This window comes from Bacillus sp. SD075, assembly GCF_017355165.1.
Classification (GTDB): domain Bacteria; phylum Bacillota; class Bacilli; order Bacillales; family DSM-1321; genus Peribacillus.
This window is the reverse complement of record NZ_JADILK010000004.1, coordinates 1-115343: the sequence shown is the minus strand read 5'-3', so window position 1 is coordinate 115343 and position 115343 is coordinate 1. Positions and strand designations below refer to the sequence as shown.

Below are 115343 nucleotides of genomic sequence, written 5' to 3'. Positions count from 1 at the left end.
GCTGACAGGATCGTTGTCATGTATGCAGGTCAAGTGGTGGAAACGGGAAGTGTTAAAGCTATATTCAACAATCCGCTGCATCCATATACCAGGTCGTTATTGAATTCGATTCCTTCGGCTGCAAACGAGAAAAATCGTTTGCATGTCATCGAGGGAATCGTTCCATCGATAGCGAAAATGAAACGGATAGGATGTCGCTTCCAAGATAGGATTCCTTGGATACCTAAACATGCGCATGAAGAGACACCCCGACTTCACGAAGTGGGCAACGATCATTTTGTGCGCTGTACCTGCTATAAAGAGTTTTATTTTCAAGCTGAAGGAGGTGCATCGGCCCATGACATTACTCAAAATAGATAATTTAAAAGTGCATTTTCCAATAAGGGGCGGTTTTTTTCGAAGGGTGGTCGATCACGTAAAGGCTGTGGACGGTGTTTCCTTTGAGTTGCAGCAAGGGGAAACATATGGTTTGGTCGGGGAATCCGGAAGCGGCAAGTCCACGACAGGCAAGGCAGTGGTCAAACTGAATGAGGTGACATCCGGACAAATCCTGTTTGAAGGCAGGGATTTAGCCTCTTTAAGTAGAAGAGAGATTAAACCCTTCAGAAAAGATATCCAGATGATTTTTCAAGATCCGTATTCATCATTGAATCCCAAGAAGAGAGTGCTGGACATCATTGCCGAACCGCTTAGGAACTTCGAGCGGTTATCCCCTTCAGAGGAAAAGAAAATTGTACAGGACTTCTTGGACAAGGTCGGACTGAGTCCGGAATCGATTTACAAGTATCCTCATGAATTTTCAGGGGGGCAGCGCCAGCGGATTGGGATTGCCCGCTCATTGACATTGAAACCCAAACTGATCATTGCGGATGAACCGGTGTCAGCACTGGATGTTTCCGTTCAGGCACAGGTATTGAATTTTCTACAGGATCTCCAACAGGAGTTCAATTTGACTTATTTATTTGTCGGGCATGATTTAGGTGTAATCCGGCATATGTGTGACCGGATGGGCGTTATGTATCGCGGTAGATTGGTAGAGGAAGGCAAAAGCGAGGAAATCTATGAAAATCCACAACATATATACACGAAGCGCCTGATTGCCGCCATTCCGGATTTAGAGCCGGAATTTCGCGAAGATAAAGTGCAGCTTAGAAAAAAACTCACCTCAGAATATGAGTCGACCTACTCAAAATATTTCGATGAGAATGGACGTGCTTACGATTTGAAGCCTATCTCATCGACACATAGAGTCGCATTACAATAAGGAGGTCGAAGGAATATGTGGAAGTTTATCCTAAGACGTTTATTAGTTATGATTCCGCAACTCTTTTTATTGAGCATCATCGTTTTCATGATGGCAAAAGCAATGCCTGGAGATGCATTGTCAGGCCAGGAAATCAACCCTAGGGCCAATCCGGCCGAGCTTGATAGGATCAGGGAAGAACTGGGTTTGAATGACCCTTGGTACCAACAATATATAAGGTGGGCATCCAATGCAGTGCAGGGGGATTTCGGTATTTCCTATACACATAAGACGCCCGTTATGGATGTTATCGAAGACAGGCTTTGGAACACGGTGTTCCTGGCGTTGGTCACGCTGATCTTTACATATATGCTTGCTATTCCATTAGGCATACTTAGCGGAAGGTATAACGATACCTGGGTGGATAAAACCGTTACGGGTTATAGCTATGTAGGGTTTGGCACGCCGATTTTCATTTTTGCTTTAATCATGTTATTCGTTTTCGGGTTTGCCCTGGATTGGTTCCCGTCCGGTGGCAGTGTCGATTCAAAAGTGGATGAAGGAACATTCGCTTATGTTGTAAGCAAGATCAATCATTTGATTTTACCAGCTTTAAGTACTGCTTTAATTACAACAACAAGTACGATCCAATATTTGCGAAATGAAATCATCGATAATAAAATCAAGGATTTCGTAAGGACAGCGCGTTCGAAGGGAGTTCCTGAATCAAAAGTATATTCACGGCATATCCTGAGAAATTCCTTTTTACCGATAGCGGCATTCTTAGGTTATGAAATTACTGGATTGATCGGTGGCGCAGTCATAATCGAGACCATTTTCAGTTATCCGGGACTGGGGCAGCTTTTCCTTAGTTCAGTCAGTCTGCGGGATTTCAGTGTTGTCACGGCCATCGTCATGATGACGGGATTTGCCACTCTGCTTGGCACTCTTCTTTCGGACATCATACTTAGTGCGGTCGATCCGCGGATACGGATAGAATAGGAGCGGGGTGAGGCGTATGGAAATGAAAGTAGAAACAGGAAAGAACATACAAGTTAACGATATGAGCCCTTCAGGAATCAAAATCATCTGGCAGGAAATCAAAAAGGATAAACTTGCCATGGGCTCATTGGTTATATTAGCAGCCATATTGCTTTTTGTTTACGGTGCTTCGTTCTTCATGGACGCCAAGGAAATAGCCAAGGTCGATTTTCTCTCCATTTATATGGAGCCATCTTCAGACTATTGGCTTGGAACCGATTATGGTGGCCGAGATGTATTCGGACAACTGATAATAGGTACTAGAAATTCATTCACGATCAGTTTATTCATTACATTATTCACGGCGATCATCGGTTTATCATTAGGGCTTCTGGCTGGTTACTTTGGCGGGGCAACGGATAATGTGATTATGCGTGTTATCGATTTCGTGATTGCCTTACCGCAATTGATGTTCATCATCGTTGTAGTCACGATTGTACCGATCTTCAATGTATATGTTTTCATTTTAATCATGACGATGTTTTTATGGACAGGAAAGGCACGGCTGATTCGTTCAAAGGCTTTGTCAGAGCGTGAGCTGGATTATATCCACGCCTCACAGACACTTGGGACGCCACATTGGAAAATCATCCTGTTTCAGCTTCTGCCCAATGTCAGTTCATTGATTATCGTTAACTTCATTTTGAACCTTGCTGGCAATATTGGCTTAGAATCCAGTTTGACTTTCTTAGGGTTCGGTCTTCCGGAGAGCACACCGAGTTTAGGGACGCTCATCAGTTATGCTCGAAATCCAGATGTTCTGGAAAATAAGTGGTGGATATGGGTACCCGCATCACTCATGATTTTAGTGTTGATGCTGAGTATAAATTTCGTTGGTCAAGCGTTAAAACGCGCTGCCGATGCAAGACAAAGAAGAGGATAAAAAAGGGGAGTGTATGATATGAAAATCAAAAGCTACAGTAAGGTATTAAGTGCATTGGCCATTTCGTCTCTACTGCTTGCTGCATGTTCGGATGATACGGAAAAATCGTCAACGAAAGAGAAAAAAGGGAAAGATGTCGAACAGGTCGATACCTCTAAATTCCCGACAAAGACGACAAATCAAGGAGAGCCGATTGAAGGCGGCCATCTGACATATGGATTGGTATCCAACACACCGTTTGAAGGAATCTTGAATAAAGTTTTCTATCAAGGCGAACCTGATCACCAAATCATCACATTCCTGGATGATGAAGATTTATTGGATACAGATGAAAACTATGTATATACGAATGAAGGTGCCGCTTCCTATGAGCTTTCAGACGATCATAAAACGTTCACGCTGACGATTAAGGATAATGTAAATTGGCATGATGGAAAGCCTGTGACGGGTGCCGATTTGGAATATGCATATCTTGTCATTGGAAACAAGGATTACAAAGGTGTACGCTATGATGAACAAATGGCTTTAATCGAGGGTATGGAAGAATATCATGAAGGGAAAGCGGATAAGATTTCAGGCATTAAAGTGGACGGCAAGAAAATCACTTTCACTTTCAAAAAAGCGAACCCTTCCGTCACGACCGGATTATGGTCATACCCACTTCATAAAGAATACCTAAAAGATGTGCCGATTGCAGAGTTGGAATCTTCGGATAAAATCCGCAAGAACCCGATTGGTTTTGGACCATTCAAAGTGAAGAAGATCGTTCAAGGGGAAGCGGTCGAATTCGAAGCGAATAAAGATTATTATCGCGGTGCACCTAAATTGGACAGTGTCACATTAAAAGTCGTGAATCCGTCTGTTGTCGTTAAGTCACTTGAAAAAGGTGACCTCGATGTAGCAGAGGTCCTGCCTGAACAATATGAACAGGCCAAGGAATTGGATAATGTCGAATTATTGGGGAAAGTGGAATTGGCTTATTCCTATATCGGTTTCAATTTCGGTCATTATGATAAGGAAAAGGAAGAAAATATTATGGATGAGAATCCAAAATTCGAAGACAAACGCCTTCGTCAGGCGATGGCGTATGCCATCAATAATGAAGAAGTTGGCGAAAAGATGTTCAAGGGCCTTCGTTTCCCAGCCAACTCGGTCATTACACCGAACTTTAAATATAACAACAAAGATCTAAAACCATATGAATATGATCCTGAAAAAGCCAAAAAACTCTTGGATGAGGCTGGATTTGTCGATACAAATAAGGATGGCATTCGTGAAGATGCGGAAGGAAAGGAGTTCAAGATCAACTTTGCTTCCATGAGCGGTTCCGATGTTTCTGAGCCTCTAGCAAGGTATTATATCCAACAGTGGGAACAAGTAGGCTTGGACGTCGAATTACTGGATGGAAAGCTGCATGAGTTCAATTCATTCTACGACCTTTTGAAAAAGGATAATGACGAAGTTGATGTTTATTCAGCAGCATGGGGTGTCGCTTCCGATCCGGATCCGTCAGGCTTATGGTCCAGGTCTGCAGAGTTTAACTATACCCGTTGGGTGAATGATAAAAATGATGAGCTTCTTGCGAAAGGAATTTCAGAGGAGGCTTTCGATGATCAATATCGGATCGATACGTATAATGAGTGGCAGGAATTGATCCATGAAGAGGTTCCGGTCATCCCGACATTATTCCGTTATCAATTGGCGGGAGTGAATGAACGCGTTACAGGCTATGATTACCTTGCAGCTCGCCAATATCAGTGGCATAATGTCGGTGTAACAAAATAATTAATGGATGAATCCAATCGGCTGCCTTTAAGGGCGGTCGATTTTTTGAGTTTCAAGGAAGTGGATAAAGGTTATATAGATAATAGTAAGTAATTGGAAGGGTGATATTGATGGAAGTGAGAAATCCTAATGAAACAATGAGAGAGTTAGAAATATTGTTTACTGAATCGGTTGGCCGTCTACTGAAACCTCTTGAAGAGGAAATCATTGCAGACATTGTAGCCTATCCAGACGAAAAGAGAATTGCCTTCTTGGAATATATGAAGGAAATGTCCAACAAACAAAGACAGTTGAAGTAAGTTGAACTTTCATCATGAAGGAGGTTTTTTTATGGGGAACGAGGATATGAGCAGATACAAAGTATGGCGGGATAAGTGGAAAAGAAAAGTGAATATGGAGAATTTAGCGTTATATGGCATTTCAATGTTCATTATGGCCATCTTGCCTGTCCTGGCACATATAAGTTAATTCGAATGTATAGGCCGTCTTTTGACGGTCTTTTAAAATGTTAAAAGTTGCCATGAAAAGATATAATGAACAAAGAGGAAAGGAGAGATATAAATGAGTGTGATCGAAGAAAAGGAAATCGTATCTTACATAAAAGAATTGGTGTCCATACCTAGCCCCTCCGGCTATACAGAGCAAGCCATTAATTACGCGGCCGATTTCATGGAGCAGAGGAAGGTTCCTTACAAGATTACGAATAAAGGGGCATTGCTTGCTTCATTAAAAGGCGAAGATGAAGGCAAACATCGTTTGCTGACTGCCCATGTCGATACTCTGGGAGCGATGGTAAAGGAAATAAAGGCGAATGGACGCCTTAAATTGACGATGATTGGGGGTTTTCGCTGGAACTCAGTGGAAGGGGAGTATTGTAAAATTCATACAGCTGACGGAGCAATTATCACTGGGACCATTTTAATCAATCAGACCTCTGTCCACGTTTATAAAAACGCCGGGGATGCCAAGCGTGATGATGAGACAATGGAGGTCCGGATAGATGCTGTCGTGAAAACTAAAGAGGAAACGGAGGCCATCGGCATTTCTGTTGGAGATTTTGTCTCCTTTGAACCGAGAGTGGAAGTGACGGATACAGGCTTTTTGAAATCAAGGCATTTGGATGATAAAGCTAGCGTTGGCATCCTCCTTCATATCATTGACCTCATTTCCGCAGGAAAGATAAAATTGGCATATACGACCCATTTCCTGATTTCAAACAATGAAGAAATTGGCTATGGCGGTAATTCCAATATCCCTGAGAAAACAGTCGAATATCTAGCTGTCGATATGGGTGCGATCGGTGATGGACAATCGACGGATGAATTCAGCGTTTCCATTTGTGCAAAAGACTCCTCGGGTCCTTATCATTATAAATTACGTCAGCATCTAGTCTCACTTGCCCAAGCAAATGCTGTCGACTACCGTGTCGATATTTATCCATATTATGGATCGGATGCTTCCGCTGCAATCCGGGCAGGATATGATGTGGTGCATGGTCTGATCGGACCGGGTATCGATGCTTCACATGCTTTCGAGCGGACACATGTCTCTTCATTAAGGCATACTGCCAATCTGATTTTGCATTACATCCAATCAGAATTGGTGTAATTGTAAAAAAATCCCGCACTCATATCATTTGAGTGCGGGATTTTACTGGTTTTTTACGATATTTTTATTCTAGTCGTGCGTTTTAGCATAATACTCGTGAGAGTGAATTTGGTCCATTAACCTGTGAATGATAACTAATGATTTATAATGATAATTCTTGTGGAGGTTCACCATTGTTGTTCATCAACCGGATGCTTTCCGGCTTAATCTGAAGGAATAAATAATTTGGATCTTTTGGCCCTTCGAACCAATCTTCAAATGATTCATTCCATAATTTATCTTTCAGTTCCTGGGAATCGTTTATTTTCGAGGTACCTGAGATTTCCAGATAAGAATCGCCTAACCCTTCATTATCATAGCCAATCAGGATATGAACATTAGGATTCTTTTCAATTTCATCAATTTTTTCCGTCTTTCCGCTAGTTGGTGTGTATAAAGTTAATTCATCGTTGAAAAATGTCATATAGCGTGAATATGGTTTGTTGTTTTTAACTGAAGATAAAACTCCTATTTTATGATCACGGATGATGTTCAATACTTTTTCTTTTATTTGGTTTTGGCTCATGTTTACACACTCCTTTTATTTCTTAACTCTATTACTTTTCCTCTTTTTTCATTAAGTTAAACAAAATTCTGCAATTTTCCATTTTTATGAATGAAGAATGTAAGAAGTTGCCATACTAGTCATTATGTGTTTTGTTTAGAGAAATTTCATGATGTTAATCCATTTGTAAAGGTGAGTATGATGAATGAATTGTGGTGAATTACTTATCATTGGCGGGGCGGAAGATAAGTGCCTTGAAGGTGAAGTATTAAATAAATTTGTCGAGCTTGCAACCCATAACGATGGCGGAATAGGTATATTGCCTACAGCGAGTGAAATTCCAGAGGAAGTGAGTACAGAGTATATCAAGGTTTTCAGGGAACTAGGCGTGGACAGGGTGGAAGTGATCAAGCTGGATTCAAGGCAGGATGCAGACGATCCGGCAATTTGTGAACAGCTGACATCTTTTTCAGCTATCTTCATTTCAGGGGGAAACCAAAGCAGATTGTCTGAGCTGATTGGTAAAACCAAATTCCACGATGCCCTTTCTAAAGCTTGGCATAAAGGAATGGTGATAGCAGGGACAAGTGCTGGCGCTTCCATTTTAGGTAAGCATATGATCGTTGCTGCTGACACGATGCTGAATGATAATAAGTTAAAGGTTGAAATTGGGGCAGGTTTCGGCTTATTGGACGGCCTGATAATCGATCAACATTTTTCCCAACGCGGCCGCTTTGACCGTCTGTTACGTGCGATAGCAGGGAATAAAGAAATTATGGGTATTGGCATTGATGAAAATACAGCAATTTTAGTCAAAGGCGGACTTTTTGAAGTAGTTGGCCAACATCAAGTATTGGTACTTGATGGCAGCACCAGTGATTATATCAATATCACATCTTCTGATAATGGCAGTGAAGAGTTGACTCTTTCGGGATTTAACCTTCATGCATTAACAAGGGGATACCGTTTTGACCTGCTTACCAGGAAATTGTTGATGAAAAAGGGGATCCAACAATGATGATCAATCGAGTCCGTTATTTAAAAGGACCTAATTATTTTGCTTATACACCTACCATTTGCATTGAATTGGATATAGGGAAACTGGAACAGAAACCATCTGATTCAATACCTGGATTCAATGAAAAATTGTTAAAGGTGCTTCCGAACTTGGGAAGCCATACATGTTCAAAAGGGTATCGAGGCGGTTTCGCCGAAAGGCTGAGAAAAGGAACATGGATGGGACATATATTGGAGCATATGACGATTGAGCTTCAAAACTTGGCCGGAATCGAAGCCATTCGTGGAAAAACGATAATGATGGAAAAGAAGGGTTTTTATTATGTTACTTTTGACTATCAGGAGCCTCACTCAGGTCTTCAAGCCTTTTTAGCAGCAAAAGATATCGTGGAAGCAATCCTGAATGGTGAAAAAATTATAAATGTACAATCTTATGTAAAGCAAATAGAGCAGTTGTATTATAAAAATAAACTGGGGCCAAGTACCGAAGCCATTTTCAAGGCAGCAGAAGCAAAAGGTATCCCTGTCGAGCGAATGGGTGATGAAAGCTTACTACGCTTAGGAACCGGGACAAGGCAGAAGTATGTCCAGGCGACAATTTCAAGCCAGACTTCGAATATTGCCGTTGAGAATTCATGTGACAAATCATTGACTAAATCAATTTTAAGAGGGTGTGGTCTCCCTGTACCTGAAGGGGAAGTTGCCCATTCCATTGAAGAAATCTTTGCCTCGGCGGACAGGCTGGGTTTTCCACTGGTGATAAAACCGTATAATGGGAGACAGGGGCAGGGTGTCATCACCCATATCAAAAATAAGGATGAACTATTCAATGTAATCAATTGTTTGGAGTCTCACGTGGAGAAGTACATTGTCGAACGGCATATTGAAGGACATGATTATCGGTTACTGATAGTCAATGGAGAACTTATCGCCGGTAGTTTGAGACTTCCTCCCTATGTTATTGGCAACGGTAAGGAATCGATAAGCAGTTTGATAGAAAAGGAAAATAGTAATGATTTGCGGGGAGAAGGTCATGAAAAGCCGATGTCAAAAATCCCTCTTACACATACCGTAACGTGTTACTTGGAAAAATCGAATCGGACGCTTGATACCATTCCGGATCAAGGGGAATTGGTCCAAGTTGTCGGCAATGCAAATCTTTCGACTGGTGGAAAGGCAATCGATGTAACGGACCAGGTTCATCCCACCATTAAGAATATGGCTGTTGCTGCCGCGAAAACGATCGGTTTGGATATAGCAGGAATAGATTTTATATGTGAGGATATATCCAAACCTATCAAACATTCAAAGACTGCGATTATTGAAGTGAATGCTGCACCGGGAATTCGAATGCATCATTATCCAAGTGAAGGGAAAAAAAGGGATGTAGGCAAAGCCATCGTCGATTATTTATTTCCGAATCGGGAGGGGGCGGCTATACCGATCATCGCAGTGACAGGTACAAATGGAAAGACGACAACGACCCGATTGTTACATTATTTTCTTACTAATGAAAAAACAAAGGTTGGTATGACAAATTCTGATGGAGTATATATCGGCGATGAGGTATTGGATCAAGGTGACTGCAGTGGCCCGGTCAGTGCAAGAATGGTATTGGCCCATCCTGAAGTTGATGTAGCTGTATTGGAAACGGCTCGGGGGGGGATTCTGCGTGAAGGTCTGGCTTTTCGTAAATGTGATGTGGGGGTCATTACCAATGTAAGTGAGGATCACCTCGGCCGTGATGGAATCGATACATTGGATGATCTCATAAAATTAAAGAGGCTGGTGGCCGAAGTCGTAATGAAAACAGGCTATTGTGTGCTGAATGCAGATGATCCGAATGTTGCTGCCATGAACGCTTATACAGATGGGGAAGTCATTTATACCTCTACTGATGCCACTCAGCCTCACGTGAAGGCTGTGATAAATGGGGGATGTAAAGTTTGGTATGTCAATGAACAAGGGGTGATTTGTCATTCATCTGATGGTGTCATCCATCAATTTATGGATTGCACCAGGATTCCAATAACGATTTCCGGCTTGGCACGTCATAATATCGCCAATTTACTTCAGGCGTTAGCTGCAGCCGAAACACAAGGCATTTCCATGGAAGAACTAAGAAGGAAGGCTGCCACATTTATGCCTGATACGAATTTGTCTAAAGGACGTTTCAATTTAAAAAAGTTGAAAGAGCGCACGATCATCATCGACTATGCCCATAATGAAGCAGGATTAAAGGCCATATTCGAAACGGTCAATGCTTATAATAAAAATCGTCTTATCACTGTTTTGGCAGGACCGGGTGACCGTATTGATGAAGAGCTTATCAGGCTCGCCAAGGTGGCTGCCATGAATTCCAATCTGTTCATCATTAAAGAAGACGATGATTTGCGGGGAAGAGAGCCGTTCGAAGTAGCCGGTCTGCTACAGGAAGCTGCCGTAGAAGCTGGGTTGCAAAAAGAACGGACATTCATCGAACCTAATGAATTGGACGCATTCGTAAAAGCCTGGGAAACATCTCAACCGGGTGACCTATTATTGTTCTTTTACACGGATTTTGACTATGTAGAGAAGTTTTTCGAAAAGGTTTCAACAAATCCATTGCCGAAGAAATAAAACAAAGTGCATTTTCGCCCTAAAAACCCCTTCATTGTCCATCGAGGCAAGCAATTACGCACGAAATTTCAGTGAAGTGGAAAGTGACTGTATGAAAAAAAGCTAATCCAAGTGGATTAGCTTTTTTTCATAACCGTTTCATTCGCAGCAGGAGCAGCGGCATGGTCTTTTTTATATATGCGCTGAAGCACGATGGATTGAACAATCATGAATAAACCTCCGATTGACCAATACAGTGGCAATGCAGCAGGGGCGGAGAAAGAAATGAATAAAATCATTGCTGGTGAGAGCAGACTCATCATCTTCATTTGTTTCTGCTGTTCTTCCGGCATTTGTCTCATGGAAATGACCGATTGGAAGTAATAGATGACACCAGCGATAATTGCCATGGCAATATCCGGCTGGCCAAGGCTATACCAAAGGAAACTATGGGTCGCAATTTCATGGGAACCTTGAATCGCATAATAAAAGCCCATTAGAATCGGCATTTGAATAAAAAGCGGCAGACAGCCCATATTTAGCGGATTGACTCCATGTTTTTGGTAAAGCTGCATCATTTCCTGTTGAAGGGCCTTTTGTTTAGCCGGATCTTTCGTCTCTTTGATTTTCTGCTGGATTGCAGACATTTCCGGTTTCAGCCCATTCATCTTCGTTTTCATGCTAAGCTGTGTTTTATATTGCTTGGCAGTCAGCGGGAGCAAGACAAGGCGAATCAAAAATGTCATCATGATGATGCTTAAACCATAGTTGCCATGAAATAAAACAGCATTAAATTCTAGCATTTTTGTCATGGGGTTAACCAATGCAGTATGAAATGGACCGCTCGTTGCTGCTGAGCATCCTGTCAAAAGGGTCGTTGCCAGAAATAGGACGGCCATTAGAAACATGTTTTTCTTCTTCAATATAATTCCTCCTCGAATTGTTAGTGGTTAAACAACGAGAAGGCGGCTTGGCTCATCGGAATCATCGGGTGAATCCTTTTGCCGGATAAATGTGAAAAAGCGCTGTGCACCGCGCCAGTCAAAAATGCTGCCTGCATGAACAGGGGATTTACTTTTATCTGAATGAACGGAAGCTTGATATTTGTCGTTCAAGAGCGATTGCTTTTTATTTAAGAAGTAAAACGCAGCCAGTGGAAAGACAAAGGTAAATAAATAACCTGCCCATACCGCATGGCGGACGGTCTGATAATCGAATTCTAATAATAATTCCCACATAGGAATCCCTCGTTTTTTCTAAGATAAGAAAATGTAGTTTTGTTTACTCCAAAAAGCCTGAAATGACTTTAGACCTTACTGAGTTTAAATCATTAAGAACAATATATCAAATTCTAGTACAAGAAAGCTAAAAAATATAGGGATATTTTCAAAAAATAAACAGGGAATATTTTCTGATGCATTGATTTGACGATAAAGGTCAAGTAGAATCCAGATTCGAGTAATTAGGAGCGAAGATTGAACAAATGGTCATTCTTCTGCATATGGATAAAAGGAAGTTCAATTATGAGGTGAAAAGGTTTGAAACCTTACGATTCATTCAATAAAAAGAACCACAATAATGGTATTGAAAATAATTTATATCAATATGCATATCACCCAAACATGAATAATGATTTCCCGGCAGTGCCATATCCATTTGAATATCAGCAAATGGATGAAAGAACTCCGCCTGGCCCGCCTGGTCCATCCTACGGAGGGGGCCAACCGCCGCCGCATGGAGGAGGTCCGCCTCATATAGCTCCGCCTTTATTTATTCCACAACTTCAAGATGGAATGGTTAAAGCTATTGACGCTGGTTCAATGAAAGGGTGCTTATACCAACATACGTATGTCTGGCTTAAAAATGGCCGTTCATTTTGGTTCTACCCGACATATGTCGGCTATAATTCAGTGGCTGGGTATCGTTGGCGACGAAGTCAACAGCGATGGGCCTATTATGGAACGGATGCGCATGAGATACAATCATATCAATGTTATTAAAAAACAATCCGCATTTGCGGATTGTTCAGTTTGTCGACAAAGGGGGAGGTCGGAGCTTTCACCCCGGACCATGATTTTAAAAGAAAACATTCATGTCTTTTTACATATCATTCAAAGTTTCAATCCGAAAAATAATCAGGAAAATCCGAAATGATACCATCTAACTGCATCTTTTTGAACATGCGCATTTGTTTTTTATTGTTGACGGTCCATGTATATACTTTCATCCCGTGCTTTTGGATTCGCATTTGCAGCTTCGTACTTAAAATCGTTTGCTTTGGATTCAAAAATGATGCAAACTCGGCAATCTCTTTTAATTGTTGGTCATTAATTCTCCATTTTATCAGAACACCCACTGGTATGTCCGGCATTAATTGATGAAACCTCTTCATGGATTCCATATCGAACGAATGAACCATTATCCTATTTTTACTTGTTGTATTTTCCGGGAATTCCCCTAATTCTTCTGCAAGTTTCTGTTCAATGCCGGGATAAGCAGATGGATGCTTTAATTCGATTAAAATTCCAACTTCAGACCCGAAATTCTCCAATACCTCACTTAGTAAAGGAATCCTTTCGTTTTTATAGCGTGAATGATACCAGCTTCCTGCATCCAGTTCCTTTAATTCGGCTGCTGTGTAATCACGGATGTTCCCTTTGCCGTTTGTGGTTCGATTCAGGGTGGGATCATGATGAACCACAAGTACATCATCTTTACTAAGATGGATATCCACTTCCAGGAAATCAGCTCCCAATTCAATTGCTTTATTATAAGATGCCATTGTATTCTCGGGGCAATATCCAGATGCACCGCGATGTCCAATTTTAAGGGGGGAATGCTGTCTTATGAAGCTTTCAGGGAAACCACTCTTCGATCTTTTAGCGTAGATAGCGAACAGGACAAGTATGGTTACCGCGATAATAAGAAAAAATGCAATCATCTTTCACACTCCTATTATGCACATTGATTATCATTCTTAAATATTCTTTAAAAAGAAGATAAAGAAGTTATCAGGACAGCCTCATTTCATAATATTACATGTTAGGCGGGAAAAAATCATGTTTTACACAATGTTATAATCCCGACGCAAAGGATTTATTGGAAAGGTATGGAATACTATATTTTAAGTACCAATAAGGAGGGAAAGCAGATGGGATTGCAGGTGAAACCGAAGTCTAAAAAATGGAAGGGGAATTTTGGTTTGTATTTTTCCCTGCCCATTCTCTCTTGGGCGTTTTACGATTTTGCCAATACGATTTTTTCTTCTAATATCAATACGATTTTCTTTCCATTCTTCCTCCAGGAACAAATTGGGGAAAATGCCGTTCTTGATCAGATTGCCAGTACCTTCATCTCCTACGCAAATGCGATTGCCAGTTTGTTTCTTGTTTTGTTTTCCCCTCTGTTCGGTGTTATGATCGATCGAACGGGAAAAATGAAAAAATACATTATGATTTTCACGCTCATTTCTGTTGTATGTACATTTTTAATGGGGGTATTTGGAGGGGCGCCGTTCGATGGAAAGCTTCTGGGCATTCCAATATCCTTAGCAATCGTCATTCTATTATTTGTGATAGCAAAGTTTTTCTATCATTCGAGTCTTGTTTTCTATGATACGATGATGAGTGATTTAGGCACGAAACAGCAAATGCCGCTTATATCAGGATTTGGCGTGGCGGTAGGCTACCTTGGAACGTTAGTGGGCCTGTCAATCTATCCATTCATAAGTAAAAGGAGTTCACATGAAGCCTTTATTCCCACGGCCATTTTATTTCTGGTTTTTTCCCTTCCCTTATTCTTTTTTTTAAAAGAGTCTCCAAAACAGCAAAAAGCGAAACAACCTTTTTTATCCGGTTATAAGGAAATTAAATCAACATTTAAAGAGATGCAATCCTATCGATCGGTTTTTACATTCATGATTGCTTATTTCTTTTTAAATGATGCAATTGCGACTACTATCGGCATGATGGCGGTATATGCCAAGACTGTTGTTGGATTTTCCTCAAGCGGATTCATTTTACTTTACTTGGTATCGACAGTATCGAGTATAGCCGGATCGTTTCTGTTTGGATACATCACGCAGTCGAAGGGACCGCGGTTAGCTGTGACATATGTGGGAGTTCTGCTCTTGGTCGCTTTATTTATAGCGGTCTTTGCACAAACTGCTCTTTGGTTCTGGGTCGCTGGGAGTATGTTCGGCATTTCGCTTGGTTCGATGTGGGTGACATCACGGACATATATCATTGAATTGACCCCGGATGAGAAGAGGGGGCAATTTTTTGGACTATTTGCATTCTCTGGAAAAGTCTCCTCTATAATCGGTCCGCTATTATATGGAACGATAACGTTGGTATTCCATGACCTCGGTACATTGGCGAGCCGGATGGCATTAGGGTCATTGATTATCATGGTGGTAATAGGTCTGGGCTTTCTTTTGAAAATGAAGGGATTGGAAGAAGTGAAATAAGAAAAAGGGAATGGGGCCGGCATTAATGCCGTATCCATTCCCTTGCATGAATTTTATGACAAAATCAAGGTGACATCGACGTTCCCGCGAGTTGCTTTTGAATAGGGGCAGGTCATGTGTGCTTTTTTGGCGAAGTCTTGGGCTTCTTCCCTGCTTAGGTCGGGAATCGAAATATCCAACCTTACAGCCAATTTAAAACCGCCGTCTTCCTCATCTTTACCGATCGTTACATTTGCCGTAACGGAAGTATCGACCTCTTTCTTTTCTTTTTGCAGAACAAGATTCAAGGCACTGTCAAAACATGCCGCGTAACCGGCTGCGAATAACTGTTCAGGATTTGTAGCCCGCTCACCGGAACCACCTAATTCCTTCGGTGACCTCACGTCGAAATCCAGAATCCCGTCCTCTGATTTAACATGTCCCTCACGACCACCGTGTACGGTGACTGTAGCTGTATATAATGGTTTCAATGAAAACAACTCCTTTGTTTATTCTTACTATCATTAGTTCCCTACTGTAAGTCTTGTTAAACAAAATGAAAGCGGGTTTATGGAGAGTATTGTTTTAAATTGGTTTAAAATTGGAAGATATTGTTTTATAATATACTGTATTAGGAGATGTAATACACCCATTTGCAAGGAGGGTTTATGATGTTCGAGTTGGATGTTCAAAGTGGAAAGCCGATATATGAGCAATTGATGGATCAGTTCAAGGTACTAATGATCAATGAAGTTTTACAGGAACATAATCAGCTCCCCTCCATACGAATATTGGCTCAGGAATTGACCATCAATCCAAATACGATCCAAAAAGCATACAAGCAGCTTGAATCTGACGGGTTTATATATACATTACCCGGCAAAGGGAATTTCGTGGCCCCTCCTAAATCCTTGAAAAATTCATTGAAAGAAGAAAAGATCAGAAATGAGCTTTCAAAGGTGCTCGCTGAAGCTCTTTATATAGGAATTGATAAACATGAAATTTATAGAATAATAAAGGAAATCAGACCATTGGCAAAGGGGGGGGATTCATGATTCAAATTAAACAGGTGAGTAAATTATATGAAGGAAAAGAAGCAATCAAAAACGTCACCTTGGTCATACAAAAAGGCTCCATATTCGGGTTATTAGGTTCAAATGGGGCGGGTAAAACGACTCTATTAAAAATGCTTTCAGGCAATCTGATACAGGATGCAGGTGAAGTTCTTATTGATGGGTCAAATGTGTTTGAAAACCGTGAAGTGAAAAATCGCTGTTTCTTCCTTCCTGATACGCCTTATTTCCTTGCTAACTATACGATCATGCAAATGGCAGGTTTTTATAGCCATATTTATAGTGAATGGAATCAAGAACGGTTCTATCAATTACAGGAAGTATTCCCGATACCCGTCCAAAATAAAATACATAAACTATCGAAGGGAATGCAGAGACAGGTTGCTTTTTGGCTCGCACTCTCGACGATGCCGGAAGTTCTCATCTTGGATGAACCGTTTGATGGATTAGATCCGGTCATGCGTAAAAATGTGAGACAGTTGTTGGTTCAGGATGTATCGGAAAGGGATATGACGATTTTACTATCATCCCATAATCTCCGGGAAATTGAAGATTTAGCCGATCATGTAGGGATTTTGCATAGAGGTGAGCTTGTTATCCAAAAGGATTTGAATGACTTGAAAGCGGATGTACACAAAGTGCAAATTGCCTTTAAACATAAAATTCCCCACGGTTTATACCGAGGAATTCAAATTCTTAACAAGGAAAGACGCGGAAGCGTTATCGTTTGCATCGTTAAAGGGAAAGAATCCATGATCAAATCGCACTTTAATCAGTTTCAGCCAGAAATATTAGATATTCTCCCCCTTACTCTAGAGGAGATATTCATTTACGAAATGGGGGATATCGGTTATGTCATCCAGAATAACCTGGTTTAATAGAGAACTGATTATCTATATTTTCAGAAGCACTGGCTGGATTGGTCTTCTGTACCTTGTCGGCCTCATATTTGCACTGCCTCTGGAGATGTTAGCGATTATCTTGAATGAGAACAATGAATATGTGGAATTCGAAAACCTTTTTTCCTGTCAGCAGATGATACAGTTTGTCTTGGTCATCGTTATTCCAGTGTTACTAGCCATCTTCCTTTTTCGGTTTTTACAAATGAAACAAGCCTCAGACTTTATTCATAGTTTACCGATTACTAGACGCAGCATCTACGTTCATATGATTGGAACGGGAATTGGTTTCATGGGTTTGCCGATTTTACTTACAGGTTCATTATTGATATTATTCCACTCGGCAATTGATATAGAAAGGCTATATACGATGTCGGATATATGGTCTTGGATGGGGACTACATTTATTTTGGAAGCTTTGATTTTTTCTGTTGCGGTTTTAATTGGAATGGTGACGGGATTATCAGCCTTTCAAGGATTGCTGACCTATATTTTTCTTGCTTTGCCGGTGGGGCTGTTTGTATTGTTTGCAGCCAATGTGAAGTTTTTGATAGCAGGATTTTCTTCAGATTATTATCTAAGTACCAATATGAATGGCATCTCCCCCTTATTAGCAGCAACGGAGATGGAAAAAATCACTTTTTTGTCTATTAATACATTAATTTATTGTATATTAACCTTTCTTTTTCTGATTAGCGCTCTTTTTCTCTATGAGAGGAGAAAGCTGGAGCATGTATCGCAGGCATTTGTTTACCCGAAGATTAAGCCATTATTTAAATTCGGCCTGACATTATGCATGATGCTGTTTACAGGTCTTTATTTTAGCGAAACGACAGGCGAACCCGGGTGGATTTTCTTCGGATATACCGTCGGTTCTTTGCTTGGATATTATTTAGGGGAAATTGTCCTGCAAAAGACCTGGCGAATACGGGTCAACCGGAATGGTTATGCAGCATTTATAGTGGCTATCATTGTACTGGCACTCATTATAAAAATAGATCCCCTTCAGTATAAGGCCAAGATTCCTGATGAGAAGATGATTAGCCAAATTTATATTGGCAATTCTCCTTTGTTTTTTGAAGATGAGGGCGTGTATAATGCTTCCAATTATCTTAAAGAGAAGGAAAATATAGAAGCAATCAGGTTATTGCATCAGGAAATTATCGAAAAGGGTAAAATGGTTCCCATTGGTGAATTGAAAGATGGACAATCCGTATTTCTGATGTATGAACTCAAGAATGGAAAACGGTTAGCAAGAGAGTATCATTTACAAAATTACGATTCATACATGCCACTATTGGCTAAAATCTATGAGTCGAATGAATATAAAAAAATGGTTAATGAGTTATTGAATGTGTCCGCTGAAGACGTTTCTAAAATCAAGATAACGGCGAGCGGACAAGTGGACAAATCAATAACGATCACGGAAGGTCAACAGCTGGAAGCTGCCGTGCATGCATTATCCGAGGATCTGAATAATCAATCGTTCACCCAAATGACATCTTCTTTTGGTGATTATGCCTCCATCAACATTCTTTTGAATAATAACAAAACCATTTATATGAATTGGGACTCTTCATATACTCAGTTTTCAAAATGGATGGAAAGTACCGGACAATCGGAAAAAGCGCGGTTAATGGCTGATGATATCTCATATATCCTGGTTGCGAAGACCGATTCGAAAATTTATCATTCGAATTCTGAAAGTGAACTTGCACAACAGATTGAACAACAGCCAAATCGATTGAAAATTAAGACCGCTTCGGAAATAGGGACGGCCATTGATAATGCCCAAATCGATTGGGGCGGAGAGTATTCAGCTGCCTTTTATTATAAAGAAAGCAGAGATGTGGACATCAAGAGTTTTTCTGGTGAACATGTTCCCGGTTTCATTTTGGATCACTTTAATGAAAGATAACGTGAATATGCCGTGATGGATCATATATAAAAGGAAAGGATGCCGCCCAATATGGGCGGCATCCTTTTGCATTGCATATCCATTATGTTTTTGTATCTATGCTTTATAGTTTTACCACATTTTTAGCTTGAGGTCCCCGGTTTCCTTCTTCGATCTCAAATTCTACCTCTTGACCTTCATCAAGGCTTTTGAAACCTTCTCCTTGAATGGCGGAAAAATGAACGAAAACATCATCTTCGTTTGGTACTTCGATGAATCCAAACCCCTTGTCACTATTGAACCATTTTACTTTACCTGTTACTGTCATTCGATGAATCCTCCTAAAAAGTAAAAAAATATTAATGGTGATGATTTTACCTGGATGGAAAATCAATTCACACATTATCCAGCACCCTCATTCAAGTTAAAATTATCATACGAAGATGCTTGATAATATGTGAATGCCTACATGAAATATTAACCCGCTACCTCTGAAGTGATTTCCAGTTTTTTAGTATATACCCACCTTTATAAAGGATAAAACAAATGGAAGTAATTTATACATTCTCATTTGGGGAAAATCATTTTAGGAAGGTTTTATACGGGGAAGTATAACGGTATTGTCGCAGGATTTCCTGGATTGAAATTTGATGATGCTTGCGATGTCCATGAGGGAAAAGCCTTTACAGTTGAAATCCGGAAAACAATTTGGCATTAAAGTTTTTTACGAAGATAATCGGGTATATATAGGATAAGAAAGAAAGGACTGATGAAAAATGAAGAAATTATTAAAAAGGGCCCTCATTTTTGCTGCTCCCATCATATTCAAAGAAGTAAAAAAACGCTGGAAAAACAAGCGGAATCAAAAAGCGATTAAAACAGCGAGGTAAATAAGTTAAACCATGAATATATGAACGGTAACCATATTAAGATAAGGACGCTGATAAAGCGTCTTTTGTTTTGCCATTTGAATAAATCATCTTATCGTGGTCCATTCACCTCTACATCTTTCCTTCATATCGTGTTAAAATAGTAAGGTTGATTGAAATGAATGCCGAGTAGCCAAGGCTTAAGCCTTATGATATATTTCTTCTTACATATATTGTGTATGATCAGGATTTATGCATACAAAGAAAGGTTGCCATTCCAATGTAAAAAATAAAGTAAACCTCATATAAATTTTTTATTGATGACTCCAATAATGAAAGGAACATTTTATGACTACATTAAAAGACGAGGTTCAATCCCGACGTACCTTCGCAATCATCTCTCACCCGGATGCCGGGAAAACAACTTTGACAGAAAAATTATTACTGTTTGGTGGCGCAATCCGTGATGCCGGAACAGTTAAAGCTAGAAAAACAGGGAAGTATGCAACCAGCGACTGGATGGAGATTGAAAAGCAAAGGGGAATATCCGTTACATCTTCAGTCATGCAATTCGATTATGATGATTTCCGTGTCAATATTCTCGATACACCGGGTCACCAAGATTTCAGTGAAGACACATATCGTACACTGATGGCTGTTGATAGTGCCGTGATGATCATCGATTCGGCAAAAGGTATCGAGGATCAGACGGTTAAATTATTCAAAGTATGCCGGATGAGAGGTATCCCGATTTTCACTTTTATCAATAAAATGGACCGACAAGGTAAAATGCCGCTCGAATTGCTTGCTGAACTCGAAGAGGTATTAGGTATAGAAACATACCCAATGAATTGGCCGATTGGGATGGGAAAAGACTTCGTGGGCATTTACGACAGGTTCAATAATCGTATTGAACAGTTCAAAACTGAAGGGGAAGAGCGTTTTCTTCCATTAAATGATGAAGGTGAACTCGAAGTGGATCATAAACTTAAGGATTCCCAGTTATATGAGCAAACTTTGGAAGAAATCATGCTGTTGACTGAAGCAGGAAATCAATTCTCTGAAGAAAATATTGCGAATGGAAAACTTAGTCCTGTATTTTTCGGCAGTGCTTTAACGACATTTGGTGTTCAGACGTTTTTGGATGCTTATTTGAAATTTGCACCAGCTCCACAAGCACGGATGACAACATCGGGTGAAATGGATCCAGTCAGTAATGATTTTTCTGGTTTCATTTTCAAAATCCAGGCGAATATGAACCCAAAACACCGTGATAGGATCGCTTTCCTTCGCATTTGCTCCGGTAAATTCGAGCGTGGAATGAGCGTCAACTTGAGCAGGACAGGGAAACCGATCAACCTTTCTTCCTCTACCCAATTCATGGCTGATGATCGGAACACCGTAAATGAAGCGGTAAGCGGGGATATCATCGGTTTATATGATACCGGTAACTACCAAATTGGCGATACGATTACGACAAGCAAAGACATGTTTCAGTTTGAAAGGCTGCCTCAGTTTACACCAGAACTATTCATGAGGGTAACAGCTAAAAACGTCATGAAACAGAAACATTTCCATAAAGGAATTAACCAACTTGTACAAGAAGGGGCAATTCAGCTCTTCAAAACGGTTCGTATGGAAGAATATCTGCTTGGTGCGGTCGGGCAACTTCAATTTGAAGTGTTCGAGCATCGAATGAGGAACGAGTACAATGTTGAAGTCGTGATGGAGCGAATGGGCAGCAAGATTACACGTTGGGCTGAGGATGAAAAGCTTGATGAAAATCTTCATAGCTCAAGAAGCATCCTTGTTAAAGACCGGTTTGATAAATATGCATTCTTATTTGAAAATGAGTTTGCACTTCGTTGGTTCCAAGATAAAAACCCTGACGTGGAATTATATAATCCAATGGATTTGAAGTAATGGAGAAGCCCGTGTGATATACACGGGTTTTTTTCGTGCGCCCGGCATGGGTGCAATCTATAGGGTGTGAGTCCCGAACCATGAAGGCAGTAGTAATGGTTAGCTTAATGCAAGGGTGTCCATGGTGACGTGGAATCTGAAGGAAGCAAGCGGCAAACCTCCGGTCTGAGGCACACGAACTTCATATAAGGCTAGGTACCATTGGATGAGTTTGCGAAACAAAACGAAGTCCTTACTGCCGAAGGTGGTACAGAGTAAATGAAGCAGATAGATGGAGGGAAAGATTGCGCTCTTACCCGGGGAGGTCTAATGACAGCCAAGTACACTTGGTAACCTGTCCAGTGATGGACAGCTGAATCATTAGAAGTCAGCAGAGGTCATAGTACTTGTCTACTCGAGAAGATAAAGAAGGACCGAATAGTTTAAGAAGGACGGATACTAGGCGTTCGTTATTCTGCGAAGAAGCAAACAATTCCTTATGGAACTTATTTGAAGGAAGAAGTGGTGAATACACGGGGAACTTCAAAAGGGCGGAGCAGATAAAGGCACAAACAGACCATCTCGTCCACGTAAGAAAGGATATCAACGATGTTAATGGAACAAATACTAGAGAGGGGAAACTTAATACAGGCATTGAAGCGTGTAGAAAGAAATAAGGGGAGCCATGGTGTAGATGGAATGTCGGTTCAAAACCTGAGACCGCACCTCGTAACCGAATGGGAGAACATGAAAACTGCCCTTTTACAGGGAATCTATCAACCGCAGCCCGTCCGACGTATCGAAATCCCGAAACCAAATGGCGGAGTTCGGCTATTGGGTATTCCAACCGTTCTAGACCGTTTCATTCAACAAGCCATTGCCCAAATATTGACCAAGGTATTTGACTCAACCTTTTCGGAGAATAGCTATGGCTTTCGCCCTAACAAACAAGGACACCAGGCTGTTCGAAAAGCAAAACTTTATATTACCGAAGGGTATACTTGGGTAGTGGATATGGATTTGGAGAAATTCTTCGATAAAGTGAATCACGACAAGCTCATGGGAATGGTAGAACGGAAAATTCAAGATAAACGGGTCCTCAAACTGATTCGTAAATTCCTTCAAGCAGGCATGATGATAGGCGGATTATTTCATAAAAGTGAGGAGGTCCGTTAAGTCCTTTACTATCTAATATCATGTTATACGATTTAGATAAAGAACTAGAGAAACGCAATCTTCGATTCGTAAGGTATGCCGATGACTGTCATATCTTTGTGAAAACTCGAAAAGCCGCCAAACGTGCAATGGGAAATATCTCAAGCTTCATTGAAAATAAATTGAAGTTAAAGGTCAACTACGAGAAATCGAAGTATGATCGTCCTTGGAACAGAACGTTTCTGGGTTTTAGTTTCACGATGTCAGAGAAGAACCCGAAGGTTCGTCTGGCTAAACAATCGGTGAAGAGAGTAAAGAAACGAATCAGGGAAATGACCTCGAGAAAATTACCGATACCCATGGAAATCCGTATAAATAAGTTAAAGCAATACCTAAGAGGTTGGATGGGGTATTTCGCCCTCATTGATACTCCGAACGTATTGAAGAATATAGATTCATGGATTCGAAGAAGACTCAGGATGTGCCTATGGAAACAATGGAAGTTACCAGGAACGAGAGTGAGAAAACTCAAAGGACTCGGTGTCCCATATGGAAAAGCATATGAATGGGGAAATAGCAGAAAGGGCTATTGGCGCACTGCGCATAGCCCTATCCTAGTTAAAACCCTTAATAATGCTTATTGGCACCATCATGGGTTAGGAAATCTATATGAACGATATATAAAACTACGTCAGACTTAAACTGAACCGCCGTATACCGAACGGTACGTACGGTGGGTGAGAGGTCGGAGGCTAAGCGCCTCCTCCTACTCGATTTTAACTGGAGCTTTTTCAACCATGATTTTTTGGTACGATCACTATCGCTTACCTTACGGTCTTATATACTGGGAATGATAACTTCCCTAATGGACACATCAGACTTTTGTTGTGGGAATGCAAGGTGATTTCTTCCATAACCACAGTTCGATCGTCCGGAATTTGATACATGCCAATTATGAATGGAATTAGGAAATCCCCAATCGCTCATTATGAAAAAAACTGTTTCATTATTTAGTAAAAATCAATGAGTCAACCAAGGCATTTCAATTAGCCTAATAATTATCGAATCAAATAAAAGTCTTTATGGTGGAATTAAATCTATTGAAAGGACAGTGGTAATCGTGGGCATTGAATTAGTGCAAAGAAATATAAATGAAAAAATCGAACGCTACTAAAATATTCCTTTGACATTCTCCCGAAACTCCTTTATATTTAGCTAGTGCTTTAGTACTTAAAAGCGTTTCAGTAATTATGAAGAGTGAAAAGGTTCGATCCTTACATCAGAGAATATACAACATGAAAGCGGGGAAATACATCATGCGTCTTGAAGATGCAAAGCTAAAACTCTCCTTACCTGAAGCAATTGGGGTTTTGGCCATTCTTTTCTTAATCATTGCAACTGGTATCATACATTATGGACTTGCCCCCCATATTCCAATAATAGCTGCTATCCTATTTCTATTTGTTTATGGAAAGCTCAAGAAGCTTCCATTTTCGGTTATGGAGGCCGCTATCGTCAAAGGTGCAGTTTCCGGTATGGGAGCTATCTATATATTCTTTTTCATTGGAATGCTAATTTCGATCTGGATGGCGAGCGGGACGATCCCTACCATCATGTATTATGGGTTTGACTGGATTTCCGGTGAATATTTCTATGCGATCTCATTTCTGGTGTGTTCGCTAATTGGGCTCTGTATCGGGAGTTCACTTACAACATCAGCGACAATCGGCGTTGCTTTCATAGGTATGGCGGCGGCGATGGATTTATCGTTGGCAATCACAGCCGGTGCAATCATATCCGGTGCATTTCTTGGAGATAAAATGTCTCCATTATCCGACTCGACCAACCTTGCTTCCGGAACGGTTGGAGTACCATTATTTGAACATATTAATAATATGCTTTGGACAACGATACCAGGTTTTATAATCTCACTTATCATCTTTTACTTCCTTTCACCGAATGTAAAACTGGCCCGTGTTGAGGAAATCGAAGTCATGACCAAAGCCCTGGAAATGGAAACGAACATAAGCATATGGAGTTTGATTCCGTTTGTCATCGTTCTAATCATGGCTTTGAAAAAGGTGTCGGCGATTCCGACCTTGTCAGCAGGAGTCATTTCGGCGGCTGTCATTGCTTTCATACAAACGCCAAGTTTCACGGTTGCAAAACTAGCAGATACTTTATACGGTGGCTTTGTACTGAAGAGTGGAATGGATCAACTTGACTCAATCCTTTCGCGGGGCGGTATTGAAAGTATGATGTTCTCCGTTTCGATGGTGTTGTTGGCATTGGCGATGGGCGGACTCTTGTTTGAATTGGGTGTCATCCCTTCAATTTTAAATGCGGTCCAGGATTCATTGACGAGTGTAGCGAAAGTGATTTCCGCCACTGTATTTGCAGGAATCAGCGTGAATTTCCTAATCGGTGAACAATATTTGTCAGTGATTCTTCCAGGAAAGGCCTTTCAGCAGAAATATGAAGATTTAGGCTTGCAGCCAAAAACGCTTGGGAGGGTACTTGAAGATGCGGGAACAGTTGTGAATCCTCTTGTTCCTTGGGGGGTATGCGGTGTATTCTTGACTCAGGTATTAGGTGTTTCGACCCTTGAATATGCCCCATATGCATTCTTTTGCTTACTTTGCCCTTTGCTTAGTTTAATTGCGGGTTTTACGAAAATAGGTATTCATTATAAATAAAAAAACAGGCGGTCGTTTCGACTGCCTGTTTTTTTATATGAACTCCATAACCTTGAGAGACAGGAAAAAACCCCTGAGATGAATGGCAATGTCAGGGGTAAAGAAGTGGATCGTTTATTTTGAGGACGCAATCTCATCCTTTGGGATGGACATGACCTTTTCTTTCTGTTCAAGTAAATTCATTCGCATTACGACATTTTGGAATATGCCCATTGAAAGCATGAGTAGCAGTAAGGAAGATCCCCCATAACTGATGAATGGAAGAGTGATCCCTGTAATAGGGATAAGTCCAGTCACTCCGCCAACGTTGATGCCAACTTGAATGCCGATCATGGATGAGATGCCTATCAATAAAAGACTTCCAAATGGATCTTTGCATTTTGCTGAAAGTACATAGCCCCTTAGGACGATAAATCCAAGTGTCAATAGAACGAATCCCACTCCGAATATCCCAAGCTCTTCTGCAATGACAGACATGATGAAATCGGTATGTGATTCAGGCAAGTACCCGTATTTTTGTACACTGTCACCAAGTCCCACTCCAGTAAGGCCACCGGATCCAATTGCGAATAATGAATTCACGAGTTGATACCCGCTTTCTCCTGCCGTTCCAAAAGGGTCCGCAAACCCTGTAAAACGAGACATCTTATTTTCAGAGAGAACGGATGAGAAATTTCCTGTAACGAGTACTCCTAATGCAAATATGGCAACGAATATTGCAGTAATCAAAGAGAGTTTGAATATACTCTTAAAAGACATCCCGGATGAAATGATCATCGTACTTGAAATCAGGAAAATGACAGCTGCCGTTCCATAGTCAGGCTGTATCCCGATTAAAAAACAGATGAATACTAGAAAGAAAATCGGGGGGATGACGGCTTTATCAATACTATTGATGCGATCCTGCCTTTTTCCGTAAATGGCTGCCAGATAAATGATCATGGCTAATTTGGAAAATTCTGCAGGTTGGATCGATTTTGACCCTAACTTGAACCAACTTGTGGCATTTCCTGCTGTATGGCCAAAGATAAATAGCAGCAAAAGGATACCGGCCATTCCAAACATCATAGACATCAAGAACATTTTGTTTTTGTACATCTTATAAGGAAGAATCATCGTGACAATCATTGCCAGGAATGAAATGAGAAAGGCCGTTTTTTGTTTCTCAAAGAAGAAATCCATGGGCTGGCCGTATCGAGCGACAGCAGTAATCATGCTCGAACTGTAAATCATGACTAAACCAAACAAACAGAGTAATACGACAGCGATGAAAATAGGGAAGTCGTATGCTTTAATTATTCTTTTCACTTGTGCGCTCACCTCAAATATGTATGCGCGAAAAAATCGCCTTCTTATATAGTAACGGAAAATCGGTTATATAGATAATAATTTTTATTCGATAATTTGAATTTATCCTCCATTACCCAATATTAAACACTAAAACCGATAAACTTGTATGCGGGACTTCATTTTTGCTTTTAGCCGGAATGGGTTCCTATACATTACCTTCGATAGCAAACGTGAATACTCCTTTTATTAAAGGAAAAAATTTACTATATATTCCATTTCGGCGGTGCTATTATGTCTGGAAGATTACTATTTAAGGTTATTTGGACAGGAATGGAGTTAAAGGGGTTTCACCAATTGAGTTATACAACGCGTGATGTGATGTAGTGGACCCTGTTAACGAATTTGTTAGTGTAAATCATCTTAAGAGGTGTACTTATTTTAGCACGGATTATGTGGCAGGGAATCGGGCAGGAATCTCATGAAGAGCGGGGACCGGTTGTGAACTTGGTTCCAAACGATTATATTATACAGGCTGCCGCGTCTCTGGCATTATATAAGGAGGGGTAAGGGAAAAGCTCCTTACGTTTAGTGAAGTTTATGAACGTTTCGCTCGTGAACTGTTTAAGAAAAATAGTCAGTCATTCTTATCAATCCGTCCTGCAAGGAGTGGAAAAGCTCTATTATTTAACTTGGAAAGGGCGTTTTGACAGCAATGCAGCCCAGAGGTTTTGCTGCAGTTTCTGGGGAGATTTCCCTGCCTTGGAGTACCAATAAAAATAAGGTAAAGCAAGGGGAGTAGTAATGGAAGAAATACATGACAAGTTGGAAGTGTTTTCCCCAGCAACAGGTGAGAAGATTGCGGAAATCGTCCCAACGCCATTGAAGTCGATTCCTCATTTATATAAGGAATCAAGACATGCGTTCCAATCATGGTCGAATCTTTCCATAAAGGAGCGGTTGCACTATTTAAAACGGCTCCGTTTATTGATGGTTGAAAAAATGGATGAAATAGCTGAAGTCATTTCAAAAGATACCGGAAAAGTGAAAATTGAAGCACTGGTTGCTGACATCATGCCAACCATTGATGCAATCAAGCATATCGAGAAACATGCAGTGAAAACTCTTTCCGGACGGAAGGTCACCACTCCACTCATGTTAATTGGTAAAAAATCTTATATTCATTATATGCCCCGAGGAACAATTCTCGTCATTTCACCATGGAATTATCCGCTGCAGCTTTCCATGGTTCCCATTCTTAATGCTCTAGCAGCGGGAAATACAGTCATCGCCAAGCCATCAGAGGTAACTCCCTTAGTTGGGGTGTGCATCGAAAATCTGTTTCTTGAAGCTGGTTTTCCAAAAGGAGCAATACAGTTTGCCCATGGAGGGAAAGAATTGGGTGCGGCATTAACTGAGCAAAAACCAGATTATATATTCTTTACTGGATCTGTAAGGACCGGAAAGATGATTGGTGAGGTCGCAGCAAGACACCTGATTCCAACGACTCTGGAGCTTGGCGGTAAGGATCCGATGATCGTTCTGCGTGATGCTAACCTAGAACGGGCTGTGAACGGGGCTCTTTGGGGAGCTTTCACAAATAGCGGGCAGGTGTGCATGAGTGTTGAAAGGGTTTATGTGGAACGTCCGGTTTATAAGGAATTCCTAATGCTTCTTAAAGAAAAAACGAAGTCCATGAAGCAGGGGGTGCAATCGAAGGATGATATCGGTTCAATGACTTTCCCGGCACAAGTTGATATTGTGGCTGGACACCTGGAGGATGCATTGAAAAAGGGTGCTGTACTTGAAGCCGGAACACCTCCAAAGGAGTGGAAAATGGGACAGACCCATTTCATTCCGCCGACAATCCTGTCCAATGTCGATCATTCCATGAAAATCATGAAAGAAGAAACGTTCGGCCCCGTGTTGCCTGTTTTGCCTTTCGATACGGAGGAAGAAGTGATCGCGCTGGCAAATGAAAGTGAATATGGGCTCAATTCCAGCGTTTGGACGATGGATAGGGTAAAAGCCATCAGGGTTGCGTCTCAGTTAGTAACGGGGGCGGTGACGATCAATGATGTGCTGATTACTGTTGCTAATCATCATTTACCATTTGGCGGTGCCAAACAAAGTGGGGTTGGCCGTTATCATGGTGAGCATGGGTTGAAGATTTTCTGCCATGAAAAAGCGATTATGATCGATAAAGGTAAAAACGATACAGAAATACAATGGTATCCATATGAAGGGAAATACACGAGTTTTTTATCGATGTTTCAGAACTACTTTTCTGCCAAACCGAATTGGATTCGTTTTGGCAAAGAATATTTGCGATTGATGAAATTATCCAAAGGGAACCGAAAATGAAATCCATTTGTAAAAAAGATTGTTATTTTCATAACGAGCGCGTATACTATTAATATACTTAATAACTGATTTTCCTTTTCAAAGGGGAGTAGCGTTAGGGTTCGCCCTAAAACAAAGTCGTCATTACGTGAATGTTAAACATTCATCGGCTTTGTTGACATGATTTCATGTTCAGCAAGACCTTTGCCTATATGGCAGAGGTCTTTTTATTTTGCCAATGCCAATATGGGGGAAATACTAACTATTGGAGGTTGAATGGATGGAAGCATCAATATTATTGGAATATGGCTGGGTCCTTCTTATCTTGGTTGGATTAGAGGGGATACTTGCTGCGGATAATGCAGTCGTCATGGCTGTAATGGTTAAGCATTTGCCAAAAGAACAACAGCGAAAAGCCTTGTTTTATGGTCTGATGGGAGCTTTTGTTTTCCGCTTTGCGAGTTTATTCCTTATTTCCTTTCTTGTCGACGTGTGGCAAGTTCAAGCAATCGGTGCAATTTATTTACTTTTCATTGCTTTTCAGCACATTTATAAAAAATACGCTGGTAAAAGCGAGAAGGAAATCACGAAACCTAAAAAGCAATCTGGCTTCTGGATGACAGTGGTAAAGGTTGAAGCGGCTGATATAGCTTTCGCAATCGATTCCATGTTGGCAGCCGTCGCACTGGCTGTTACACTTCCTGCAACAGGCTGGATGAAAGTCGGCGGAATTGACGGAGGGCAATTCGCTGTCATGTTCCTCGGCGGTATGATTGGATTGATCATTATGCGATTTGCAGCAAATGCCTTCGTGAAGTTGCTTCATCAGCGTCCTTCACTTGAAACGGCAGCATTTTTGATTGTAGGCTGGGTTGGAGTGAAGTTGGCGGTATACACACTTGCACACCCTTCACTGGCTGTCATCGATCATCATTTCCCTGAATCAACTCTTTGGAAATCGATTTTCTGGGTCGTATTGATTGGAATTGCAGCAGGTGCATGGATCATTTCAAGCAAAAAAGAAAAAAAAGGGAAAGAAGAGAAAAAAATACAGGAAGCTTAAAAAAACAGGCGTGCTGGTCACGCCTGTTTTTTTGATTTTTAATATATTTATGGAGATGACCCTCAAAAGCGCAGGTATGTTTACGAATGATATGTTAAAAGATGTGAATATTAAATTCCGGTTATAAAAATGACAATTGTCCCATTGGATTGAACGAAAATCTCAAAAAAGATATTTTACTGTAATTGCACTGTAATAAACGAGAAAAAACTAAGTATTTTATCATGTTGATATATTATGTAATTTCATTTAAAATGCAAAAATAGTTCTTTTGGTACTGTCTTTTAGACTCCCTCCGCTTAAGATAAGTATGTTGATGCGTATTTTATGTTCAACAGGAGCGAGGTGAGCAAATGCTTGGTGTGTTGTTTACAGCATTCAAAAAAAAGCGATCTTTAGAAGAAACCGTATTGAAAATCCAACAAGGCGATATAAGCCTTCGTAATGATACTATAGAGTCATTCAAACCTTTTATTGCGAAAACAGTGTCATCGGTTTGCAAACGTTACATATACGAATCAGATGATGAATTCAGTATTGGAATGATTGCTTTTAACGAGGCAATCGATAAATATTCCCCGGAAAAAGGCCGTTCTTTATTGGCATTTGCCGAAACCCTCGTTAAACGAAGGGTTATAGATTATTTAAGAAGCCAGTCCAAACAAAAAGAAGTCCTATTGGATTTATCACTGAATGATGATAATGATCAAAGCCATATATATATTGATAATGAAAATTCCATCAATGAATACGAGAAGCAGAAGGAATCGGAAAGAAGAAATGAAGAAATTCAGCTCTATATAAGTCATCTACAGGATTTTGGTCTGTCATTTGAGGATTTAGTTGAGAACTCCCCCAAACATGCAGATGCCAGGAAGGGAGCTATCATGATCGCTAAATTGTTAATGGAAGATGATGAACTGAAAGAAATCCTGTTTGCAAAAAAGCGGCTGCCCGTAAAACAGCTTGAGGGAAAAGTGGAAGTGAGCAGAAAAACGATTGAACGGAACAGAAAATACATCATTGCTGTGGCAATCATAATAAACGGAGATTTTTTGTATTTGAATGATTATATAAAAGGGGCTATCAATGGATGAAAAAAGGAGTTATTCTTTCAGTTAATAAGCGATTTGTAACCCTATTGACCCCCGAGGGTGAATTTCTGAAAACCAAAAGGCAGGATCGGGTATATGAAGTAGGTGAGGAGATCACTTTTTTACCTGCTCAACAAAAGTTCACTTTAGCCTTTTCCAATTTTCATTCAACTTTCAAAAGAACCGCCGTACTCAGCATTGCCTCCACATTCTTGATTCTCTTTTCGTTTCTTCCTTCTTATTTCTCTGGTCCTGTGTCAGCATATATGACGATAGATGTGAATCCAAGCATTGAATTGGAGCTTGATAATGATTTAGAAGTTCTCAAACTTACCGGTTTAAATGAAGACGGCAAGCTTGTGATTGATCAGCTGAAGGACTGGGAAGGCAAGGATATAAAGACTGTGACAAACCGGATCGTTGAAACGACGAAGCAACTTGGTTATTGGAAAGGAAATAAACAGATCATCGTTTCCACAACATTATTGAAAAAAAATAAAGAACTGGATAAGGATTTAAAAAAAGAGATAAAAGAAATATCTGAGCAGGATAATGTTTCTAAAACAAGAATGAAAGTGATCCAGGCAACAAAGAGCGACCGGAAGCAAGCAAGGGAACAAGGCATATCCACGGGTAAGTATCTCGAAAAGAAGTTGAATGAAGATAAAGATAAGGTAAAAGTCAATAAGAGGGAGCCTGCTTCAGCGCCAGATAAAAAAGTCGAGGAACAGGTTGTTATTCTAAAAGAGAAGAGCGGAACGATTAGTACGGAAAACAAATCGGATGGAGAAAAGGAAAAAGAGAATAATGCAATTGAAAAAAAGCAAAAGCCAGCCAATGGAGCCAAACCGACCGAACGGAAAAGCCCGGAAATGCAATTTACCAAAATTAAGGAAAAAACTGGACGGGAAGATACAATTGGAAAACGGATTGCGATAAATGAATACAAGGAAAAAAGCAACAAGTCAAAAGGAAAATCCGATAGTGACCATAGCAACCATTCAAAGAACAAGCAGAAAAATGAAAAGAATGATAAAAAGTTCGATGTGAGAAAAGTTCCATCAATCAAAGAAAAGAATAATTATGATCATGTAAAACACGACAATAAAAAAAATAAGCAAATTAAGCAAATTAAGCAAAATAAGCAATGGAAGCAAGACAAACAAGATAGGCAAAATATAAATAAGCAAAATAAACAAGGTAAGCATGATAAGCAATATAAACAAGATCAGAAAGATTGGGATAAGTCGAAAAGAGTTAAAGGCAATAATGGTAAAGGAAATGGACATAATGATTAAAAAGAGTCCAGCATGCAGCTGGACTCTTAGCCATGGATATTTAATTGTGAGAAGAATTATTGACCTTTAAGTTGAGATTGTGCTTGTTGTACAAGACGTTTCGTGATTTCTCCACCAACTGAACCATTGGCACGTGCTGAAGTATCGGAACCTAATTGTACACCGAATTCAGATGCAATTTCATATTTGATTTGTTCTAATGCTTGTTCGATTCCTGGAACAAGTAGATTGTTACTGCTGTTAGCCATTTGAATCTCCCCTTTACTTTTTCAACGGCTTTTGCCGCTGTAATGATAGTATAAGTAGAATGTGGAGTTTTACTTATATGAGCAGCATCAAACTTATTGGTAAACCTGCCTATTTGTTGTAAGTAAGTCAGTTTTAAAAGAGAATGGAAAAAATAATGAAAAAAGGGTAAACTAGATTTTTAATGGTTATGTGATTCGCATAACTATAAAGGAGTAAGAAAGGAAACTCTTTATGGCTGCTATCAAAAAAATATTATCTAAGTTAACACCAGCTCAGCTTATCGTCGGTTATTATTTTTTGGCTGTCAGCATCTCAACAGTCTTGCTTAGTCTGCCGGTTGCCTTAAAACCTGGTGTTGAGTGGGAATTCATGGATGCCCTATTTACAGCTATCAGTGCAGTCAGTGTTACAGGCTTAACTGTAGTCAGTACGCCTGAGGTATTTAGTGAAACTGGCTACTTCATCCTAATGTTCGTTCTCCAATTTGGAGGGATTGGCATTATGACACTCGGAACCTTTTTCTGGCTTATATTAGGCAAGAAGATTGGTTTGAAGGAAAGGCAATTGATCATGACTGATCAAAACCAATCGAATCTTTCGGGCCTTGTCAAATTATTGATCCAAATCATTCAGATATTCGTCGTTATTGAAATGATTGGCGCCCTCGTTTTAGGCATTTATTTTTTGAATTTTTATCCAAACTGGAAAGACGCCTTTATAAATGGTTTATTTTTGGCAGTCAGTTCAACTACAAATGCCGGATTTGATATCACCGGTATATCGATGATTCCGTTTAAAGGGGATTATTTTGTACAGTTCATCACGATCATCCTGCTTACCCTTGGAGCCATTGGGTTTCCTGTCTTGATTGAGCTGAAAGAGTTTTTGTCCAATAGTGCACGTACTTATAAGTTTCATTTTTCTTTGTTCACTAAGCTGACATCAGTCACTTTCTTTTCCCTTATCATTGGGGGAACGATTCTGATTTACTTGCTGGAAATAAATGGATTCTTCAAAGGTAAGAGCTGGCATGAATCGTTCTTCTACTCTTTATTTATGTCCTCCAACACGCGAAGCGGCGGGTTAACAACAATGAATGTGAGTGACTTTTCGGAACCGACCATTTTATTGATGAGTATTTTGATGTTCATTGGAGCATCCCCAAGTTCTGTCGGGGGAGGGATCCGGACAACAACTCTGGCCATCATGATTTTATTCTTATGGAATTTCATGAGGGGAAGGCGTTCCATTAAGGTATTCAAAAGGGAGATTCATCCCGATGATATCCGAAAGGCGACAGCAGTTATGATCATGGGGTCCCTGCTTTGCTTAATGGCCGTCTTCATTTTATCGATTACCGAGAACTTCACTTTAACCCAAATTATTTTTGAGGTATGTTCGGCTTTCGGTTCTGTCGGCCTTTCGATGGGAATCACGCCTGATCTCAGTAATACCGGTAAAATTGTCATTATGATCATCATGTTCATTGGGCGTGTGGGGATAACTTCCCTCCTGTATATCATTGGTCATAAAGAAGTTACGGAAAATTTCCATTATCCAAAGGAACGCATCATCATTGGGTAAATGATTTAAGTCGAACAGTTAACCTTTCCATCGAGGAAAGGTTTTTTGTCTTGTTTGCAGGAATCATGGATAAAATGTTGAAATTTACCTATAAGTGAGTTTTCTACCATTTCTATATACAAAATATGCATAATTTGATCCCTTACTTGGAATTCGATCGGATGAAGTATAAATCATTTTGGTAAGGAGGTGGAAAATGTGAAGAAATATACTGGTAGGATTATTGTCCCTGCTCTGTTCTTTATATTGATATTACCCTTTATAGGGTGGCTGGGTCATGAAGAACGCAGGTTTTCCGCCTTTGCAGGAATATATTTAATCGTAATTTTAACCATAGCCTGGAGTTTGGGTGCCATCTATGATCATAAACGGAAGACGATTGCTTTATTGCAGGATAGCGAAGGGCGTTATCGCATTTTCTCCAATTACTCTAAAGAATTGGTCAATAGCTTCAATGAGGTTATTTTCCAAACGGATGATAAAGGAAAATGGTTGTACTTAAACCCTGCATGGAAATCGATGAGTGGTGCATCCGTTAATGAATCCCTGGGGCTACACTTCTCTAAACATATGGATAACAATTCTTATCAAGTCGTATTAAAGGCCTTCGCGGACTCCTTTCATCGAGGGAATAAATATTTTCGTGCTGACATTAAACTAAATGCGAAAAAGGGAACAAGTTGGGTTGAGGCATTCGTTAAACTAATTTACGATGATGCTGGGAAATTCATAGGGACAGCGGGCATTTTATCGGAAATTAATGAACGTAAACATGCGGAGGAAAAGCTTGTGAGCCTAAACGAACATTTGGCTATCACATCAAGCAAGTTATCAACGGCTGCCCAACTTGCGGCTGGGATTGCACATGAGGTCAGGAATCCGATGACAGCGATAATGGGATTCGTGAAATTAATAAAAGATGGCGGTGCCGAAAAGCAGGAATACTATGATATTATTTTTTCGGAAATAAACCGAATCGAGAAAGTGCTGAATGAACTCTTGCTGCTATCGAAACCTGCTGGGGCGGTTTTTCTTGAGAAGGATTTAAAGGTAAGCTGCAATCATGTCGTAACACTGTTGGAGACAAACGCCGTACTGAACAATATTCAAATACATAAAAATTATGATTCAGAACCTATTTTTATGTATTTTGATGAAAACCAAATCAAGCAAGTACTAATAAACATGATAAAAAATTCCATAGAATCGATGCCGAATGGCGGAAATATTTTTGTGAGCATATATGAAAAAAATGGGGAAGTTTTTTTGAGCATTTTGGATGAAGGGGAGGGTATTCCGGAAAACTCTCTTCAAAAAGTGGGAGAACCATTTTTCACTACAAAAACATCAGGAACAGGATTGGGTCTTTCCGTTTGTTTTAGAATCATCGAAAAGCATGGCGGAAAAGTTTTCATCACAAGTGAACTGAAAAAAGGTACGAAAATCGTTTGTATATTCCCAACTGTCTAACAAAAGGAATATAGTGAGAACGAAAAAATCCAGATACAGTGCCTTGAATGACAAGTAAATAATGATTTAATTATTGAAAAAATCAGAATGTTGTGTATATACTTTAAAAGTAATAACATACTAACCGGTTAGTAAGTTTAAAAGGAGGAATTCAATTTGAACTTTGAACATACTCAAAAGGTGAAAAACCTGGAAAAGAAGTTAACGGAATTCATGGAAAAGCACGTATACCCAAATGAATCATTATACAAAAAGCAACTCGAAGCACAAAAGAGCCGCTGGAGTGAAATACCCCCGATATTATCCGAATTGACGGCAAAAGCAAAAGAAGAAGGACTATGGAATTTATTTTTACCTGATAGCCGTTATGGAGCGGGTTTAACAAATCTAGAATATGCACCGCTTTGTGAAATCATGGGTAGGTCGTCGATAGGACCTGAAATCTTCAATTGTAATGCGCCTGACACTGGTAATATGGAAGTGCTGGTGAGATACGGTTCAGATGAACATAAAGAACGCTGGCTGAAGCCCTTGCTTGATGGGGAAATCCGCTCATGCTTCTCGATGACAGAACCGGAAGTGGCGTCTTCCGATGCGACCAATATTGAATGCAGGATAGAAAAGATGGGTAATGAGTATGTCATAAACGGCCGAAAGTGGTGGTCTTCAGGAGCAGGCGATCCCCGGTGCAAGATTGCGATCGTCATGGGTAAGACAGATCCTGAGGCGTCCAAGCATGAACAACAGTCAATGATTCTTGTACCGCTGGATACACCTGGTGTCAAAATCGAGAGAATGCTCCCTGTGTTTGGTTATGATCATGCCCCCCATGGCCATGCCGAAATCACTTTTGAAAATGTTAGGGTCCCGGCAACCAATATTCTATGGGGGGAAGGTAAAGGATTTGCGATTGCCCAAGGAAGACTCGGACCAGGAAGGATACATCATTGCATGAGGCTGATCGGTGCTGCTGAAAGAGCACTTGAAGAGTTATGTAAGCGCATTCAAAAACGTGTCGCTTTTGGTAAAACATTGGCGAGACAAGGCGTGATCATGGAGTGGGTTGCTAATTCACGGATTGAAATCGAGCAAGCAAGACTACTGACCTTAAAAGCTGCTTATATGATGGATACCGTCGGTAATAAGGAAGCGAAGGCCGAGATTGCCATGATAAAAGTGGTGGCACCAAATATGGCATTAAATGTGCTGGACAGGGCCATCCAAGGCTTTGGAGCTGCAGGAATTTCCGATGATTTCCCTTTTGCTGCTCATTGGGCAAATGCACGGACGTTAAGGCTTGCTGATGGTCCCGATGAAGTTCACCGTTCACAAGTTGCTAAAATAGAACTTCGAAAATACCAACAAAAGCATGAGGTGAAAATATGAAAGTCACCGACTTATTCGATCTAACAGGAAAGACGGCGATCATAACTGGTGGAGGGAGAGGATTGGGAGCACAAATAGCGACCGGCTTTGCCGAAGCTGGGGCAAATGTCGTTCTTTGTTCTAGGAAGAAGGAGGCATGCGACGAAGTTGCTTCGCATATCGAGAAGCTTGGGGTCAAGGCGCTTTCCTTCAAGTGTGATATCACCAATCCGACAGATGTACAGGAAGTTGTTAACGAAACGTACCGTGTATTTGGTGCCATCGACATTTTAGTAAACAATAGCGGGGCATCCTGGGGGGCACCAGCCATTGACATGCCTCTTGAAGCGTGGCAGAAGGTGATGAATGTAAATGTCACCGGAACCTTTATCATGAGCCAGGCAACAGGCAGGGTCATGATTGAGCAGGGACATGGGAAAATCATAAACATCGCTTCCGTTGCCGGATTAGGGGGGACCGATCCAAGGGTGCTCGATACGGTCGGATATAATACGAGTAAAGGGGCGGTCATTACTTTAACGAAGGATTTAGCTGTTAAATGGGGTCAGCATAATATCAATGTTAATGCGATCGCACCCGGTTTCTTTCCGACAAAAATGACAAAAGGGGTTCTTGAGCAAGGAAAGAATCCTATCTTGGATTCCACGCCGCTAAAAAGATTAGGAAGTGATGATGATTTGAAAGGGGCAGCGGTTTTCCTTGCCTCAAAGGCATCTGATTTTGTAACTGGAAATATCTTGATTGTCGATGGGGGGGCACATGCAAAGTAATGAAAGTAAATATGGCTGGAGGGTATGAATGATGAATGAAAAAAAATGGCTTTCCGTTTATCCTGATTCAATTTCAAAGGAAATAATAGTCCCTGAGTTTCCGATGCAAAGAATCCTTCAAAATGCATGTCAGTCCTATCCAAACAATACAGCTATTACTTTTTATGACCAAAAGATATCTTATCAGGAACTTTTTCATGCGTCGCAAGCTTTTGCTTCAGCCCTGCAAAAAAAAGGTGTTAAAAAAGGCGATCGTGTCGCCATCATGCTACCTAACTGTCCGCAATACGTCATAGCTTATTATGGATCGATGACAACAGGAGCCATTATTACCCAAATCAACCCCATGCTGGTTGAAAGGGAGCTGCAGCATATTTTACAGGACTCTGGTACAGAAACAATCGTAGTATTGGATGGATTATACCCGAAAGTGAAAAGTGTGCAGCAACATGCAAATCTGAAAAATATTATCGCCGTAAGCCTCCAGCATTCGGATGCAAATTTCCAGCCTGATGCTACTTTTGACCAATTCATGAAGTCAGGGGACGGCAAAATCAATCCCGTATCTATCGATCCGGAAAACGATATAGCTGTTCTTCAGTACACAGGAGGAACAACTGGCCGTTCAAAAGGGGCAATGCTGACTCATAGCAATATTCTGGCCAATGTCGTTCAATCGTATGAATTCTTCAAGCATGAATTAAAGATGGGCTCTGAAAGAACGCTGTCGGTCATCCCGCTTTTTCATGTTTTTGGAATGACGTCCGCAATGAATTTATCCGTTTATATCGCGGGTGACTCCATCATGTTGCCACGATTTGAAATAGAAGAAGTGCTGGAAACGATTAAGCGTGAACAGCCGACCACTTTTCCTGGTGTACCGACCATGTATGTAGCGTTGACGAATCATCCAAAGGCAGAAGAATATGGAATGGGCTCAATTCAGGTCTGTAACAGCGGAAGTGCACCGATGCCCGTGGAACTGCTACGTGAGTTCGAACGAAAATCGGGTGCGAAGATATTGGAAGGGTACGGTCTTACGGAAGCTTCGCCAACAACGCATTGTAACCCGGCATTTGCAAAAAGGAAGCCTGGGAGCGTCGGGATTGGTATCCCTTCGACTGAATATAAAGTGATGGACCTGGGAGACGGAACAAAAGAAGTGGCCTCTGGCGAATTGGGGGAATTGGTCGTCAAAGGTCCTCAAGTGATGAAAGGTTATTGGAATATGCCGGAGGAAACGGCGGTGGCCCTTAGGGATGGTTGGCTTTATACGGGTGATATCGCCAAGGTTGATGAAGAGGGGTATCTCTATATTGTCGATAGGAAAAAAGATTTGATCATCGCAAGTGGTTATAATATATATCCGCGAGATGTGGAGGAAGTTCTCTATGAACATCCTGCTGTCCAGGAAGCGGTTGTCATCGGGGTTCCAGATGCTTACCGAGGGGAGTCGGTAAAAGCGGTGCTTGTACTGAAAAATAATAAAACGGCAAATGAACGGGAAATCATCGATTACTGCCGTGCAAACCTATCGGCCTATAAAGTTCCGCATTTCGTTGAATTTCGTGAAGAGTTACCGAAAACAAATGTCGGAAAGATTTTAAGGCGAGCTTTAAGAGAAGAACTTTCCAGGAAATAAGAGGGCATTGATAGTACGAAAGCGTATGATATCAATACAGCTGAAATTTTAACAGATTGCGAGGATGCATACATGAAAGAAAAAATGACAGAACATAGCATACGCTTATTTGAAAAGAAGGGCTTCAGTGAAACGTCGATTTCTGATATCGTCGAATCGGTCGGGGTGACGAAGGGAACGTTTTATTATTACTTTACGAGCAAAGAGCAGTTGCTTATGGATATTCATCTAGCTTATATTGACGAATTGCTTAGTGAGCAGGAAAAAATCATGTTGGAACCTCGGAAAAGCTGTAAGGAAAAGCTTTTCGATATGGTATTGATGCTTTTAAAAAGCATCAAAACCAAAAAATCCAGCGCAACGGTCTTTTTCCGTGAAATGAAAAATCTAAGTGAGGAAAAACTTGCACAAATCCTACCTAAGCGGGATGAGTTCCGTAATAAAATCGAGCAAGTGCTGATTAGTGGCATCGAGAGTGGAGAACTACGTTCCAATCTCGATGCATCCATCATTTCTTTTGCTATTTTGGGTGTGGCCAATTGGAGCTATCATTGGTTCGACCCAGAAGGTGAAAAAAACGAACAGGAAGTTGCAGCCATTTTTATGGGGATGATTCTTCAGGGAATTGAAGCGTGAACAGGTTACATACTAACCAGTTAGTAGAAGGGAGATAGAAAGTATGACCAACAAGCAAATTCAATCAATAACCGTAATTGGGGCTGGGCAGATGGGGCATCAAATTGCGATGCTTGCTGCACTTGGAGGTTACGAAACGATTCTTCAGGATGTTCAAGAAAAAGCGTTAAATACAGCCCAAGCAAAATTGGACGTCATTTTGAATAAATGGGTTCAAAAAGGGAAAATATCTGAAGATTGTAAATTAGCTGCCTTTAGCCGTCTTCAATATACCACCAATCTTGAGAAAGCGGCCAGTGGAGCTGATTTGATCATTGAAGCGGTTGTTGAAAAACTTGATGTGAAAAGGGAAGTCTTCGCTAAACTTGAAGAATTGGCCCCAGCAGAAACCATTTTTGCAACGAATAGTTCAACGATCGTCAATAGCCTGATTGCGAGTGTGACGAATCGTCCGGATAAGTTCATTAATATGCATTTCTTTTTCCCGCCTCTAATAATGGATTGTGTAGAAGTCGTCATGAGTGATGAAACATCGGAGGAAACAGCGAAGCTTGCGATGGAAGTAACAGAGAAAATGAATAGGACAGGAGTTTTGTTGAGGAAAGAGATATCGGGATTCGTGGCCAACCGAATTTTGGGAGCGTTGCAGCGTGAGGCTTTATATTTATATGAAGAAGGAATTGTGGACTATAAGGATATCGATTTAATTTGCAGGAAAGCTTTAGGCCATCCCATCGGCCCTTTTGAACTGATGGATCTATCAGGTATTGATGTAGGATATTTTGTCATGCAGCAGAGATACAATGAAACTGGAAATCCAGAAGACAAGCCAAATGCTTGTATAGAAGAAAAGGTGAATAAAGGACATTTAGGAAGGAAAACAGGAAAAGGCTGGTACGATTATCCAAATCAAGGAGTGAGGAATCATCAATGACTGAATTAATTAGAGTGGTTAAGGAAAATAAGCTGGCGGTCATAACCATCGATAATCCTCCATTAAACGTAATCAGTAAACAAGTATTCAGAGAATTGGGAGAAACATTCGATGAACTTTCAAAAGATACGGAAACTGTTGCGGTACTCATAATCGGTGCAGGCAATGTAGCATTTGCGGCTGGTGCTGATATAAAAGAATTCCCTAGCATGATGGGGAACCCGAATATGAAAGAAATGGTAAAGGAAAGTCATGCCGTCCTAACCAAAATCGACCAGTTTCCTAAACCTACAATAGCTGTATTAAACGGCCTGGCTTTAGGCGGCGGATGCGAACTGGCTCTGGCCTGTGATTTGCGAGTGGCAGAAACGCAGGTCCATATTGGCCTGCCAGAAGTGAAATTAGGATTATTTCCTGGAGCTGGCGGTACACAGCGTTTGTCCAGACTTGTAGGAAACGCAAAGGCAAAAGAGATTATATTTACCGGTGATCCTCTTGGTGCCATCGAAGCGGAAAGGATCGGGCTTGTCAATAAAGTCGTGGAGCAAGGTTCTGGCTTATCGGAAGCGAAAATCTTGGCCTCACGAATGACAAGGCATTCACTTCAGGCACTTTCGAGAATCAAGAAAGCAATTAATGAAGGAAGTGAGGCAACGCTTGAAAAAGGTCTAGAGATTGAAACCAATCTTTTTGAAGAAATTTTCCAAACTGAAGATGTTAAAGAAGGGGTTTCCGCTTTCTTGGCTAAACGTAAACCTGCTTTCGTACATCGTTAATCAAGGAGGGGTTTTATGCACGAATTGGAAGTCAACGTCCGTTATTCCGAAACGGATGCTTTGGGACATATCAATAACACAAGCTATTTCATATACTTCGAAGAAGCACGCATGAAATTTTTTGAATCTTTAGGCCTAGCGGCAAAAGTGGAATCTTGGAATTTTTTGTTAGGCTCCACTAAATGTGATTTTATTGCTCAGGGATATTTCAATCAGCTCTTGACCATCCGTACATCTTTGTCAAAAGTAGGTACGAAAAGTTGTGAAATGGTCCATGATATCCTCTGTACACAAACTGGGGAAGTGATGGCTAAGGGAAGTGCCGTTTTAGTCTGTTTTAATTTTTTGAATCAAAAAAGTGAACCTATTCCTGAATTTATTAAAGCAAAGCTCATTACACATCTTGTTCATAATTAGAATGACAAAAGTCTAAAGGAGTGGTAGAACATGATTGATGATACGATTCCTGTTCGGCCTGGCGAAGAACTGAATATTGGTGCATTAGAAGGTTTCCTAAGAAAAAATGTATTGGACCTACCAAATGAACCGTTAGAATTGCAACAATTTTCAACAGGCTATTCCAATTTGACCTATCAACTGAAAATTGGTGAGTGGGAGGCTGTTCTCAGAAGGCCGCCGCTTGGCCCTGTTGCTCCAAAGGCACATGATATGAAGCGTGAACATCATATCCTTTCCTCAATCAACCCATATTTTCAAGCAGCTCCCGAGCCTCTTCTGTTCTCGGATGATGAATCGATTGCGGGAGCCCCTTTTTTCCTAATGGAAAGGAAACATGGAATTGTAATAGATACCGAATTTCCCAAGGGGATCGAGCCTACTGTTGAAAAGTGCCGAGAGCTTTCTTATGTCATGGTCAATCGGCTTGCTGATCTTCACTCCATTCCCTATGAGAAAACGGGGTTAGCTGAAATTTCCAAACCTGAAGGGTTCATTGAAAGACAAGTACGCGGATGGATTTCCCGCTATGAGAGAGCAAAGACAGATGAAATCAAGGGAATTCGACCGCTTATCGATTATTTTCAACAGAATATCCCGAAATATAGCCAGACTTCAATTATCCATTATGACTATAAGATCAATAATGCCATGTTTAACCAGGACCTTACAGAGATGGTTGGTTTATTTGATTGGGAAATGTCCACCGTTGGTGATCCGCTAGCCGATTTAGGTGTGGCTTTAAGCTACTGGACGGAAAGCAGTGACCCGGAACTTATCAAAATCGGTGCTGGTCAAGCATCCGTCACTACTTTAACTGGTTTCCTGACACGAAGGGAATTTATCGAGATGTATGCAGCAAGAAGTGGCAGGGATGTATCCAACGTCGATTTTTATTTAACCTTTGGTTACTTTAAGTTAGCTGTCATCCTTCAGCAAATCTATTATCGATATAAAAAAGGCCAGACTAATGACCCCCGTTTTTCCAATCTCGGAAAAACGGTTAAAAGCTTACTCACTCATGCTGCAAATGTAGCTGCGAAGGAAGTTTAATAAAATGGAATATATACAAAACATTCATTTGCTACTAAAAAAAGAAGAGATAGATGGGAAAAAGCTTCAAGAAGGGGAGAAAGTTGCGGTCGTCCTGGATGTGTTGTTAGCGACCACAACGATTATTTCAGCACTTCATGATGGAGCACTCCAGGTGATACCTGTCATGGATCCAGTGGATGCCTTGGTGAAAAGCCAGGAATTGGCCCATGGGGATTCCATAGTGGCAGGGGAACTAAAAGCGAAGCCGATTGATGATTTAATGTATCCAAGTCCTACGCTATTGAGTAGGCAGGTACGCGGCAGAACCTTAATTCTATCCACTACTAACGGAACGGTTGCGTTGAGAAATTCAGCCGCTGCGAAAAAGGTGTATATCGCATCTTTGTTGAATAATCCGTCTGTTGCGGAAAAAATAAAAAAACATCATAAAACAGAAACGATCATCATCGTCTGTTCGGGAAATTCAGGTGAATTCAGTCTGGAAGACTTTTACGGTGCAGGTCATTTGATAGATTGCCTGATTGCTGGATCGCAAGGCTCATTCATACTCAACGATGCAGCAAAGGCTGCCAATGCGCTTTATCGTACGAATAGCGAAAATGCCTTTGATATCCTGAAATCATCATATGTCGGACAGTTGTTTGACAAACATAGTTTGATCGCCGATTTGGAATTGGCGGCGCAAAAAGGTTCGTTGAATCTTGTCCCGGAGTTGGTGGATGGAAGGATCGAAGCTGAATTGAAAAGGCAGGGAACGTAGTTAAAAATCCAGATAAGGAGTGAAGGGGATGAGATTTTCACAGTCAATAGCGGTGGTGACAGGTGCAGGATCTGGTATTGGGAAAGCTACAGCGATGCGCTTGTCGGACGAAGGGGCAAAGGTGTTGTTGGTAGGGCGGACGAAAGGAAAGCTGGAGGAAGCAGCTGCAGAGATCAATGCAAGGCACACGATTCCCGTGGCCGACATTTTTCCTGCAGATGTTACCGTCGAGGAAGATGTAATAGAGCTTGCGATGTATGTGAAGGAACAATATCGTGACCTTCACATTTTAATCAATAACGCAGGTGGATCCAAGTCCTCGAAGCTCTTGGATACATCTGAAGCTGATTGGGATATGATTCAACATGTCAATTTGAAAAGTGTCTTTCTAGTTTCAAAGTACCTGGGGAAATTGATGGAAGAAGGAGCGGGCAGTGGAAATGAAGGCTCTATCAATCGAGCAATCGTGAATGTGGCTTCACTGTCAGGGCATCAGGCAGGGGCATTCATTCCGCATTATAGCTCTGCTAAAGCCGGAGTCATCAGTTTAACGAAATCATTGGCACTGGAGTTTGCTGCAGTAGGCATTCGGGTCAATTCCGTATCACCAGGTTTCATCGAAACTCCGTTAACGGAGGATGGATTGCAGAATGAAAAATTCGTAAAGGCCATTCAACGGAACACGGCACTGGAAAGAGTGGGGAAAGCGGAGGAAATAAGTAATGTCATTACCTTTGCTGCCTCCCCGGAGGCTTCCTATATGACTGGGACGGATTTATTGGTGGATGGCGGCTGGTTGATCAAATAGAAAAAGGGGATGGGTAAATGTTAAAAGAACACTTATTGACAGAAGTAATCGATAATGTAATGATTCTGACTTTGAATCGTCCGGAAAGCTTGAATGCATTTAGTCCGGAAATGATATCAAGCTTAACGAAAGCGATTAAGGACGTAAAACAATCACCACATATAAGGGCAGTCATCATCAAAGGGGCGGGAAGGTCTTTCACTGCAGGAGGTGACGTTAAATCAATGGGGAAGGCCTCTGCAGGTCAATTGTATGATCATGTTGGCAGAATGAATGAATGCATATTGGCTCTGGATGCTTCCGAGGTTCCCGTAATAGCTGCCGTCCATGGATTTGCGGCAGGGGCAGGATTCAATTTGGCACTCGCATGTGATTTGATCGTGGCTTCCGATGATAGTCAATTTGCCATGAGTTTTTCACAAGTAGGCCTGATCTCTGATGGAGGGGGTTCGTATTTTTTACCTAAATTAGTAGGGCCCCACCTTGCAAAGCAGCTCTTTTTTTCTGCCGAGCCAATTTCTGCGGAACGCTTATACCAGTTAGGTGTCATTAATTATATATATCCACTCAATCAACTTGAAGAGGAATCATTGAAACTTGCGGAAAAGCTGGCAAAAGGACCGACAAAAGCATATGGGATGATAAAAAAGCTCGTTAGCCATTCATTTACGGCTACAATTGATGAAATACTCGAACAGGAACGTATCACGCAAACCTTGATGGCCTCCACAGAAGATCATCAGGAGGGAATTGCAGCATTCAAAGAAAAAAGAAAACCGGAATTCACAGGAAATTAAAAAGGGAGGGGTAAAGATGAGGGCTATTCATTTTGAAGAATACGGCGGACCGGAAGTACTGAAATTGACTGAAAGGGAAAGACCCGTGCCAACCGGGCATGAAGTTCTGATTGAAATCGATTGTGTCGGCGTCAATTATGCAGATACAGCCAGAAGGGAAGGGCAATATGTAGTACCTACGCCACTTCCGTTCATTCCAGGTGCGGAGGTGGCTGGCGTAGTGGTGGAAGTTGGTGGAAAGGTGACCAAAATCAAAACTGGTACAAGGGTCGTGAGTTTAATTGAATCGGGTGGATATTCAGAATATGCCCTTTCTGATGAATTCTCATCCATTCCGCTTCCTGATGCCATTCAGTTCCATGAAGCTGTTGCCCTGCCCCTCCAAGGTCTGAGCGCCTATCATATTCTAAAGACAATGGGACGCATGCAACAGGGGGAAACAGTATTGGTCCATGCTGCTGCAGGTGGAGTGGGAACGATTGCCGTACAGTTAGCCAAAATCTTCGGGGCTGGAAAAGTGATAGCCACCGCCAGCACAGTGGAAAAGTTGGAACTGGCTAAAGAGATGGGGGCAGATGAACTTATCGATTACACGAAAGAAGGATGGGAAATGAAAGTCCGTGAGGTCACGGGAGAGAAGGGAGTAGACGTGGCGTTGGAAATGGCTGGAGGGGATATTTTCAATAAAACATTGAAATGTTTGGCTCCATTCGGACGTCTGGTTGTTTTTGGTAATGCCAGTCGTAAGCCTTATACGATGAACCCGCAGCAATTAATGAGACGAAATCAATGCGTCGTAGGTTTTTTTCTGCCACAAATCATGAAACACCCAGAATTGCTGTTGCCTAGCATTGAAGAACTTTTTTCTTACGTCGTGTCTGGAGAACTCAAGCTGACTATCGGCGGAATCTACCCAATTGAAAAGGCAGCAGCCGTTCATGAGGAAATGAACGCCCGTCAAACGAAAGGTAAGTTGATTTTGCAGGTTAAATGAGAATAAGGGGTATAAGAGCACCCCTTGTAGGTTAATGTGATTTCACTGTCATTTGACCTTCTAGAACGCCTTAATCCGTATCGATGCCAACATCTTTATCGGGGTGCATGAAAGGTGGCTGCGGCGCTTTTTTAGCCTCTAACAGTTCACGGTTTTCAGTTGAATTCCACCCTATATCATTGGTGGGGTGTATCCATTCGTCTCCAGCCATGATTTCCGGGTCTGTATCTTCGTTCCAATTTTCAAGCGGTGAGTTTTCAGATGCATATTTACTGTCGCCAATGACGACTCCATAATCATTGACGAATGGTGCCTGTGGTCTTATGCCGGTTCCCTTAAAGCTTGGTGCGTTAATTTGGTGTGGTTGTGTATTGTCGAGAATGGGTGAATCCAATTTCTTTTTCATATAGTGACTTCCTTTCCGTTTTACGGTTATTTTTCTCGTCTGTCCCTATATTATCCCTGAATAATTTCAGGCATTTTTACCCCATTCTAAAATGAAACTATTTTAAAAAGGGTGGATGAAAATGAAACGGAAAGCCAATGTGGATGGTGCTGTCAAAGCAAGTAAAACGCCAAAAAGAAACCAAGCTGAAAATGAATTTTCCAATGAGTTCGCAATGGAGGAAAACGCAATGAAAGGTGCCAACCGTAACTCAAAGCAAGGCAGAAAAGGAAGAAGTTAATGGATAAAGAAAAACAGAACATCCAGGAAAAGACGGGAAAACATGTACAAACTGAATTTGGTATTGAATTCAGCGGTGATATGAACGCAACCAAAATATATGAAATTTTGGCAAAAGAAAATAAAAAACGCGATAGTGATAAGTAAATAAGGACGGACCCAATTTTTGGGTCCGTCCTTATTCTTAAAAAATGATGCTACCGGATTTTGAGAGAGGAAAAATCGTTGAGCCCTTACCACTCGGATCAAAATAGGCAAGCATGATCGATGGTTTCTCGACCAATGTTCCCTCAGCTAAATACGTTTCCAAATCAAAGGGAAGTGCCTCGAGCAATGTGTGTTTGTGTATTTCTTTTTCATTAAGTGCCAAAGCTGTGAAAGAGGAACCGAGCTGCTCAGGCTTATTAAGAATACCTTCATATATCTCTTTCCGCCCATTTTTATCTAATGAAGCTTCCCACCAAGGTTTACGTGGTTTATATTTTTGATTCATAAAATAATCCAATTTCATGAGTCCGATAATGGTTTTCAGTTCAGTAGATTGCCGTGAAGCCAAAAACTGCTGTAAACGTCTGAACAAGTCTTCAAGCTGATGTCCGATTCGTGCCCATCCTTGTTCATCCCAATAGGTACCGAAATCTTGAAAGAAGTCGAATGGTGATTGAAATACCGTTTTGACAAGATATTCCGTGGTATGATCCATTCTATGATCGTTCCAGTACTTTTCAAGGACATCTTCAACTTGTTTAATACGGACAATGTCATCAAAGGATAAAACATTATTTCCTAGGATTTCATAGGGAGCATGTTCGCTGTATATATATTGGTGTTCATCGGCACGTATCCGTAAGCCAGTGCCACGAAGCATCTTTAAGAAACCAAGCTGCATCTCTTCGGGTCTGAGCTCGAACACATCATTGAAAGTCTTTCTGAAAGAACGATAATCTTCTTCTGGCAAACCGGCAATAAGGTCTAAATGCTGATCAATTTTCTGCCCTTCTTTTACCATGGTTACGGTTCTGGTCAGTTTTTCGAAATTCTGCCTTCTCATTACTAGATCATTCGTATGATCATTCGTCGATTGTACCCCTATTTCGAAGCGGAACAGCCCTGCGGGGGCATTATCGTTCAAGAACTGGATAACTTCCGGACGCATGATGTCTGCCGTGATCTCGAACTGGAAAACCACCCCGGGAAGATGTTCATCGATTAAGAAATGAAACATTTCCATGGCATAGCTACGGCTGATATTGAAGGTTCGGTCAACGAACTTAATGGTCTTTGCACCATTAGCCATAAGGTATCTGATCTCTTCTTTAATCTTTTCACGATCAAAATACCTGACACCCACTTCAATAGATGAAAGGCAAAATTGGCAGCTGAACGGGCAACCTCTGCTAGTTTCGATATAGGTGACACGTTTAGATAGGTCGCCACGGTCTTCCTTCAAACGATATGGAGAAGGAAGGGATTTTAAATCAACCTTGCCGTTCTGAGGCTGGATGATTTTTTTTCCTTCTTGTCGATACGCAATGCCGCCGATCTTCTTATAATCATTCGAACCTTCTATTTCAGATAGAAGGGCCTTGAAGGTGACTTCACCTTCGCCAATTACGATGAAATCAGCCCCGGGAATCTGATCAAGCCATTCACCAACATCATAGGTGACTTCAGGTCCGCCGAGAATGATAATCAATTCTGGATTGATCTTCTTAAGCGTGGCTATTACTTTCATTGTTTCCTCGATGTTCCAAATATAGCAGCTGAACCCTATGACATCAGGTTTTTTGGAATGAAGGTCGCCAACTATGTTCATAATTGGATCTTTTATCGTATATTCTGCCAGCTGCACATCATAATCTGGCTGGGCATAAGCTTTTAAATATCGGATGGATAGCGATGTATGGATATATTTTGCGTTAAGAGTACTGATTATTATATTCATATGTTAAAGGGCGTAAAAGAAACGCCTGACTCCTTTCGTGTACATGTCTTTTAAGCCAACAAGCACTAACGAGTAATTTTACCATAGCATGCTCCATTTGAAAAATGAGTTATGGTTTTGACGGGGAATCTTTTCAGCTTGAAGTCAAAATGAAATGGAATTTTAAAAAACGGATAAAGCAGAAAATGCTTCATCCGTTTTATTTAAAAAGCTTGTTTAATATACTCTTTCGTTTTAGTCATGAAACGTTTTGTTTTGGTCGCCTTCAATTCGATGATCGGCTGGGCCATGGTAGCGATCATTTCACTTGATAATAACACGGTAATCAAGAAAGAGAGAACGGCAAGCATGATAAAGCTCTCTGTATTGCTGAAGTATTCCTGTAGGGTGCTTTCACGGAAGAACCGAATGAAGAAACCGTGAAGCAGATAGACATAAAGGGTTTGTTTACCCCAGTTAGTAAAGAAATATTGTCTGCGTGGAATGAACGAAAGGAAGCTGAACACTGAAATTATGCTCAATCCATAAAATCCCAGACGTTTAAACATGGACACGATTGTCGCATCTTCAAGTTCGGCATATGGTTTCGAACCGAACAGCCATTTATAATTGATATCGGTATTTAAATAGAAACCGATAAAAATAACTAACATGAAACAAAATGAAGCCAAACGAACTTTGGGTGTGAATAGTTTTTTTAAATGTTCCTTGCTTAAATGGTACCCGATCAAAAACATCGGGAAAAAAACGAATGTCCTGGAGAGACTAAGGTAATTGGAGACAATGTCAATATATCCAATCAACAATGCGATTAAAAATGATAAACCTATGCCTACTGCTGGCTTTAGCTTTGAGAAACCAAGCAGCATGATGTTCCAACAAAATAAACTGATTAAGAACCATAGCGACCATTGGGGGTCAAGCAGGTCTACGGTGATGGCAGAACGTTCATATAAAAAATAATAGTAAACGGTATATATCAATTGGAATATGATGTAGGGCAAAATCAGTTTTTTAGTAATTTTACCTAAATACCCTTTTTGATAAAAACCTTTCGCAAAGAACCCTGAAACAAAGATAAAGGCAGGCATGTGAAAGGAATAAATGGTTTTATATAAAGCATATATCGTTTCACTGTCATGTATATACGTATTCAGCAAATGTCCAAAGACGACAAAAGCCATAAGAATGAACTTGGCGTTATCGAAGAAAAAATCACGTTGTTTCATTGTTGCCTCCATTTAATAAATTTTTAAGGTAGCTAGAAAGCATTGTTATTTCTTATACCCTAAATACCTTGTACTAAATCAATATTTATTAAATTTATTATAAAAACCTTAAATTAAGCTTAACGCTAAGGTTTATAGGATTCAATATACTATATATTGATACATAGTAAAAATTTGGGATTATGCCGATTTTCGAAAAATACCGAGGAAAATCAAGATGGATGTCGAATAAAGTTGGTAAGTATGGGTGTTGATGAGGGGGGTTAATATGAATATCGATTATGAGAATGAAACTGAATATAAACAGGAAATCTTAAAATTGAATAATCAGATCGAAGGGTTTTTGAACATTTTCAATTCGATGTCAGAACCTTTTATTAGGGTTGATGAGGAACTGCGTTTCACTTATGCCAATGCTGCCGCTTGTTCCCTGCTGGAAACAGCGATAGATCAGCTGAAGTTCATGAAGTTAACTGATTTTCTCGATGTCATCCCATTAAATAACCAGGAAGTGTCATGTTCCCTAAAAACCTCGAATGAAAGGGAAAGGCAAATTATCCAGCTACATACCGGAGCCCTTAAGCAAATAGAATTTATACGTTTAGGCTCACTTACCGAAGGACAGCAATTCTATCGTTTGGAGGATGTGACATTGAATGTTTCTTCGTCAAGGGAAACTAGGGTGTCAAGGCAGATGTTTTTGGACATTTTCGATACAGCCATAGAAAGCATCGTTCTATTCGACAGTTCAGGAATAATAATGGAAGTGAACCATGCCTTTATCCATGTCTTGGGCATCCCGAAAAAAGAGATCGTCGGTAAGAATATGAGTGACCTCATATCCCCGGATTATAGGGGATATTGGGATGAAAGCATACAAAGAGCCTTTGATGGGTCGAACTTCAAAGGAGAGGTAGAGATAAAGGTAGGGGATGAACTGCATTATTTTACTTTTTCGATAAGTTCAACGGTAGGAAATGAATTATATATGTCCGTCCTTCGAAAAATCACAGAATCGAATTTAATAGAAAAAAAGTTAGAGACAAGCGAACGGATTTTTGCGGAACTATTCGACCAGTCCATGGATGCGATCATATTCTGGAATGATGACGGGATCATTCTTCGGGTCAATCATTCAGCATGTAAAATATTCGAATCCAGCAGAGAGGATTTGATAGGCAGTTATATCTGGAAATACGTGTACAGCAATAATCACCATTTTGGTCAGATGATGGAGACGTTTGGAAGAGACACCCAGGTGCGGGGTGAGCTGATTTATAAAATGCCCAATAACCAAATTAAACTGCTTGAATTGACTGCCAAAAAACATGAGGGTGACGGATATAACGTAACGATCTTTCGGAATGTCAGCGAGCGTTGGCTGATTGAAAAGGAATTAAGGGATAGTGAGAAGAAGTTCAGGAAGATTTTTGAGGGAACATTAGACGGCTTGATTTTATGGAATAATGAAGGGTTCACGGATATTAATGAAGCGGGTCAGAAAATATTGGAGATTACGAAGCGCAAACTGCTCTCTTTATCTGTAAAGGGATTTATCGAAAAAATTCCTGAAAATGCTCCTGACTTGAACGATCACATTGAAAATGTTTATAAGCATGAGGTCTACTCTTCCATCATTCCTATAACATTCGAAGATGGAAGAGTTAAGCATATTGAATTTTTGACGAGGAAAAATTTATATTCGAACCTGAATTTAAGCATTTTCCGTGATGTGAGTAAAAATCTCGAAATGCAGGAACAAATTCGAAAATCGGATACTTTGAATGTCGTTGGTGAACTGGCGGCCGGAATTGCTCACGAAATCAGGAATCCAATGACAGCCTTAAAAGGTTTTATACAGTTGCTTGAAGATGGGGTAAAAGGGGAGTTTTCCACGTATTTTCATGTGATTACATCCGAAATTAAGCGAATCGAAACCATTATCACTGAATTTTTGGTATTGGCAAAGCCGCAGGCGCTAAAAATTTATAAACAGGATGTTCATACCATATTGAGAGAGACACTAGAATTACTGGCCGCTCAGGCACTGCTGGAAAATATTCAATTCGAGACAGACTTTGAAGAAGATGAATTTAAGGTTTTATGTGAAGCGAACCAGTTAAAGCAAGTGTTCATTAACATCATCAAAAATGCATTGGAAGTCATGCCGGATGGCGGAGCTGTTCACATTAAAACAAGCCGGTTTTCAGAGAAATACGTTTGCGTTTCAATAACCGACCAAGGCATGGGGATTTCTACGGAAATGTTAAAAAAATTGGGCGAACCTTTTTATACGACGAAGGATAGAGGAACCGGGCTGGGGCTCATGGTCAGCTATAAAATCATTGAAGAGCACAATGGCTATATAGAAGTGGAAAGCGAAGTGGGAAAAGGGACGAGCTTTCATATTTATTTGCCATTCGAGAATGTAGAAGGGAATGTTCTAAACCTTTCATAAGTAAACAGAAAGCATATGGAATGTTCATTAGTTCATGTGGAATCCTTTATTGGATTCTTTTTTTGCTCTATCATTTATTATCTTGTAATCACAATTTAGGTTGTAACCATGAAAGATATTGTGCTTCCATTAAAGGGAAACTGGCCAAAATAAGCGGAAACCATAATGATATCCAAATTGGGGAACTTTCGAATCGGTTTTCGGAGCTGGCTTCATATGAAATCTGCTTAATCAAAATAAGAGATTTATGTTTAGAAATTTCCGTCATATCCTGTCTGCTGGTGGGTAAAGCCTTATCGCAATTTAAGAAGTTTTGTCTTTTTTTGCGAATCTATTTACATATAAGGCATATTTTGTAATACTTCTTTATTATAATGTAACTTTAAAAGGGCAGGAGTAGTGAATGTAGTTATGAATTCTAGGTGTGCAACGGAAATTTGTTCTGAGATTCGAATGAAGCGTTGGGAAATGATGGAGTTGGCCAAAATGTATGGACTAGGTCATGAATTTACCCTTCGCCAAAGCGAGCAGCTTGATAAACTAATAAATGAGTATTTGATCCTTCAACATCATTCATCAGTGGAAGTGAGAAATAAGCGAGAAGAAATGGTTGTTATTGTACAGCAGCCCTTTAATGATGATATTACATTTTAAAGGGAACCGAATACATGCTTGACTTTTTTTAATTAGAAGGAAGGGAGACATTTCCCTTATCCGATTTCTGGTGGATGAAGCTTTACAAACATTTGATGAAAACAATTAAAGAAAGACTAATATACACAAGAATACATTTTTTGATTTTCCTATGGGTTTGAGGCATAGATCGAGGGGAGGTCACCAGAAGGTGTCCTTCATGCATCGGGATTCATTTAGTAGTCTTAATTTTTCTGAATGCTGATAACTAACAAGTAAGAGCTGACTCACTTGGTGGAGCCAGCCATGGAAGTTCGGGAATTACAAAATTTCCAATAATATTACCATGAACAAAAGGCCGACAATGAAGGAATAGGTAGATGTACGTTCATTACCATCCCCATGGCTTTCAGGGATCAATTCCTTATAAACGATGAAAAGCATGGCCCCGGCGGCGAAAGCAAGGCCGTATGGAACGAGGAACCCAATGTAAGAGGTTAAATAATAACCCAATAAGCCCGTAATTATTTCGATGGTACCGGTTAAGGTTGCTATCAGGAACGCTGTAAGTTTACCGATTTTTTGATTAATTAAAAACAAGGCGACCAGTAAGCCTTCCGGAGCATTTTGCAGGCCGATGGCGAAAGCGATCAAGTTACCTGTATCAGCTGTATCAGAGGCGTAACTGACTCCGACAGAAAGACCTTCAGGAATATTATGGAGTGTAATGGCAGTGATGATTAGCAAAGCCTTTTCATCGAACTGAATGCCACTTTTCGTATGGCTGAGATCGATATGAGGAATGTTTTGTTCCATGATCGTTAATGTCATTACCCCGAGAAAAACCCCAATTACTAGCTGAATATACCCTCCGGTGGCCAGAGACTCCGGGATTAGGCTCAATAACGAAGCAGCCATCATGATTCCAGCGGTAAATGCCAGAAGCGTGTCTCTGAATCGATGTGTGATTGAACCTTGAATAAACAAGATCGGTAACGCACCAAACCCTGTAGACATAGCAGATAGGATGCTGCCTAATAAAACTCCACTCATAAATTTCTCCTTTGTAAGGTACTTATCTTTACTTACTTGTGAATTTTTGGGCGAAACAATAATTTATTGTATTTAGACAAAAAGAATATGTTCCAGAAAAAAACATTTTGCATCATTCTTCTGCATACCATTTTTTCAACGTTAGATCAGTCGGCAGCGATATGCTGATGATTCCCAGTAATGGCAGGAATCCCACCAGCTTAATCATGGATTCGATTCCAATTATATCTGCGATGGCTCCCAATGAAACGGATCCAATGGCACCCATTCCAAATGCTAACCCTACAGTCAAACCTGCCATCGTTCCGACTTTTCCAGGGACCAATTCCTGTGCGTAAATTACAGTGACGGAAAAACTGCTCATTATAATGAATCCCGCCACCAATAATAAAATAAAAGCGGCTGTAGGAGGTACGAATGGTAAAAGTGCGGTAAGTGGCATGCTGGCGGCGAAAGAAAAGAAAATGACGTTTTTACGCCCGAATCTATCAGCAAGCGGACCTCCGAAAAATGTACCTACAGCACCAGCGGCTAAAAAGGCAAACAGGAAAAATTGTGCAGATTTTATCGTGAATGAATACTGCCCGATCAAATAAAAACTATAAAAGTTCGTCATGCACGATACATACCAGGAACGGGCAAAGATTATGAATAAAATCAATACCAGGGCTTTGGCCACTTTATGGGAACGCTCTTTATTGACTATTTTTGCAGCAAGCTTTTTAGGCTGGAAGTGAACTAATTTTTGGGAATACCACTTGGCAATATAAAGCAGCAGGATAACGGCCATTAAGGCAACCAGGGCAAACCAGAGGGCTCCTTTTTGGCCAAAAGGAACAAGTACAATGGCTGTGATGAGTGGGGCAAGTGCCTGCCCGCTATTCCCGCCGACTTGATAAATGGATTGTGCCAATCCTCTCTTTGGTCCGCCTGCCATGTAGGCAACCCTGGAGCCTTCCGGATGGAATATGGCTGACCCTAAGCCCATCAAGATGACAGCACCAAGGATAATGGTATAGCTTGGGGCAATTGCGAGAATGATGACCCCGATTAAGGTACTAGTCAACCCAATGGGCAATGCATATGGAAACGGCTTTTTATCCGTATAGAATCCAACTGCCGGTTGCAGGAGAGATGAGACGATATTCAGGCAGAATGCAATCATCCCCAGCTGTGTATACGTTAGAGACATTGATTTTTCGAGGATTGGGAACATGGCCGGCACGACGGCTTGAAGAGAATCATTCATTAAATGGCATATGCCTATGATGATCATGATTTTCAGAGTCATATCTTGTTTTTTCGATTTTGTTTTAATGGCAGCAATACTTCCCATCTGTATATTTCCTTCTTCCTGATTAAGATTTTTACCTATTACATAAATAGTTCCAAGACGCGTGCACCGTATGCATGACACCTTTAAATAAATAGGAATCGTTACTAGTCTCCATAAAAAAATGAAAATCTTCAAAGAGTAATAGTAAGGGTGGTCTATTATCAGCGATAAGCTGATTTTAGCGGTTGTTCCGTTCAGAGGATTCCTTGAAAACTCGATGGTACCGTTCAATTATTCTCGTACACACACATAGCCATAATCCTAGTCCCTTCCTTTTTTTGAAGTATAGAAGGGGATTGAACACACGTTACTTATATCTTTCAATTTAATCCTTGCCCGGTGTCGATGCTCATGATTTTAGCCCATTCATTTACATGATGAATTTGAATCCTTAATTTTTTCGAAACTTCCATGGATTCGAAACCGTTTTTGGCAATGTTTAGAATGACTTGTTTGAGTTAGTCCTTTGTACAATGAACCAGGCTCGGCTCCTTAATGATATTCCATGTCGCTTCAATATTGAAGTGACATGCTTCAGATTTTATTATTGGTCTCAATTCAGCAATGATACTGCGAATATCATTTAAGATAAGGACTGGACCATTGGCTTCCCTAAAATCAAAAATTCGCTTCGATACTATTTCAATTTCCTTCACGATGACAGAGTAATGGAACTGATCTTGATCTTCTGGGTGTTGTTCAACCAGTAACTGCACTAGCCCCTTTATGCCGGTATGTGGTTTTTTATTTCATGTGCAATACTGGCAGCTAATGTATAGACTAAATCTAATTTCTGCCTTTCGTTTAGTAACTTCTGTTTTTTTATTTCTGTGGATGATCATTTCCTTCACGATGTTATAGATCATCATGTGAGTCAAACATTTAAAAACTTTCATGTTATTTATGCTATTCTTATCGGGAACTTCGATTGACAGTGTCCAATCGACTTCGCTAACAAGAACATCCACCCATGTAAAATGTTCAATGAATCCATCGGCATTTATAACTAAGATTCGGGTTTTGTCTGTTGGTTCCAATTTAATCCATTTTATAAGGGGTTCGTTTTTTTGTCATCTATATGAAGCATGGAACTGCTAAGGCTAAGCAGCTCAAAGTTTTCCTTCGTTTCTCTGATAACTTGATTTATGTATTCTTGATAAACCGATCCCGCCCATCAGTTTGTTCCTGTCTTTCCTTTTGAATGGAACGTTCTACATTCATCCAATAAATGATAGAGAGAATAATTAATGGTAAAATACCGATAAGTAGATTTGTGGTGAAATTTTGCCTTGTATTCATGTATGTCACTACTTTAGCTTTTTTTTCAAGTATATCAAAATGATTGATTTAACAATAGTGCATACTAACAGGGCAGATTGACAAAAAAACCTTTATGTCATATAATAACTTTTAATTCAAGATATTTTAATTAAAAATTTTTAAGGTTGTGAAGTTATGGAGAATAATAACATCCAACAGTCTTTGAAACTGTTCATTGTGATGTCTAGAGCTCATCGATCCATTAATGATGTGGTAAATAAACATATAGCTGAAGAGGGTTTGAATCCAACTGAGTTTGCAGTACTGGAATTACTTTATCATAAAGGGGATCAGCCTCTTCAGCAAATAGGCGGAAAAATCCTGCTAGCTAGCGGCAGCATTACCTATGTCGTGGATAAACTTGAACAGAAGGAATATCTGCAGCGAATAGCATGTAAAGAGGATCGCCGTGTAACCTTTGCAAAAATAACGGATAAAGGAAAGGCCTTTATTGAAGGAGTATTTCCTGAGCATGAAAAAAGAATCGATGATATCATGAGTGTACTTACGCAAGATGAAAAGGCCACCGTGATCGAATTGCTAAAAAAGATTGGGTATTCCGCTCAAAGTTAGCTAATGAACCAGCACCCGGATTTGACTACAGGTGCTGGTTTTTTATGTCTGATAAAACCTGAATTTGTATCGAGGACATAAAGGTTTTTAATAACTCTGTGGCGAATTAAATTATATTACGATAACCGCGATAATGGTGAATGTGTTTTGAAAGCGAATTCGATTGCATAACGTTACTCTGGTCAAAAAAATGTTTTTATATCGTGAAAAGGAGCGAACATATGAAATTTAATGAGTATGAATATAAACGTCCTGAAATGGATGAAATTAAAACCCGGTTCATGAAAGCTTTGGGAAAGTTTATTGACGCTGCTAATGCTGATGTGCAAATAAAATCCATGGAAGAAATAAATGAAATTCGAAATTATGTAGGTACGATGTTTAATTTGGTCTATATAAGGCATTCCATTGATACCAATGATGAGTTTTATAAAACGGAGAATGATTATTTAGATGAATTCTCCCCTGAAATGGAAGAGTTAACCTCAAAATTTTACAATGAACTCGTTCGCTCGAAATATCGTAAGGAGCTTGAGGAGAATTGGGGAACTCAACTATTTGATCTGGCAGAGGCCCAACTCAAAACGTTTTCAGCCGAAATCATACCACAGCTGCAAAAAGAAAATAAATTATCAAGTGAATATTCACAATTGATTGCATCTGCAAAAATTCACTTTGATGGAAATGAATTGACACTTGCGCAGCTTCAACCTTTTATGGAGTCCCCAGACCGTGAGTTAAGGAAAGTGAGGCGTATTACGGTTTCTTTGAAGAGAAGCAGGAGGAATTGGATCGCATATTCGATGACCTTGTCAAGGTGAGGCATGGGATTTCGACAGAGCTAGGTTATGGGAATTTCGTCGAACTTGGGTATTATCGAATGACAAGGACTGATTATGATGCCGAAAGGGTTGCTGCATTCCGCAAGCAGGTGAAAGAGGAAGTGGTACCGCTTGTCACCCGGCTGAAGGGACGTCAGTGTGAACGTCTTGGATTGGCGAACCTGAACTATTATGATGAGAATTTTCATTTCAGTACGGGTAATGCCATTCCAAAAGGCGATGCTGAGTGGATCATCGAAAATGGGAAAAGGATGTACCAGGAGCTTTCGCCTGAAACGAATCAGTTTTTCAACTATATGATTGATAATGACCTGATGGACCTTGTGGCGAAGAAAGGTAAAGAAAGCGGAGGCTATTGTACTTTTATAGAAGACTATAAAGCTCCATTCATCTTTTCTAATTTCAACGGTACTTCCGCGGATATAGATGTTTTGACACATGAGGCAGGTCATGCATTCCAAGTGTATCGCAGCCGTGATCTTGACATTCCTGAGTATTATTGGCCTACATATGAAGCGTGTGAAATCCATTCGATGAGCATGGAATTTTTAACTTGGCCATGGATGGAGCTATTTTTCAAGGAGGATACGGAAAAGTATAAGTTTTCCCATTTAAGCGGTGCCCTCATATTCCTCCCGTATGGGGTAGCTGTCGATGAATTTCAGCATTTTGTCTATGAAAATCCTGATGCCTCCCCCGGTGAAAGAAAGCAGGCTTGGCGTAAGATCGAGATGGAATATTTGCCACATCGCGATTATGAAGGAAATGAGTTCTTGGAGAATGGCGGGTATTGGCAGAGGCAAAGTCACATTTATCAATCACCTTTTTATTATATCGACTATACACTGGCCCAGATTTGTGCTTTCCAATTCTGGAAAAGGTCGATTGAAAAAGATGAAACGGCTTGGGAGGATTATTTGAATCTGTGCCAACTTGGTGGCAGCAAGTCCTTTCTTGATCTCGTGGAATCTGCGAATCTGAAATCCCCATTTGTTGAGGGGACTGTACAGTCCGTTGTGAAGGTGATAGATGAATGGCTCTCCACTGTAGATGATAAGGCATTATGAATTATTTGCCTGTATGATGCGGACTGGATACTTGAGAAAACGCTTGGAGTAATTCCAAGCGTTTTTTTTTCTTTCAGCGCTCGGGATTGTAGGCATGAAAAGTGCTGATTTAAGCCTGCACAATGAGAAATGTTAGTCCAGGAAAAAACAGCCGACGAAAGGAATATTGCTCGGCCTGTCTTAAATGTCTCTTCCTTACATATAAATGTAGGGAGGAGGGGAGAGTATGCTGTCAAGGTGGTCAGGGAGTTTCCAGATTGCAGCGGTTTATGTAGGTACAGTCGTCGGTGCCGGATTTGCAACTGGAAAAGAGATTGTCGAGTTTTTTACCCGTTATGGCTTTTATGGCTTTATCGGGATTTTAATAGCAGGTTATATTTTCATTTTCACTGGAACGAAAATCATGCTCATTTCCTCAAGAATCAGAGCATCTTCTTATGAGGAGTTCAATCAATTTCTTTTTGGCAGGAAAATAGCAGGAATCATCAACATCTTTTTCCTTATCATGCTGTTAGGGGTGACGGCTGTCATGATTTCGGGTTCAGGAGCCGTTTTCGAAGAACAACTCGGCGTGCCTAAAAGTTTAGGAAGTTGGTCTACGATCATACTGGCATCATTGGTCCTGATGATGGGCATGCGCGGTGTGTTCACAGTGAACTCTTTTGTTGTACCAATCATGATCTGTTTTAGTTTGATCCTTTTTTTCTCGACTTTGGGTAATGGGGATTTCTTTATGACCCTTACAAAAGTTCCTGATGAAGTGATCACAGTTAAAATGGTTTTGTCACCATTTGCCTATACAGCCTTTAACCTTGCTTTGGCTCAAGCTGTGCTGGTTCCGGTTGCGTATGAAGTTCGAGATGAGAAGGTCATTAAACATGGTGCTATCCTTGGAGGGATATTCCTAACGATCATTTTATTGACGGGGCATTTTTCACTTATGACACTTACTGACGTGAATAGTTATGAAATTCCTTCAGCAGTTATTATGAGAACGGCAGCCAGTCAGTTATATTGGATGTTCATTTTAGTGATTTACGGGGAGATATTCACTTCGGTCATAGGCAACATATATGGATTACAGAGGCAAATCAGCAGTTATATCAAATTGCCAAGCATGCTGATCATAGCGGTGATTTTTTTAATAGCTTTGATCATTAGTGAATTCGGATATGGAAGGTTACTAGGATATATTTATCCGGTTTTTGGATACATAAGCCTCCTTTTTTTAATGCTGGTCTGGAAAAGTAAGGAGGGGAAGGAGTAATGAAGAACGGAGGGACTGTTCTTAGCCCTCCGTATCAGGGGAAAATGGATGTTCATCCTTTCATCAGCGTCTTAACCATCTCTAGAAAAGCATCCCGGTAATCTCTATCTTTTTTCGTGAATATAGTTAAGCGGACGGGTGCTTTTTCATCCTTGAGCAAGATGGTGGTAATCACCTCATCCCCACTTTCCACTTCAAAGGCCTTGCCGTCCTCGACATCAAGTGAAGGATCCCTAATCGTTTCTGAAATGCTTTTCAGCTGGGCTTGAACATTTTTTTCCACCTCATCCCAATTGACATCCGCCTTCAATAATTCGATTCTCATATAAATGGAGTCATCTTCAGTCAGGAACACAATATCCTTTCCAGGTTCTTCGCCACTTAATTTGAATTGTTGCAAAACATAGAGGCTGAACGGTTGATTATCACTTTTTTTTAGGAACGCTGTTTTTTCTTTTGCTTCCCCGTTAATTGTATACTGCAGGTTTTGCTCCATCAGTCTTACTTTGTTATCATTTCGGTCATTGCGATTATCTCCTTGAGAAGTATTACCTTCGTTCCCCTCTTTTACTGAATCTTCCTGTGGCTCATCTGCATTTTCGTCTGTGGCCGTACCGCAGCCAGTCAGAAGAAAAGCGGCGATTGTGACACAGCCAATATAACGCGTCCAACTAGTCATGTGTTCCCTCATCTTTCTGATTGAAATTCCAATCTGAATTTTGATATACCTGCATCACATACAGGGGTTTTGCCCTTTAATGAATTAGACGGCATGAAATGGAAATGGTTACAAATAGCGGGAGAATCAATTTGCACGATTTCTATAAAGTGAAAAACGGAATGGTCATCTAGTAACCATCCCGTTTGAGTACATTGAATTATCCTATGATTTTATAATTTTTATGGTTGACGACAGTTTTCTGTTCAAGTTCCAAATCACGATAATTTTCCATATATGTGACGTCCACGATTACTGAGTTCTCGTTCACTTTCTCGACGATTCCTTTTAAGCCTTCTCTAAATTCAATGATATTTCCAACTTCCGCTTTCTTCATGGTAATCATCCTTTCCCATTTTGTTTCCAATGATCAAAAAGTAACTATGGAGTAATTGGATTATTCGAACATCTTGCGGTTTAGATTTTGACGTGGGAAGTGCTAGTAAGAGAATTAGTTTTCTCTTATGTCGGTACAGTAAGCTAAACTTTTAAAGGAAGGTGCAATTCTTAAAATGGAGCAACCGCAATGATATGGCATAATTTGGTATATCTTGAAAACGCAGTTAGGCGGACCAGTATGTAATTCTATGTACAAAAAATGCCAATCATTTTACATTATGATATTTTACTATACAGTTTGCACTATTTTAAAGCATTCGTAAAGAATAATGTAGCAAGTGGCCCCAAAAAGTTCTGATTTATATTAAGTGACAAGCTTATGTTAAAATGAAAACGGAATTTCTCCTGTCTGAATATGGTGGGAAATTTGATAATTAAGGAGGATAATATGATGAATGCAGAAGAAGCAAAAGATGTACTCGATAAACTGGCAAATCGTGAAATGGTTGAATTCCGGATAACAAAAGAAGAATTTTTAGCTTTTCGTGAGGTTCTTGTTAAAAGGGAAGACTTCAAACATTTTCGAGGGAATGCTCAACATAACGGTGTGATAATTTATACGTATTTAGAAGAAGCGAGAAGTTGATGGATGTATATTTTTGGGGGTGGCTCATGATTGGGCCACCCTGAATTATTTATAATGGAAAAATAAATTGTTTCCTTAATTTAATTAAAGCGGACCTTCTCCATGACTTGACGGCTGCTATAGTAACTTGATATATCTCAGCGATTTCGGACACCGTTTTATTTTCCAGGTATGTCTGTAAAAGCCATCGTTGCTGATTCAATGTCAAACCTTCCGTGTAGCTTAAGATATTATCGATGGCAAAGGTCTCTTCATGCATGGAAAAAGGATCCTTAATGTCTAATATGAAGGAATCAAAGGGTTCGTTGCGGATTTCATATTTATGATGAAGCTTTAGTTCGTTCAGAATTTTGCCTTTGATTACCGTGTAGGCATAGTTGGAGAATTGCCCGTATTCCTCATCGAACTTCCCATATGACTCCCATAAAGCAATCAAGCCTACTTGAAAATATTCTTCCTTATTTTTATAGATGGAAAGTGAGCGGATAATATGATGGATCATCGGAGTGAATTCCTTCGATAGTGCTGAGAAATCTTCCATTAAGCAGGTCACCTTTAGAAAGTGCACTTTCCTGTATTCCCGGGTGTTTCTACCATAAATAAATCGATCGGATATAGCCAAAGGGAATTACGGAAAAATGGGGGGAATAAAAAGTGGGGGTTTAAGGAGCAAAAGAGAACCCTTTTTAAGGAAAAAATGGTAATTCGAGTCATGTTGGATGTGGGGCTGACCAAATCAAAATACACATCCTGATAGTGGATGTGCCGGAACAATCCACTCGTTATTCTTTTAGTCTTTTCTCTCGCCCCTTTATTATAAAAATCAGACTAGATCATTCTTCATGTTTTTCAATGTGATTATTGGATTGAAGAAATGTGCGAGACTCCTGCCGAATACCTGGCTAGCCGAGACCCCCACAGGCGCTTGCGTCGAGGAAGCTTGGCAGACAGTAGGCGGAAAGGGAGTGGATTTCTGAAATCAGCTGGATTTTTTAAAAATTAAAAATGCAGGCAAGCTGATCTTCCTTTAATTGATCTGCAGTCTGTCCATATAAAGATGTGTTTTTCTTATACCAGCTGAATTCTCCAAATCATCATTTAGTTTATAAAAAATACGGAAGGGGGGAGAGAAAAGCAGTAACGTAATGCTTCATACCTGTTGTATTTCATTATGCCCCCCTAAACGTTTTTAATTGTGATTACCGAAGCGGGCATATAATTAAGCCATTGTTTTTGTTAACTTTGCGATTTTCGGAATCCTGCATCCTTTGCGTCTTGTTCAGTACAAAACATTTCTTCTGGTTTCGTTATTTCGTAATATTGGCCTGAAGGAATGTGATAGATTTTATTGCCTTTAGAGTTTATATTCCCTTTAATTTGCGGGTTACTGCAAGACCGGCTGGGCTTGTCCACTGATGCTTCTTTTGACTTAGAATCATCAAATCCTTTTGATGTTGCATAGTTTTCAATTGACCAAATACCGATTTCATCTTTTTGGGCTTGCTTCTGAATCTTTTCCAATTCCTCAAGGTATTTCGTGTTCGGTGCATAAACATAGGCGACCCTGGCCAGTCCTTTTTCAAGCAGGAGTTTATTCACCATTTTACCATCAACATAAAAATAAGCCAGTAGCCGGCCATATCTATCTCTTTCACCTATACCGGTTTCCACTTCCACTTTTGAACCCGCAGGCATTAGTTCCTTGGTGAATTTACTTGCTTCAGGTCCAAAAGGCTGAACGGGCTTGGATGGGTGCACGGTTTCTGGAGTATCTACCAAAAGGAGCCTGACCGTTTCTTCATTTCCATTAGCCAATTTGATTTTTACTGTATCTCCGTCAACCACTTTGATGATCTCGGCCGTGAATGTCTTGCCTTTTTCTTCAGTTGAAGAATCCGCACTGGATGGGATGTCTTCTTTGGAAAATGTATCTTCCTGCTTGGATTGATTAATCAGGTCATCTGATCCTGCCTGGCAGCCAGATAACGTGATCAGGCAAAGAGCAGTCAGGAGAAAAACAGTCAGATAAGAATGTAAAAAAGAATTTCCGTTCATGATAAGTCCCTCCATTAATTAAGGTGTTTTCCTCGTTCTTCATGGATATATTCGCCAGGAATAATACTAACCTATAAAAAAGCGAAAGAAAATGAAAATCATTGAAATTTTTACATGCATCACTACCCCATATCATGATAGTTTCTTATAATGATATGGTGGAGTAAGGGAGGCAGGCTTGTAATATGATATTTAGGCTTGAAAATATCAGGTATAAAGGAATCCTGAAAATTGATGATTTGAAAATACCCGCTTGTATGGTTACTTGCCTGACTGGGGATAGTGGCGCAGGGAAAACCTCACTGCTCCGATTATTGAACAGGATGGATGATCCGGATAGCGGTTCGATCTATTATAAGGATCAGTTGCTGGATCAATTCAACCCGATAGAGCTCCGGCGTAAAGTCACAATGCTTTCTCAGTCACCGTTCACTTTACCGGGTACGATAGAAGAAAATCTTCAGATTGGTCTGGAATTGACAGAACGGGAAAAGAAGGATAAAGCCGTATTGGTTAAAGTACTTGAACTAGTCCAGTTGCAGAAGTCTTTAGACGAGTGGACGGAGAATCTTTCTGGCGGGGAGAACCAGAGGCTGGCACTAGCGAGGTTACTTTTATTGAAACCCGAGGTGTATTTACTGGATGAACCAACTTCAGCGCTTGATGAGGAAGCCGAGCTGACGGTGATGAGCCGTTTTTTAGAAGAAGTAAAACGGGAAAAAGGAACGGTCATCATGATAACCCATTCAAAGCAGCTTGCGGACATATGTGCTGAGAAGAGGATCATTCTGAAAAAGGAGAAGGAGGGTGACTATTAATGGAGTCGAATGGGATAATTGATATTGAGTTCTGGCGTCTTTGTGCGGCCTACGGGTTTGTAGTAATTCTGCTCATAATCGTGAAATGGCGTGGGATTTCACGGGAAAAGCAAATCATGCTCGCTACGGTACGAATGACGGTCCAGCTCATTCTCGCCGGATATGTTTTGACATATATCTTTGAAAATCCCCACCCTTTACTTTCTTTAGGATTTTTATGTGCGATGGCCCTGTTTTCCATCCATAATATTTTTAAGCAAGTGTCCCAAACACTTAATAAGAAAATCAAAAGAGTGGTTATCCTAAGTATGTTGTCAGGTCCCATGGCTGCCCTGTTTTATTTTAATGTGGTGGTGATCCATTTCACGCCATGGTATGAGCCGAGGTATTTCATTCCAATTTCAGGGATGATCGTGGGGAATGCCATGACTGGAGTGACATTGGCGCTTAAAAACCTCCATGATGGGATCACGAATAATCGTGAAAAGGTAGAAGCGATGCTGATGCTTGGAGCGACTCCAGCGAGGGCTGTGAAAAAATATGTGGATGCTGCATTCGACTCAGCAGTGCTCCCGACTTTGAACAATATGCTCGGGATGGGGATTATCTTCCTTCCAGGAATGATGACAGGGCAAATCCTGTCGGGGATAAGTCCGCTCATCGCTATTGAATACCAGATTGCGATACTAATCGGGATTCTCGGAAGTGTTTCTTTAACGGTGGTCCTTTTCATTATGCTGAGTTTCAGGACTTTTTTCACCAAAAATGCACAGCTGTCCATTTAATATTGAAGAATCTGAAAAGTAATGGTTGCAGTTCCATCTATATTTTTGTACTATTTTTTAGGTACCAGATAGTTTTGGTTTGTTTGTTGGGAATGATAATGCTATTCTGAAAAGGAAAAGGGCATTTCTTTTTTCATTACTTTCCTGATTGGATGGAGAAAACCCCTTACATAACCTATTTTTGTTAATTTATCTTAAAGGAGATTGATTTATATGGTAGAAAAAACATTTACAGTGACTGCAGAAACAGGAATTCATGCTCGTCCGGCTACATTGCTTGTACAAGCTGCAGGAAAATTTGATTCAGAAATAAACCTTGCTTATAAAGAGAAAAAAGTGAACCTTAAGTCCATCATGGGCGTAATGTCACTAGGTATTGGCAAAGGGGCGGAAATTACGATTTCTGCTGAAGGAAGCGATGAAAATGATGCATTAAACACACTTGCTGAAACGTTGAACAGAGAAGGATTAGCAGAATAATGTCCACTTTGATTAGTGGAATAGCAGCTTCAAACGGAATAGCCATCGCTAAAGCCTATCGACTTACTGAGCCAGATTTATCGATTGAAAAAAGAAGCATAGAAGATGTCGGGGCGGAAATATCCCGTTTTAAGGAAGCTATTCAAAAGTCCACAAATGAATTGGAAATAATCAGGGATAAGGCCGAAAAGGATTTAGGGGCGGATAAAGCCGCTATCTTTGACGCACACCTACTGGTTTTGGCTGATCCTGAACTTATTACTCCAATTCAAGACAAAATACAATCAGAAAATGTCAACGCGGAGTTTTCCTTAAATGAAACCGCAAGCATGTTCATTACGATGTTTGAACAAATGGATAATGAATACATGAAAGAACGTGCAGCGGATATCCGTGACGTTACGAAACGGGTTCTTTCACATCTTTTAGGTGTTCATATTCCAAATCCGAGCATGATTGCTGAAGAAGTGATCATCATTGCGGAGGATCTGACCCCATCCGATACAGCACAATTGAATCCGGCATATGTCAAAGGATTTACGACTGATATCGGTGGACGTACATCCCATTCAGCCATCATGGCACGTTCTTTGGAAATTCCAGCAGTCGTTGGAGCGAAGTCAGTGACTTCGTCCATCGAAAATGGTGACTTGGTCATCATTGACGGGTTAAAGGGTGAAGTTCACATCAATCCTACTCCTGAACTCGTGAAACGCTACGAAGAGGAACAGGAAGCCTATGCTTTGCAAAAGGCTGAGTGGGCGAAACTGGTTCACGAACAAACCGTTACAAATGATGGTCATCATGTGGAACTGGCAGCCAATATTGGTACGCCGAAAGATCTGGAGGGCGTACATCAAAATGGCGGTGAAGGCATCGGGTTATATCGTACGGAATTTCTTTATATGGGCAGAAATGACTTTCCAAGTGAAGAAGAACAGTTCGAGGCATACAAAGCGGTACTCGAAGGAATGTCAGGTAAGCCTGTAGTCGTCAGAACGCTTGATATTGGCGGGGACAAGGAGCTGCCTTATTTAGAACTTCCTAAGGAAATGAATCCTTTCCTTGGATACCGTGCGATTCGTCTTTGCTTAAATGAGCAGGAGATTTTCCGGACTCAGCTCCGTGCCCTGCTTCGTGCAAGCATTTACGGAGATTTGAAAATCATGTTCCCGATGATCGCCACACTAGGTGAATTCCGGGAAGCTAAAGCCGTTTTGGCTGAAGTTAGGCAGGAATTGCTTGATAATGGTGTTCAAGTTGCCGATAAAATTGAAGTCGGAATCATGGTTGAAATCCCTTCAACGGCGGTGATGGCTGATATATTTGCTAAGGAAGTCGATTTCTTCAGCATAGGCACTAATGACTTGATCCAGTATACGATGGCCGCTGACCGAATGAATGAGAGAGTATCTTATTTATATCAACCATACAATCCAGCGATTTTACGTCTGGTTAAAATGGTTATAGATGCTGCTCATAAAGAAGGGAAATGGGCCGGGATGTGCGGGGAAATGGCTGGAGATGAAGTGGCCATCCCGATTTTGATCGGATTGGGCCTTGATGAATTCTCAATGAGTGCCACATCGATTTTAAAAGCACGATCTTTAATTAGCCAACTTTCGCTTGAAGATATGACAAAACTATCTCAGGAAGTTTTAGGGCTGGATACGAATGATAATGTGAAAGAAGCGGTACTTAACGCTTTGAAGAAATAAATAAATGAGAAAAACGCACCCCATCCCCAGAACCTTCGGATGGGGTGCTGTCCTGTAATTCTTGAGAAAAAATGTTTATTGCACCAAAATAGGGGTAAATAAAAACCATGCACAGTTGTTTAGCTCTATTAGGGCAGCTGACATTCTCATTTCCCCCTTTGTCGTCGGTTGGGTTATCCAACCGGCTATTTTTTTTGTAAATAAAAAAATCATAAGAATGATTATTCAGATTTTTCACTTTACGGTTATGACGGTATAATGGAATTATAATTTTAAGAAAATGGAGGTTAGATAGTATATGGAATTACATTTGGAAAAGAAAAATGCTTTGATTTTAGCTTCAAGTCAAGGTTTGGGGAAGGCTATGGCAGCTGAATTGGTTAAAGAAGGAGCAAATGTCATGCTAGCCAGCCGTGATGGAGAAAAGCTTGCAGACGTGCAAAGGGAATTATCGCAGGTTGGTGCGGGTAAAGTTTCTTATATGGTAACGGATATAACCAAAGCTGAAGATATTAAAAACTTGGTTGGACATACTGCTAAAGAGTTCGGCGGTATCGACATTCTTATTAATAACGCAGGAGGACCTCCAGGGGGTTCATTTACAGATTTCAACGATGAAGAATGGCAACAATCTTTCGAACTTAATTTATTAAGCTTTATAAGGACGATCCGCGAGAGCTTGCCACATCTAAAAAAACAGGGAGGGAAAATCGTTAATATTGCTTCTTCATCCATTAAGGAACCGATTCCAGGATTGATTTTATCGAATACATTCAGGACTGCAATCGTTGGATTGTCAAAGACGTTAGCCACTGAATTAGCGCCAGACCGGATTTTGATCAATACAGTCGGACCAGGAAGAATCGCAACGGATCGCGTTCAGCACCTTGATAAAATGAATGCAGAGAAACAAGGCGTCACTCCAGAGGAGATGACTGAACAATCCATTAACAAAATCCCTCTCGGCCGTTATGGGGAACCCGAGGAATTTGCAAAGTTCGTTACTTTCCTTGTTTCAGGTGCTAATACATATTTAACGGGGCAGTCCTATTTAGTTGATGGAGGAATGATAAAATCCATTTAAGGGATTTTGAAAATAATGATTGGGGGGAATCTGCAGTGATGGAATCGAACAAAGCGATCGGCTTCATAGGTTTAGGAGTTATGGGAAAAAGCATGGCAGCAAATTTACTTAAGGCGGGATTTGAGGTATTTGTTTATACAAGGACGAAAGATAAGGCAAGTGAACTGCTCTCACAGGGTGCGAAGTGGGCATCTGCACCAAAGGAAATTGCGCAGAAAGCAAATGTGATCATCTCCATGGTAGGATACCCTAGTGATGTGGAAGAAATCTATCTTGGGGAAAATGGGCTTATCGAGAATGGGAAACCAGGAATCCATTTAATCGATATGACGACCTCCACTCCATCTTTGGCAGTGAAAATAGCAGAGGAAGCCAAGAAAAGAGGCATGGAATCATTGGATGCACCGGTTTCCGGAGGAGATATCGGTGCTCGTGATGCAAAGCTTACGATCATGGTCGGCGGGTCTAATGAGGCATTTGAAGCGGTCCGGCCCATTTTTGATATCATTGGCAGCAATGTTGTCCATCAAGGGCCTGCTGGCTCAGGACAGCATACGAAAATGTGCAATCAAATCGCCATTGCATCTAATATGATCGGAGTGACTGAAGCGATTTCCTATGCCATTAAGGCGGGGTTGGATCCGGAACGGGTTTTAAGAAGCATCTCATCGGGTTCTGCCGGAAGCTGGTCACTGTCCAATCTTGTACCGCGGATGGTTGAAGGGGATTTTGAACCTGGTTTTTATATCAAGCATTTTATCAAGGATATGAAGATTGCACTTGACGAAGCGGAAAGAATGGGGATGGACGCTCCTGGATTAAGCCTGAGCAAATCCCTATATGAGGGGCTGGCAAAAGCTGGCGAGGAAAATAGCGGTACACAGGCATTATATAAACATTATAATTAAGTGCTAGCATTTCTTTATCATGAATAAGCTGATAGCGACAGCCTTACAAAAAGGAGTGAAAAGCTATGGGCGAATTCGATGATATCAGCATGAAATTCCAGGAATTAGAAGATGGTCGATATATTGTAAGGATTGAAAGTTTTAAACTGGAAAAAACCATTCATCAAACCAAGCCCATTCGTTGGGATTTGAAATTAATGAATGAAAGTCCGCTAATCTTGCCGGTGAAATTCAGTCATATCGAAACGAATGCCGGTTTTCAGATCCTAATGCGCGAATTGAAGAGTTTAGGTTTTTCAAAGCCGCGCTCCTCAAGGGAATTTGAAGAAGTGATGGCTGATTTACTTGGGTCCATCGTTGAAGTGAGCCTTACCACGACAAATAAGGAAGAAGGATATCGGGAAATTCGTTTTTTACGGAGATTGTATTAGTTGACTGGCTTGTTGAAAAACCTTCGGTAGCCTGACATCTTTGAAAATATAGGAAAGTGGCCATCAATTGTTCATTCAATTGATGGCCACTTTTTTTTCGATTACTTTATAGCTAAAAAAGCTTCAATACGGTCCAAAGCCTTTTCCAGGGTTTCCATGGAATAGGCATAAGATATCCTGAAGTAGCCTTCGCCAAGGGGGGAGAAGGCATCTCCAGGGACCACTGCAACTTTTTCCCGTTGAACAAGCTTGAGGCAAAAATCAAGGGAAGAAGCATAACCTTCAGGCAGCTTTATAAAGAAGTAAAAGGCACCATTTGGTTTGATTATTTCCAGTTTCATCGCCTGTAAGCGATTGTAAACATATTCCCGTCTCCGTGCATACTCAGTCTTCATGGGGATGGCATCATCTTTGCCTGCCGTCAACGCTGCCAAGGCAGCTCTCTGCGATATGGAGGAGGCACAAGTCACATTGTATTGATGTACCTTCAGGATGTGCTGAGAGATGGCTGCAGGCGCGAACAGAAGGCCAATCCTCCACCCGGTCATGGAATGGGACTTGGACAATCCGTTCAGTACGATGGTTTGTTCTTTTAAGAAAGTGGCAATCGAAACATGCTCCTGATCGAATACCAGTTCACTGTATATCTCATCGGCCAGTATGAAGATGTCCTTGCCCCTTACAAGTTCTGCAATGTCCAATAATTCTTCGGGAGATAATGTAACCCCGGTCGGGTTCGATGGATAGGGCAGAACGATGCACCGAGTATGATCCGTTATGTACTTTTCAATTATATCAGCAGTCAAACGAAATCCATTTTTGGTTGTATCGGCATAAACAGGTTTTGCACCGCACATCTTAATGATGGGTTCGTATCCGGGATATACCGGGCCCGGTAATATTACTTCGTTCCCTGGAATGAGGATCGTTCGAAAGGTAATGTCTATGCCTTCGCTTGCACCAGAGGTCACTAGGACTTCATTCGCCGGATCATAGCTAAGCTTGTATTTATCCTTTACATATTTTGAAGCGGCTTCCCTTAATTCCAGATAGCCTGCATTGTGAGTATAAACGGTATAGTCATTATCGATGGCTAGTTTCGCCGCTTCTTTAATATGCATTGGAGTTGGAAAGTCAGGCTGTCCTATCGTTAAGGAAATGGTGCCTTCGATATCAGCGACCATATTGTAGAATTTACGGATTCCTGATATTTGAACGTCTTTTACTAGAGGGTTTATTAAATGTTCCATCTATGAATATCCTCCCTTTTCTCGCTAAATGAATTATGTACTATGTTTTCTCATTCATTCTATTTTATCATTTAGTTTGGATGGGGGAGAAAACTTTTTGAGATTAATGAATTAAAGGTATAATGTATGATAAGAAAATTTTGAGGGTTGATACATATGATAAGGACTTGCGCAATTACTTCTAATCAAGAAGTCAGTTTTGATTTACCGCTAACGGAAATGAATAATACGGATATCGAGTGGTACTGGGTGGATTTTTCCAACCCAACAAACAGGGAAATCGAACTTTTATCCAATCATTTTCACTTTCATCCGCTGGCAATTGAAGATTGCCTGGATGATTTTAACCAACGTCCCAAAATGGATTTTTATGAGGGCTATCAATTTCTTGTGATTCATGCTCTAAGGGAGAAGATATTCAAAGCAGTGGAATTGGATATGTTTGTCGGTGAAAAATGGATAGTCAGTTTTCATAAGGAAGATATGTTTGAACTGGAAAAGGTATGGGAAGAAATTGCTGGTAATAAAATGTTGAAGCAAAGTCCCTTTTTCTTGATGCATAGGATAATTGACAGGATCGTCGATGAATTCTTCCCACCTGTTTATAAAATTGAAAGCGAATTGGGTAGCATTGAGGAAAATACTGAAAATGACACGATTAACGAATTGATGGATCAGCTTTTCGATTTACGTACAGATATGTCGAGGCTCCGTCGGACCATATTACCAATGCGTGATTTATTATACAGAATGATTTCATCAGAGCGTCTGAAATACTTGAAAGATCAGCACCTTTATTTTAATGATGTATACGATCATCTTCTAAAATTGACTGAAATGCTTGAATCCTATCGAGATTTTTCGTCTGATATCCGTGATAGTTATTTGTCTGTGAACTCTAATAATATGAATTCAACGATGATGACATTGACTGTCATCACTACCATTTTCATGCCGTTGACCTTCATAGTGGGCGTATATGGGATGAATTTTGAATATATGCCTGAATTAAATTGGCATTATGGATATTTCCTCATTCTTGGAATGATGGGCGGAATTGCCTTGATAATGTTTTTATTCTTTGTTAAAAAAGGTTGGCTCAATCCAAGGAAAAGGTCGCGAAAGAGATGAGAGGAACCAACTGACCTGTAATTATTCTAAGTTTCAGTTGAGAAATTGGGAGTATGCTGGATTTTGTTTCCGGAAGGGCAGTGGTGAAAAATGTGCTTGGAAAAAGGGGGGCTCTGAGGGGCCCTTTTTAGTTTGGCTTTAATAAATAATCAATTCTGGATTCTTTTTTTATTCTTGTTCTAAACAAAAGAAATATTTAACCGAATTATTAGGTATGAGTTCATTGAAAAACCATGACATTTTTCCTAGCGGTTAATTGACTTATGGAATTATGAAATGAAAAAGTAGAAGGGCGAGATGAAACAATGACAGCGAATAAAGGAATATTACTGGAAAGTGGAACGAATGAGCTTGAGATAGTGGAATTCGGTCTCGGCAAGAATAAATTCGGCATAAACGTAATTAAGGTGAAGGAGATCATTAATCCTGTCCCCGTCACACTTGTCCCTCATTCCCATCCAAATGTGGAGGGGATCATTGAGCTTCGCGGAGAAGTCCTGCCTGTTGTGAATGTGGCGGATGCTTTAGGGTTTGCGCCATCTGAAACACCTGAGCAGGATAAATTCATAGTGGCTGAATTCAATCAGCAAAAAGTGGTTTTTCATGTCCATACCGTAACACAGATCCACCGTATTTCCTGGTCACAAATCGAAAAACCTTCGGATATGTATCAAGGCCTTGAAAGTCAGATTATCGGGGTGATAAAATTAAATAGCGAAATGTTACTGTTACTCGATTTTGAAAAAATAGTGGTCGAAATCAATCCAGAGTCAGGAATAAACATCCAACAGGTTAAAAAGCTTGGTATCCGGCAAAATTCAGACAAGAGAATCTTAATTGCAGAAGATTCTCCTTTACTGAGAAAGCTGCTGTTTGATACATTGTCAGAAGCTGGATTTAAGTACTTGGAGTTTTATGAAAATGGACTTGATGCATTTAATTATCTGGAGAATTTAATTGGATCAGGAAAAGTGGTTGAAGATGAAGTGCAGCTGGTGATTACCGATATTGAGATGCCTCAAATGGATGGACATCATTTGACTAGGAGAATAAAGGAGAACGGGGAACTTGCTGGATTGCCGGTGATTATTTTCTCTTCTTTGATTACTGAAAGCCTGCGTCATAAAGGTCAGGTCGTAGGGGCTGACGCACAAATCAGCAAGCCTGAAATTGCAGAGCTTATAAAGTTGATAGACAGATTGGTTTTATGAAAGTGAAAACGGGCCGAGGAGGCGTTACCTCACGGCCCGTTTGGTTTATCAATAATTAATACTTGGAACCTTTTCCTAAAAAGGAGGATGGGAATGGATTGTGAAAAGGTTGCTTGACCGACCCACGGCCGTGAGCCCTTTTCTCGGTGTTGGTAAGGTTCGGTTGTTTTTCTCCTGCTTGTCCAACGTAAGTTTGCAGGATCTGTTTTGCCTTGGATAATGACAACGCGGCTTTAGGGTTCCGTATGGAGGCTGCCCGGCTGCCGAGGTGGGGTAGTTTTTTCAAATCTTCCTTAGTGGGAGGTAGATGAAAAACATATGATCCGCATTCGACTATGACGTCGGATTGTTGTGCTGCAAAGCGAGGGTTATCAGAGAAATGAAGTCCAATCTTCTTCGCTTTTCCTTCTTGCATAAGCTTGCTTAATGCGAGCCGTTTTAAATTATATAAATTCTTGGGCTCCAATGCAGTCTTTGCGTGTTTATTGACAATAAACACGGCTTGGGCAAGGGAGTTTATCGAAAACTCATCCCTTTCAGAATGTCCTTTCGTTTGGTTCATTATGGAAACTCCTTTTCTAAATAAGGTTAGAAGGACGTTACAGACACACTTCCTTCAGTAAAAACCTGTTTTTATATATTGGTTGAAATAGAGACGTGTGTGCAACCAGGCAGAAAATAGTGAAAAAATAATGCATGTACTACATCTCTAGGGTATGACCATCATTTCCCAACACTTTACCATCTATTCATTTTCATATTATACCACTTCAAAATATATAGGGAAGTAAAATTCAACCAGACGCCTTTTGGTCCAAGAAAAAGAAGGCGTTTATGTCGCCTTCTGTCCAACTTTCATTGAGTGTATATATTGATATTTTCGGATACCCCAGCCTGTGCGCCGAATTGTTGCTGCTGGTAACCCTGAAAGCCTTGATAAGCAGGGTACGCTTGATAAGCGGGGTAAGGAGGGTAAGCTGGCGGGTATGGAGGAGGATATGGTGGATAGACAGGTGGACGGTTATTGAAAAGCAACGGTCCAATTGCCAATCCTGCAACGAAAGCTACAGGCGCCAATAGCGGAAAGAAAGGAAAGAAGCGCTCGTCATTCCAATATTCAGGTCCATATTCATTCCCATATGCATTTCTGTAATCATTCTGTAGCATTATGGTCTGCGGATAATGGTAGTAAGGAAAATACTGTGTTTGCATAATTAGCCTCCTTTTCTCAAATTCTTTACATAGTATGGATATTTTTAAGAAAAGAGCCTGTTTCATCTTAATCTGTTATAATGAATCTACTTATGTGAAAAGTTTGGGGGGACCTTAATGGATCGGTTTAAAAGCATTTTTGCAGTCGGTTTTGGAGGAGCGGCTGGAGCGATATTGCGTTATTGCGTAATATTGACTGCTGGCCATTCCTTATTCCCGTTTGGAACCCTCTTAATAAATATAGTAGGCAGCTTTTTACTTGGAATGATCCATGGCCATTTCGCCTCGAAAAGGAAATCACTTGTTTTTTTAGGGCTGGGCAGCGGGTTTTGTGGCGGTTTCACCACGATGTCCACATTTTCCCAGGAAGGGGTGAATCTACTGCAGACTTCCCTGCCATTGGCGGGACTGTATCTTGGTGCCACGCTTTTTTTTGGTTTGGCCGCTGGTTTCCTCGGACTGGGCCTTTTTAATAGACGGAGAGGTGAGTCCCTTTGATTGAGGCTCTTTCAGTTTTTATAGGAGGCTTTTTTGGGGCGGCCTCCAGATATGCCTTGCAGATTATTTTTAATAGGCTATTGCCAGCCGTCTCGATACCTATTAGCATTTTACTGATTAACCTTATAGGTTCCTTTGGGCTGGGAATGGCGTTGCCACAGAAAGAAAGCTGGGCTTTATCTTTGCAGGTTTTTCTGACAATAGGTTTCCTGGGGGCTTTTACAACCTTTTCAACATTCAGTATGGAAACGCTGGAACTTATCAGGAAACACCGATATATAGATGGCCTTATCTATATATCGGTGTCTGTTTTTGGGTGTATCGGCACTTTCCTGTGTGGCTATTTAATTATGGTATAACCTTGATGGCAACTACCATTGGTAATGGTAAAAAAAATCTGGTTTTCTCTGATATACTTCTAATGCTATAATTCATAGGAGTCCATTAACATGGGTTATGGCAACAAGTTGTTTCATTCGCACAGGTTTTATTAAAAGTCTGGCGGTTTTCCCCTGTATTCTTTTCCTATCATATTTCGGCTTGGAATTCGTAAACAGTCAACTCCGGACGTGAAAGAAAACGATAGGGGAGACGGGTAGTGCCAAGCCCTCTATTAACATGTAACGTTAATGAATCGATTTCATACGTACCTTCCCGGTACTTTTCTGCGTATGGGGGAGTTACAAGGGCACCGGCAAAAGGGATTTGTACTTGACCTCCATGACTGTGACCGCTTATTTGATACTGGATGTCGTAAGTCCTTGATGTGTCGGCAAGATCAGGGGCATGTGATAACATAATGGTGAACACTTCTTCCGGGATGCCAGAAAGTGCTTTTTCAAAATCTGGTTTTCCAAGCATGGCATCATCAACCCCGGCAATGATTATTTCTTCAGCCGTTAATAAGGTAACCTTAGTTGAGGTGTTTTGCAACATGTTAAAATGGGATTTTTCCATGATATCACTGTAAATTTCTGAGCCATATCCCCCATGATCATGGTTACCGTAGATGCTGAATTTTCCAAGTGGGGCTTTGAGCTGATTCAAAACGAGAGGGATTTTCTGGTGAGCCTTGTATTTATTAGGCTGGTCCATTAAATCTCCGGTAAATAAAATAATATCAGGGGCCAATTGGTTTATCTTATTGACAATTGCTTGTAAATCTTTAAGCTGAAATTGAAAGCCTAAATGGGTATCACTGAATTGGACCATTTTCATGCCATGAAAACCTTTTGGGATAAGCGGATGGCTGATGATTTTATGCTTGATTTCTAACCATTTTGGCTCCAAATTATGGGCATAATAGCTTCCTCCAATACCTAAACCGGTTAAGGTAGCCAATGTACCAAGACTTTTCTTTAAGAATGTTCTTCTGGATATGGGTTTATTCAAATTAATCAACCTATCTAATTTAAAAATGTTACTTCCTCATACTAACAAACAATATACATAAAATGAAGAAAATATCTTCTGAAAGCATATGAAAAACATGTAAACTGGGGTTTAATGAAACCGTGTCCGGTTTGAAATTGAACATCTATACGGAGGTAACATGATGACCGAACCAATGTTTATAACACTGATTATACTTCTATGCGCGATTGCGCTTTTTATACAAGGGAAATTTCGAGCAGATTTAATTGCACTTAGTGCATTATCCATTCTGGGTTTACTGGGGATCCTTACATTGGATGAACTGGTGGCCGGGTTTGCGAATCAAGTGGTCATCATGCTGGCTGGGCTATTTATAGTCGGTGCCGGCCTGTTAAATACAGGAATCGTAGAAAAGGCAGGAAATAAGCTGTTGGGTTTATGTAGGGGCAGTGAATGGAAATCGCTGCTTATCGTCATGCTGACAGCAGGAATTTTAAGTGCATTTTTAAGCGGAACAGGAATTGTTTCCATACTGCTTCCGCTCGTCATGAGCATGGCCTTGCAACAAAAAACAAGTCCGACAAGGTATTTGCTGCCCCTTGCCTATGCAAGCAGTATTGGAGGGCTATTAACACTTACAGGTACTCCCTCCAATATGATCGTCGCTGATATATTACGGCAAAACGGAATAAGTACATTGGCATTTTTTGACTTTACACCTGTGGGCTTAATCGCCTTTGCAGCAGGTTTATTCTTCATGTTGACACTCGGACGCCTATTGCTTCCCGAGAAGACCATTGCAGCAAACAATAGTGTCAAGGGACTGTCGGCAGGGGAGCTTGCCGGCATGTACAAAGTATATGACCGATTGCATTATCTGCATATACCCGCTACTTCCGATATTGTTGGGGAAAGGCTGTCGGACCTCCAGCTTCCTATTCAGTATGAATTGACTTTGATTGAAATCCAGCGGAAGCCAAAGGATAAGCAATTGCCGTTGTTGCAAAGACAGCTGACGATTTCAGCCAGGGCGGATGAGGTTCTTCATCCTGAAGATATCATTTTGGTGTTTGGAGAGGAAGAAGCAGTTGAAAGATTGGCACTTAACTATGAACTGGAGTTTAAACATTTCAATACCGAACAAATCAAGAAACATTTTCTTAGCAGTAGATTTGGATTGACGGAAATATTAATCGTCCCGAACTCGGACTATGAAAATCAAACCTTGATAGATGTGCATTTTCGTGAGAAATACCAATGTAATGTGCTGGCAATCAATCGGAATGGCGAATATATTCAAGCGGATGTCGGAACGGAACGCCTGAAACCGGGGGATGCAATCCTGATACATGGAGAATGGGAGAACATTGAGAGGATTTCCTCGGATTTACAGGATGTCATCGTTATTGGAAGTACCTCGGAAGATGGCTCTCCGGTCAACTCCAAGGGTAAAGCATGGATTGCCTTGGGAATCACTGCATTGATGGTCATTCTTTTGTCGATGGAGTCCGTTCCTGCGGTACTATCGGTTTTGACGGCTGCCTTGTTGATGGTGATCACTGGCTGTGTCCGATCGATGGAGGACGCGTACCAAAAGATTAACTGGGAACCTGTTCTACTGATTGCCGCCATGTTCGGAATAACGGCTGCATTGGATAATACGGGTGGAGTGAGAATGATAAGTGATTGGCTGGCCGTTTTATTCAGTAATATCGGGGCACACGGCATATTAGCGGTCTTTTACCTCCTGACACTGATCCTGAGCCAATTCATCCCGTATGGAGCCGCGACGGTAATCATGACGCCCATTGCCCTGACATCTGCGGTGAATCAAGGAATCGATCCTCTTCCTGTGTTTCTATGCCTTGCCGTTGCTGGCAGTTTGGCGTTATCCACTCCAAGGGTGGCCACTACCAACGCGCTTGTCATGACGGCGGGTGATTACAAGCATAAAGATTTTATCATGATCGGGATATCCATACAGATTTTCATTGGCGTTATCATGGTGATCACGATACCATGGTTCTTCCCTTTTTGATAAGACATAAGGCATTGTTCCATTTCTGGGACGATGCCTTTTCAATAATTCCTTTTCAATTGGATAGGGTGAATGGGGGATTTTGATGTTCTGAAAAAAGAGTTATGTAGTAGGAATTGAAATTATTTATTATCAATGACAGAAACTAATGGTATAATTTTGGCATATTGGTGTTTTCGTAATTAGGGGGAAGATGCATCATGGATACAGAAAAGATTTTAAAGAACTTAGACAGGGTGACACCATTCTTTCAACCGATTTTCAGTGCAGATCAACATCAGGTAATCGGGTATGAAATTCTAGGGCGCTATGAGGAACAATCTGAATATAAAAGCCTTGGCCCTTTTTTTCACGATTCTGCAGTGCCGGAAGAGTATAGGGTGGAAGTGGATAATTATGTATTGGAAATTGCCTTAGAGAGAATAAAAGACTATGGTGAGGATTTTCTTATCTTTATCAACAGAGATCCTAATTTGCTTATGCTGGATCATGGCGAAGAATTCATGGAGATTTTACATCGTCATTTTCAACCGGAGGAAATGCACCGGATCGTGCTGGAATTATCAGACACGATAAGTCCGGAAAACTTAGATCCTTTGCAGCATGTGCTAGCTTACTTTAAAACATATGGGATTAAGATAGCTTTAGATCATTTGGGACAAGATACGCAATTGGATCGGATTGCACAGATTTCTCCGAATATTTTAAAAGTTAACTTGGACCAGCTTCGCATTTCAGGAGGAGATGCCTATCAAGTCATCCTGTTTTCTCTAAGCATGCTTGCACGAAAAATCGGCGCCAATTTACTATTTGAGAACATTGAGTCCGAGTACCAGCTTCGCTTTGCATGGAAGAATGGGGGACGATATTATCAAGGGTACTTCTTGGCGAAACCGGAAGGCGAATTCATTAATAAGGATTTACTTCGTGAAAAATTCCATCAAGAATGTCAGTCATTTATTTCTTTAGAGACCAAGAAGCTTGAAGCCGTTTATCAAAAGACTCTGCAATTCAACGAGAATATGCAAAACTTCTTAAAACAGCAAAAGCGGACCGGCTCCCATGAAGAATTTCTCGGAGTTTTGGCGAAAAAATTGGATTCCGTATGTTTTCGGCTTTACATTTGTGATGAAGAGGGGTATCAAAAATCCCCCAATATCCTCCAGAAAGACGGGCAATGGTTAGTCCAACCCAGTTATATGAATAAAAATTGGAGCTGGAGACCTTATTTCCTCGAAAATATCGTAAAGATGCGTAACGAGAAAAAAGGAAGACTTTCCGATTTATACAGTGATATCGAAACGGGGGAAACGATTCGGACCTTTTCATATCCGCTGAATAATAAGGAATACATTTTCTGTGATCTTTCTTATAGTTATTTATATGAAAATGAAGCCCTATTATAAAAACGATTCATGTATATAATCGCTTTAAATGTGTAACGATAAGCAGAAATGATGCGCTTGGAGGAGACATATTTTGAGCACGTATATCTGGATTCTAATCATAATCGTTACAGTCATGGCGTTATATCTACTTTTCTATACTTATTCTGTAGCTAGGGCACAGAAAGTGAAAGCCAGATATGATTCGACTATCGATGATTCAGTTAAAGAACATCCTTATTTAAAGAACCCGATATTCGTCTCTCTTTTTGTTGGGACGATTTTGGTTGTAAGTTTTATTTTTTACTATGCCTTTAGATAATTGTGAAAAGGAGATTTCAATAATCATGAAATCTCCTTTTTTATTGTGAAGAATGGACACTGGGGGGAATGTTATTTTGTAGTTTGGCTTTGATCTGGACGGGTATTGAATGACATAGGCAAAAATCCGAATCATTAGGAGAAATTCTATAACTAGGAGATGATTGTAATGCGTAAATATTTAGTTGCATGTCTTGCCAGTGTCCTTCTATTCTTAAGTGGAGGGTTCACTGCTTCAGCGGAGGGCTTACATAGAGAGGAAGTGCTATCTTTAGTACAAGACGCCATGAAGAATCAAAGTTCGATCAGTGAGGAAGTAAGTACTAAGGAAGAGATTGAAGAGAAGTTGGATAAACATTTTACAGGTGATTTCATTGAGAAGTTTGTCCAGGCGAATGTAGTGAAAGTCGATGGCGGTTATACCGCATTTGGATCAGATTTCGCTCCATATTATATCCCTTTTTTCAGTTACGACAAGAATACGGAAATTGTATATGGGGAAAACGGTGATTTCATTTATGTTCAGGAGGAATTCCAAGGCACAGGGGACGGACCTGCATCGATGGAAAAACATGTTGAATCAGTTACTTTGAAAAAGGAAAATAATATTTGGAAAGTGATGGATGTAAAGTACGAAAATGGAAAAATGAATTAAGGGATTTTCCAGGGAAGTCCTTCAAAGTTGAAAAGTATGGAGGCTGAAATGAAAAAGTCTAGAGAAGGTCACAGTCTTCTCTAGACTTTTTGCTATAAATTCAGTTCTCTCTTTATTTCGTCCAATTCAAAACCAATAATGGCTTTCCCGTCGATGACGACTGTTGGTGTGGAATAGGCACCATATTTATTAGTCAGTTCTTTACGTGCATGTCCATCTGCTTTAATATCCTTTTCTTTGTATACGACATTATTATCATCGAAGAACATTTTCATGATTTTGCAGGGAGGGCAATCAGGTTGGGTATAGAGTGTAACGTCTTTCATTTCATTCCTCCATGTATGCTTTAAGTAAGGTTTACTTTTTCATTATAGATAATGCCCAGACATTTGAATAGGGATAAACCTTAAGGGTTTTTCTACCGAGTCTTTTCCTGTTTTACCAGATAGTCTATCAATCCCATGGAACTTACGCTAAGGTCCATGGTAATGATATCAAAAACAGGATGATCAGCAGTGATTCCTTTTTTTTTCAAATGAACAGCGACCTCCGTGAAAATATTTTTACTGGTCATTGCCACTTGTTCCTCAAAGTTAGCATATTCCCTATATGCCGATTTGGCAGTATCCACAAATTTAGGCAGCCAGTAATGAAGTTGTTTATATACTTCCCTAGGATTTTCCGATACCCCGTAATGGCCAAAATATATACGTTCGACGCCGATGCTTTCATACAATTCCGCTGCAGCAAGCATCGCTTCGGGATTAAATTGGTTTGGCGATGTTGACGGTAAGTAAAACTCCAAACCTTCTTCATCGAGTTCACGATAATAAATGCCTACGGTGTCGCCTGAAAACACTCCTTTTGAAACCGAATCGTAAATGCTTAAATGATGGTTTGCATGTCCTGGTGTGTCATAAAAGGTCAACTTGGAATTTTCACCTGTTTTTAGGGAGTCCCTATCATGTTTAGTCAGCATTCTTTCTAAAGGAATAGGTAATATCGGATCGAAAAGCTTGTTGAATTCCTCACCATAGACTGCTTTAGCGCCAGCAATCAAACGTGTTGGATCCTCAAGATGCCGTGCACCTTTTGGGTGGACGATCACTTTGGCATTCGGACAATGCTGTAAAAAAAGTCCAGCTCCACCTGCATGGTCCAAATGAATATGGGTAAGAATGATATATGTAATATCTTCGAAGGCGATTCCCAATTGTTCGAGCCCTTTCATTAAGTGGGGGATGGAAGGGCTGGCGGAAGTTTCGACTAAGGTGATGTCTTCATCGGCAATTACATATGTTCCCGTACGATTTCTTCTATCCAAATCAAAACCATCAATCAATGAAATGCGATAACCAAGCTCACTAATGTTTTGCAACAGAATCTACCCCCAGAAAATTTTTCGTGTACAAAATCCATTCCTTATTTTATTCTGTTAATAGTGCCATGTAAAGAATGAAGTTTTAAATTATTCTGAATTTATTTCAGCGTGGTTACTGGATAGAAAAGTATGGTATAGTGAAACCTATCGAAAAGGTTTTATTCAGAAAGGAGAGGGAGTATGTCTCAATTACAGGGCATCCTTACCAGATTGAAAAGTCTTCAAGAGCAAGCGAAGGAATCTGAATCTGCTCAACGTTTTTTTGAAATAGATGGTGTGAAAAAGTGCCAGGTTACATATTTCAGCAAAACAGAAATGTTCGAGCTTGAAGTATACAGTGATAAAGGGAAATCTTCAAAATATCAATTCGATAATATTGATATGATTACCATTGAAATCTTTGATCTTCTTCAATCTTAAAAAAATCACGAAAAGCCGCCTTCCTTTTGGAAGCGGCTTTTTTATTGTGAATGAAGCCGTTCCATTTTCACTTGAATGAAGTATTGATTTTTACGACATCTTAATAATGGAGGGATGTAAATGAAAAGTCCAATGGTGATATGCCCGGCATGCGGTGAGGAAAGGGAAATGGAAAATGTATTAACGGCACAATCCAACCAAAATGTGATTTATCAATGCCCGGCATGCGGTTTTAAACAGGTTAACATCAAAACTAGTAAGGGCTAAGGGACTCTTGTGAATCCCGCCGTTTGGGATTTTATTGGTCTAGGAATGAGCCTTTTCTGCTTACATATGTTAAACTATAGAAAGAGCTGTATATAAAAACATATGGTAAGGGGTTTTAACATGATCGGTACTCATGATGGGGATTTATTGGAATCCAGCGTTAAAGACTTAATGATTTCTTCTGAACGCGTGGCCCACGTGCAGGTAACCAATAACTTAGAACATGCACTATTGGTATTAACAAAGAGCGGTTATACGGCCATTCCTGTGTTAGATCCGATGTATAAACTGCATGGTTTAATTAGCACACCAGTTATTCTTGATTCAATCTTGGGACTGGAACGAATTGAATTTGATAATCTTGAGAATAAAAAAGTTTCCGAAATAATGAATATAGAAATACCGCGCCTGCATATTGAAGATACATTGACCAAGGGTGTGGAATTGTTGATTGACCATCCTTTTGTCTGTGTAGAGAATGACGAACATGTATTTGAGGGAATCTTAACGAGAAGGGCAATCTTGAAAAAAGTATTTAAACAAAATACACCTGATAAATAAGTCAGTCTTAAAATGAAGGTATCCTCAAGACTCGCCAGTTGGCGAGTTTTCTTGTTTTTTACATATTTGATTCAGCTAGTAGTAAAGTCTATAAAAAGATAGGGTCTATTAGGAGGGAATGCGAAAATTGGGCCAAACAGCGGATGGAGAAAAAGTGCAGAATAAAAAATTAAAACGTCCCTTCATATTGGCTGCCATCATGTTGGCTATGTTTATGAATGCTATTGAAGGAACCATCGTTTCGACGGCAATGCCAGCCATTGTAAGTGATTTAGGTGGTTTTTCACTTTATAGCTGGGTGTTTTCAGGTTATTTGTTAATGAACGCCGTAACGGTCTTGATATATGGGAAGCTATCGGATATTCTCGGAAGAAAACCTGTCTTATTATTTGGAATCTTTGTCTTCTTAATGGGCTCCCTTCTTTGCGGTTTTGCCAATTCTATGACGGAACTCATCATATATCGCTTTGTACAAGGTTTCGGGGCAGGGGCTGTAGCTCCTGTAGCTTCGACGATTGTCGGTGATATCTATAAAAATGAAGAAAGAGGTCGCGTTCAAGGGTATCTATCGAGCGTTTGGGGAATTTCAGCGGTCATGGGGCCAGCTCTGGGTGGCTTGCTTGTTGAATCCCTGACTTGGAAGCTTGTCTTCTGGGTTAATGTTCCTTTGGGCTTGCTATCTTTTGTAGGGATTTGGATTTTCCTTCATGAAAATATCGAAAAGAAAAAACGTGATATCGATTACCTAGGTGCAACGCTATTGACATTATCCATATCCACTCTTATGGTGATACTCGTAGAAGGAGGAGTGAAATGGTCATGGGCTTCAGCTCCGGTCATATCCTTGGCGTTAGTGGCCATCATCACCTTCATCTTGTTCATCCTTCAAGAAAAGAAAGCAGTCGAACCGATGATGCCATTTGAAATCTGGCAGGAGCGTTCCATTCTGATTGCGAACCTTGTATCCCTGACGACAGGGGTGATGATGATTGGGTTATCAAGTTTCCTCCCCACATTCGTTCAAGGAGTGATGGAGCGCTCGCCTACGGTAGCTGGTTTTACATTGACAGCTATGTCGATTGGCTGGCCGATCGCATCAATGGTCTCAGGCAGGTTATTGATGAAAATAGGATTTAAATCAACCTCCCTCCTTGGAGGATGTTCATTGATTCTTGGGAGTTTGACCCTAGTATGGATGAAGCCGGAAGCTGGGCCGCTCTTTGCTGCCATGGGATCCTTTTTTGTCGGTGTAGGCATGGGTTTGACTTCTACCTCATTCATTGTCGTCATCCAAAAAACCGTCAGCTGGGAACGAAGGGGTATTGCGACGGCTTCCAATATGTTTATGCGTAATTTAGGAAATACTGTAGGCGCTGCGTTACTTGGGGGAATCATGAATATGAGACTTCAAGCCTATTTGAACGAGCATGCTCCAGCCGGTTCGGGAGTGACGATAGATACGGCAAACCAACTGTTGGACAGTGAGGAACGCATGTCTCTTCCTGATAATGTGGTAAAGGTTTTACAGGAAGGACTTACATTGTCTTTACAGACGATTTATCTCATCGTTCTAGTCTTCTCCGTAATCAGCTTCCTGTTACTTACCAGACTAAGAAAGAATAAAAAGGCATAGGTAAAAGGCAAACTCTTTAAATGGGGTTTGCCTTTGTATTTAAGGAAACGCAACTCTGATGATCAATTGAATCAATAATGCGATCGTGACCGAATGTAAAATTAATTTCAACTGTCGAGTGGAGATTTTTTGAGCCACACGCAAGGCCAGCTGTGATCCGATAAGGGAACCAATCGTGTAATAAATGGCAATCTCCCATACAATGTTACCGGCGATGAAATAGGTAATGAATGCAGCCGTACAGCTGATGAAAGTTTGGAATCTCGTAAAGGCCAGGGATTGAAGGTAGGTGGCACCATTTCTTAAAAAGGTATACATGAGCATGGTTGCCTGTCCCGGTCCGAACATTCCGTCATAGACACTGATCCCGAATAGGGATGGATAAACTTTTTTTGGAAGATGCCAATCCGTTCCAACGGAAGGTTTCGGTTTTTTAATGAAATTCATGAGCAAAGCGAGAGTCAAGAGACAGATGGCTAGCAAATTCATTGCCTTTTCAGAGAATGAATTAGCAAGCAGGCCACCACATAAGCCACCGAAAAGGGCAGATGGGATTAACTGGATGGCATCCTTCAATTTTAGCTGTTTTTTCTTGAATAAAATATAAAAACTGAAAAAGAAGAAAACATATTGGGAAATTTGACTGAACCAATAACCTGGTGGATGGGTAAACCTATCAAAAGAAGGGATGGCATCCCGATAAGACCACCGCTCCCTGCCAATGTTCCGACAAAGGATGCTGCAAAACTGATGACAAGCAATAAAATGATCGTCAAGGATATTCACTCCTTTTCTTTTCTCTTGTATTATAAGCAGACTTTGTTGATAATGAAAAATAAATAAATTAAATCATCATGATAAGAATTAATTATCAAGAGGTTGGTGTGTATGTCATTTTCAGAATTTCATTTATTATCCGTGCTTGCTCAGGAAATGAATATGAGAAAAGCAGCTGAGCGGTTGTTCGTTTCCCAGCCGGCTTTATCACAGCGTTTACAATCAATAGAAAAGGATTGGGGCACGAAACTGTTTCTGCGTTCACAAAAAGGGCTGTCATTGACCCCTGCAGGTGAAGCGGTAATTCGTTTGGCCAATGAGGTTATAGAAAAAGAGGAAAAGGTCAGGGAAAGTATTCAAGCCATGGACCATGAAGTATATGGCACTTTGAAAATAGCCTGTGCCTCGATTGTCGGTCAAAATTGGCTGCCGCAAGTATTGAAAAAGTTCGTCCGAAAATATCCCTATGCCAAAATTTCCTTAATCACTGGCTGGAGCAGTGAGATATTAAAGTCTTTGTATGAAGGACAGGTGCATATCGGCATCATAAGGGGAGCCCCGGATTGGAAAGGGGTAAAACAGCATTTATTTACAGATATGCTTTATTTGGTGGATACTGAAATGAAGGAACTGAATCAAGTGTTCGAAACGGACCGGCCATTCATTCAGTTTAAAAGCGATTCGAATTATTATCAGGAAATTCAGGACTGGTGGCATCGGCAATTTAAAACGACACCAAAAAACACCATAGTCGTGGACCAAATCGAAACATGCAAACAAATGGTGTTTAATGGTATAGGATATGCGATCCTCCCAGCCATCACTTTACATGATAAAGATACGAATGTTTTTAAAATCCCTCTTTCGGATGGGCATAACCACTCAATCGAACGAGATACATGGCTCTGCGGCTATGAATCTGCCTTTCAGTTAAAGCAAGTCCAGGCATTCACGGAAGTGGTGAAAGAGCATATTCGTGACCAAGGAATGTTATAGGTCCGCTGATGAAAATGTCAATAGGGGAGAATAATATATAAGAGTGACATTCAACTTGTCTTGCCGGCAGTTGTCTGGTAAATTTAAAACGAGTAATGATACATATTTAGGAGGTTTACCCGGAATGAATAAAATGGATGCAAACGAAATTATTTCTTTTATCTCAAATAGTAAAAAATCTACACCTGTAAAGGTATATGTCAAAGGCGATTTAGACGGCATGGATTTTGGTCCAGCTTCTAAAACTTTCATAACAGGAAATACAGGTGTTGTATTCGGTGAGTGGTCTGAAGTCGAAGAAGCAATCAAGGCAGCAGGAACAAAAATCGAGGATTATGTAGTTGAAAATGATCGCCGTAACTCTGCCATTCCTTTGTTGGACCTAAAAGGCATCAAAGCCCGTATCGAACCTGGCGCAATAATCCGTGACCAAGTATCCATTGGAGACAACGCAGTCATCATGATGGGTGCATCAATCAATATTGGTTCTGTCATTGGTGAAGGCACAATGATCGACATGAACGCAATACTGGGCGGACGTGCAACTGTGGGTAAAAACTGTCACGTAGGTGCAGGTGCCGTTTTAGCAGGTGTCATCGAGCCGCCTTCCGCACAACCGGTCATTTTGGAAGACGATGTTTTAATCGGAGCCAATGCGGTCGTACTTGAAGGTGTGAAAATCGGTCAAGGCTCAGTTGTGGCGGCTGGTGCAGTTGTAACGAAAGACGTTCCTCCATACTCCGTAGCCGCTGGCATCCCGGCGCGGGTCATTAAACAAATTGACGAAAAAACAAAATCAAAAACAGAAATCATGCAAGAACTTCGTCAACTTTAATTTCTTTAGTGAATATTGCCTGAAGCGTGGATAAATATATCCACGCTTTCTGTATAGGGAGGAAATAATGTGAAAATAAATCCTTTTGCCGAAATCCGGCGTGATTTGCATCAAATACCGGAGATAGGATTCAAAGAATTCAAGACGCAGCAATACCTACTGAATTACATAAAGAATCTTGCCCAGGAGCGGATGGAAATAGAAACTTGGCGGACTGGGATATTTGTGAAGGTTAAGGGAATGAACCCACGAAAAACTATTGGCTACCGGGCTGATATAGACGGTCTGCCGATAAAAGAGGAAACCGGATTGCCGTTCGCATCCAGCCACGAGGAATATATGCATGCCTGCGGTCATGATTTTCATATGAGCATTGGTTTGGGATTATTGACATATTTCACCGAAAATCCGATCGATGATGACTTGCTATTCATCTTCCAGCCTGCAGAAGAGGGTCCTGGCGGAGCTGAACCAATGCTTAAATCGGAAACCATGAAAAAATGGAAGCCGGATATGATTCTTGCTTTACATATTGCTCCAGAGTATCCAGTTGGGACGATTGCCGTTAAAGAAGGGCTTCTATTTGCCAATACATCTGAATTATTCATCGATTTGAGGGGGAAAGGAGGGCATGCAGCCTATCCGCATGAAACAAATGACATGGTCATTGCTGCCTGCGCGCTTGTAGGGCAGCTGCAAACAATCGTTTCCAGGAATGTAAACCCACTTGATTCAGCTGTCATTACAGTTGGGAAAATTACCGGAGGCACCGTTCAAAATATTATTGCGGAGACAGCGCGGTTAGAAGGCACAATACGCACCCTTAACCCCGAATCGATGGTAAAGGTCAAGTCAAGAATAAAAGCGCTTATAGATGGTATACAAGTGGGATATGAGTGCTTGGCTGAAATCGATTATGGCGCGATGTATCACCAGGTGTTTAATGAAGAACGGTTGACCCGGGAATTCATGGATTTTACAGAGAAGTCAACTGCTGTTCTTTTGCATCAATGCACTGAAGCGATGACAGGTGAAGATTTTGGTTATATGTTAAAGGAGATTCCAGGATTCATGTTCTGGCTGGGGGTTTCATCAGAATACGGATTGCACCACGCTAAGTTAAATCCGGATGAAACTGCGATTGAACTCGCGATTAATCACCTAACGGACTATATAACGTTTAAAGGAAGCGAAGCGTAAAAGTGCTTTTCAGTACAGAACATGCTCAAATAAGAGAACGAATGATGTTGGAGGGCTTATTGTGAAAAAAGAATTTGCGGTGATTGGACTAGGCCGTTTTGGCGGCAGCATAGTCAGGACATTAGCCGAAGAAGGATTAGGTGTTCTGGCTATCGATGCTGACGAAGATCGAGTGAATGAATTTGCCAGGATCGCTTCACATGCCGTAGTAGGGGATACGACGGATGAAAATGTACTGAGGAACATAGGAATTCGTAATTTTGATCACGTCATTGTAGCGATTGGCGAGAATATTCAAGCTAGTATATTGACGACCCTCATGCTTAAGGAATTGGGTGTCGGCAATGTAACGGTTAAAGCGCAAAATGATTATCATGAGAAGGTTCTTCGGAAAATCGGGGCCGACTTTGTCGTGCACCCCGAACGAGATATGGGGAGAAGGATTGCCCATAATATCGTCTCCAATAACATTCTCGATTATTTGGAGCTTTCTGATGAACACTCCATCGTCGAAATTGTTGCAAGCCAAAAGATGAATGGAAACTCGATATTTGACCTTGATATCCGTGCTCACTATGGGCTGAATATCGTCGCGATCAAAAGAGGTAACGAAATCAATGTATCCCCACAGGCGAGCGATTTAATTCATAAAGGTGATATATTGATCGTCATTGGCGCGGATTCGGACATTAATCGCTTTGAAAAAAAAATTGTGGAATAAGCAAGGCTTGCTCAATATCTGGCAGCATGCACTTTTCATCCACAAAGAAGCCCAGCCATCAATGGCTGGGCTTCTTTTATTTATTGAACTTCCATGATGATCGGTAGGATCATTGGACGGCGTTTGGTTTTTTCATATAGGAATGGAGATAAAGTGTCTGTAATTTCATTTTTAATTTCAGACCACTGTGTAGTTTTGCGATCCATCACCTTATTTAAATGCTTAGTGATCAAGGATTGAGCATCGCTGATCAGGTCTCCTGATTCTCTCATATAAACAAATCCGCGTGAGATGATGTCAGGACCGGATGCAATCTTGAATTCCTTCATATTGATGCTGACAACGACAACCACAAGACCTTCCTCGGAAAGAATCCGACGGTCACGGAGAACGATATTACCGATATCCCCGATGCCGCTTCCATCGATATAAACCGAACCTGAAGGGATTTTACCAGCGATTTGTGCTGTGTTTTCACTTAAGGAAAGAACTTCACCATTATCCATGATAAAGCAATTTTCTTCCGGAACACCGCAATCGACTGCATGACGGGCATGTAGTTTTTGCATACGGTATTCACCATGGATTGGCATGAAGAATTTTGGTTTTATCAAACGAAGCATTAGCTTTTGTTCCTGCTGTCCGCCATGTCCGGATGTATGAATGTCATTCAATGGACCTGAAATGACGTCTGCTCCTGCACGATATAATTGATTGATCGTTCTGGAAACACTGATTGTGTTACCTGGGATAGGTGAAGATGAAAATACTACAGTATCACCAGGAATGATTTGAATTTGACGGTGAGTGCCATTCGCTATGCGCGAAAGGGCTGCCATTGGTTCACCTTGGCTACCTGTGCAAAGGATGGTTACTTTATTTGCAGGCATACGATTCAATTGCTGTACATCAATAAAAGTATCTTTAGGAGCCACAATATAACCAAGTTCTTGTCCAATTGATATAGCTGAATCCATGCTTCGGCCAAAAACGGCTATTTTACGGCCGTTAGCCACGGCTGCTTCCACAACTTGCTGAAGACGATGGATGTTCGATGCAAACGTTGCAAAAATAATCCGGCCGTCAACCTTACGGAAAATGTCATGAATGGTATCGCCGACACGGCTTTCGGACATAGTAAAGTTCTGAACTTCACTATTTGTGCTATCCGAGAGTAAGCACAATACACCTTCTTTACCGATTTCAGCCATCTTGGTCAGGTTTGCAGGCTCGCCGACTGGTGTGAAGTCGAATTTGAAATCACCAGTATGGACAATTTGTCCAGGTGGCGTTTTTACAACGATTCCATAAGAGTCAGGGATACTGTGAGTTGTGCGGAAGAAAGAGACGGACGTTTTCCGGAACTTGATCACTTCATCTTCACTGATTTCAATCATGGTTGTTTGGCGTAAAAGGCCGTGTTCTTCCAATTTATTACGAAGCAGTCCTAGTGCCAGCTTCCCGCCGTATACAGGGACATTCACTTTTCTAAGTAAATAAGGAATCCCACCAATATGGTCTTCATGGCCATGGGTAATGAAAACACCTTTAATTTTATCTACATTTTTCTCTAAATAGCTGTAATCTGGAATCACATAGTCAATACCCAGAAGTTCATCTTCAGGAAATTTAATTCCAGCATCAATGATGATGATTTCATCTTGAAACTGAACAGCATATGTGTTCTTACCGATTTCGCCTAAACCGCCCAAGGCGAATACAGCTGTTTGATCGTTTTTTACAAATTTCATAAATTATAGCTCCAATACTTTGTAATCTTCATTTTGTTTTTCATATTCTAAATATGCTCCGGTTACGGGTAGTACGATTTCTACGTTATAAGGCTCTTTTTTTAATTTTAAACGAACGTCACGAACGGATTCACCTTCGACAAACATTGTTTTAGTATTCTCCCTGATGGGAACCTCTGATATGGTTACTTGATAGTATACCTTAAAAACCATTTTAATCTCTCCTCACTTGTTTGCATTGCTTTTTTCATTATATATAAAAACAACAATTTTTTCATGTTTTTCAACATCATGTAAAAATAAACCCAGCTCCGCCATAAAAACGGAAGGGGTTTGATGAATTAAATATACCAATGTCTAAAAGTATATAAAAAATAGATGGCCGATTCTGGTATCAATCCAATTGTAGCTTCCTCTATCTTATATCCTATCCGTTTTTGCCATGTGTAAAACTTAAATCATGGGATCTTTTTTCGTAAACGAATTCTTTCTGAATTCATACAGTACCACCATGCACATTGTTTGGTGAAAATACAATGACACATATTTTGATTGAAATATGTATTCACCTGACCATATAAAAGCCAAGATAGAAAGAATGCTTAACAAGAACTTTACAACAAGGAAGAAGCCCTCCGCAAGTTTTTGAAGGGCTGTCCGAAAAAAATTCGCTTAAGGATGACGGCCAAGGCAGGAATGAGTGGCAAGTCATGCGATAGATTTTTTTCTTAAAAGATCATTCCACTGTTTAACAAGCTTTTTACGAAGCTTTTTTAACATGGCGATCACGCTCCCTTAGTTATTATTGTATAGGATTATTCAATAATGTAAATACGTCTTTACAGGTACAGGGCCCATTTTTGAAAAAAAAGGCTGCTTCAAACAATCAACCGGAGTTTTAGAGGCAAAAGAAGGATGGGGGAAGTGTAATCTGGAAGCCTGAGTTGGTTTCTATTAAGAATAGTATATACCCATTCCTGAATAAAAAACGTAACTTTGAGTTGAATCCGATAGAGTTACTTGACTTATCTTGATGACAATTATTAAATGGGTACATATTAAAAAGGAAAAAATGAATGAATTGGAAGTGAATCGTTAGTGAAAATCGTATTCTTTGATATTGACGGAACATTGCTTGATCATGAAAAAAAGTTACCTGCTTCAACAAAAAAAGCCATAAAGCAACTGCAGGATAGCGGGGTTTTTGTAGCGATTGCTACTGGAAGGGCTCCGTTCATGTTCGAGTCTTTAAGGGAAGAGCTTGGCATCGATACATTCGTGAGTTTCAATGGACAATACGTTGTTTTTGAAGGGCAAGTTGTTTATAAAAACCCTTTGAGCATACCTGAGATAAAACGGCTCCACGAACATGCTGAGAATAATGAGATACCGATCGTCTTCATGAATGAGGAGACAATGAAATCGAGTGTTCCACATCATGGCCGAATTGAAGAAGCATTAAGCAGCCTGAAGTTTCCCCACCCTGAACATGTGGCAGATTTTTATGAGGACCATGATATATACCAAGCCTTACTATTCTGCTCGGAAGATGAAGAAGGGAATTTTGTTGGGAAATATGATGACTTTCACTTCATTAGATGGCATGCGTATTCGACGGATGTACTTCCATTCGGGGGTTCAAAAGCTGAAGGCATTAAAATATTAATGGAAAAAGTCGGGTTTGCCATGGAGGATGTTTACGCCTTTGGAGATGGCTTAAATGATATAGAGATGTTAAAAGTAGCGGGATATGGCGTGGCAATGGGGAATGCCGGTCAACTTGTGAAGCAAGAGGCCGACTTTGTAACGAAGGATGTCGATGATGATGGCATACTTTTTGGTTTGAAGGAACTTGAACTGATATAAAAACAACACCCCCGTCAACCAACAGATGGGGGTGTTGCTTATTACGTTACCTTTCCACCGCAATTGAATTTTCCGGAATGGCATAGGGGTCTTCCTTATTGATATGATCATAAAACATAATTCCATTAAGGTGGTCGATTTCATGTTGAAAGCAAATGGCTGCGATGCCTTTCAGGCGGAGTTGAATCGATTTCCCTTCCAGGTCCGTACCCACAACCGTTATTCGAGCATAACGGGGCACATAGCCGGAAACGGGACGATTTACGGAAAGGCAGCCTTCACCGGATGTTAAGTATGCTTTTTCAACTGAATGGCTAATGAGTTTAGGGTTGAAAAGTGCGTAGCTATACAGTTGATCATCTTTTTCTTTCAAATGCACCGCGATCATCCTTTTTGAAACATTCACCTGTGGTGCGGCCAAGCCGATTCCTGCCCTTAACCCGTACAGAGCAGCAATATCGGGCTTCTGGCTGTTTTGGACATATTCCATCAAGCTGGCTAATAGTTGCTTATCTTCATATGATGCAGGAAGCGGAACCTCTACCGCGACTTGCCTTAAGATTGGATCGTCTTCATTAACAAAATCATCCATGGTAAGCATAATCTTTCACCCCATAAAAATTCTTATAAAATATGTATAGGTTATTTTAACAAAAAAAATGCTGAAAGTTAATGGATGGTCAATGAAAGAAAAATGGAAGGGATGGAATCAAGTCGATTAATTCCTATCCCAGCCATTACTTTATTTAGATGTTGAGGTCTTTTTAAAAAAAATCAATCATTTTTTGTGGATCAGGGTAAATAGTTAACATTTTCGGGTAAAGGTAATAGTAATTACCTGTTTAGCATAAGCACGCGCCAACAATGATTAGCAGAATGAACAGGACAATGATTATGGCAAAGCCGCTTCCAAAGCCGCATCCTCCACCATCACCATAACCATAGCTGGGTGCAACGGAAACTGGATAACAGCAATCCTGGTTGTAACCTCCATACATAATTTCATACCTCCGTTTTTTGTATTATTAAAATGCTGACCACTCTGATTTGAAACGGTCCCTACAGCCTATGCAGTATGGTTTAAAGGGTGTAGGCTAGCGCCCAGTAATGAAAAAAACCTGTTCGGAATATGATTGTAACAAGTGTCTGCGGCTTATAAGGTATTTTAGAGAAATATGAATCTTCGAAGAACTATCAGAAGGAGCTGTCTATGTTGAAACGTTTTGGTCCATATGTTATTTTACTTCTTACTTTAATGATCTTGACTGGTTGTTTTAATGGTTCACCGGAAGAAAGAATCCACAAAATCCTAGAGAAAACTGCAGAAAAGGAAAGTGATTTCACCGATCATCAAGAGCCTCTTAATGATCTGGAGAAAAAAGAAAAAGAAAAATATGAGAAAATCATTAAACTTGGATTGGATGATTATGAACAGATCGTCGATCTTTCAGATGAAGCAACCAAGAATATCGACCAAAGGGAAAAAATAATTGAAAAGGAACAAAGCAGTATGAAATCCTCAAAAGAACAATTCAACCAGATAAATGAACAAATTGGGAAAATAAAGGATGAAAAGATAAAAAAAGAAGCGACTGAAATGAAAAGGGTCATGAGTGAGCGCTATAGCACCTATGATAATTTATATGATGCCTATCAACAAAGTCTGGCTTATGATCGTGAATTATATGAACTTTTTAAAAAAGAGGATTTGAAAATGGATGAATTACAAGTGCAAATCGAGAAGATCAATACCTCTTATACAAAAGTTCTGGAAGCAAATGAGGAATTTAATGCATTAACGGAAAAATCAAATCAAAAAAAAGAAAGTTTTTATGATAGTTCCGGCATAGAAATGGCTGATTCAACAAAATAATATACTAAAGATGGGCTGTGATCCTCACTCACAGCCCATCTTTAGTTCAATCCAGTTTATTTATGGACTGAAAAATACTAAAATGGTCTTTTTGTGCAAGCAGTTTGATGTGAATTTTCATACCTGTACTAAAAAAAAGCGATAACTAAAAATCTAACAGCAGACTTATATGAAAGCGTTTGAATGTTTTTTTGGAATATTATTTTAAAGGCTCAAATGCCCTTCGTTAAAGCAGTTTTGGAATCGATCTGTTATGCCGGGGAATTGAAATTTTATCGTTCGCCATCCTTAAATTGAAAAATACGGAAAATTTAATAGTACAGTTGTGAAGTGTAAACTAATACAGTGGGGAAGTATGAGTATTGGGAAATTTATTAAATCAAAATTATAAGGAACTTCAAGTGATTGACTTGATGTTAATTCATTTGTAAACTTAATCTATAAAAATTCTTGTATCATTTTCCTTGATTTTTTTTATGGTACAGAATAAGATTGAGACATATTAAGCATATCTACGTTTGAGGGATTAGTCTTAAGGGGAAAATAAAAGAATGAATTGTTGAAGAAACTAAAAAGCAAACTATTTTTTGCTTTATAGAATAATAATAGCAAACCTTTTTAATGAAAGGATGAGGTGCCAAATGGCTCAAAAAACTAAACAAGCTAAAATTAATGTTCAAGAACAGCTTAAGAAAGTAGAAGAACAATTTGAAACTTTTCAAATTTTAAATGAAGAGGGAGAAGTCGTTAATGAAGCGGCAATGCCTGATTTAAGTGATGAACAACTGCAAGAATTAATGCGCCGTATGGTTTATACACGTATCTTGGATCAACGTTCTATATCGTTGAACCGTCAAGGAAGATTAGGTTTCTATGCACCGACTGCCGGACAAGAAGCTTCTCAAATCGCTTCCCAGTATGCTTTGGAAAAAGAAGATTTCATTCTGCCTGGTTACCGTGATGTTCCGCAAATCGTTTGGCACGGCCTGCCGCTTTGGCAAGCATTCTTATTCTCCCGGGGACATTTTAAGGGAAATCAAATTCCTGAAGACGTTAATGTAATTTCCCCTCAAATCATTATCGGGGCTCAATATATCCAAGCTGCCGGAGTGGCTCTTGGGTTGAAGAAGCGCGGAAAAAAAGCTGTTGCCATCACATATACAGGTGACGGTGGAACCTCACAAGGTGACTTCTATGAAGGAATTAATTTTGCAGGTGCATATAAAGCGCCGGCTATCTTCATTGTGCAAAATAACCGTTTCGCAATCTCGACACCGGTAGATTTGCAATCAGCAGCGAAAACACTAGCCCAAAAGGGTGTGGCTGCAGGTATTCCTGGCATCCAGGTTGATGGTATGGATGCTTTGGCTGTTTATACAGCAGTTAAAGAAGCACGTGAACGTGCAATTAATGGTGAAGGCCCTACATTGATTGAAACATTAACATACCGTTATGGTCCACATACGATGGCTGGGGATGACCCGACACGTTACCGTACTTCCGAAATGGATAACGAGTGGGAACTGAAAGATCCATTGGTCCGTTTCCGTAAGTTCTTGGAAAACAAAAAACTTTGGAATGAAGAATTAGAGAACGAAACGATAGAAAAAGCAAAAGACGATATTAAAGAAGCAATCAAATTGGCAGATGCAGAACCTAAGCAAAAAGTTACGGACCTTATTGAAAATATGTATGAAGAAATGCCTTATAACTTAAAAGAGCAGTATGAAATTTATAAAGAGAAGGAGTCGAAGTAAGCCATGGCTCAATTGACGATGATTCAAGCAATTACAGAAGCATTACGTACAGAACTTAAGAATGACGAGAATGTACTCGTTTTTGGGGAAGATGTTGGTCTTAATGGAGGAGTTTTCCGTGCAACGGAAAATCTTCAAAAAGAATTCGGCGAAGATCGTGTATTCGATACACCTCTTGCTGAATCTGGAATCGGTGGATTAGCGGTCGGTCTTTCTTTACAAGGTTTCCGTCCTGTTCCTGAAATTCAATTCTTCGGATTTATATATGAAGTAATGGATTCCGTAAGCGGTCAGCTTGCTCGTATGCGCTACCGTTCAGGCGGACGTTACAGTGCGCCGGTTACAATTCGCTCACCTTTTGGAGGTGGAGTGCATACTCCGGAAATGCACGCTGATAGCTTAGAAGGTTTAATGGCTCAGCAACCAGGGTTAAAAGTAGTTATCCCTTCAACTCCTTACGATGCAAAAGGCTTATTGATTTCAGCGATTCGTGATAATGACCCTGTCATTTTCCTTGAACACATGAAATTGTACCGCTCTTTCCGTCAGGAAGTTCCTGAAGAAGAATATACAATCCCATTAGGAAAAGCGGATGTGAAAAGAGAAGGAACGGATCTATCCATTATTACGTATGGTGCGATGGTGCAGGAATCCATCAAGGCAGCTGAGGAATTGGCTAAGGAAGGTCATTCCGTCGAAGTGGTCGACTTACGGACTGTATCTCCATTGGATATTGATACAATCATTGCTTCTGTAGAAAAAACAGGACGCGCTATCGTTGTTCAAGAAGCACAAAAGCAAGCTGGTATAGCAGCGAATGTTGTAGCGGAAATTAACGAACGTGCCATTTTGAGCTTGGATGCTCCAGTACTGCGAGTGGCGGCTGCTGATACGGTATTCCCGTTTTCACAAGCTGAAACAGTATGGCTCCCTAATTATAAAGACATTATTGAAACGGCGACTAAAGTCTTGAAGTTTTAACAATCTTAAGTAATGGGAATGAATGTCCTGCTTGGGAAAGTAATTTTGCATTAACGCCAATGCAAGATAAAGGACTTTATTCAAAGCACTAAGTATGATTTAATATAGGAGGTTGAACTCAGTGGCATTCCAATTTAGACTCCCTGATATCGGAGAAGGTATACACGAAGGTGAAATAGTGAAATGGTTTGTAAAACCAGGAGATAAGATTCAAGAAGATGACGTGCTTTGCGAGGTCCAAAACGATAAGGCCGTTGTTGAAATCCCATCACCGGTGGAAGGTACCGTTGAAGAAATCCTTGTTCAAGAAGGAACGGTTGCCGTTGTTGGCGATGTACTTGTAACATTCGATGCTCCAGGTTATGAAAATCTTCAGTTTAAAGGGGATCATGGAGAAGAAGCGAAGTCAGAAGGTGAGAAGGATACGGAGGCCCAGGTTCAAGCAACTGCTGAAGCTGGACAGGAAGTCAAGAAAGAGGCTGCTCCGGTTCAAGAAAATAGCGGAGTTACGGGCGCGGGATCACAGCCACAGGTTGAGGCAGATCCTTCACGACGTATTATCGCCATGCCTTCTGTTAGGAAATATGCACGCGAACAAGGGGTAAATATTCGTGAGATTTCTGGTTCTGGGGATAATGGCCGCATCATGAAAGAAGACATAGATGCTTTCAAAACCGGCAAAACTGCTCCACAGCAACCAGCAGCTCAAAGTGAAGCTTCACAACAAAATGATACGGAAACAACCGAAAAACAAAAAGTTTCAATTCCAGAAGGGCAATATCCTGAAACTCGCGAGAAAATGAGCGGCATGAGGAAAGCGATCGCAAAAGCAATGGTTAAATCCAAACAGACAGCTCCGCATGTAACATTAATGGATGAAGTCGATGTTACGCTATTGGTTGCTCACCGTAAGAAATTCAAGGAAATTGCTGCAGAAAAAGGAATCAAGCTTACATTCCTACCTTATGTTGTTAAAGCGTTAACAAGTGCATTACGTGAATTCCCTATGCTTAACACATCATTTGATGATGAGGCTAGTGAGATTATCCATAAACACTATTACAATATCGGGATTGCAGCGGACACAGACAAAGGGCTGCTCGTTCCAGTTGTGAAGGATGCAGATCGTAAATCAACTTTTGCCATTTCACAAGAAATCAATGAATTAGCGACGAAAGCCCGTGACGGCAAATTGGCGCCTAACGAAATGAAAGGTGCTTCTTGCTCCATTACGAATATCGGTTCCGCAGGCGGTCAATGGTTCACACCTGTAATCAATCATCCAGAAGTTGCCATTCTAGGGATTGGACGCATTGCCGAAAAAGCAATTGTACGCGACGGGGAAATTATCGCCGCTCCAGTTCTGGCATTATCACTGAGCTTTGATCACCGCATGATTGATGGAGCAACAGCTCAACATGCATTGAATCATATCAAAAAGTTATTGAACGACCCAGAATTATTGTTAATGGAGGCGTAAACAATGGTAGTAGGAGATTTTCCAATCGAAACAGATACTTTAGTGATCGGTTCAGGCCCAGGGGGATATGTTGCCGCAATTCGTGCAGCACAGCTTGGACAGAAAGTGACGGTCGTTGAAAAAGGAACAATCGGCGGAGTTTGTTTGAATGTGGGCTGTATTCCATCGAAAGCTTTAATTTCGGCGGGACACCGTTTCCATGAAGCGCAGCATTCAGAAGATATGGGTATCTTTGCAGAAAAAGTTACTGTTGATTTTTCTAAAGTACAAGCTTGGAAAGGTACTGTTGTAAAAAAACTAACAGGCGGTGTAAGCAGCCTGTTAAAAGGTAATAATGTTGATGTTGTAACTGGCGAAGCTTATTTCGTTGATGAAAACAGCATCCGTGTTATGAATGATGATTCAGCCCAAACATATACATTTAAAAACGCAATCATCGCTACTGGTTCATCACCAATCGAGATTCCGTCCTTTAAATATACGAAACGTGTACTTAATTCCACTGGTGCCCTTTCATTGGAAGAAGTTCCAGGTTCGATCGTGGTAATCGGCGGAGGTTATATCGGTACTGAGCTTGGCGGAGCATTCGCAAGCTTTGGCACTAAGGTGACCATCCTTGAAGGTACGGAAGAAATTCTTTCTGCTGGCTTCGAAAAACAAATGGCAGCACTTGTTAAGCGTAATCTTAAAAACAAGGGTGCTGAAATTGTTACTAAAGCCAATGCTAAAGGCGTGGAAGAAACTGAAACAGGTGTAACTGTAACTTATGAAGTAAAAGGCGAAGAGAAAAAGGTTGAAGCCGATTACGTTTTAGTAACAGTTGGACGTCGTCCAAATACTGCTGAAATCGGCCTTGAACAAGTCGGAATCAAAATGACTGACCGTGGTTTGATCGAAACGGATAAACAATGCCGTACAAGCGTGAAAAACATTTACGCAATCGGTGATATCGTTTCTGGACCTCAGTTGGCTCATAAAGCTTCTTATGAAGGTAAAATTGCAGCTGAAGCCATTGCAGGACATTCATCAGAAATCGACTATCTTGCTATTCCGGCTGTTGTATTCTCTGAACCGGAACTTGCTTCTGTCGGTTATAATGAAAAGGAAGCGAAGGAAGCTGGAATCGAAGCGCTTGCTTCTAAATTCCCATTCGCTGCAAATGGACGTGCACTTTCATTAAATAATACGGACGGATTTGTGAAGCTTATCACTCGCAAAGAAGACGGATTGGTAATTGGAGCACAAATTGCAGGACCGAACGCTTCTGATATGATTGCAGAACTTGGTTTAGCTATCGAAGCAGGAATGACTGCCGAAGATATTGCGATGACAATCCATGCACATCCAACTTTAGGGGAAATCACAATGGAAGCTGCTGAAGTTGCCCTTGGAACTCCTATTCACATCATTAAGTAATTCATTTAAAAAAAGCGTACTGCCTAATGCAGTACGCTTTTTTTGCATTGGCCAAATGAAGACCCCCCATTCATTTTTTTCTTCTCACTAGTTAAATGAAAAGGACAAAAAGGGCATAAGCTATAAAAAGGACTTCTTACTTTTTTCTTTAAAAGGGTTTAAAAAAGCTAATTGAGGATAAAAAATAAGATGAGCGATGTGCTAAAGGAATATTTTTTGCCAATAAAAAGATCAGGGCTGATATATTCATATTAAAATGAGGTGGATCACTTGAAAAATTATCTGGTAATCCTCTTTCAACTAATCGTATGGAGTGGGTATACATTAGTTGAATGGCTGTCTGTTAACGATCGGTTCGTTTTCAAATTATTCATGTTTCTGGTCTTTTCTTATTTAGCCATTTACATTGGTAAAATAATTTTAAAATCCAATAGACGAACCATTCTTGTTACCGTGATAAGCCTTTTATGTTACGGGACTTTGCAAATCCTTTTGGAAACGCTAGTACCCGTTTATTGAATTTTTGGTAAGCCTCAATGACACAAGAAACCACGGAGGAATCATGATTAACAAAGTAGTAGCATCATTTACCTTAGTATCATTTTTATTGATGGCTTGTAATGATCCGAGTTCCGTTCAAACGGAAAAGGGGAATGGAAAAAGTGTGGAAACGACAACAACGGTCCCAGATGAAAGCCAGCAAGAGAAAGAGTTGAAAAAAGAAACGTCAAAAACAATTGGCGAAGGGAATGTAAAGGCAGAATATCGGGTGGATAAAGAGAATTGGTCATTTAAACCCATTAGGGATGCAAATCCAAAAGTGGTGTTGTTAACATTTGATGATGCACCTGATAAATATTCTCTGGAAATCGCCCGAAACCTGAAGCGACTAAATGTGCCGGCGATATTTTTCGTGAACGGCCATTTTCTTGAAAATGATGAAAATAAAGCGATGCTGAAAGAAATTCATGAAATGGGTTTTTCTATCGGCAATCATACATATTCCCATGTGAATTTAAAAGAGTTGACCGAAAAGGAACAGGAGCGGGAAATCGTAAAATTGAACAATTTGGTTGAGGGCATTATTGGGGTACGCCCTAAGTACTTTAGGGCGCCATTTGGATCGAATACCGAGCATTCAAAAAAAGTCGCTGAGAAAGAAAAAATGTTGGTCATGAATTGGACATACGGATATGACTGGGAAAAAGAGTATCAGGATAAAAAAGCTTTAACGGAGATCATGTTGAACAGCCCTTATTTAGGAAATGGTGCGAACTTACTGATGCATGACCGGAAATGGACAAGTGAAGCGATAGAGGATATCGTGAAAGGTTTTCAAAAGAAAGGTTATAAGATCCTTGAGCCAAAATTAATTGAGACGCCTGCATGAGCCAATTTAGGCATCTGCAGGTTTTTTATTTCCTTGGATAATAATACATCACCCTTTTATTGAAGAGATGTAGCTGTGCCCGTAATTTCTTTGCAAGGAACTTGCACAATTCATTAGCTTTTCCCTTATCCCCGAAAGTGGCAGTTTCAGGGAGGGTGAATTGGATATAGGATTGAATCCGCTCTGAACCATCTTCATCCTTAACGACTTCTTGGTCAACGCCTATCAATATCATGTGATATCGATCTTCCTTGGATTGGAGGTATATGGCCTTATCTTTCATTCTTTCCGGTTCTTTCATTTCATAAGGAAATGCTTTTTTATCATAGTCCCAATCCAGTTGCTTTCCGGTTTTCGCTGTGATCATTTGATAATAGTTCAGCAGTTCTTTCACATCTTCGATGGTTACAGTCCCTTTAGCGGACTCAGGGACAAGTTTGATATAGGCATTTTCAGTCATGTGGATCCCCCTTAGGTAGATAGGATATAAGAATATATTAACATTTTTTGGATGTGTTATATACATAACTATATGTAAATTAAAAGGCGAAATTCCTTTTTTACCTTGCTTTGCTGAAGTAAGAAGTGTGTGTAATATGTAAAAAGAGCTACAAGGTGCCCTGCGTTTTTAAAAAACTCTCGTGTTTTAATAAGTTGAATCAGTCTAACGAACGATGGAATCCATTTCTTCCAACGTGACGTTTCATTAAATGGGAAAAGTATATGTGTTATACTTTTTAACTTGAAATAATAAATGTGTTATATTATAATTCATATAAAGCGGTTACATTACGTCATTGATGCATACAATATAGAGGAAGGGGTTGTAAAAATGGGAACTATCGTATGTCAAACTTGCAATAGCACGATTGAACATTTTGAAGATGAAAAAGTAAGTGTACTATATACACACAATCACAACTGCCAAAGCTGTGATACAGCTGCCTCTGAAAATTAAATGGAAAAGGGATTTTAAGATTAATAGAATTTAAGGGTGTTTCAGGATTGTAACCTGGAGCACCCTTTTTATAGAAGTTAACGAAGGGAATTTCTTCTGTTTTTACGGGGAGTTACTGGTTCATTAATAAAGGTGGCCAAAAAACCAGAGCAGCACCCTGCTCTGGTTTGATGGGATCAATCATTTTTTTATGATGCGTAAATATTTTATTTCTGGGTCCTCAGGGCCTTGAACAGGAAGGCCGGCCTCGATGTTTTTCCGGATGTAATTGATATTATCTTCAGTAATCAACTCACCTGGTATGAAGATCGGTATACCTGGAGGGTAAACCATGATGAATTCTGCGCTAATTTTGCCGACTGATGCCTCAATGGGAACCACTTCGGTTTCTGCATAAAATGCCTCCCTGGGTGATAAAGCCAATGGTGGTGTATCAGGAAGCAGGACTTCAATTTTTTCATGTTCAGCCGCCATTTCCTTAAACTCATCCGATAAGTCTTTAAGGGCAGCGATCAGCAGGTCCGCTTCCGTTTTTGAGTCTCCAGGAGTTATTAGGCAAAGGATGTTGTACAAGTCAGATAGTTCCACTTCGATATTATGCTTTTCACGAAGCCATTTCTCAACGTCGTATCCGGTAATATTCAATTCCTTAATGGATATGATCAATTTAGTCGGGTCATAACTAAAGGCTGCCTCACTCTCGAGAATTTCGCTGCCGACACAGTAAAGATAAGGAATCTCATTAACGGCCTCACGGATAAACTCTGCGAGATTGATCGCTTCATTGATCATTTCCCTGCCTACCGTCGCAAGTTGTCTTCTAGCCGTATCCAGGGAAGCCAGAAGGATATAGGAGGTTGAGGTGGTTGTGAGCATGCTCAATATGGCTTGAACACGATTTGCGGAAACTAATCCAGTCTTAACATTTAATATCGAACTTCCCGTTAGTGAACCGCCCAGTTTATGAACACTCGTCGCAGCCATATCTGCTCCAGCTTGCATGGCTGACATCGGCAAGTCTTCATGGAAGTGTATGTGGACACCATGTGCTTCATCAACGAGTACTGGGATTTGGTGGGAATGAGCAACTTCCACTATTTTTTGCAAATCAGCCGAAATGCCGAAATAAGTGGGATTGATGACAAGCAATCCTTTTGCATCACTATGTTCCCTTAGCGTTTTTTCAACGGCATCGACGGTGATTCCGTGTGAGATGCCCAAATCTTTGTCTATTTCAGGATTGATGAAAATGGGAACCGCCCCGGAAAATACAATGGCCGACATTACGGATTTATGTACATTCCTTGGGACGATGATTTTGTCCCCAGGTCCGCATACTGTCATGACCATCGTCATGATTGCTCCACTTGTTCCTTGAACGGAAAAGAATGTGTGATCTGCCCCAAAAGCTTCAGCGGCAAGATCCTGAGCTTGTTTAATGATCCCCTTTGGCTGATGGAGATCATCGAGTGGAGCGATGTTGATTAAATCTATGGATAATGCATTTTCTCCAATGAAATTACGGAAATCAGCGTCCATTCCTTTTCCTTTTTTATGACCTGGAATATGAAATTGAACGGGATTTTTTTTTGCATGCTGCAATAAAGCAGTATATAAGGGTGTTTCATTCTGTGACAATTCTTTGTGGCCCCTTTTCAGTAAAATAGGTTTGAAATGTTTAGGAGCATATACTCCCTTTCTATTACGTTCGGATGTTTCCCCGATTACATTCGTGTGGATAGTAAGCTTGTGATAGACATAAAACATATGAATTATAGCACGTCTTATAATAAATGCCTAGAGTGACTTTTAATGTCCTGCTTAAACCATTTCCATATGTCTTTGTTGTTAAGGGGCTCAATAAAATTATCGGCAGATTATAAATATCCATTTTCCTAGTATTTACTGGATTTACTCAAGAATTCTTCTTTTATTAATATTGAATGTATGAGTTAAAAAATTGAACGGGTAAACAATATTTGCCATAATGAAACTAATGATTTGAATTTTAGCTAAATAAATAAACCACCAAAATGAAAAGGGAGATGAGGAGTTTGAAGTGGAAAACGCGTGTGACCGATTTGTTAGGTATTCAATACCCAATCGTACAAGGGGGATTGGCCCATTTAGCATATGCAGACCTGGCCGCAGCAGTTTCGAATGCAGGAGGGCTAGGGCAGGTAACGGCCATGTCCTTGGCCAACCCGGAACAATTGATAGATGAAATTAGAAAAACCAAATCATTGACGGATAAACCGTTTGGTGTGAACTTTGCAATCGGTCAGCATGGAAGACCTTATGAACATATGCTGGAAGCTGCCTTGAAAGAGGATATCGCAGCTGTTTCCGTAACAGGTGGTAACCCAGCACCATTTCTTGATTATGTCAAAGGCACCCAGGTGAAAAAACTCGTGCTTGTTGCTGCAAAAAGACAGGCAATGAAGGCTGAACAGCTTGGGGCAGATGCAGTGATGGTAGTTGGTCAGGAAGGAGGAGGACATTTAGGCCGTGATGATATTGGGACTTCTGTGTTAATTCCTCAAGTCGTGGACTCTGTGAAAATTCCAGTCATCGCCTCGGGCGGTTTTGGCGATGGACGCGGTTTGATGGCAGCATTGTCCCTTGGTGCCGAAGGAATCGAGATGGGAACACGATTCATAGCAGTCAAGGAGTGTGTTCATGCACATGAATTATATAAAAATGCCTTGGTTTCCGGTACAGAAAATGATACCGTTGTCATCAAGCGGTCCATTGGTGCACCAGCCAGGGTAATTGCAAACAGCTGGACCGATAAGATCCTTGAAATAGAAAAAGAAAACGGCGGATATGAACAATTGAAGAATTACATAAGCGGCAAAGCGAATCAGCGCTATATCCATGATGGTATCGAAGGTGAAGGGTTTGCCTGGGCTGGACAAGTGATGGGGCTGATTCATGATGTACCATCGACTGCTGAATTATTCAGTCGGATTATCGATCAGGCGGAAGCAATCCGTTCAAAATGGGCAGACTGATGATGCATGGTCTGCCGGACAACATGAAAAACTATCTAGAAGGAGCGTGTATAGGGTATGGATTATCAATATCCAATGGATCTTGATTGGTCTACTGACGAACTCGTAGATGTGATTAAATTCTTTGAAGCGGTAGAAAAGGCTTATGAAAATAAAATACAAAAGGATGTATTTATGAAGGCTTACCGAAGATTCAAGGAAATAGTCCCTGGTAAGGCGGATGAAAAAAAGTATACGGATGAGTTTGAGTCGGTCAGCACCTATTCAGCATATCTTGTTATTAAGAAGGCAAAAGGAATCGACGACGGAGACTGGATAAAAATGAAAAATTAAAAAATAAAAATATAATTTTTAGAAAACTCCATTGACTTACTGAAAAGATTGTTTTAACATAATAATCAAGAAAAAGATAAAGGCAGTGACGAAGAAGAGTACCTTAATGATGTTCTGCAGAGAGCCAGTGGTTGCTGAAAACTGGTGAACGAATTTAAGCGAATGGACTTCCGAGCCCCAAACCGAAACGGATCAACGGAGTAGGCTTTGGCGATTATCTCATCGTTAATGGAGATAGGCATATAAATGCCGTAAAGTGAGCTAATTTAGCTAATTAAGGTGGTACCACGGGTTCCTCGTCCTTTGGATGAGGGGCCTTTTTGCGTTTTTATGGAAATGATAATTAAATCTATGACTGAGAGTAGTAATCTTTTTAGATGCGTCACAGAGAGCCGGAAAAGGTGGAAACCGGTACGATATAAGAAGATGAATGGACTTATGAGTGGTTTCTTGAAATAAGTAGGGAAACTCGGCTGCCACCGTTAAAGGGTAATCGCAAGAATTTTTCATTCTTGCTTGAGAGGGAAAAATGATTCGTTTTTCCAACTTGAGGTGGCACCGCGGTATACCGTCCTCTGCAGACACATATTTGTGTTTGCAGGGGATTTTTTTATTGGGATTTCGATATATATACCTTTTAGAGAAAACGTCAAAAATTATCCGGAGGAAATGAAAACTCAGGCACTTGGCCAAAAAAGGTTTTCCCTTCGAGGGTTTATTAGATTGCATAAGAATCGGGAGGGAATTGAGATGAATAATTTGGATGAAAAAAAAATACTCCGTTTCAAAATGGATACAATTGAAGGGGATATCCACACACCCATTGCCATATTTCAGAAATTAGATGGTGACCAGAAGTTTTTATTGGAAAGTTCCAATTCGCATCATGACAATGGCCGCTACTCTTATCTAGGTTCAAAACCTTACATGGAGGTGACATCACTTGCTGACCAAGTATATGTGAAAAACACTGAAACAGGTGACCAAATCGTAAAGAACATCAATATCATCGAGTTTCTAAAAAACGAATTATTAGTGGAAATAGGAGAGGCTCCCATACATCTTCCGCCTTTTAACGGTGGTGCAATCGGATATATGGGCTATGATATCATTCGACTATATGAAAATATAGGTCCGGTGCCTCCTGATTCCCTGCAAATGCCTGATGCTCATTTTCTTTTTTATAAAGAACTGTATATATTCGATCATGTTCTGCAGAAGATCCATCTTTTGACTGCGGAAGAAAATAGTGAAAAAAGTATATTGGGAATGAAAGAAATCATCAATCAGGCAAGCAAGCCCCCAAAGGAAATATCGTCGGAATATTTGGAATTCAATTCGAATTTCAGTCAGGATGAATTCGAGAAAATGGTCCTTGAAGTTAAAGCGGCGATTGTAGCCGGTGAAGTGTTCCAAGTTGTTTTATCACAAAGGTTTAAAGCGGACTTCGATGGGGAGCCTTTCGATGCCTACCGTCGTTTGCGATTAGCCAACCCTTCTCCTTATATGTTTTATATAGAATTTGGTGATTATACAATTATTGGATCGTCCCCGGAGAGTTTGATCAGTGTTTCATCAGGAATGGTTCATGTTAATCCAATTGCCGGCACTCGGCCGAGAGGGAAAACGGATGAAGAAGATAAGGGCTACGAAAAAAGCCTGCTGATGGATGAAAAGGAACTCGCCGAGCATAAGATGCTTGTTGATTTGGGTAGAAATGATCTTGGCAGGGTTTGCGAAATCGGTTCAATCCATCTTACCGAGGAAATGGAAATTCAAAGATATCAGCATGTCATGCATATCGCTTCGAAGGTTAGCGGAAAGCTTAGGGAAGGATACACGAGTTTAGATGCGCTGACGGTCTGCCTCCCGGCCGGGACAGTTTCTGGTGCCCCTAAAATCAGGGCAATGGAGCTGATCAATGAACTGGAAAATTGTAAACGGGGGATGTATTCGGGCTCGATAGGGTTCATAGGTTTTGGTGGGGATCTTGATATGGCTTTAGCCATTCGGACGATGATCATTAAAGATGGCAAGGCCTACGTACAGGCAGGCGCAGGAATTGTATATGATTCAGACCCAAAAACGGAATTTGAAGAAACACAAAATAAAGCACGCGCTTTAATGGAGGTTCACACAAAATGATTTTATTAATTGATAACTATGACTCGTTCACTTACAACCTTTATCAATATTTAGGAGAAGTGGAAAAAGAAATCATAGTAAAAAGGAATGATGAAATCACACTTGCAGAAATTGACGAACTGAATCCAATGGCAATCGTCATTTCCCCGGGACCCGGCAGACCGGAAGATGCTGGTATCAGTATGGAAATCATCCGTAACTTTTATGAGAAGGTCCCACTATTAGGCATTTGTTTGGGGCATCAGGCCATTGGGGCAGTTTTTGGTGCGAATGTGGTTGGAGCGAAACAAATCATGCATGGGAAAACATCGGTTATCGAACATGATGGAACAGGTGTATTTGCCAAACAGGAGATACAATTCCCGGTAATGCGTTATCATTCCCTTGTAGTTGAAAGGGCGAGTCTGCCGGATGAACTGACTGTGACGGCAGTAGCACTGGATGATGGGGAGATCATGGCGATGAAACATCAAGATTTCCCGCTCTTCGGTTTACAGTTCCACCCTGAATCAATAGGGACGAAAATCGGCAAGGAATTATTACATCAATTTTATGAGATTGCGGGAACCTTCCAATCAGAGAAGGAACAATCCGTCTTATAAAACAAAAAACGACTGGGGGAGTTAGCGGTGAAGGAGTATTTAGCGAAGTTAGCAGAGCGTCAAACATTGACGGAAGAAGAGATGAGCAGAGCAGCCCAATTGTTATTTTCTAAAGATATCACCGAAAGCGAGATGGCAGCATTCATCATTGCCCTAAAATCCAAAGGGGAAACGGCAGGTGAAATAGCAAGCCTTGTCAGAGTCATGAGAAAAGAAGCGAGAAGTGTACAAACAAGCTCTCTTCATGTAATGGATAATTGCGGAACGGGAGGAGATGGGTCGCAAAGCTTCAATATAAGTACAGCATCAGCATTCGTGCTTGCTGGTGCCGGTGTCAAAGTTGCCAAACATGGAAACCGTAGCATTTCAAGCAAAACGGGCAGCGCGGATGTATTGGAAGAATTAGGTGTTAATTTGTACCTGGAGCCTGACATGTTAAAAGAACTGTTGGAGGAAAATGGAATCACATTCTTATTTGCCCCATCGGTCCACCCTAATATTGCACGGATAATGAAAGTGAGAAAAGAACTGAAAATCCCGACGATATTTAATCTCATCGGTCCTCTGACAAATCCAGTTCAACTCGACACGCAATTAATGGGAATTAATCGACGCGATATGCTCGAGCTTTTTGCGGAAGTCCTACATAAATTAGGCAGGAAACGTGCAGTCGTGATAAATGGTGCCGGTTTTATGGATGAAGCGAGCCTACAGGGTGAAAATTCACTCGTGCTTTTGGAGCAAGGGGATATTATCCCATTTACGCTGCATCCCGAAGAGGTGGATCTGCCGGTTTACGGAAATGATGCCATCCGCGGCGGTGACGCCAAACAAAATGCCGATATCATGCTTAGGCTTCTCAAAGGGGAAAAAGGGGCCTATCGTGATACTGTTTTATTGAATGCTGGATTGGGATTATACGCAAATGGTACGGCAGCAACGATCAAAAAAGGGATCTCCATGGCCAAAGAAAGCCTTGATAGCGGAGCGGCTCTTGCAAAGTTAGAAAATCTGATTGCTTATGGCAATCGAAATAAGGTGGTCATGTAATGGAAAATATCTTAACGAAAATCATTGAACAGAAAAAGGTGGAAGTCGCAAAATTAAAAGAAAGGGGCTTAGATGATTCGGTAATGGTCAACATAGTCAGACCATCTTTGGTGGAAAATTTGAAAACAGCGAAATCGATGGCGGTTATCGCGGAAATAAAACGGGCGTCCCCTTCAAAGGGGGACATTAAAATCAATGTAAATCCGATCGAGCAGGCCCTTTCATATGAAAGGGCCGGAGCGGCGGCGATATCGGTATTGACGGATGAGGTTTTCTTTAAAGGATCAATTGCGGATTTGAGAATCGTAAGCGAGGCCATACGGATTCCTAGGCTGTGCAAAGATTTCATCATCGATGAAATCCAGATCGATCGCGCCCATCAAGCTGGTGCCACTATCATTCTATTGATTGTGGCTGCACTTTCTGAAGGACGCCTTCATGAATTATATCAATATGCAAAAAAGAAGGGACTTGAAGTATTGACGGAAGTCCATGATGAAGCCGAACTGAAACGGGCTCTCGAGCTGAATGCAGAGCTCATTGGGATTAACAATCGTAATTTAAAGACCTTCCAAGTGGATTTGGCTGTAACGGAACGACTGGCGAAGTTACTTGATCCAAAACGCCATATCATTATCAGTGAAAGTGGAATCAAGACAAAAGAAGACGCGATGCGTGTGAAAGAAGCTGGTGCAAAAGCGATTTTAGTCGGGGAGACACTGATGACTGCAGCAAACCTTCCGCAAGCGATGGCCGAACTGCAAATGAGTATATAAGGAGATTAATATGTTAGTGAAAATCTGTGGGATAAAGACATTGGCAGCCGCTCAGACTGCTGTTGGATCAGGGGCAGACTTCATTGGTTTCATTTTTGCCGAGAGTAGCAGGAAGGTTGAGCCAGAGATAGTTGGAGAATTCGGAGCGAATCTAGCTGGACCTGTTAAAAAAGTCGGAGTGTTTGCCAATCAAACTGAACAAGAAGTGATAAAAATGGCTGAAATTGCAGGATTGGATTATATTCAGCTTCATGGTAACGAGTCTGCCAGCTTCGCCCGCAGAATGCCCCTACCGGTGATCAAGGCCTTTGCCGTCCATTCAGAGAAAGACCTTGAAAACCTTCATGAATACCCAGCAGATTATCTATTAGTTGATCTTCCTAAGAGTTCTTCTGGAAAGGGATTGACTTTGGATTGGGAAATGATCCGAAAAGTGGAGCTGCCACTGGGGAAGTTGATTCTAGCAGGTGGGCTGACTCCGGAAAATGTCGGAAAAGCGATTAATGCCGTTTCACCATTCGCGGTTGACGTAGCCAGTGGTGTTGAAACAAACGGATTGAAAGATGCTGGAAAAATAAAAGCATTTATTAATGAGGCAAAATATAAAGCCGGAAAAGAGGAATGAATAGATGAACACTTATACACAGCCTGATAAAACTGGACACTTTGGAGCATATGGAGGCCGTTTCGTTCCGGAAACTTTAATGGCGGCGATTACAGAGCTTGAAGAAGTATATGAACAATCTAAAAATGATTCTGAATTCCAAAGGCAGCTAAGTTATTACCTGAAACAATATATCGGTCGGGAAACACCTCTTTATTTTGCGGAGAACTTAACGAGACTAGCTGGTGGTGCAGATATTTATCTGAAGCGCGAAGACTTGAATCATACCGGAGCCCATAAAATAAATAATACGATCGGTCAGGCTTTGCTAACACAGAAAATGGGCAAGAAAAAGGTGATTGCCGAAACGGGTGCAGGGCAGCATGGTGTTGCAACGGCGACTGTGTGTGCTTTATTGAAGTTGGAATGCATCATCTTTATGGGAGAAGAAGATATCAGGAGGCAGAAATTGAATGTATTCCGGATGGAGCTTTTGGGAGCAAAGGTCATATCCGTGTCACAAGGAAGCGGGACACTGAAGGATGCAGTCAATGAGGCGTTACGATATTGGGTGGCGAATGTGGATGACACCCATTATATAATGGGGTCCGTTCTTGGTCCGCATCCATTCCCCGTTATTGTACGTGATTTTCAAAGTGTGATAGGGAATGAAACGAAGCGTCAATATTCGGAGGCGGTTCATTCCCTACCGGATGCAGTAGTCGCTTGCATAGGCGGAGGAAGTAATGCAATGGGAATGTTTTATCCCTTCATTGAGGATGAAACTGTAAAGTTATACGGAGTGGAAGCGGCAGGGCATGGGCTTGAAACACCATTACATGCTTCAAGTTTGACGAAAGGGAAACCTGGGGTGCTCCACGGGGCATTTATGTATGTATTGCAGAACGAGGACGGTCAGATCCAGGAGGCACATTCAATTTCGGCAGGGCTGGATTATCCTGGTGTAGGGCCTGAACATAGTTATTTAAAAGATACAAGTCGGGTGGAATATACTTCCGTAACCGATGATGAAGCTTTGGAAGCTCTAGCGATGCTTTCAAGGGAGGAAGGGATCATCCCTGCTTTAGAAAGTTCACATGCCATTTCCTACGGTTTAAAGCTTGCCAAAGAAATGGAGAAAGGAACAGGACTGGTGATTTGTCTGTCCGGCCGTGGTGATAAGGATGTTGAAACGGTCCAATCTTTGATGGGGGGTAGTGAACATGAATAAATTAGCAAACGCACTTGAAGAATGCCAAACAAAGCAGGAGAAAGCATTCATACCATATATAATGGCCGGAGATGGAGGGCTGGAACGGTTAAAAAGCCAGCTTCTTTTCCTTGAAAACAGCGGGGCGACTGCTGTGGAACTAGGTATACCATTCTCTGACCCTGTCGCTGATGGACCGGTTATCCAACAAGCTGGCATCCGATCTTTGGAAAATGGCACCACTTTAAAAGATGTCCTGAAAAAAGTAATGGAGATCAAAAATGATGTGACTATCCCGATTATTTTAATGGGCTATACAAATTCAATCTTGGCATATGGCCTTAAAGAGTTTACGAATGACTGTCTCCAAGCAGGGGTTTCCGGGTGCATCATCCCTGATTTACCGATTGAGGAAGAAGCCATCTTTTCATCAATCAAAACTGCAGGAATCGTTCTTATCCGACTTGTGACACTCACGTCTTCGGAAGAACGTATCACGGAGATTACCGCAGGTGCGGAGGGATTTATCTACGCAGTTACAGTCAAAGGCATTACAGGTGCCCGTGACGCCTTTGGAGAAGAACTTGGGGGCTATTTAAAGAAGGTTAAAGAGATAAGTCCTGTTCCTGTTCTTGCTGGGTTCGGCATATCGACGCCAGATCATGTCCGTGATGCAATACAATACTGCGATGGTGTCATTGTCGGCAGCAAGATCATCGAATGCTTCGAGACAGGTAAGGAAGATCAAATTAGTGACTTGATACTAGCAAGCAAAGGCTTAGTGCGAAAATAAGGAAAGGAGAGCCTCCATGGCTCTCCTC

The 115343-nt window shown here is 40.7% G+C and carries 113 protein-coding genes, 2 pseudogenes and 2 other annotated features (1 of these 117 running past the window's edge); of the genes and pseudogenes, 84 read left to right on the top strand and 31 right to left on the bottom strand.

All coding sequences use genetic code 11. From position 1 onward, the window contains the following. The 8 genes from IOC57_RS05080 to IOC57_RS05045 all read left to right on the top strand — a co-directional run. Positions 1-360, top strand: the 3' portion of a protein-coding gene (locus IOC57_RS05080; protein WP_207437691.1) for an ABC transporter ATP-binding protein. It extends 666 nt beyond the left edge of the window; 360 of the gene's 1026 nt are visible here — the last part of the coding sequence; the start codon falls outside the window, past its left edge; its stop codon occupies positions 358-360. Beyond that, a complete protein-coding gene (locus IOC57_RS05075) occupies positions 338-1264 on the top strand; it encodes an ABC transporter ATP-binding protein (protein ID WP_207437690.1) in 927 nt (308 codons plus the stop codon). The genes IOC57_RS05080 and IOC57_RS05075 overlap by 23 nt, the downstream gene beginning before the upstream one ends. A 15-nt stretch (positions 1265-1279) precedes the next feature. Continuing rightward, a complete protein-coding gene (gene opp4B / locus IOC57_RS05070) occupies positions 1280-2245 on the top strand; it encodes an oligopeptide ABC transporter permease (protein ID WP_207437689.1) in 966 nt (321 codons plus the stop codon). A gap of 22 nt (positions 2246-2267) precedes the next feature. Continuing rightward, positions 2268-3167: an ABC transporter permease gene (locus tag IOC57_RS05065; protein ID WP_396020771.1), complete on the top strand. Its 900-nt coding sequence runs from the start codon at positions 2268-2270 to the stop codon at positions 3165-3167. 18 nt (positions 3168-3185) lie between these two features. Further along, a complete protein-coding gene (gene opp4A, locus IOC57_RS05060; protein WP_207437687.1) occupies positions 3186-4952 on the top strand; it encodes an oligopeptide ABC transporter substrate-binding protein in 1767 nt (588 codons plus the stop codon). A 110-nt stretch (positions 4953-5062) separates the two neighbouring features. Continuing rightward, positions 5063-5251, top strand: coding sequence for a hypothetical protein (locus IOC57_RS05055; RefSeq protein WP_207437686.1), 189 nt, complete (start codon positions 5063-5065; stop codon positions 5249-5251). A 31-nt stretch (positions 5252-5282) separates the two neighbouring features. Continuing rightward, complete coding sequence (locus IOC57_RS05050; protein WP_207437685.1) at positions 5283-5420, top strand: hypothetical protein; 138 nt, start codon at positions 5283-5285, stop codon at positions 5418-5420. A gap of 99 nt (positions 5421-5519) precedes the next feature. Next, positions 5520-6560 (top strand): M42 family metallopeptidase, encoded by a 1041-nt coding sequence (locus IOC57_RS05045; RefSeq protein WP_309487669.1) that lies wholly within the window; start codon positions 5520-5522, stop codon positions 6558-6560. 142 nt (positions 6561-6702) lie between these two features. Here the strand turns inward: IOC57_RS05045 and IOC57_RS05040 are convergent, their stop codons facing one another. Next, the gene (locus IOC57_RS05040) at positions 6703-7125 is read right to left on the bottom strand and encodes a pyridoxamine 5'-phosphate oxidase family protein (protein ID WP_207437683.1); all 423 of its coding nucleotides are present in this window, start codon (positions 7123-7125) and stop codon (positions 6703-6705) included. A 184-nt stretch (positions 7126-7309) separates the two neighbouring features. Here IOC57_RS05040 and IOC57_RS05035 point away from each other — a divergent pair, with 184 nt between their 5' ends. Both IOC57_RS05035 and cphA read left to right on the top strand, forming a co-directional pair. After that, positions 7310-8122 (top strand): cyanophycinase, encoded by an 813-nt coding sequence (locus IOC57_RS05035; RefSeq protein WP_207437682.1) that lies wholly within the window; start codon positions 7310-7312, stop codon positions 8120-8122. Continuing rightward, positions 8119-10740 carry a cyanophycin synthetase gene (cphA, locus tag IOC57_RS05030; protein WP_207437681.1) on the top strand — a complete coding sequence of 874 codons (2622 nt, stop codon included), beginning with the start codon at positions 8119-8121 and terminating at the stop codon, positions 10738-10740. Before IOC57_RS05035 ends, cphA begins: the two co-directional genes overlap by 4 nt. A gap of 116 nt (positions 10741-10856) precedes the next feature. Here the strand turns inward: cphA and yidC are convergent, their stop codons facing one another. Beyond that, positions 10857-11627, bottom strand: a complete 771-nt coding sequence (yidC, locus tag IOC57_RS05025) for a membrane protein insertase YidC (RefSeq protein WP_207437784.1) — start codon at positions 11625-11627, stop codon at positions 10857-10859. Positions 11628-11669: 42 nt separating this feature from the next. After that, the gene (locus IOC57_RS05020) at positions 11670-11957 is read right to left on the bottom strand and encodes a hypothetical protein (protein WP_207437680.1); all 288 of its coding nucleotides are present in this window, start codon (positions 11955-11957) and stop codon (positions 11670-11672) included. Between the two features lie 300 nt (positions 11958-12257). Here IOC57_RS05020 and IOC57_RS05015 point away from each other — a divergent pair, with 300 nt between their 5' ends. Further along, on the top strand, positions 12258-12719 hold the full coding sequence (locus IOC57_RS05015) for a transporter (protein ID WP_207437679.1): 462 nt from the start codon (positions 12258-12260) through the stop codon (positions 12717-12719). A 119-nt stretch (positions 12720-12838) separates the two neighbouring features. Here the strand turns inward: IOC57_RS05015 and IOC57_RS05010 are convergent, their stop codons facing one another. Next, positions 12839-13660 (bottom strand): glycerophosphodiester phosphodiesterase, encoded by an 822-nt coding sequence (locus IOC57_RS05010; protein WP_207437678.1) that lies wholly within the window; start codon positions 13658-13660, stop codon positions 12839-12841. A 210-nt stretch (positions 13661-13870) separates the two neighbouring features. Between IOC57_RS05010 and IOC57_RS05005 the strand changes: the two genes are divergently transcribed. Continuing rightward, positions 13871-15187 (top strand): MFS transporter, encoded by a 1317-nt coding sequence (locus IOC57_RS05005; protein ID WP_207437677.1) that lies wholly within the window; start codon positions 13871-13873, stop codon positions 15185-15187. A 53-nt stretch (positions 15188-15240) separates the two neighbouring features. On the opposite strand, the gene IOC57_RS05000 is transcribed toward IOC57_RS05005, so the two are convergent. Next, positions 15241-15657: an organic hydroperoxide resistance protein gene (locus tag IOC57_RS05000; RefSeq protein WP_286184541.1), complete on the bottom strand. Its 417-nt coding sequence runs from the start codon at positions 15655-15657 to the stop codon at positions 15241-15243. Positions 15658-15837: 180 nt separating this feature from the next. Here IOC57_RS05000 and IOC57_RS04995 point away from each other — a divergent pair, with 180 nt between their 5' ends. The 3 genes from IOC57_RS04995 to IOC57_RS04985 are packed head-to-tail and all read left to right on the top strand — an operon-like array spanning position 15838 to position 19056. Continuing rightward, positions 15838-16221, top strand: coding sequence for a GntR family transcriptional regulator (locus IOC57_RS04995; RefSeq protein WP_207437675.1), 384 nt, complete (start codon positions 15838-15840; stop codon positions 16219-16221). Beyond that, entirely contained in the window at positions 16218-17117 is a 900-nt protein-coding gene (locus IOC57_RS04990) for an ABC transporter ATP-binding protein (RefSeq protein WP_207437674.1), read from the top strand. The genes IOC57_RS04995 and IOC57_RS04990 overlap by 4 nt, the downstream gene beginning before the upstream one ends. Next, positions 17092-19056 (top strand): DUF6449 domain-containing protein, encoded by a 1965-nt coding sequence (locus IOC57_RS04985; RefSeq protein WP_207437673.1) that lies wholly within the window; start codon positions 17092-17094, stop codon positions 19054-19056. Before IOC57_RS04990 ends, IOC57_RS04985 begins: the two co-directional genes overlap by 26 nt. A gap of 103 nt (positions 19057-19159) precedes the next feature. Here IOC57_RS04985 and IOC57_RS04980 read toward each other — a convergent pair whose 3' ends face one another. Continuing rightward, a complete protein-coding gene (locus IOC57_RS04980) occupies positions 19160-19363 on the bottom strand; it encodes a cold-shock protein (protein ID WP_061462203.1) in 204 nt (67 codons plus the stop codon). Between the two features lie 889 nt (positions 19364-20252). Between IOC57_RS04980 and IOC57_RS04975 the strand changes: the two genes are divergently transcribed. From IOC57_RS04975 to nhaC, 3 genes and pseudogenes are all read left to right on the top strand, one after another. After that, positions 20253-21827, top strand: coding sequence for a peptide chain release factor 3 (locus tag IOC57_RS04975; protein ID WP_098371199.1), 1575 nt, complete (start codon positions 20253-20255; stop codon positions 21825-21827). A gap of 588 nt (positions 21828-22415) precedes the next feature. Further along, a pseudogene (ltrA, locus tag IOC57_RS04970) lies at positions 22416-23662 on the top strand (group II intron reverse transcriptase/maturase). Positions 23663-24277: 615 nt separating this feature from the next. Further along, positions 24278-25657, top strand: a complete 1380-nt coding sequence (gene nhaC / locus IOC57_RS04965) for a Na+/H+ antiporter NhaC (RefSeq protein ID WP_207437672.1) — start codon at positions 24278-24280, stop codon at positions 25655-25657. Positions 25658-25771: 114 nt separating this feature from the next. On the opposite strand, the gene IOC57_RS04960 is transcribed toward nhaC, so the two are convergent. Continuing rightward, complete coding sequence (locus IOC57_RS04960; protein WP_309487665.1) at positions 25772-26965, bottom strand: FtsW/RodA/SpoVE family cell cycle protein; 1194 nt, start codon at positions 26963-26965, stop codon at positions 25772-25774. 783 nt (positions 26966-27748) lie between these two features. Between IOC57_RS04960 and IOC57_RS04955 the strand changes: the two genes are divergently transcribed. The 4 genes from IOC57_RS04955 (at position 27749) to IOC57_RS04940 (ending at position 32742) form a co-directional block, all read left to right on the top strand. Beyond that, on the top strand, positions 27749-29308 hold the full coding sequence (locus IOC57_RS04955; RefSeq protein ID WP_207437671.1) for an aldehyde dehydrogenase family protein: 1560 nt from the start codon (positions 27749-27751) through the stop codon (positions 29306-29308). Positions 29309-29567: 259 nt separating this feature from the next. Next, a complete protein-coding gene (locus IOC57_RS04950; RefSeq protein WP_207437670.1) occupies positions 29568-30350 on the top strand; it encodes a TerC family protein in 783 nt (260 codons plus the stop codon). Positions 30351-30703: 353 nt separating this feature from the next. Next, positions 30704-31447, top strand: a complete 744-nt coding sequence (gene sigI, locus IOC57_RS04945) for an RNA polymerase sigma factor SigI (protein WP_207437669.1) — start codon at positions 30704-30706, stop codon at positions 31445-31447. Further along, a complete protein-coding gene (locus IOC57_RS04940; protein ID WP_207437668.1) occupies positions 31444-32742 on the top strand; it encodes an anti-sigma-I factor RsgI family protein in 1299 nt (432 codons plus the stop codon). The genes sigI and IOC57_RS04940 overlap by 4 nt, the downstream gene beginning before the upstream one ends. A gap of 56 nt (positions 32743-32798) precedes the next feature. Here IOC57_RS04940 and IOC57_RS04935 read toward each other — a convergent pair whose 3' ends face one another. Beyond that, positions 32799-32990, bottom strand: a complete 192-nt coding sequence (locus IOC57_RS04935; protein WP_034314196.1) for an alpha/beta-type small acid-soluble spore protein — start codon at positions 32988-32990, stop codon at positions 32799-32801. A gap of 232 nt (positions 32991-33222) precedes the next feature. Here IOC57_RS04935 and IOC57_RS04930 point away from each other — a divergent pair, with 232 nt between their 5' ends. From IOC57_RS04930 to IOC57_RS04865, 14 genes are all read left to right on the top strand, one after another. Beyond that, positions 33223-34575, top strand: a complete 1353-nt coding sequence (locus IOC57_RS04930) for a TrkH family potassium uptake protein (RefSeq protein ID WP_207437667.1) — start codon at positions 33223-33225, stop codon at positions 34573-34575. Positions 34576-34773: 198 nt separating this feature from the next. After that, a complete protein-coding gene (locus tag IOC57_RS04925; RefSeq protein WP_207437666.1) occupies positions 34774-36045 on the top strand; it encodes an ATP-binding protein in 1272 nt (423 codons plus the stop codon). 156 nt (positions 36046-36201) lie between these two features. Further along, positions 36202-37431 (top strand): acyl-CoA dehydrogenase family protein, encoded by a 1230-nt coding sequence (locus IOC57_RS04920; protein WP_207437665.1) that lies wholly within the window; start codon positions 36202-36204, stop codon positions 37429-37431. Continuing rightward, positions 37428-38201, top strand: coding sequence for an SDR family oxidoreductase (locus IOC57_RS04915; protein WP_207437664.1), 774 nt, complete (start codon positions 37428-37430; stop codon positions 38199-38201). Before IOC57_RS04920 ends, IOC57_RS04915 begins: the two co-directional genes overlap by 4 nt. 31 nt (positions 38202-38232) lie before the next feature. Continuing rightward, complete coding sequence (locus IOC57_RS04910) at positions 38233-39843, top strand: long-chain-fatty-acid--CoA ligase (protein ID WP_286184551.1); 1611 nt, start codon at positions 38233-38235, stop codon at positions 39841-39843. A gap of 72 nt (positions 39844-39915) precedes the next feature. Further along, positions 39916-40479 (top strand): TetR/AcrR family transcriptional regulator, encoded by a 564-nt coding sequence (locus IOC57_RS04905; protein WP_207437662.1) that lies wholly within the window; start codon positions 39916-39918, stop codon positions 40477-40479. A 43-nt stretch (positions 40480-40522) separates the two neighbouring features. Next, positions 40523-41413 (top strand): 3-hydroxyacyl-CoA dehydrogenase family protein, encoded by an 891-nt coding sequence (locus IOC57_RS04900; protein WP_207437661.1) that lies wholly within the window; start codon positions 40523-40525, stop codon positions 41411-41413. Then, the gene (locus IOC57_RS04895) at positions 41410-42189 is read left to right on the top strand and encodes an enoyl-CoA hydratase (protein WP_207437660.1); all 780 of its coding nucleotides are present in this window, start codon (positions 41410-41412) and stop codon (positions 42187-42189) included. The genes IOC57_RS04900 and IOC57_RS04895 overlap by 4 nt, the downstream gene beginning before the upstream one ends. Before the next feature lie 15 nt (positions 42190-42204). Further along, positions 42205-42606: an acyl-CoA thioesterase gene (locus IOC57_RS04890; RefSeq protein ID WP_207437659.1), complete on the top strand. Its 402-nt coding sequence runs from the start codon at positions 42205-42207 to the stop codon at positions 42604-42606. Between the two features lie 30 nt (positions 42607-42636). Further along, positions 42637-43698 (top strand): phosphotransferase family protein, encoded by a 1062-nt coding sequence (locus IOC57_RS04885; protein ID WP_207437658.1) that lies wholly within the window; start codon positions 42637-42639, stop codon positions 43696-43698. A gap of 4 nt (positions 43699-43702) precedes the next feature. Next, positions 43703-44461 (top strand): 2-phosphosulfolactate phosphatase, encoded by a 759-nt coding sequence (locus IOC57_RS04880; RefSeq protein ID WP_286184540.1) that lies wholly within the window; start codon positions 43703-43705, stop codon positions 44459-44461. Between the two features lie 28 nt (positions 44462-44489). Continuing rightward, positions 44490-45269, top strand: a complete 780-nt coding sequence (locus tag IOC57_RS04875) for an SDR family NAD(P)-dependent oxidoreductase (protein WP_207437657.1) — start codon at positions 44490-44492, stop codon at positions 45267-45269. 17 nt (positions 45270-45286) lie between these two features. Next, positions 45287-46066 carry an enoyl-CoA hydratase/isomerase family protein gene (locus tag IOC57_RS04870; RefSeq protein ID WP_207437656.1) on the top strand — a complete coding sequence of 260 codons (780 nt, stop codon included), beginning with the start codon at positions 45287-45289 and terminating at the stop codon, positions 46064-46066. A 16-nt stretch (positions 46067-46082) separates the two neighbouring features. Beyond that, on the top strand, positions 46083-47060 hold the full coding sequence (locus IOC57_RS04865; RefSeq protein WP_207437655.1) for a quinone oxidoreductase family protein: 978 nt from the start codon (positions 46083-46085) through the stop codon (positions 47058-47060). Positions 47061-47130: 70 nt separating this feature from the next. On the opposite strand, the gene IOC57_RS04860 is transcribed toward IOC57_RS04865, so the two are convergent. Further along, on the bottom strand, positions 47131-47466 hold the full coding sequence (locus IOC57_RS04860) for a DUF3905 domain-containing protein (RefSeq protein WP_207437654.1): 336 nt from the start codon (positions 47464-47466) through the stop codon (positions 47131-47133). Between the two features lie 121 nt (positions 47467-47587). Between IOC57_RS04860 and IOC57_RS04855 the strand changes: the two genes are divergently transcribed. Further along, positions 47588-47746 (top strand): hypothetical protein, encoded by a 159-nt coding sequence (locus IOC57_RS04855; protein WP_094246584.1) that lies wholly within the window; start codon positions 47588-47590, stop codon positions 47744-47746. Then, positions 47746-47892, top strand: a complete 147-nt coding sequence (locus IOC57_RS04850; protein WP_207437653.1) for a hypothetical protein — start codon at positions 47746-47748, stop codon at positions 47890-47892. Before IOC57_RS04855 ends, IOC57_RS04850 begins: the two co-directional genes overlap by 1 nt. Before the next feature lie 37 nt (positions 47893-47929). Here IOC57_RS04850 and IOC57_RS04845 read toward each other — a convergent pair whose 3' ends face one another. Both IOC57_RS04845 and IOC57_RS04840 read right to left on the bottom strand, forming a co-directional pair. Beyond that, a complete protein-coding gene (locus tag IOC57_RS04845; RefSeq protein WP_207437652.1) occupies positions 47930-49690 on the bottom strand; it encodes a B12-binding domain-containing radical SAM protein in 1761 nt (586 codons plus the stop codon). 203 nt (positions 49691-49893) lie between these two features. After that, positions 49894-50919: an acyltransferase family protein gene (locus IOC57_RS04840; protein ID WP_207437651.1), complete on the bottom strand. Its 1026-nt coding sequence runs from the start codon at positions 50917-50919 to the stop codon at positions 49894-49896. A 268-nt stretch (positions 50920-51187) separates the two neighbouring features. On the opposite strand from IOC57_RS04840, the gene IOC57_RS04835 reads away from it, so the two are divergent. Then, positions 51188-53377 (top strand): PAS domain-containing sensor histidine kinase, encoded by a 2190-nt coding sequence (locus IOC57_RS04835; RefSeq protein ID WP_207437650.1) that lies wholly within the window; start codon positions 51188-51190, stop codon positions 53375-53377. Positions 53378-53788: 411 nt separating this feature from the next. Next, positions 53789-54031, top strand: a complete 243-nt coding sequence (locus tag IOC57_RS04830) for an aspartyl-phosphate phosphatase Spo0E family protein (RefSeq protein WP_207437649.1) — start codon at positions 53789-53791, stop codon at positions 54029-54031. Positions 54032-54331: 300 nt separating this feature from the next. On the opposite strand, the gene IOC57_RS04825 is transcribed toward IOC57_RS04830, so the two are convergent. The 3 genes from IOC57_RS04825 to IOC57_RS04815 all read right to left on the bottom strand — a co-directional run bounded on the left by IOC57_RS04825 (position 54332) and on the right by IOC57_RS04815 (position 57115). Further along, on the bottom strand, positions 54332-55063 hold the full coding sequence (locus IOC57_RS04825; RefSeq protein ID WP_063232026.1) for a ZIP family metal transporter: 732 nt from the start codon (positions 55061-55063) through the stop codon (positions 54332-54334). 112 nt (positions 55064-55175) lie between these two features. Continuing rightward, positions 55176-56399, bottom strand: coding sequence for an MFS transporter (locus tag IOC57_RS04820; protein ID WP_207437648.1), 1224 nt, complete (start codon positions 56397-56399; stop codon positions 55176-55178). 458 nt (positions 56400-56857) lie between these two features. Further along, the gene (locus IOC57_RS04815; RefSeq protein WP_207437647.1) at positions 56858-57115 is read right to left on the bottom strand and encodes a hypothetical protein; all 258 of its coding nucleotides are present in this window, start codon (positions 57113-57115) and stop codon (positions 56858-56860) included. 739 nt (positions 57116-57854) lie between these two features. Here IOC57_RS04815 and IOC57_RS04810 point away from each other — a divergent pair. From IOC57_RS04810 to IOC57_RS04800, 3 genes and pseudogenes are all read left to right on the top strand, one after another. Further along, a complete protein-coding gene (locus tag IOC57_RS04810; protein ID WP_207437646.1) occupies positions 57855-58292 on the top strand; it encodes a MarR family winged helix-turn-helix transcriptional regulator in 438 nt (145 codons plus the stop codon). Positions 58293-58513: 221 nt separating this feature from the next. Next, a pseudogene (locus tag IOC57_RS04805) lies at positions 58514-60201 on the top strand (M3 family oligoendopeptidase). A 226-nt stretch (positions 60202-60427) separates the two neighbouring features. Then, entirely contained in the window at positions 60428-61468 is a 1041-nt protein-coding gene (locus IOC57_RS04800; RefSeq protein WP_207437645.1) for a YkvI family membrane protein, read from the top strand. A 52-nt stretch (positions 61469-61520) separates the two neighbouring features. Here IOC57_RS04800 and IOC57_RS04795 read toward each other — a convergent pair whose 3' ends face one another. Next, positions 61521-62147: a hypothetical protein gene (locus IOC57_RS04795; protein ID WP_207437644.1), complete on the bottom strand. Its 627-nt coding sequence runs from the start codon at positions 62145-62147 to the stop codon at positions 61521-61523. 199 nt (positions 62148-62346) lie between these two features. Next, positions 62347-62523: a YkvS family protein gene (locus IOC57_RS04790; RefSeq protein WP_064505160.1), complete on the bottom strand. Its 177-nt coding sequence runs from the start codon at positions 62521-62523 to the stop codon at positions 62347-62349. A gap of 453 nt (positions 62524-62976) precedes the next feature. Between IOC57_RS04790 and IOC57_RS04785 the strand changes: the two genes are divergently transcribed. Further along, positions 62977-63171 (top strand): hypothetical protein, encoded by a 195-nt coding sequence (locus IOC57_RS04785; protein ID WP_207437643.1) that lies wholly within the window; start codon positions 62977-62979, stop codon positions 63169-63171. Between the two features lie 49 nt (positions 63172-63220). On the opposite strand, the gene IOC57_RS04780 is transcribed toward IOC57_RS04785, so the two are convergent. Then, the gene (locus tag IOC57_RS04780) at positions 63221-63712 is read right to left on the bottom strand and encodes a sigma-70 family RNA polymerase sigma factor (RefSeq protein ID WP_207437642.1); all 492 of its coding nucleotides are present in this window, start codon (positions 63710-63712) and stop codon (positions 63221-63223) included. A 695-nt stretch (positions 63713-64407) separates the two neighbouring features. Further along, positions 64408-65226, bottom strand: a complete 819-nt coding sequence (locus tag IOC57_RS04775) for a thermonuclease family protein (protein WP_207437641.1) — start codon at positions 65224-65226, stop codon at positions 64408-64410. Positions 65227-65411: 185 nt separating this feature from the next. On the opposite strand from IOC57_RS04775, the gene IOC57_RS04770 reads away from it, so the two are divergent. The 7 genes from IOC57_RS04770 to IOC57_RS04740 all read left to right on the top strand — a co-directional run bounded on the left by IOC57_RS04770 (position 65412) and on the right by IOC57_RS04740 (position 71450). Continuing rightward, the gene (locus IOC57_RS04770; protein WP_286184539.1) at positions 65412-66044 is read left to right on the top strand and encodes an ABC transporter ATP-binding protein; all 633 of its coding nucleotides are present in this window, start codon (positions 65412-65414) and stop codon (positions 66042-66044) included. Continuing rightward, a complete protein-coding gene (locus IOC57_RS04765) occupies positions 66044-66829 on the top strand; it encodes an ABC transporter permease (RefSeq protein WP_207437640.1) in 786 nt (261 codons plus the stop codon). Before IOC57_RS04770 ends, IOC57_RS04765 begins: the two co-directional genes overlap by 1 nt. A gap of 213 nt (positions 66830-67042) precedes the next feature. Further along, positions 67043-67309, top strand: a complete 267-nt coding sequence (locus tag IOC57_RS04760) for a phosphocarrier protein HPr (RefSeq protein ID WP_034314127.1) — start codon at positions 67043-67045, stop codon at positions 67307-67309. Continuing rightward, positions 67309-69027, top strand: a complete 1719-nt coding sequence (gene ptsP, locus IOC57_RS04755) for a phosphoenolpyruvate--protein phosphotransferase (RefSeq protein ID WP_207437639.1) — start codon at positions 67309-67311, stop codon at positions 69025-69027. Before IOC57_RS04760 ends, ptsP begins: the two co-directional genes overlap by 1 nt. Before the next feature lie 298 nt (positions 69028-69325). Beyond that, the gene (locus IOC57_RS04750) at positions 69326-70111 is read left to right on the top strand and encodes an SDR family oxidoreductase (RefSeq protein WP_207437638.1); all 786 of its coding nucleotides are present in this window, start codon (positions 69326-69328) and stop codon (positions 70109-70111) included. Next, the gene (locus tag IOC57_RS04745) at positions 70102-71019 is read left to right on the top strand and encodes an NAD(P)-dependent oxidoreductase (RefSeq protein ID WP_309487668.1); all 918 of its coding nucleotides are present in this window, start codon (positions 70102-70104) and stop codon (positions 71017-71019) included. Before IOC57_RS04750 ends, IOC57_RS04745 begins: the two co-directional genes overlap by 10 nt. A 65-nt stretch (positions 71020-71084) precedes the next feature. Beyond that, entirely contained in the window at positions 71085-71450 is a 366-nt protein-coding gene (locus tag IOC57_RS04740; RefSeq protein ID WP_207437637.1) for a hypothetical protein, read from the top strand. A 101-nt stretch (positions 71451-71551) separates the two neighbouring features. On the opposite strand, the gene IOC57_RS04735 is transcribed toward IOC57_RS04740, so the two are convergent. Beyond that, positions 71552-72700 (bottom strand): aminotransferase A, encoded by a 1149-nt coding sequence (locus tag IOC57_RS04735; RefSeq protein WP_207437636.1) that lies wholly within the window; start codon positions 72698-72700, stop codon positions 71552-71554. A 156-nt stretch (positions 72701-72856) separates the two neighbouring features. Here IOC57_RS04735 and corA point away from each other — a divergent pair, with 156 nt between their 5' ends. Both corA and IOC57_RS04725 read left to right on the top strand, forming a co-directional pair. Continuing rightward, positions 72857-73831: a magnesium/cobalt transporter CorA gene (gene corA / locus IOC57_RS04730; protein ID WP_207437635.1), complete on the top strand. Its 975-nt coding sequence runs from the start codon at positions 72857-72859 to the stop codon at positions 73829-73831. Positions 73832-74136: 305 nt separating this feature from the next. Continuing rightward, positions 74137-75042, top strand: a complete 906-nt coding sequence (locus IOC57_RS04725; protein ID WP_207437634.1) for a chemotaxis protein — start codon at positions 74137-74139, stop codon at positions 75040-75042. A 55-nt stretch (positions 75043-75097) separates the two neighbouring features. Here IOC57_RS04725 and IOC57_RS04720 read toward each other — a convergent pair whose 3' ends face one another. Continuing rightward, positions 75098-75604: a YkyB family protein gene (locus IOC57_RS04720; protein WP_207437633.1), complete on the bottom strand. Its 507-nt coding sequence runs from the start codon at positions 75602-75604 to the stop codon at positions 75098-75100. A gap of 293 nt (positions 75605-75897) precedes the next feature. Further along, the gene (locus tag IOC57_RS04715) at positions 75898-76209 is read right to left on the bottom strand and encodes a hypothetical protein (RefSeq protein WP_396020769.1); all 312 of its coding nucleotides are present in this window, start codon (positions 76207-76209) and stop codon (positions 75898-75900) included. Between the two features lie 162 nt (positions 76210-76371). Between IOC57_RS04715 and IOC57_RS04710 the strand changes: the two genes are divergently transcribed. Together IOC57_RS04710 and crcB are read left to right on the top strand one after the other, a co-directional pair. Then, positions 76372-76752 carry a fluoride efflux transporter FluC gene (locus IOC57_RS04710; protein ID WP_207437631.1) on the top strand — a complete coding sequence of 127 codons (381 nt, stop codon included), beginning with the start codon at positions 76372-76374 and terminating at the stop codon, positions 76750-76752. Continuing rightward, a complete protein-coding gene (gene crcB / locus IOC57_RS26445) occupies positions 76749-77111 on the top strand; it encodes a fluoride efflux transporter CrcB (protein WP_207437630.1) in 363 nt (120 codons plus the stop codon). The genes IOC57_RS04710 and crcB overlap by 4 nt, the downstream gene beginning before the upstream one ends. A gap of 169 nt (positions 77112-77280) precedes the next feature. On the opposite strand, the gene IOC57_RS04700 is transcribed toward crcB, so the two are convergent. Next, a complete protein-coding gene (locus IOC57_RS04700; RefSeq protein WP_207437629.1) occupies positions 77281-78144 on the bottom strand; it encodes a metallophosphoesterase in 864 nt (287 codons plus the stop codon). A 163-nt stretch (positions 78145-78307) separates the two neighbouring features. Between IOC57_RS04700 and IOC57_RS04695 the strand changes: the two genes are divergently transcribed. From IOC57_RS04695 to IOC57_RS04680, 4 genes are all read left to right on the top strand, one after another. Beyond that, positions 78308-80164, top strand: a complete 1857-nt coding sequence (locus tag IOC57_RS04695; protein ID WP_286184535.1) for an SLC13 family permease — start codon at positions 78308-78310, stop codon at positions 80162-80164. Between the two features lie 200 nt (positions 80165-80364). Next, complete coding sequence (locus IOC57_RS04690; RefSeq protein ID WP_207437627.1) at positions 80365-81570, top strand: EAL domain-containing protein; 1206 nt, start codon at positions 80365-80367, stop codon at positions 81568-81570. A 73-nt stretch (positions 81571-81643) separates the two neighbouring features. Next, the gene (locus tag IOC57_RS04685; protein WP_207437626.1) at positions 81644-81871 is read left to right on the top strand and encodes a hypothetical protein; all 228 of its coding nucleotides are present in this window, start codon (positions 81644-81646) and stop codon (positions 81869-81871) included. Positions 81872-82039: 168 nt separating this feature from the next. Then, positions 82040-82525, top strand: a complete 486-nt coding sequence (locus IOC57_RS04680) for a DUF3993 domain-containing protein (protein WP_207437625.1) — start codon at positions 82040-82042, stop codon at positions 82523-82525. A 92-nt stretch (positions 82526-82617) separates the two neighbouring features. On the opposite strand, the gene IOC57_RS04675 is transcribed toward IOC57_RS04680, so the two are convergent. Together IOC57_RS04675 and IOC57_RS04670 are read right to left on the bottom strand one after the other, a co-directional pair. Beyond that, a complete protein-coding gene (locus tag IOC57_RS04675) occupies positions 82618-82851 on the bottom strand; it encodes a glutaredoxin family protein (protein WP_207437624.1) in 234 nt (77 codons plus the stop codon). A gap of 92 nt (positions 82852-82943) precedes the next feature. Further along, a complete protein-coding gene (locus tag IOC57_RS04670) occupies positions 82944-83903 on the bottom strand; it encodes an MBL fold metallo-hydrolase (RefSeq protein ID WP_207437623.1) in 960 nt (319 codons plus the stop codon). A gap of 183 nt (positions 83904-84086) precedes the next feature. Here IOC57_RS04670 and IOC57_RS04665 point away from each other — a divergent pair, with 183 nt between their 5' ends. The 4 genes from IOC57_RS04665 to IOC57_RS04650 all read left to right on the top strand — a co-directional run bounded on the left by IOC57_RS04665 (position 84087) and on the right by IOC57_RS04650 (position 86787). Beyond that, positions 84087-84326, top strand: a complete 240-nt coding sequence (locus tag IOC57_RS04665) for a YkuJ family protein (protein ID WP_034314086.1) — start codon at positions 84087-84089, stop codon at positions 84324-84326. A 120-nt stretch (positions 84327-84446) separates the two neighbouring features. Continuing rightward, positions 84447-84593, top strand: coding sequence for a hypothetical protein (locus IOC57_RS04660; protein WP_207437622.1), 147 nt, complete (start codon positions 84447-84449; stop codon positions 84591-84593). Positions 84594-84713: 120 nt separating this feature from the next. Next, positions 84714-85154, top strand: coding sequence for a cyclic-di-AMP-binding protein CbpB (gene cbpB / locus IOC57_RS04655; RefSeq protein WP_063232001.1), 441 nt, complete (start codon positions 84714-84716; stop codon positions 85152-85154). 127 nt (positions 85155-85281) lie between these two features. Continuing rightward, a complete protein-coding gene (locus IOC57_RS04650) occupies positions 85282-86787 on the top strand; it encodes an MDR family MFS transporter (protein ID WP_286184529.1) in 1506 nt (501 codons plus the stop codon). Between the two features lie 39 nt (positions 86788-86826). Here the strand turns inward: IOC57_RS04650 and IOC57_RS04645 are convergent, their stop codons facing one another. Next, a complete protein-coding gene (locus IOC57_RS04645; RefSeq protein WP_309487664.1) occupies positions 86827-87573 on the bottom strand; it encodes a sulfite exporter TauE/SafE family protein in 747 nt (248 codons plus the stop codon). A 102-nt stretch (positions 87574-87675) separates the two neighbouring features. Between IOC57_RS04645 and IOC57_RS04640 the strand changes: the two genes are divergently transcribed. The 4 genes from IOC57_RS04640 to IOC57_RS04625 all read left to right on the top strand — a co-directional run bounded on the left by IOC57_RS04640 (position 87676) and on the right by IOC57_RS04625 (position 91316). Beyond that, positions 87676-88560: a transcriptional regulator CcpC gene (locus IOC57_RS04640; protein ID WP_207437620.1), complete on the top strand. Its 885-nt coding sequence runs from the start codon at positions 87676-87678 to the stop codon at positions 88558-88560. A 124-nt stretch (positions 88561-88684) separates the two neighbouring features. Next, positions 88685-89395: a 2,3,4,5-tetrahydropyridine-2,6-dicarboxylate N-acetyltransferase gene (dapD, locus tag IOC57_RS04635; protein WP_207437619.1), complete on the top strand. Its 711-nt coding sequence runs from the start codon at positions 88685-88687 to the stop codon at positions 89393-89395. A gap of 75 nt (positions 89396-89470) precedes the next feature. Further along, the gene (locus tag IOC57_RS04630) at positions 89471-90595 is read left to right on the top strand and encodes an N-acetyldiaminopimelate deacetylase (protein WP_207437779.1); all 1125 of its coding nucleotides are present in this window, start codon (positions 89471-89473) and stop codon (positions 90593-90595) included. Positions 90596-90653: 58 nt separating this feature from the next. Then, complete coding sequence (locus IOC57_RS04625) at positions 90654-91316, top strand: potassium channel family protein (RefSeq protein ID WP_284702805.1); 663 nt, start codon at positions 90654-90656, stop codon at positions 91314-91316. An 80-nt stretch (positions 91317-91396) separates the two neighbouring features. Here the strand turns inward: IOC57_RS04625 and rnjA are convergent, their stop codons facing one another. Then, the gene (gene rnjA, locus IOC57_RS04620) at positions 91397-93067 is read right to left on the bottom strand and encodes a ribonuclease J1 (RefSeq protein ID WP_207437618.1); all 1671 of its coding nucleotides are present in this window, start codon (positions 93065-93067) and stop codon (positions 91397-91399) included. A 3-nt stretch (positions 93068-93070) separates the two neighbouring features. Then, positions 93071-93280, bottom strand: coding sequence for a DNA-dependent RNA polymerase subunit epsilon (locus IOC57_RS04615; protein WP_034314070.1), 210 nt, complete (start codon positions 93278-93280; stop codon positions 93071-93073). An 885-nt stretch (positions 93281-94165) separates the two neighbouring features. Between IOC57_RS04615 and IOC57_RS04610 the strand changes: the two genes are divergently transcribed. Next, on the top strand, positions 94166-94933 hold the full coding sequence (locus IOC57_RS04610) for a Cof-type HAD-IIB family hydrolase (protein ID WP_309487663.1): 768 nt from the start codon (positions 94166-94168) through the stop codon (positions 94931-94933). A gap of 46 nt (positions 94934-94979) precedes the next feature. Here the strand turns inward: IOC57_RS04610 and def are convergent, their stop codons facing one another. Continuing rightward, positions 94980-95534, bottom strand: coding sequence for a peptide deformylase (def, locus tag IOC57_RS04605; protein WP_207437617.1), 555 nt, complete (start codon positions 95532-95534; stop codon positions 94980-94982). Between the two features lie 241 nt (positions 95535-95775). Next, the gene (locus tag IOC57_RS04600) at positions 95776-95931 is read right to left on the bottom strand and encodes a YjcZ family sporulation protein (protein WP_207437616.1); all 156 of its coding nucleotides are present in this window, start codon (positions 95929-95931) and stop codon (positions 95776-95778) included. A gap of 212 nt (positions 95932-96143) precedes the next feature. Here IOC57_RS04600 and IOC57_RS04595 point away from each other — a divergent pair, with 212 nt between their 5' ends. The 6 genes from IOC57_RS04595 (at position 96144) to IOC57_RS04570 (ending at position 103830) form a co-directional block, all read left to right on the top strand. Continuing rightward, on the top strand, positions 96144-96806 hold the full coding sequence (locus IOC57_RS04595; RefSeq protein WP_207437615.1) for a YkyA family protein: 663 nt from the start codon (positions 96144-96146) through the stop codon (positions 96804-96806). A 641-nt stretch (positions 96807-97447) separates the two neighbouring features. After that, positions 97448-98563 carry a pyruvate dehydrogenase (acetyl-transferring) E1 component subunit alpha gene (gene pdhA, locus IOC57_RS04590; RefSeq protein WP_207437614.1) on the top strand — a complete coding sequence of 372 codons (1116 nt, stop codon included), beginning with the start codon at positions 97448-97450 and terminating at the stop codon, positions 98561-98563. Between the two features lie 3 nt (positions 98564-98566). Then, positions 98567-99544 (top strand): alpha-ketoacid dehydrogenase subunit beta, encoded by a 978-nt coding sequence (locus IOC57_RS04585; RefSeq protein ID WP_053345166.1) that lies wholly within the window; start codon positions 98567-98569, stop codon positions 99542-99544. A gap of 121 nt (positions 99545-99665) precedes the next feature. After that, the gene (locus tag IOC57_RS04580) at positions 99666-101024 is read left to right on the top strand and encodes a dihydrolipoamide acetyltransferase family protein (protein ID WP_207437613.1); all 1359 of its coding nucleotides are present in this window, start codon (positions 99666-99668) and stop codon (positions 101022-101024) included. A 3-nt stretch (positions 101025-101027) separates the two neighbouring features. Further along, positions 101028-102440, top strand: coding sequence for a dihydrolipoyl dehydrogenase (gene lpdA, locus IOC57_RS04575; protein ID WP_207437612.1), 1413 nt, complete (start codon positions 101028-101030; stop codon positions 102438-102440). 562 nt (positions 102441-103002) lie between these two features. Then, entirely contained in the window at positions 103003-103830 is an 828-nt protein-coding gene (locus IOC57_RS04570; protein ID WP_207437611.1) for a polysaccharide deacetylase family protein, read from the top strand. 25 nt (positions 103831-103855) lie between these two features. Here IOC57_RS04570 and IOC57_RS04565 read toward each other — a convergent pair whose 3' ends face one another. After that, complete coding sequence (locus IOC57_RS04565; protein WP_207437610.1) at positions 103856-104290, bottom strand: DUF1885 family protein; 435 nt, start codon at positions 104288-104290, stop codon at positions 103856-103858. Between the two features lie 372 nt (positions 104291-104662). On the opposite strand from IOC57_RS04565, the gene IOC57_RS04560 reads away from it, so the two are divergent. After that, positions 104663-104788: a GapA-binding peptide SR1P gene (locus IOC57_RS04560; protein WP_207437609.1), complete on the top strand. Its 126-nt coding sequence runs from the start codon at positions 104663-104665 to the stop codon at positions 104786-104788. A 180-nt stretch (positions 104789-104968) separates the two neighbouring features. Here IOC57_RS04560 and IOC57_RS04555 read toward each other — a convergent pair whose 3' ends face one another. Then, positions 104969-106426: an aminotransferase class I/II-fold pyridoxal phosphate-dependent enzyme gene (locus tag IOC57_RS04555; RefSeq protein ID WP_207437608.1), complete on the bottom strand. Its 1458-nt coding sequence runs from the start codon at positions 106424-106426 to the stop codon at positions 104969-104971. 416 nt (positions 106427-106842) lie between these two features. Here IOC57_RS04555 and IOC57_RS04550 point away from each other — a divergent pair, with 416 nt between their 5' ends. The 9 genes from IOC57_RS04550 (at position 106843) to trpA (ending at position 115315) form a co-directional block, all read left to right on the top strand. Further along, positions 106843-107802 carry an NAD(P)H-dependent flavin oxidoreductase gene (locus IOC57_RS04550; protein WP_207437607.1) on the top strand — a complete coding sequence of 320 codons (960 nt, stop codon included), beginning with the start codon at positions 106843-106845 and terminating at the stop codon, positions 107800-107802. Between the two features lie 57 nt (positions 107803-107859). Next, on the top strand, positions 107860-108135 hold the full coding sequence (locus tag IOC57_RS04545) for a UPF0223 family protein (RefSeq protein WP_207437606.1): 276 nt from the start codon (positions 107860-107862) through the stop codon (positions 108133-108135). 76 nt (positions 108136-108211) lie between these two features. Next, positions 108212-108442, top strand: a binding site (T-box leader). A gap of 35 nt (positions 108443-108477) precedes the next feature. Then, positions 108478-108714, top strand: a binding site (T-box leader). A 171-nt stretch (positions 108715-108885) separates the two neighbouring features. After that, positions 108886-110280: an anthranilate synthase component I gene (gene trpE, locus IOC57_RS04540; protein ID WP_207437605.1), complete on the top strand. Its 1395-nt coding sequence runs from the start codon at positions 108886-108888 to the stop codon at positions 110278-110280. After that, complete coding sequence (locus tag IOC57_RS04535) at positions 110277-110882, top strand: anthranilate synthase component II (protein ID WP_207437604.1); 606 nt, start codon at positions 110277-110279, stop codon at positions 110880-110882. Before trpE ends, IOC57_RS04535 begins: the two co-directional genes overlap by 4 nt. Before the next feature lie 27 nt (positions 110883-110909). Next, positions 110910-111932: an anthranilate phosphoribosyltransferase gene (gene trpD / locus IOC57_RS04530; protein ID WP_207437603.1), complete on the top strand. Its 1023-nt coding sequence runs from the start codon at positions 110910-110912 to the stop codon at positions 111930-111932. Further along, positions 111932-112708, top strand: coding sequence for an indole-3-glycerol phosphate synthase TrpC (gene trpC / locus IOC57_RS04525; RefSeq protein WP_207437602.1), 777 nt, complete (start codon positions 111932-111934; stop codon positions 112706-112708). Before trpD ends, trpC begins: the two co-directional genes overlap by 1 nt. 10 nt (positions 112709-112718) lie before the next feature. After that, complete coding sequence (locus tag IOC57_RS04520) at positions 112719-113333, top strand: phosphoribosylanthranilate isomerase (RefSeq protein ID WP_207437601.1); 615 nt, start codon at positions 112719-112721, stop codon at positions 113331-113333. Positions 113334-113337: 4 nt separating this feature from the next. Continuing rightward, positions 113338-114543 carry a tryptophan synthase subunit beta gene (gene trpB / locus IOC57_RS04515; protein ID WP_207437600.1) on the top strand — a complete coding sequence of 402 codons (1206 nt, stop codon included), beginning with the start codon at positions 113338-113340 and terminating at the stop codon, positions 114541-114543. Next, positions 114536-115315 (top strand): tryptophan synthase subunit alpha, encoded by a 780-nt coding sequence (gene trpA / locus IOC57_RS04510; protein WP_207437599.1) that lies wholly within the window; start codon positions 114536-114538, stop codon positions 115313-115315. Before trpB ends, trpA begins: the two co-directional genes overlap by 8 nt. Positions 115316-115343: the final 28 nt, after the last annotated feature.

Bases quoted from the DNA above. Each gene is read 5' to 3' on its own strand.
- IOC57_RS04935 (WP_034314196.1), bottom strand. From the start codon at position 32,990: ATGGCTAACAGCAGTAACAATCTACTTGTTCCAGGAATCGAACAAGCA.
- IOC57_RS05065 (WP_396020771.1), top strand. From the start codon at position 2,268: ATGAAAGTAGAAACAGGAAAGAACATACAAGTTAACGATATGAGCCCT.
- IOC57_RS04545 (WP_207437606.1), top strand. From the start codon at position 107,860: ATGGATTATCAATATCCAATGGATCTTGATTGGTCTACTGACGAACTC.
- IOC57_RS04825 (WP_063232026.1), bottom strand. From the start codon at position 55,063: ATGAGTGGAGTTTTATTAGGCAGCATCCTATCTGCTATGTCTACAGGG.
- corA (WP_207437635.1), top strand. From the start codon at position 72,857: ATGATAAGGACTTGCGCAATTACTTCTAATCAAGAAGTCAGTTTTGAT.
- IOC57_RS04765 (WP_207437640.1), top strand. From the start codon at position 66,044: ATGGAGTCGAATGGGATAATTGATATTGAGTTCTGGCGTCTTTGTGCG.
- IOC57_RS04905 (WP_207437662.1), top strand. From the start codon at position 39,916: ATGAAAGAAAAAATGACAGAACATAGCATACGCTTATTTGAAAAGAAG.
- IOC57_RS04735 (WP_207437636.1), bottom strand. From the start codon at position 72,700: ATGGAACATTTAATAAACCCTCTAGTAAAAGACGTTCAAATATCAGGA.
- IOC57_RS04740 (WP_207437637.1), top strand. From the start codon at position 71,085: ATGGGCGAATTCGATGATATCAGCATGAAATTCCAGGAATTAGAAGAT.
- trpA (WP_207437599.1), top strand. From the start codon at position 114,536: ATGAATAAATTAGCAAACGCACTTGAAGAATGCCAAACAAAGCAGGAG.
- IOC57_RS04975 (WP_098371199.1), top strand. From the start codon at position 20,253: ATGACTACATTAAAAGACGAGGTTCAATCCCGACGTACCTTCGCAATC.
- IOC57_RS04640 (WP_207437620.1), top strand. From the start codon at position 87,676: ATGTCATTTTCAGAATTTCATTTATTATCCGTGCTTGCTCAGGAAATG.
- IOC57_RS04795 (WP_207437644.1), bottom strand. From the start codon at position 62,147: ATGACTAGTTGGACGCGTTATATTGGCTGTGTCACAATCGCCGCTTTT.
- IOC57_RS04560 (WP_207437609.1), top strand. From the start codon at position 104,663: ATGGGAACTATCGTATGTCAAACTTGCAATAGCACGATTGAACATTTT.
- IOC57_RS04900 (WP_207437661.1), top strand. From the start codon at position 40,523: ATGACCAACAAGCAAATTCAATCAATAACCGTAATTGGGGCTGGGCAG.
- IOC57_RS04770 (WP_286184539.1), top strand. From the start codon at position 65,412: ATGATATTTAGGCTTGAAAATATCAGGTATAAAGGAATCCTGAAAATT.
- IOC57_RS04940 (WP_207437668.1), top strand. From the start codon at position 31,444: ATGAAAAAAGGAGTTATTCTTTCAGTTAATAAGCGATTTGTAACCCTA.
- IOC57_RS04910 (WP_286184551.1), top strand. From the start codon at position 38,233: ATGAATGAAAAAAAATGGCTTTCCGTTTATCCTGATTCAATTTCAAAG.
- IOC57_RS04715 (WP_396020769.1), bottom strand. From the start codon at position 76,209: ATGCTACAGAATGATTACAGAAATGCATATGGGAATGAATATGGACCT.
- IOC57_RS04950 (WP_207437670.1), top strand. From the start codon at position 29,568: ATGGAAGCATCAATATTATTGGAATATGGCTGGGTCCTTCTTATCTTG.
- pdhA (WP_207437614.1), top strand. From the start codon at position 97,448: ATGGCTCAAAAAACTAAACAAGCTAAAATTAATGTTCAAGAACAGCTT.
- IOC57_RS04565 (WP_207437610.1), bottom strand. From the start codon at position 104,290: ATGACTGAAAATGCCTATATCAAACTTGTCCCTGAGTCCGCTAAAGGG.
- trpE (WP_207437605.1), top strand. From the start codon at position 108,886: ATGAATAATTTGGATGAAAAAAAAATACTCCGTTTCAAAATGGATACA.
- sigI (WP_207437669.1), top strand. From the start codon at position 30,704: ATGCTTGGTGTGTTGTTTACAGCATTCAAAAAAAAGCGATCTTTAGAA.
- IOC57_RS04750 (WP_207437638.1), top strand. From the start codon at position 69,326: ATGGAATTACATTTGGAAAAGAAAAATGCTTTGATTTTAGCTTCAAGT.
- IOC57_RS04835 (WP_207437650.1), top strand. From the start codon at position 51,188: ATGAATATCGATTATGAGAATGAAACTGAATATAAACAGGAAATCTTA.
- IOC57_RS04775 (WP_207437641.1), bottom strand. From the start codon at position 65,226: ATGAACGGAAATTCTTTTTTACATTCTTATCTGACTGTTTTTCTCCTG.
- IOC57_RS04780 (WP_207437642.1), bottom strand. From the start codon at position 63,712: ATGGAAGATTTCTCAGCACTATCGAAGGAATTCACTCCGATGATCCAT.
- def (WP_207437617.1), bottom strand. From the start codon at position 95,534: ATGCTTACCATGGATGATTTTGTTAATGAAGACGATCCAATCTTAAGG.
- IOC57_RS05035 (WP_207437682.1), top strand. From the start codon at position 7,310: ATGAATTGTGGTGAATTACTTATCATTGGCGGGGCGGAAGATAAGTGC.
- trpC (WP_207437602.1), top strand. From the start codon at position 111,932: ATGGAAAATATCTTAACGAAAATCATTGAACAGAAAAAGGTGGAAGTC.
- IOC57_RS04615 (WP_034314070.1), bottom strand. From the start codon at position 93,280: ATGGTTTTTAAGGTATACTATCAAGTAACCATATCAGAGGTTCCCATC.
- IOC57_RS04675 (WP_207437624.1), bottom strand. From the start codon at position 82,851: ATGAAAGACGTTACACTCTATACCCAACCTGATTGCCCTCCCTGCAAA.
- nhaC (WP_207437672.1), top strand. From the start codon at position 24,278: ATGCGTCTTGAAGATGCAAAGCTAAAACTCTCCTTACCTGAAGCAATT.
- IOC57_RS04875 (WP_207437657.1), top strand. From the start codon at position 44,490: ATGAGATTTTCACAGTCAATAGCGGTGGTGACAGGTGCAGGATCTGGT.
- IOC57_RS04870 (WP_207437656.1), top strand. From the start codon at position 45,287: ATGTTAAAAGAACACTTATTGACAGAAGTAATCGATAATGTAATGATT.
- IOC57_RS05040 (WP_207437683.1), bottom strand. From the start codon at position 7,125: ATGAGCCAAAACCAAATAAAAGAAAAAGTATTGAACATCATCCGTGAT.
- IOC57_RS05005 (WP_207437677.1), top strand. From the start codon at position 13,871: ATGGGATTGCAGGTGAAACCGAAGTCTAAAAAATGGAAGGGGAATTTT.
- IOC57_RS05050 (WP_207437685.1), top strand. From the start codon at position 5,283: ATGGGGAACGAGGATATGAGCAGATACAAAGTATGGCGGGATAAGTGG.
- IOC57_RS04915 (WP_207437664.1), top strand. From the start codon at position 37,428: ATGAAAGTCACCGACTTATTCGATCTAACAGGAAAGACGGCGATCATA.
- IOC57_RS04880 (WP_286184540.1), top strand. From the start codon at position 43,703: ATGGAATATATACAAAACATTCATTTGCTACTAAAAAAAGAAGAGATA.
- IOC57_RS04665 (WP_034314086.1), top strand. From the start codon at position 84,087: ATGTCTCAATTACAGGGCATCCTTACCAGATTGAAAAGTCTTCAAGAG.
- IOC57_RS05055 (WP_207437686.1), top strand. From the start codon at position 5,063: ATGGAAGTGAGAAATCCTAATGAAACAATGAGAGAGTTAGAAATATTG.
- IOC57_RS04660 (WP_207437622.1), top strand. From the start codon at position 84,447: ATGAAAAGTCCAATGGTGATATGCCCGGCATGCGGTGAGGAAAGGGAA.
- IOC57_RS04535 (WP_207437604.1), top strand. From the start codon at position 110,277: ATGATTTTATTAATTGATAACTATGACTCGTTCACTTACAACCTTTAT.
- rnjA (WP_207437618.1), bottom strand. From the start codon at position 93,067: ATGAAATTTGTAAAAAACGATCAAACAGCTGTATTCGCCTTGGGCGGT.
- IOC57_RS04680 (WP_207437625.1), top strand. From the start codon at position 82,040: ATGCGTAAATATTTAGTTGCATGTCTTGCCAGTGTCCTTCTATTCTTA.
- IOC57_RS04690 (WP_207437627.1), top strand. From the start codon at position 80,365: ATGGATACAGAAAAGATTTTAAAGAACTTAGACAGGGTGACACCATTC.
- IOC57_RS04985 (WP_207437673.1), top strand. From the start codon at position 17,092: ATGTCATCCAGAATAACCTGGTTTAATAGAGAACTGATTATCTATATT.
- IOC57_RS04710 (WP_207437631.1), top strand. From the start codon at position 76,372: ATGGATCGGTTTAAAAGCATTTTTGCAGTCGGTTTTGGAGGAGCGGCT.
- IOC57_RS04860 (WP_207437654.1), bottom strand. From the start codon at position 47,466: ATGAAAAAGAAATTGGATTCACCCATTCTCGACAATACACAACCACAC.
- IOC57_RS04760 (WP_034314127.1), top strand. From the start codon at position 67,043: ATGGTAGAAAAAACATTTACAGTGACTGCAGAAACAGGAATTCATGCT.
- IOC57_RS04695 (WP_286184535.1), top strand. From the start codon at position 78,308: ATGACCGAACCAATGTTTATAACACTGATTATACTTCTATGCGCGATT.
- yidC (WP_207437784.1), bottom strand. From the start codon at position 11,627: ATGTTTCTAATGGCCGTCCTATTTCTGGCAACGACCCTTTTGACAGGA.
- IOC57_RS04790 (WP_064505160.1), bottom strand. From the start codon at position 62,523: ATGAAGAAAGCGGAAGTTGGAAATATCATTGAATTTAGAGAAGGCTTA.
- IOC57_RS04570 (WP_207437611.1), top strand. From the start codon at position 103,003: ATGATTAACAAAGTAGTAGCATCATTTACCTTAGTATCATTTTTATTG.
- IOC57_RS04930 (WP_207437667.1), top strand. From the start codon at position 33,223: ATGGCTGCTATCAAAAAAATATTATCTAAGTTAACACCAGCTCAGCTT.
- lpdA (WP_207437612.1), top strand. From the start codon at position 101,028: ATGGTAGTAGGAGATTTTCCAATCGAAACAGATACTTTAGTGATCGGT.
- IOC57_RS04855 (WP_094246584.1), top strand. From the start codon at position 47,588: ATGAAACGGAAAGCCAATGTGGATGGTGCTGTCAAAGCAAGTAAAACG.
- IOC57_RS04885 (WP_207437658.1), top strand. From the start codon at position 42,637: ATGATTGATGATACGATTCCTGTTCGGCCTGGCGAAGAACTGAATATT.
- IOC57_RS04995 (WP_207437675.1), top strand. From the start codon at position 15,838: ATGTTCGAGTTGGATGTTCAAAGTGGAAAGCCGATATATGAGCAATTG.
- IOC57_RS04725 (WP_207437634.1), top strand. From the start codon at position 74,137: ATGACAGCGAATAAAGGAATATTACTGGAAAGTGGAACGAATGAGCTT.
- IOC57_RS04850 (WP_207437653.1), top strand. From the start codon at position 47,746: ATGGATAAAGAAAAACAGAACATCCAGGAAAAGACGGGAAAACATGTA.
- IOC57_RS04845 (WP_207437652.1), bottom strand. From the start codon at position 49,690: ATGAATATAATAATCAGTACTCTTAACGCAAAATATATCCATACATCG.
- dapD (WP_207437619.1), top strand. From the start codon at position 88,685: ATGAATAAAATGGATGCAAACGAAATTATTTCTTTTATCTCAAATAGT.
- opp4B (WP_207437689.1), top strand. From the start codon at position 1,280: ATGTGGAAGTTTATCCTAAGACGTTTATTAGTTATGATTCCGCAACTC.
- IOC57_RS05075 (WP_207437690.1), top strand. From the start codon at position 338: ATGACATTACTCAAAATAGATAATTTAAAAGTGCATTTTCCAATAAGG.
- opp4A (WP_207437687.1), top strand. From the start codon at position 3,186: ATGAAAATCAAAAGCTACAGTAAGGTATTAAGTGCATTGGCCATTTCG.
- IOC57_RS04810 (WP_207437646.1), top strand. From the start codon at position 57,855: ATGGAGAATAATAACATCCAACAGTCTTTGAAACTGTTCATTGTGATG.
- IOC57_RS05010 (WP_207437678.1), bottom strand. From the start codon at position 13,660: ATGATTGCATTTTTTCTTATTATCGCGGTAACCATACTTGTCCTGTTC.
- IOC57_RS04785 (WP_207437643.1), top strand. From the start codon at position 62,977: ATGAATGCAGAAGAAGCAAAAGATGTACTCGATAAACTGGCAAATCGT.
- IOC57_RS04600 (WP_207437616.1), bottom strand. From the start codon at position 95,931: ATGTATGGAGGTTACAACCAGGATTGCTGTTATCCAGTTTCCGTTGCA.
- IOC57_RS04830 (WP_207437649.1), top strand. From the start codon at position 53,789: ATGAATTCTAGGTGTGCAACGGAAATTTGTTCTGAGATTCGAATGAAG.
- IOC57_RS05020 (WP_207437680.1), bottom strand. From the start codon at position 11,957: ATGTGGGAATTATTATTAGAATTCGATTATCAGACCGTCCGCCATGCG.
- cbpB (WP_063232001.1), top strand. From the start codon at position 84,714: ATGATCGGTACTCATGATGGGGATTTATTGGAATCCAGCGTTAAAGAC.
- cphA (WP_207437681.1), top strand. From the start codon at position 8,119: ATGATGATCAATCGAGTCCGTTATTTAAAAGGACCTAATTATTTTGCT.
- IOC57_RS04800 (WP_207437645.1), top strand. From the start codon at position 60,428: ATGCTGTCAAGGTGGTCAGGGAGTTTCCAGATTGCAGCGGTTTATGTA.
- IOC57_RS04895 (WP_207437660.1), top strand. From the start codon at position 41,410: ATGACTGAATTAATTAGAGTGGTTAAGGAAAATAAGCTGGCGGTCATA.
- IOC57_RS04585 (WP_053345166.1), top strand. From the start codon at position 98,567: ATGGCTCAATTGACGATGATTCAAGCAATTACAGAAGCATTACGTACA.
- IOC57_RS04865 (WP_207437655.1), top strand. From the start codon at position 46,083: ATGAGGGCTATTCATTTTGAAGAATACGGCGGACCGGAAGTACTGAAA.
- IOC57_RS04990 (WP_207437674.1), top strand. From the start codon at position 16,218: ATGATTCAAATTAAACAGGTGAGTAAATTATATGAAGGAAAAGAAGCA.
- IOC57_RS04890 (WP_207437659.1), top strand. From the start codon at position 42,205: ATGCACGAATTGGAAGTCAACGTCCGTTATTCCGAAACGGATGCTTTG.
- IOC57_RS04980 (WP_061462203.1), bottom strand. From the start codon at position 19,363: ATGACAGTAACAGGTAAAGTAAAATGGTTCAATAGTGACAAGGGGTTT.
- ptsP (WP_207437639.1), top strand. From the start codon at position 67,309: ATGTCCACTTTGATTAGTGGAATAGCAGCTTCAAACGGAATAGCCATC.
- trpB (WP_207437600.1), top strand. From the start codon at position 113,338: ATGAACACTTATACACAGCCTGATAAAACTGGACACTTTGGAGCATAT.
- IOC57_RS04720 (WP_207437633.1), bottom strand. From the start codon at position 75,604: ATGAACCAAACGAAAGGACATTCTGAAAGGGATGAGTTTTCGATAAAC.
- IOC57_RS04520 (WP_207437601.1), top strand. From the start codon at position 112,719: ATGTTAGTGAAAATCTGTGGGATAAAGACATTGGCAGCCGCTCAGACT.
- IOC57_RS04840 (WP_207437651.1), bottom strand. From the start codon at position 50,919: ATGAAACAACGTGATTTTTTCTTCGATAACGCCAAGTTCATTCTTATG.
- IOC57_RS04595 (WP_207437615.1), top strand. From the start codon at position 96,144: ATGTTGAAACGTTTTGGTCCATATGTTATTTTACTTCTTACTTTAATG.
- IOC57_RS04955 (WP_207437671.1), top strand. From the start codon at position 27,749: ATGGAAGAAATACATGACAAGTTGGAAGTGTTTTCCCCAGCAACAGGT.
- IOC57_RS04820 (WP_207437648.1), bottom strand. From the start codon at position 56,399: ATGGGAAGTATTGCTGCCATTAAAACAAAATCGAAAAAACAAGATATG.